Origin of the sequence: Pseudomonas sp. NPDC090592, from assembly GCF_044769185.1 — a bacterium.
Lineage (GTDB): Bacteria > Pseudomonadota > Gammaproteobacteria > Pseudomonadales > Pseudomonadaceae > Aquipseudomonas.
Genome location: NZ_JBIVXJ010000017.1, coordinates 1 through 114,301 on the forward strand (window position 1 = coordinate 1; position 114,301 = coordinate 114,301).

The window sequence follows — 114,301 nt, forward strand, 5'->3', positions numbered from 1 at the left end:
CCTGATCGTTGGTTCCCAAGAGTAGTGAAGCAACGACCCGCAAAATATCCGACCCGAAAATGAAAATGCCAGTCAGCTTAACTGACTGGCATTAGGGTAAAGCCTTGTTTTCGTGGGATGCCACCTGCCAGCAGGTTGCTCTGTTCCTCCTCCACGCTTACGAGGCACCAGTCGCCCAGTACCTCGCCATAGCCCGTCAACCACATTGACGCCAGGCAAGCGTTTGTTCACCACATCCTGTACCGCCTGCAGCTCGGTCAGTGTGCCGAAAGCGCGGATACCCTGAATCTCGTCCGCCTTGATCGCGAAACGCTGCGGCAGGTGAACGGTGTTGAAAGGGATCAGGGTGCGCTTGCTACCGCCAACCACCAGGCCAGAAGTGCCACGCTCCCCAGCAGGCACCAGAGCGAGCGTATCGCCGTCCTTTTCAATCTGCACGGTGAGGGTCGCAACGCCCTCCTCCTGGAAAAGACCGAGAGCAGCCAGGCGGCCGGGCACGTATTCCTGATCGTTGATGGCAGCGGTCAGAGCAGCAACGCCGAATGCATCGTCTTGAAAAATGGCAATCTCAGCCATGAGGTACTCCAGAAAGTAAGAGCCCCGCTCAGGGCGGGGTGTGGAATAGAAAAACTGCAGGTCAGCGCAGGATGATGAAGTGCGCTGCCAGAGCCTGCTCGGCATCGGCGTCAACGCCAGTCAGCAAGGCCTCGCTGACCTCCGCCAGCCGCACAACAGCTCGACCACGGCGAACCGTGTCGGACTCGCCGAGAGCGGCATACAGAATGCAAACGGCCTTCTCGCTGCCGTCCTCGGCTTCGGGGTCATACGCCGTGAATTGGCTGGTTGCGGTAACCAAACCGAGCAGCTGGCCCGCAATCAAGCCCGGCCCGGGGGCTACGTCGATGGCTTCGCGGGAAATCTTGCCCGGACCTTCGGAAAGCAGGAACTCACCGGCGTGAACCGGTTCCTGAAGGATGGTGCTCATGGTCGTGCTCCTTTATTGGCGGCCTGCCGACGGGCAGCCCAGATACTGGATGGATTGGGGAGTTGCGCCTTGACCTTCTCCGGCTCGTCGTCAGCCGGTGGTAGGCTGTTGTCGATCTCGATTCCCTTTCCTGAGCCAACAACCTTTTCAAACAACCGCGCCCGCACCGCATCGGGCTCCAGTCCAGCCGTCACAAATTCAGCGGTCAGCTCCGGCAGGCGAGCGGGAACACACAAGCCATGAACGTCCTTGGCACGCTTCAGTGCAGCTTGCACCGTGGCCGGGCTGGTCAGCTTGGTCGACGCAATTAGTGACTCCACCAGATTGCCGATTCCTGCTTTCGCGCATGCCTGGGTGATCATCAAGGCCAGCGCTGTGGCGTCAGCAGGGTCTGGAGCCGGAGGTTCGGAAGGCGTTGCTGGGCCATCTACCGGCGGCTGCGAGTTACTTGCCAACTGGTCCAGCAGCGCCTTTGGGGTCTTCCGATACCGCGCCATGGCAGTGCCTTGGCCTAGACAGGCCCGAACCTGCAGGCCATTTCCGACTTCATCCGCTAACCCCAGCTCAAGCGCCTCTTGAGCAGTGAGCCACGTTTCGTCGTTGACCATGCGGCGCAACTCGGCTTCATCAATGCCGGGCGCCTTCGCCTTGTAGGCCGCAATGATCACCTCGAAAGCCTGATCGAGCACATCGGCTACTCGACGCAGCTCTTCCGCATTACCACCAGCCCAGGTGTAGGGGTTATGGATCATCAGGATGGCGTTCGACGCCATCACTACCCGGTGAGCGCCACATAGAGCCAAGCTCGGCAGCAAGGTCAGAATGTTGGAGGGCGACATGTGGATCAGCGCCCCAATCCAGTTCAGGGCGATCTGCGTTTTCATGAGCTGCGAGGCGACCATGGTGATGACGCGCTTGCAGGGGTGCGCAGGTGATAGGCAGCGCATGGGTTCTCGGGCGTACGGTGTTCGCGCCGTGCGGTATTTGCCGGGCTCGGCTGCACCGGTATCACGCGGAATCCGCATGTACTCGTCAGACCATTCATCCACCCACAACTCGGGGTCGGGCTTGAGCCCACGGCCATACGCTTCGCGGTACACCTTCGCACCGTCCGCGTATCCGGTGGGCATAGGCTCAGCTCTGTGTCATGGCTTGTTCAAGATCGGCGCCGCTCATCTTCGCCGCATCTTCAAAGACTTGGCGAAATGCGCCCGTAAGGTGCTTTTCGATTTCCCAGGAATCGCTCATACCCGACAGCTCGGCAGCGAGCTGTGGCGCAAGACCAAACACAAGGTCTCGAAGGGTGCGGCCAGCGGCGAAGGCTGCATCCTCCACAAACCTGCGCTCTACCAGGTTGCCTTGAACTTTGTTGAACTCAGCCTCGGCAAGTTGGGCCAGGTAGTATTCGCGATGCGCCCTCGCCTTCTGAAAGTCCGGGCCTGTGCCGGCCGCAGGGGCCACAGGCTGCAGCGCATGGACCTGGGCAACTGGATCAAGCTGGCTGCGGACATCCCGCTCGACTCGGTTTTGTTCGTGTCGAGCGGCAACCGCAGCCTTGCTGGGATCAGCGGTTTCTCTAATGAGAGATTCCGTGGCGACTACATCTACCTGCTTTCCGTCTGGAGCCATCACGAGACGGTTGTGGTCCTTCAACCACGTTACGTAGCTGGGAGATTTACCTATACGAGCGGCGAATGCGCTCTTGGAAAGATATTTGGTATGAACCATTTTTTAACCGCGCGGCTAGAGGGGGCGTGAATACCGCCCCACCCTGTAGGGTCAAGCGGGTTACTTCGCGAACTTGGTCTCCATAAGGTTGACCAGGGTGAGGACACTCACTTCTACCAAAGGCAGCACCTCGAAAGGGGTGTTCACTTCTGCATTAGGATCATTCAGATCGGCCAGTACGAGAGCGCACTTACCTGGTTCTCGATCCAAGGTAGTAACAAGCAGCCGATGATGGGTTTTCTTACAATCGATAACGAACCCAGCTGAACCAGGTGCCGTCAAGGGGCCGCCAGAAAGCACAGCCCCGTCATGCAGCTCTTGGAATACTTTGATGGCTTGCAAGGAAATGCTCTGGACGTGGGCGTAGTCGGTCATTTGAATCTCACAGTCAAAAATAGAACTGGCATGAAACCATACCCACCACTCGTCGGAAAGCTATAACTGGTGCAGAAATTTCAATCCGCCATTTCAACTTTTACCCACTGAAATTTCAGTAAGCTGCCGAAGCACTCGCTAACAAAGCGGAGCGGGTTTCCTGTCCCGTACCCCGGCCATGTCGCCAGGGTCCCCCCCCTCCGCTGGGGCTACCGGTTGGCTCACTGCCCCGGCTCGCCAGCCTGGGGCGGCGCCTGCTCGAGCCCTAGGCGCTTCGCTGCCCAACGCATGTAGAGGTTGATAGCAACATCGGCGCCGGCCATCGCAGCCAAGCAACCAACGGCCGCCGCTGCCCATACCGAAACGCCGAGGGCGTACAGCAGCATATTGGTCGAAAGCCCGCAGGTCACACAGGCACCAGAGCGCAACGCCAACCGACGGATCAGCCCCCAGCCGCGAGCGCCCGCCATGTCCGCCCGCCACATCTCTCCCGAAACACCGCCGACCAAGGACAGCACGATCACCATCCAGATCGGCAGTTCGGCTAACGTTTGTTGCTCGCTGTTCATGTAAGCCTCATTGGCAAAACACGGTGCCGGAAATAGAAAACCCCGCCGGGTGGCAGGGTTCTCGATGCTCCGACAGGTCGGAGCAGGTTGCACAGCACAGTGCTTGTGGAGGAAGCGCCTAAGCGCACTTTTCATATCGTGACGCCTTTGTACATGCCACCGGAAAAACCGAAAAGAGCCTATTTACGGTTCTCCGCTTCGGCGCATCTTCGGCGCACACTCGGCGCATACTGACCCGACGAACGGTCTGCTGCCTCACTCGCCCAGCGCGAGCGGCCAGGATGGCAAATACCTGCAGGTGCAGGGCCTTTACCCAGTTCCGGTAGGTGCGATCAGCATCCTCAGCCAGCCCGACTTCGCGCATTTGTATCCGCACCGTTGTGCCGAAGAGGTATCGATGGTGAGCCAGCTTGGCCAACGTGGCCCCCCGCGCATCGCGCCGCTCCAGCTGGGCCACTGCCGCGTCAACTTCAGCCGCAGCGTGGTCGAGACCTGCACCCGAGACCAAGATGCGCGAACCTGACGAGCCGCCGCGTGGCGCTGAGCCCTTCCATTCCATGATGGTGCCCATCTGGCTACCCAAGCTGGCCTCCAGCCCAAGCTGAGAACGCTGGTCCCCCCAATGCTTCATCAGATCGCCAATCAGACGCAGGCGCTCGGCCTGGTCGATGAGCGCAGCCATATCCATGCGATGCAGTGCGAGGTCCATCTGCTGCTGTAGGCGCAAAACTTGATCATTCCTCATCGCCAGCCTCCCGATCACTACCCAACACGCATTTAGTCAAACCCAACACAAACCCAACACACTCGAAAGCCAATGAATTCAATGGATTAAGCGAATATGAGTTGAGTGTGTTGGGTGTGTTGGGTTTATCGAGGCTCGCATAGGGATTTTTCTCACCTTCGGAATAACTGTTAAAAAAAGCGCGCCTGCGCGCGCGCGTGCGCAAACCCAACACACCCAACACACATGCCATCCACACCTCGGAATTAGGGGCTCTAACCTGTGTTGGCTTACCTAAACCAACCCAACACAAACCCAACACACCCGACACACTTGCCGACGTAATCATGCAGCGAGCCTCTTGATGTGATCCCAGCCGTCCACATTCCACCCAGCCAGCTTTGCCCGGGCACGCCATTCGACGACGTTCTTGCCCAGCTCGGCCGCTACTGCGGATGGGGGCAGGGAAGGATCGCCGTCACTGGGGAAGAAAAACGCCGCGAACCGTCGGTTGCTGCCGTCTGACCAGGGGATGGCCCGGGTCTTCTCCACCTTCGCACTGAACATCAACGAGAACTTGGTGTGGCTCATGGAGTTCTCCTTGTTGTGGGAACACCATTCCAAGAACATCGCGTAGACGTCCGAGGTCAGGCAGCAGCCCCACAGGCCGTGCCCCAGCTCGCCGGCTCGCCAGAGGTAGAAGAAGGTCTGCCAGGCCGTGCGACTCAGCTCGACTAAACGCTGGCGGGCCTCGGTCTCTGGTGGGCGTGTGCGCTGGGTGAACTCACCCAGCTCGACGTCTAACAACCAGCCATACAGCGCCTCGACGCCACCGCTGGCCAACTCACGGGCAATCGCTTTCTGCCGCTCGGGCGGCAACGTCTCCAGCGGCCACATCACCAACATTCGCCGGTCGCTCTCGCTGATCGGCCAAGGCATGATCTCGTTGCTCAAGAAGACCGAGTTCATGTGGTTGGCTTCTTCCCAGCCGTTGATGAACTTCGACTCCATGCGCACCGTCTTGCCGGTGATCATGTGCTTGATCTTGCCCACCTGGTTGTAGCGCTGGTCGCGACTGACAACCTCTTCGAACACCGCCCACAGCTTCCCGCTCTGCCAGGCGTTGAAGTTGCCTTCGAGCTGGGTTTGACCGACCGTTGCGCCGTACCGGCCGTATAGCTCGCCCATGATGTCCGCGAACAGCAAGCTCTTGCCGGAACCTTCCATCGTGGAGTGGAACAACACGGCGGTATCCATCTTTGCGCCCATGTGCTGCAGCGGGTACGGAGATTGCATCCTACTAGATCAGTGCCAGCCGTACGCGCGGGACATCTGTCTGCATCCAACCCTTAAACCCAGCCGAGTACGCCTTGGCTATCTTGCGCCGATGGCCGCTTATGATCGGCGGCTATCGCCCCCCAAGTCGGCTGGATCAGAACGTCGGAAATGCCCCAATCCATTACGTGATAGCGACCGATTTCGACCCATAAATTCCATTTACAAATGAAAAACGTCGACCAAAAGCGACCATCTAGCTCATACGAAGTGGCAATTTGCCCTCATTTAGGATAAAAATGCAAGACAGTTTTTGAGCGCGAAAAACACCTCGCTTGTTACAACTAGACATTCTGATGCTGGGAGAAGATTTTTGGACATAAGAAATATAGTAGTTGATACCAATTTCCTAGTGAAAGATTACAATCTCAACTCGCATGACACTACTAAACTTATAAAGATCAAAGACTATTACAAGCTAAAGCTGATACTGCCCGATATTGTATACGATGAATGCCTCAGTAATTATAAGAAACACTCAAACGAAGCTCATGCCGCTATCGTCGCCAATATAGAAAAATACAAAAAAATTCTAGTAAACATAAAAAAAACGGAGTTTGACCACGACGAACTCATGACTGGGCTTGCTGATCTTTCAAAATACTACAAACCAAAGTTAGATGGTTTTATAAAAAATAACCAAATCGAAAAAATCTCCTACCCGAGCATATGCCACAGAACTGTTGTAAAAAAAATGTATGACGGCACGCCACCCTTTAGGCCAGACAAAACCGAAGTAGGATACAAAGATTTTCTTATAATTGAATCCATAAGAGAACACCTAGACCCACAAGATATCACAGTGGTTTTATCAAAAAACGTCAAGGACTTTTGTGGTCCCAGTAGCCTCAGTGGCAAAAGAGAGCTTATTCCTGTAAGTGAAAGCTTAGACATGAAGTCTGTCTATGTTATAGAGACAATCGATGCACTGTCGTCGATCTTATCACAGAACATGAAGCTAACTAGTGGCGATTCGCCTTGGAATTATGTGGAAATTGAAAACTTCCTTATAACATCTATTGGTAGCGGTTTTTATAATTCTGAGATTTATGGTAGCTTTTTCATAACTCCAACCAGCACAAAAGATATAATAATCAGCATCAAAGAGCTCGACACCCAACAGGCGGATATTGAAGGTGGGTATTTAGAGATCATAGGCCTTGCACAAATCCAGATGAATTGTAGCTTTGATATTAATTCATTCATGTTCAACACGAGCGACACTGAGTTTGTATTTCACGATGCCGTGGTAGCCGCCATGAAGAGCCTGAACTACACTGATGAAGATTTCTGGGAAATCAAATTTCACGACTTTAACTTCTGTCGAAACTTCGAGTTCTCTATTACCGACTATGACTATCAAGCGGGGAAAAAACTCGAAGAAAGCTTCTTAACTCTTGAGCGACTTGAGAGCTAGCCTGCCGCAGCCGAAAGATTGCTAGCGATTCTGAAGCGTTGGTCAGGCGGAGATATCCGCTCTGGCCATTAACTGCCCGCCGCTAAAGGCAGCTAAAGGTAGAAAGCGGCCCCTCCTGCCAGTCGGATCGACCCAGAGCGGTGTTACGCTTAGGGGCAGATGCAACCTTCTCTTCAAGACGAGTACAAGGGATGGTCAAATCTGCGGATACCCCAACCAGCTACTCAACCCGGGCGCCTAGAGTGACTGGGGCTTGGATGATCCGCTCCAACCAACCCCACTCCATGTATCGATCGCCACGCCCTCTAAGATGTGTGTAACGCCGCAGCGGGTTCCAGTCCCGATGACCGGAAACGCTCGAGACGCGCGGGATATCCCAATCCATTTCGAACAACCTGCTCACACCTTCGTGGCGCAGATCGTGAAAATGCAGGTCCTCCACGCCAACCATCTTGCACGCCCTGGACCAGGCCGTGCCGATCGAGTCGGTGTTGTAAGGGAAGATCTCAGCGCACTGACGCGGCATGCTGTGCACAATGGCCCACGCCTCCTCCGGCAGATGGCACCACACGTCGTTGCCGATCTTCTGACCTGGGTTCTTCATGTCCCGCACCTTCACCGCTTGGCGGTGCTCATCCAGATCTTCCCACAAGATGCGCGCAATCTCGTCCATACGGCGCGTGGAGAAGATGGCAAACGCCACGACCTTGGGCATGTGAATGACTGTCGGACGCCGTGCAAGCATCTCGAAAAAGTGCTCAAGCACCTTGTCGAGCTCTTCAAGCGTTGGCCGGCGATCCCGCTCCCGGCTTTTCATGTTGTAGCCGAGGCGCTTCAGGACAAGGCGTGCATCGGGCATAGCCTGGGGGTTGATCTCGTACTCCCACGCTGCCCTGGCCAGCGACAACACTGAACCGAGGTGAGCCAGATCATTGCCGGCTGTCTGCGGCTTGATGCCACCGCCTTCAAGGCTCATACGCCATAGGGCATAGTCCACCAACACCTGCTGAGAGATGTCCGAGTCGACCACTTCGCCGAGGTAACTGTTCTTGATAGCCAAGAGGGTCTGCCGCTTTGTCTTACCCAGTGGCCGGGCTTTCTCGGCTTCTACCAGATAGCGATCGATCATGTCCTTGACTGCGTGCCCACCACTGTTGGCGCGTTCGATCGCGCCTGGCTCTGCCAACTCGGTCTCCCGTCGCTTCGCCCAGGCTTGAGCAGCCTGCTTGCGGGCGAATGTCTGGGACTCTTGGTAGACTAGGACACCCTTTTTCTTGAGGCGGATCTGGACGGTATAGCTAACCGTTCCATCGGCCTTTTTCCTTGCTCTAATCGTTGCCATGATTTCCGGCGGTACAAGCGTGGCTGGCGGTGGTAGACCGGCCCCTGTCGCACCAAAAACGCCCAGAAACCCCGAAAAATGGTACAAAATGCGTAGACCAGAATGCCCCTAGAATCAGCAGCAAAGCCACAAACCACGCGCCCTGATCCGTCACGTCGCTTCAGCGTTGCACCCATGATGGACTGGACAGACCGCCACTGCCGGTTCTTCCTGCGCCTTCTCTCCAAGCAGACCCTGCTCTACACCGAAATGGTCACCACCGGTGCCCTGCTGCACAACGACGCCCACCGTTTCCTGCGCCACGATGCCTCCGAGCACCCGTTGGCGCTGCAACTGGGCGGCAGCGTGCCTGCCGACCTGGCGGCCTGCGCACGCCTGGCCGAGGACGCAGGCTACGACGAGGTCAACCTCAATGTCGGCTGCCCGAGTGACCGAGTGCAGAACAATATGATCGGCGCCTGCCTGATGGCGCACCCGGCGCTGGTGGCCGATTGCGTGAAGGCCATGCGTGACGCGGTGTCGACTCCGGTGACGGTCAAGCACCGCATCGGCATCAATGGCCGTGACAGCTATGCCGAACTGTGCGACTTCGTCGGGCAGGTGCGCGAGGCAGGCTGCCGCAGTTTTACCGTGCATGCGCGCATCGCCATTCTGGAAGGGCTTTCGCCGAAGGAAAACCGCGAGATCCCGCCACTGCGCTATGACGTGGCGGCGCAGTTGAAGGCAGACTTCCCGGACCTGGAAATCGTGCTCAACGGCGGGATCAAGACCCTGGACGAGTGCCAGGCGCACCTTGAAACGTTTGACGGCGTGATGCTGGGGCGTGAGGCGTATCACAACCCTTACCTGCTGGCCGAGGTGGACCAGCAGCTGTTTGGCAGCGATGCACCGGTGGTCAGCCGTAGTGAAGCGCTGGCACAACTGCGGCCTTATATTGTTGCGCATATGCAAAGCGGTGGCGCCATGCACCACGTTACCCGGCACATTCTGGGGCTGGCCCAAGGTTTCAAGGGTGCGCGGCGGTTCCGCCAGTTGCTGTCGGCAGATATTCACAAGGCGGCGCAGCCGTTGGCGGTGTTTGACCAGGCGGTGGAGTTGTTGCAAGGGCGGTGATCCAGGTGGACTGGTTACAATGATTGCCCCCCCGCAAGATATCGTCCAGGTCAGGTATGTGGAGATTCTGTGGGAGCCGCGCTTGCCGGCGATGGGCTGCGAAGCGGCCCCAGGATTTCAAGGTTGTTGCATAAATTGCCGGGGCCGCTTCGCGGCCCATCGCCGGCAAGCGCGGCTCCCACAGAGACCGCGCCAGCTTCAAGCAATTGAGCAAGGCAGGTGATCCCAAGCCGAAAGGGTGCGGCATCCACAACCGCCCATGCATGCAGTTGCGGAACCTCATGACCACTGGCGACTCGAATCTTCACCTTCGCACCGCCCTTCGTGGGCGGGCCCGCGCCTACAGGCCCTTGAGCGGCCGTCGGGGCTCGGGTAATGTCGAGTAAATGCACAGGACAGAGCACGCCCATGACCTCCAAGCTGGAACAACTCAAGCAGTTCACCACCGTGGTCGCCGACACCGGGGACCTGGACGCCATCACCCGCCTGAAACCGGTGGATGCCACCACCAACCCGTCGCTGCTGCTGAAGGCCGCCGCCATCCCGGGCTACGCCGACTTGCTCAAGCAGGTGAAGGCTGATGCCAAGGGCAATGTCGATCTGGCCTGCGACAAGTTCGCAGTGGCAGTGGGGTCGGGCATCCTCAAGGTCATTCCGGGGCGTATCTCCACCGAGGTGGATGCACGGCTGTCGTTCGATGAGCCGGCCCTGCTGGCCAAGGCACGCAAGCTGATCGAACTGTACGAAGCGGCCGGCGTTGGCCGCGACCGTGTGCTGATCAAGCTGGCCTCTACCTGGGAAGGTATCCGTGCGGCCGAAAAGCTGGAGAAAGAAGGCATTCAGACCAACCTCACCCTGCTGTTCTCTTTCGCCCAGGCCCAGGCCTGTGCCGATGCCGGGGTGTTCCTGATTTCGCCGTTCGTGGGCCGCATCTACGACTGGTACAAGAAGAGCACCGGCCAGGAATACGTTGGCGCCGAGGACCCGGGTGTGCAGTCGGTCACGCGCATTTACAACTACTACAAGGCCAATGGTTACAACACCGTGGTCATGGGCGCCAGCTTCCGCAATATCGGCCAGATTGAACAGTTGGCCGGTTGCGACCGCCTCACCATCAGCCCCGAACTGCTACAGCAACTGAGCGATGACCAAGGTGAATTGCCGCGGGTGCTGAAGCCGGGCAATGCTGGCGAGGCCAAGCAGCAGCTGAGTGAAAGCCAGTTCCGCTGGGCGATGAACGAAGATGCCATGGGTACCGAGAAGCTGGCCGAAGGCATCCGCCAGTTTGCGCGGGACCAGGAAAAGCTGGAGAAGGTGATGGCTGAAAAGGCCTGATACATTTCAGGTTTGCCGGACGGGCGGGAAGTGTTCAGCATTTTCCGCCCGTTTTTTGTCTGGCTCCCTGCAAGTGCCAGGCTTTAGCAGTTTTTTGAATTCAGTGGCCCTATCGCTGGCAAGCCAGCTCCCACCGGTACTGCACAGCTCTTGAGAAGGGCGCTGTACCTGTGGGAGCTGGCTTGCCGGCGATGGGGCCAGTTAGCCCTCAGAGCTGTCGATGACCTCCTCCGCACCCCTACCCCTAGTACTCACCGGCCCGGTACTGCGCCGCCTGGAACCCCAGCGCCTGGCCGTCTGGCTGGTCGCTACCCAACCGCTGCAACCTGAATTCACCTGCCCGGCCAGCCAGGCTCAGGTCGATTGCCAGGTTATCCCGGTCGGCAAGCACGCCTTCATCCACCTGCTTGATATCCACTTCACCAATCCCCTGCCCTGCAACCAGCTGCTCGACTACGACCTGATCATCAACGGTGAAGGCATCGCCGGCTGGGCGCCTCACTTGCTCTACCCCGGCACCCAACGCCCAAGCCTGGTATTGCGCGACCGCCTTGACCATTTGCTGCACGGCTCCTGCCGCAAGCCGCACCACCCCGCCGCCGATGGCCTGTTGTGCGCCGACCGCCTTCTGCTGGCCTGCGAGCGACCTGAACAGCGCCCGGCCGTGCTATTGATGACCGGCGACCAGGTGTACGCCGACGATGTCGCCGGCCCCATGCTGCGTGCAATTCATGGCCTGATCGCACACCTGGGCCTGTTCGACGAGCAACTGGAAGGCGCTGTAGTGCCCGACAGCCAGGCGCTGTACCAGCACCAGGCCAGCTACTACCACCGCGCCGACCTGCTGCCGGCGCAGGAACACAATGAAACCCTGCGCGAGCGCTTTTTTGGTGGCAAGCGCAAGCCGATTTTCTCTTCCAGCAACGCCGACAACCATCTTGTGACCTTCGCCGAGGTGATGGCCATGTACCTGCTGGTCTGGTCGCCAGTGCCTTGGCAGCTAGTGGACATGGACATGCCCAGCGGCCTCACCGACCAGCGCCAGGCCCGTTACCAGCAGGAATTGCCACTGATCCAGGCGTTTGCCGACAACCTCGGGCAGGTGGCGCGGGTGATGGCCCACCTGCCTTGCCTGATGATCTTCGACGACCACGACATCACCGACGACTGGAACCTCTCGGCACAGTGGGAACAAACCACCTACGGCCATCCGTTCTCTCGACGGATCATTGGCAATGCCTTGCTCGGCTACCTGCTGTGCCAGGCCTGGGGTAACGATCCTGACGGCTGTGCGCCACTAATCGGCCAATGCCAGATATCGAACAGCCAGAACCAGGATGAACTGATAGGCGAACTGCTGCGTTTTCAAGGCTGGCAGTTCAACTTGCCCACCAACCCGCCCTTGCTGGTGCTGGACACCCGCACGCGCCGCTGGCGCAGTGAAAACAGCCTCGCCAAGCCGTCCGGCCTGCTCGACTGGGAGGCACTCAGCGAGTTGCAGCAAGCACTGCTTGACCACCCTTCGGCGGTTATCGTGTCACCCGCTCCGATCTTTGGCGTGAAGCTGATCGAAACAGTGCAGAAAGTGTTCAGCTGGCTGGGCTACCCGCTGCTGGTGGATGCCGAGAACTGGATGGCCCACCGGGGTGCGGCGCAGGTCATACTCAACATCTTCCGCCACTCGCGCACACCGGGGCACTACGTGGTGCTGTCCGGGGATGTGCATTATTCGTTCGTCTATGAAGTGCTGATCCGCCACGGCCAGCGCAGCCCGCACTTGTGGCAGGTGACCAGCAGCGGCATCAAGAACGAGTTTCCGCGGCGGTTGCTGGATGTGCTCGACCGCCTCAACCGCTGGCTGTATGCGCCACGCTCACCGCTGAACTGGTTTACCAAGCGCCGGGAGATGGAGGTAGTGCCGCGTACGCCCAGCCACAGCAAGGCTGGGGAGCGTTTGTGGAATGGCGCAGGGTTGGGCCAGGTGTTCTTTGATGAACAAGGGCGGCCGGCGCGGGTGTACCAGCTGGATGCCGGCGGTGCTGAAGCGACCGAATTCGTTGGCAGGCAGTAGCCGGGCAACTGGTCAGCTGCGCTCCAGCGCGCTCACCAGGTCGTGGAACGCTTCACGGTTGGAGTCGTTCAGGCCCATGAGAATCTTGTGCGCTTCCAGCACCTTGGAGCGCACCACGTCTTCATTCTGGTCCTGCGACGGTAAGTCGGTAAGGCATTCAGGGCACGGAATTGGACGATCGACGATGTTGAACACCTGATCGAAGCCCATGGACTGCAACAACCGGGAAATATCCGGGTTGGTGGTCACCACGGTCGGCAACAGGCCTACCTTCTGCCGTGAAAGGATCGACAACTTGGCCAGCAGCCCCAAGGTGGTGCTGTCGATACTCTCGGTCTCGGTCAGGTCGATGACGATCGCCGAGAAGTTCAACGCGGTGAAGATCTTCTCGATCGTTGCATCCAGCGCCGAACACAGGGTCAGGCGCACTTCACCGACGAACTTCAGTACGAAGGTGCCACTCTGCTCGGCGAACTGGATTCTACCGGTACTCATTGAAGGTTCCTGCTCAACACCAATAGGGCGATATCATCCGGCATCTCCCCAAGCGTAGCCAATCCAAATCGTTGACGCAGCCCATCCAGGCTGCCACCTGCTGCCTTGACGATTTCCGGCAAGGCGGTTTCTTTATCTTTGAGCGTGTGCCCCGGCAAAAGGTCCAGAATGCCATCGGACATCAGGGTAAGGCTGAACTGCGGCGGCAGCTCCACCACCAGGTCCTGGTAGGTAGCCTCGTCGAACAGCCCCACCGGCAGGCCACGGCCTTCCAGGTAGCGGGTGTGCTCCGGGGTGTGCAGCACCGGCAGCGGCAAGTGACCACCCACCGCGTAGGTCAGCAGGCCAGACTCTTCGTCGATCACCCCGCCGACCATGGTGACGTGCTTGCCCAGCTTGCTGTTGATCAGCCCGCGATTGATATGGCTGAGCACTTCCGACGGCTTGAACTCGCGCATCTTGCTGCGTTTGAGCTCGAACATGAGCCGTGTGGTCATGAATTTCAACAGCACGGTCACAAATGCCGACGACGCGCCATGCCCGGAAACATCGGCGAGGTAGAAGGCAATGCGCCGGTCGTCCACGCGGAAGTAATCGACAAAATCACCTGACAGGTACAACGACGGGATTATCTGATGCTCGAAGGCAAACTCGCCCGCCAGCCAAGGGCTTTCCGGGAGCATGTTCATCTGCACCTGGCGACCGGCGGTCTGGTCCTCCTGCAACAGGTGCAGGCTGGCCTCCAGTTCGCGGTTGGCCGCTTCGAGCTTGTCGCGGTAACGCTGGTTTTCCAGCACCAGGCGCGAACGGTCGAGGGCGCGGCGCACCGAATGCTCAAGCACCGCCAGGTCCTCAAGCGGCTTGATCAGGTAGTCCGCAGCACCCAGGCGCAGGGCTTCGACAGCATCACTCATGACGCCGGCACCTGACACCACGATCACCGGTAACTGCGGCGCACGCTCGCTGACCTGACGGATCAGTTCGAGGCCGCCCATCTGCGGCATGCGCAGATCGCAGATCACGAGGTCGGGCTGGTGTTCTTCGAAGACCTGAAGCCCCTGCTGGCCATTGCCGGCCTGGAGGACGCTGAAGCCACTGTCTTCAAGATAGGCGGCGAGGCTCGCACGGACCACGTCGTCGTCATCGATAATCAGCAGCGTTGCACTGGTTTTCTGCATGTGGGCGAACGGCGCCGATTTGGGTTTGTGCAGCGGTGTCAGCAAGGCAGACGGCCAGCTACGGGAATTCTTTGTGGTCACGCTCTACTTGAGTTGTAGGACAAGAACACCTGTCCGGCAACTGTGCGGCAACTGTGAGAGCTACCTTGTAAGGCGCAGACGGTACTCCCATCTGGCAGGCGTTTCAAGCATGCAAGGGTCGACCTCGCCGCTCTTTACAGGGCAAATCACCGGGAGTTATAAGAAAGCGGACCAGCGCAACCCGATGGGAAGGATGCAGCATGCCCCACACGCCCTCCAGCCACAGCGAGAAACGCGATTTCATCCGCATGCGCATCGACACCGAGGTGAACCTGTTGCATCAAGGCCAGGTCATTGCGGCGGTGTGCCTGGACCTGTCCAGCAGCGGTATGCAGGTGCAGGCACCGCAGCGCTTTAAGGTGGGGGATCATATCGAAGTGAAGATTGATTCCGACCACCCGGCACTGAAAGGGCTGCACGCCAGCACCGAGGTGGTATGGATTGCCGACCAGCCGGGTGGGCAGCAGAAGTTCGGGCTGCGGATTCTGGCCATGCACTGAAGCCGCACGCAAAACCTGCAGGAGCGGCCTTGTGTCGCGATCGGGCCGCAAAGCGGCCCCAAATTTCAGCTTCGCCGCAAAGATTGCCGGGGCCGCGTTGCGGCCCGATCGCGACACAAGGCCGCTCCTACAGGGGGCAGGATCGCGTTTGATCAGAAGTCGTCTTCGACTTCGCCGTCTTTCACCTTGAACTCGCGGTTCTGCAGGTAGGCGTTGCGAATGAAGATGTACTTGTCACCCTGGATCAGCTTCTCGGCCGACAGCAGGTCGGCACGGGTGTCGATCACGTCCAGTGCAAAGATCGAGTTGCGCGTCGGCACATGGTCGATGTAGCGGTAGGGTTTGGTGTAGGTGTCCGGGTACTTGGCCACGCCATCACGCACCGTGCTCGGCCCCAGCAACGGGATGACCACGTAAGGGCCGCTCGGCACGCCCCAGTAGCCCAGGGTCTGGCCGAAGTCCTCGTCATTACGCTGCAGGCCCATCCTGGTGCCCACGTCGAAGAAACCGCCCAGGCCGAAGGTGGTGTTGACGATCAACCGCGCAGTATCCACGCCCGCCGCATGCGGCTTGAGCTGCAACAGGTCGTTGGCCAGGTTGGTCACATCACCGAGGTTGCGGAAGATGTTGTGGATACCGTCTTCAAGGAACTGCGGAGTAACCGCCTGGTAACCCTTGGCCAATGGCTTCAGGGCATAGGTGTCGAGGGTATCGTTGAAACGGAAGATCGGGCGGTTGACCGCTTCCCAGGGATCCTCCTCGGTGGCTGCCTGGGTGGCTGCCACGGGCGCCAGCAGCATGCTGGCGCAGACACAGGCCTGGGTGACTCGTTCGATCACACTGGCACCGATCCTACGCATAGATGTTTCTCCATCGAATTTCTCGGCCGCAAACGCACCGGGGCGCGCTGCTGGTAAGGCGGCAGTATAGAGGCTTGCGGCCTGATAAACAGCTTTACACATTTTTGCTCAATATTTTGTGAACAACTGTTGCTCACCCGTCGATGTCACAGAGCGGTAACAATCAGCGAATAGCCTGCGGACTATTTGGGGGAAGTTGCCATGGACGCTGCACCCGCCTTCACTGCTGTGCTGTTCGGCTTGCGCGGCTGCCTGGTACAGGCCATCAATGGCGGCGCCCCCTCGCCCGCCCCCGGCGCCCTGGCTACCCTCGCCAGCCTGCGTCAGCGCCAGGTGCCATGCATCTGGCTGGATGACCTCAACGCCAGCCAAAGCAGGCGCCTGGCCCACGTGTTGCCCGACTGGCTGCCGGGGCATTCCGTCAACGGCGTACGTTGGCCAGCGCCCAACGCTTGCTGGCAGGCGCTGATGACCCTGGACAGCGAACGCCTGGACGGCTGTGTGCTGGTCAGCGGTGACCCGCGGCTTTTGCAATCAGGCCTCAATGCGGGGTTGTGGACCGTTGGCCTGGCTGCCTGCAGCCCGTTCTGCGACCGTAGTTCGCAGCAATGGCAAGCCCTGACCCCGCAGGAACAGGACCTGGCCCGCGGCAAGGCGACACTGGAGCTGTTCGGCCTGGGGGTGCACTCGGTGATCGACCACCTCGAAGCACTGGACACCTGCCTGCTGGACATCGCCCAGCGCCGGCGCAAAGGTGAAAAACCCTGATACAGCAGCGTTGACGCGGATCATGCAAAGCAGCGGCAGGTGGATTACGCTGAAGGCAGGCCAGAACCTTTGCCGCTTCGCTGAGGTCCATGGCTTGCCAAGCCATTGATGGAGAACTGCCAATGCCTGCCCGCGAATTGCAAGAACGCCTGAACAACTTGCGCGAGCAACTGGACCGCAACGTACCGCTTTCGGAAGAGGAATTGGTTGCGTTGCACGAAGAAGCGCGCCAGATCGAAGCGCAGCTGAAGCTTGAAGAAGCCACGCCGGACAACAACCTGGTCGATAACGTCCATCTGGCAATCGAACGTTTCGAAGCTGATCACCCGGACGCAACCGCGACCCTGCGCAGCATCGTCAACTCGTTGCACAGCATGGGGATCTGAAATCGCCGGGGCTGCTTTGCAGCCCTTTCGCGACACAAGGCCGCTCCCACAGGTACAGCGCAAACCTCTGATCTTGCGCTGTACCTGTGGGAGCGGCCTTGTGTCGCGAAAGGGGCGCAGAGCGCCCCCAGCGTACTTGAACCTTACTGGCGCACCAGGCGCTTGTTGTCCGGGCTGATCGCCCCGGTGCTCCGGTACGGGTTGATATCCAGCCCACCCCGGCGCACATACCGCGCATACACCGTCAGGTGCTCCGGCTGCAGCAGGTTCTTCAAGTCCAGGTAAATGCGCTCCACGCACTGTTCATGGAAGTCGGCATGCTGGCGGAAGCTGATCAGGTAGGTCAGCAAGCTGGCATGGTCCAGCGCCCTGCCCTTGTACTCGACTACCACGCTACCCCAGTCCGGCTGGCCGGTCACCGGGCAGTTCGACTTCAGCAGGTGGCTGTGCAAGGTTTCTTCCACCACCCGCTCAGCATTGCAACGCAGCAGTTCGGGTTGCGGTTGCTCGTAGTTGCTGATGGCCACGTCCAGCACATCGATGCACAGCCCCGGCAAAGCCGTCACGCCCTGGGCCTCGACCTCGGCCAAGGTGCGCACCTTCACACCTACCGGCTTGCCAGCGGCGGCAGACAGGTCTTTCTCAAGGCAAGCCTGCAACTCGCCCTGCGAAGCAAATACTGTCTGGTTCAGCGAGTTGAGGTACAGCTTGAACGACTTGGACTCGATGATGTTCGGCGAATCAGCCGGGATGGCGAACTCGCCGATCGCCACCACCGGCTTGCCCGACGGCAGCAGCCAGCTCAGTTCGAAGCAGTTCCAGTAATCCACGCCCTGCCAGGGCAGAGTCTGCGCGGTGACGCCCAGCTCGGCCCACTTGGCGGTACGCGGGATCGGGAACAGCTGTTCCGGGGAGTAGGTGGCGATGTATTCGCTGGACTTGCCCAGCGGGGAATGTTCGGCAGCAGGATGCATGGAAACTGACCTAGAGGTTCGAATTGCCCCTAGTCTACCGGTTTTGCACCCTGCCTTGGAGCGCAAGTCACTCGATGGTCAGTGCCCCGACCATGCCGGCCTGGTAATGCCCCGGTACGTTGCAGGCGAACTCGATGGGCGCCGACTTGCGGAACGTCCAGGTCAGCTCGGCGCGCTGGCCGGGCATTACCAGCACGGTATTGCCGCCGCCATGGCCATGACCACCACCGTGGTCCATCATCTGGCCGTGGTCCATGCCTTCATGGTCCATGCCCGCCGTGAACAGCTTGCCCTGCATGGCCACCATTTCCTTCTGGTGTTCGGCGTGCATGGTTTTGTCGCCCAGGTTGAATTCGTGGGGCAGCTTGCCCTCGTTGACCAACACGAAGCGCACTGTCTCGCCGGCTTTTACCTGTAGGTTCCTGGGCTCGAAGGCAATGTCCTTGAGCACCACGTCTACGGTACGGGTGGCTTTGGCCGCCGGGGCTGGCTCACCGAAAGCGAAGGTTTGCGACTCTCCGGCAAACGCCGGCAGGCTGGCCAGGGCAAGAGCGGCGGTGATGAACAGGCGTTTCATGATGACTCCGGGAATATACAACGGGATGCAGCCACATTAGTCAGGGGCGACTGGCAGCTACCTGACAGGCAGATTACAACTTTGTCAGCTTGAGCGGCCCTGGAGTTCGTCACGTATCATTTCAGCATCACTCGGTCTCTGCTGGAGTCAAACCACCTGATGAAACTACTGATCGTCGAAGACCAGGCCCGCACCGGCCAGTACCTGAGCCAGGGCCTGAGCGAGGCCGGCTTTGCCACCGAACTGGCAGCCGATGGCGAGACCGGTCAGTTTCTGGCCCTGACCGGCGACCATGACCTGCTGATCCTCGACGTGATGCTGCCCGGCCGGGATGGCTGGCAAATCCTGCAAGCTGTACGCCAGGCCGGCCTGGATACGCCGGTACTGTTCCTTACCGCCCGTGACGCCGTCGAAGACCGGGTGCATGGCCTGGAACTGGGTGCCGACGATTACCTGGTCAAGCCGTTTGCCTTTTCCGAACTGCTGGCCCGGGTGCGCAGCCTGCTGCGCCGTGGCACCAGCCCCAGCCAGGACACTACCCTGGGCCTGGCCGACCTGCGGCTGGACCTGATCCGCCGCCGCGCCGAACGGGCTGGCCAGCGCATTGACCTGACAGCCAAAGAGTTCGCCCTGCTCGAACTGCTGCTGCGCCGCCAGGGCGAAGTACTGCCAAAATCGCTGATCGCCTCGCAGGTATGGGACATGAACTTCGACAGCGACACCAATGTGATCGAAGTGGCGATCCGCCGCCTGCGCCTGAAGATCGACGACCCGCACCCCCACAAGCTGATCCACACCGTACGCGGCATGGGCTACGTACTTGAAGAGCGCACCGAGTAATGCGTCGGGTTTCCCTCGGCAGCCGCCTTGCCCTGTTGTTCGCCGCCTGCACCGCCGCCGTCTCGCTCGGCGCCGGCCTGTTGTTCAGCCGGGCCAGCGAGCAGCACTTTGTCGAGCTTGACCAGCAACTGCTGGACTCGCGCCTGTCGCTGCTGCGTACCCAGCTGGCAGGCATCAACACGCCTGAAGCGCTACAGGCCCGTCTGCCCGCCCTGCGCGCTGAACTCACCCACCAGGCCGACCTGGCCCTGCGCATCAGTGGCAACGATGGCGCCACCTGGTTCGAAAGCCGTACCGGGCTGCCGCTGCCCCCACTGCGCGCCGGGCTGGCCACCCTGCATGCCCCAGGCACTGACTACCGCAGCCTGGCCGTGCCCCTGGCGCAGGGCACAACAGCGTCGCCGCAACTCACGCTGTACCTCGACATCACTCATCACCAGCACTTCCTGCAAGGCATGCAGCGCTTGATCTGGCTGACGGTCGGTTTGTCTGCACTGGTCACCGCGTTGCTCGGCGCCTGGGCTGCCCGCAGCGGGCTGCGCCCCTTGCGGCAGATGGGCCAGGTGGCCGCCAGCGTGTCGGCACGCTCGCTCACCACCCGCCTGCCGGTGGCGCAAATGCCCGAAGAGCTGGCCGAGCTGGCCAGCAGCATGAATGCCATGCTCCAGCGCCTGGACGATGCCTTCCAGCGCCTGTCGGCGTTTTCTGCCGACATCGCCCACGAGCTGCGTACGCCGCTGTCCAACCTGCTGACCCACACTCAGGTCACCCTCACCCGCCCACGCAGCCTGGAGGAATACCGCGAGGCGCTGCATGGCAACCTCGAAGAGCTGCAATGGATGGCGCAGATGATCAACGACATGCTGTTCCTGGCCAAGGCCGACCACGGCCTGCTGGTGCCGGGGCATGCGCCGTTGGTGCTGCATGAAGAAGTGGATGCGTTGCTGGAGTACTACGCGCCGCTGGCTGAGGACAGTGACGTGCAAATGCTTCGTGAGGGTGAAGCCGCGCTGGACGGTGACCGGCACATGCTGCGCCGGGCACTGTCCAACCTGCTGGATAACGCGCTGCGCTTTACCCCGGCGGGTGGGCAGATACGGGTGACGCTGGGGCCTGGGCCGAGTATCAGTGTGGCAAACACCGGGGCGGCCATCGATCCCGCTGCTCTACCGCGATTGTTTGACCGTTTTTATCGGGTGGACCCGGCGCGGCGGGAAGGCAGTAGCGAGCATGCGGGGTTGGGTTTGGCGATTACCCGGTCCATCGTGCAGGCCCATGGCGGGCGTATTCGGGCCGAGTGTGAGAGGGGCTGGACGCGGTTTGTGATCGAATTCGCCGAAGGCAGGTGAAATTGGGGCTGCTCCGCAGCCCATCGCCGGCAAGCCAGCTCCCACAGGACTGCATCAGGCCCAGAGCCTGCGCGATACCTGTGGGAGCTGGCTTGCCGGCGATGAGGCCCTCGAACCTACCTCAAACTGCCAGGCCAATCGCCGGCTGCACCTGCGATGCCCGGTACGCCGGGTAAATGGTCGCCAAAAAGCTCATCACCAACCCTGCAGCGCAGATCATCACCACATCGCCCCACTGTAACTGCGACGGCAAGCTGCTGACGAAGTACACATCCGAGGTAAAGATGTGCTGCCCGCTCACCCGCTCCAACCAACCGACGATCTGGCTGACATTGAACGCTGCAATAACACCCAACACGCCACCAATCAGCGTGCCGACAATACCGATCAGGCTGCCCTGGACCATGAACGTGCCCATGATCTGCGCTGGCGTGGCCCCCAAGGTGCGCAGGATGGCAATGTCCGGCCCCTTGTCGTTCACCACCATCACCAGGGTGGCGATGATGTTGAACGCCGCCACCGCGATGATCATCATCAGCAACAGGCCGATCATGGTCTTTTCCATTTTCATGGCACTGAACAGGCTGCCCTGGGTGTGCGACCAGTCATCGGCGCGATAGGCATCGCCCAACCCGGCAGCAATGGCCTTGGACACCTGCGGCGCGGCATACAGGTCGTGCAGCTTCAGGCGCACACCCTGCACCTGGCCCGGCGCCCAGCGCTGCATCTCGCCGGCGTCGGCGACGTGGATATAGGCCTGCGAACCATCCAGCTCAGCGCCGACCTTGAAGATACCGACCACCGTCAGGCGCTGCATGCGCGGGGTGATACCGCCCGGCTCCTTGCTGATTTCCGGCACGATCAAGGTCAGCTTGTCGCCGGTATTCAGGCGGAAGCGCCGAGCGGTCAGCTCGCCGATGACCACACCGAATTCACCCGGCTGCAAGTCCTGCAGGCGGCCCTGGACAATGTGCTGGCCAACGATCGAGACCTTGCCCTCTTCGGCCGGGTCGATACCGCCCACCTGGATCGGCTGCATCGCACCTTTGTACGACAGCATCCCCTCCATTTCGGTAATCGGCGCGGCCGCCATCACCGCCGGGTTCTGCAAGGCCACGTCGGCCACCTTGTGCCAGTCGTCTAGCGGCTGCACGCCAAGGATGGCGGCATGCGGCACCAGGCCGAGAATGCGCGAGCTCATTTCGCGCTGGAAGCCGTTCATCACCGACAACACCACGATCATCGCCAGCACACCCAGCGACAGGCCGATCATCGAGGTCATCGAAATGAACGAGATGAAGTGGTTGCGGCGCTTGGCTCGGGTATAGCGCGCGCCGATGAAGATGGGCAAGGGTCTGAACATGTACGGAATCACCCAAAGAAAACAGGAAAACGGGGCGGCACCTGCCACCCCGTGCAGTCGATCAGATCGCCACCAGGTGGCCGTCGTCGAGCTTCAATACACGGTCCATCTGCCGGGCCAGGTTGAGGTCATGGGTGACCACCAGGAACGCCGTGCGCGATGCGCTGGACAGCTCCCGCATCAGCTCCTGGATGCCTTGGGCGGTATGGTGGTCGAGGTTACCGGTTGGCTCGTCGAGCATCACCAGGCCGGGGCGGTTGACCAGCGCACGGGCAATCGCCACGCGCTGGCGCTCACCACCGGACAGCTCGGCCGGCTTGTGGTTGAGGCGGTGGCCCAGGCCCACGCGCTTGAGCAGTGCCTCGGCACGCTCGCGCGCCTCGGGAATGGGCGTGCGGCCGATCAGCAGCGGCATGCACACGTTCTCGATGGCGGTGAACTCCGGCAACAGGTGGTGGAACTGGTAGACAAAGCCCAGCTCGCGGTTGCGCAGCAGCCCGCGGGCACGTTCGCCCAGCGCCGACAGTTCTTCGCCCGCCAGCCAGACGCTGCCCTGTGTTGGCCGGTCGAGGCCGCCCAACAGGTTGAGCAAGGTGCTCTTGCCAGAGCCCGAGCTGCCGACGATGGCAATGCGCTCACCGGCGTGCAGCTCCAGGTTGAGCCCGGACAGCACCTGTACCGACTCCGGGCCCTCGTCGTAGGACTTGCCCAGGTTGCGGCAACTCAGAACGGCTTTATCACTCATGCGCGACTCACTCATAACGTAGCGCCTCTGCAGGCTGGGTGCGGGCCGCACGCCAGGCCGGGTACAGGGTGGCGAAGAAACTCAGGACCAGCGCCGCACCGCAGACCATGTACACGTCCGGGGCCTGGATCTGCGACGGCAGGTAATCAATGAAGTACACGTCGGCGTTGAGGAACTTGTGCCCGATCAGTTTCTCGATGCCGGCGATCGCGGCGCTGACATTCAGCGCCGCAAGGATGCCGACCACGGCACCGATCAGGGTGCCGATCACCCCGATCACCGTGCCCTGGACCATGAAGATGAGCATGATCTGCCCGGGCGTGGCGCCCAGCGTGCGCAAGATGGCGATGTCGCCACGCTTGTCGTTGACCACCATCACCAGGGTGGAAATGATGTTGAACGCAGCCACCGCCACGATCAGCAGCAACAGCAGGCCGATCATGGCCTTTTCCATGCGGATGGCCTGGTACAGGTTGCCGTGGGTACGGGTCCAGTCACGGCTGTAGTACTCCTGGTCACCCAGCTGCTGGGCGATGCTCCAGGCCACCCGAGGCGCCTGGAACAGGTCATCGAACTTCAGGCGCAGGCCCTGCACCTGGTCGGGCTTCCAGCGGTGCAGGCGGGACAGGTCGCTGATGTTGGTCAGGCCCAGGTAGCCATCGATCTCGCCCGCACCCACGTGGAAGGTACCGACCACGGTGAAGCGCTTCATGCGCGGGAACATGCCGGCCGGGGTCACGCTGACCTCGGGGGCGACGAAGGTGAGCTTGTCGCCGATGGCCACACCCAGCTTGGCCGCGGCCTTGTCGCCGATCATGATGCCCCACTCGCCCGGCGCCATCTGGTCGAGGCGCCCTTGCAGGACGAAGTTGTCGATGATCGACACCTCACGCTCGCGGGCCGGGTCGATACCGTTGAGCAGCACCTTCTGCACCTTGCCGTCATGGGTCAGCAGGCCCTGCATCTGGGTGAACGGCGCTACCGCCACCACCTGCGGATTCTGCTTTACTTGTTGGGCAAGGGCTGGCCAGTTGCCAATCGGCTGACCGCTCTCCAGCGTGGCATGGGGGATCATGCCCAGCACGCGGGTGCGCATCTCATGGTCGAAACCGTTCATCACCGACAGCACCACGATCATCACCACCACGCCCAGGGCGAGGCCGATCATCGAGGTCAGGGAAATGAACGAGACGAAGTGATTACGGCGTTTGGCACGGGTATAACGCGTGCCGATGAATGCGAAAAGAGGTCTGAACATGTCGGGGCTTGTTCGGATGAAAGGGAACGTCCTTGTGGCGAGGCGCCAACGGCGGCTTTACACTCGGACCACCGCCGCTACCTTGGGTTCGCCATGACGACATTAGACGAAGAAGATCGCCGCGAATACTACCGCATCGAAGATCGGATCGCACTTCAAATCAGCCCCCTCAGCGCGGCCGAAGCCCTTGACCCAGATGTATTGCAAGATGATTCCCCGCTGTTCAACCTGCTCAGCGAACTGCATCTTTCCGACTTTGAGTCGCAGCACCTGCTGCGCCAGCTGAGCGACAAGGACCGCACCCTGGCCGCCTTCCTGAAGGCGCAGAACAAACGCCTCGACCTGCTCAGCGCAGTCGTTGCACAAACCCTGCTCGGCGAAGTGGGCCAGCCCCTGCCGGTGGTCATTTCCGAAGGCGGTATCGAATTTGCGCAAGCCACGCAGATTGCCCCCGGCACCCGGGTAAAAGTGAAAATGGTGCTGATGCCGCGCGCCCATGGCCTTCTGCTGCGCGGCAAGGTCACCCACTGCGACCCGCTTGCTGAAGGCGGCTTTGAGGTCGGCACCGAATTCATCGACATGACCGACGCCCAGCGTCAACTGCTGGCCCGCCATATCCTGCAGCGCCAGCAACAACAACGGCGCCAGCAGCTGGGACAGAACGACCCCGCCTCCTGAGGCCATTTTTCCCCGATTTGAAGGAACGAACGTGACTCTGATCTACGGCCATCGCGGCGCCAAGGGCGAAGCGCCCGAAAACACCCTGACCAGCTTCCGCCAGTGCCTGTCCCACGGCGTAACCCGCTGCGAACTGGACCTGCACCTGTCGGCCGACAACGAGCTGATGGTAATCCATGACCCAACCCTCAAGCGCACTACTGGCAGGCGCGGCAAAGTGGTCGAGCACCCGGCCGCCGACCTGGTGAAGATCGACGCCCGCAAAGGCGGCCCGGGCCACGTGCAACCCTGCCCGATCCCGAAACTGGAAGAACTGTTCGAGAAGTGCCCGTTCGAGCACTGGCAACTGGAGGTCAAGAGCGCTTCGCGCACCCGCGCCGCCACTACCGTGCTGGCAATCCGCGAACTGGCCCAGCAATACGGCCTGCTGGACAAGGTGACCATCACCTCCAGCTCACGCGAAGTCCTGGGCGCCGCCCTGGAACTGGTGCCCGACGTGAAACGCGGGCTGGTAGCCGAATACGCCTGGCTGGACCCGTTGAAGGTGGCGCAGAACTACGGCTGCGAGATGCTCGCACTGAACTGGACGCTGTGCACCCCCGAGCGCCTGCTCAAAGCACAGGGCCAGGGTTTGCACGTGTCGGTGTGGACGGTCAACGAGCCGGCACTGATGCGCCGGCTCGCTGACTTTGGCGTGGACAGCCTGATTACAGACTTTCCCGGTTTGGCCAAGACCACCCTCGGGTAGGGTTGAAATCGGTCTCTCCGACCGGCTCAGGCCACCGGTCGGAGCCGCTCAAAAAAGCCGGTTCAGGCCGTCGTAGGCAGCTACCCGGTAGGCTTCGGCCATGGTCGGGTAGTTGAACGTGGTGTTCACGAAGTACTTCAGGTTATTCAGTTCGCCCGGCTGGTTCATGATCGCCTGGCCGATGTGGACGATTTCCGAAGCCTGGTAGCCGAAGCAGTGCACGCCGAGGATTTCCAGGGTTTCGCGGTGGAACAGGATTTTCAGCATGCCCTGCGGTTCGCCGGCAATCTGCGCACGCGCCATACTCTTGAAGAAGGCCTTGCCCACTTCGTACGGCACCTTGGCCTGGGTCAGCTCTTGCTCGTTCTTGCCGATCGAGCTGATTTCCGGAATGGTGTAGATGCCGGTCGGCACGTCATTGACGAAACGCCAGCTGCCATTGTCGACGATGCTACCGGCAGCCGAACGGCCCTGGTCATGGGCAGCACTGGCCAGGCTTGGCCAGCCGATCACGTCACCGGCGCCATAGATATTCGACACGGCAGTGCGGTAGGCCTCATCGACTTCGATCTGGCCACGGCTGTTAACCTTGATGCCGATGTTTTCCAGGCCCAGCTTGTCGGTGTTGCCGGTACGGCCGTTGCACCACAGCAAGGCGTCGGCCTTGATTTTCTTGCCCGACTTCAGGTGCAGGATCACCCCGTTGTCCAGGCCTTCGACGCGCTCATACTCTTCGTTGTGGCGAACGGTGATGTTGTTGTTGCTGAAGTGGTAGCTCAGCGCCTGGGAGATTTCCGAGTCCAGGAAGCTCAGCAGCTGGCCACGGTTGTCTACCAGCTCTACCAGCACGCCCAGACCACTGAAGATCGAGGCGTATTCGCAACCGATCACGCCAGCACCGTACACGATCAGCTTGCGCGGGGTGTGGCTGAGGCTGAGGATGGTGTCGCTGTCGTAGACGCGCGGGTGATGGAAGTCGATATCTGCCGGGCGGTACGGGCGCGAGCCGGTGGCGATGATGATGTGCTTGGCGTTGAGTTTTTCCACCACGCCGTTCGGGCACACCACCTCGACGGTTTGTTCGTCGGCGAAGCTGCCAGTGCCAAAGAACACGTCGACACGGTTACGGGCGTAGTAGCCGGTGCGCGATGCAACCTGCTTGGAAATGACCTTCTCGGCGCTCTTCAGCACGTCAGGGAACGAGAACCAGCGCGGCTCGCCGATGGCACGGAACATCGGGTTGGTGTTGAACTGCATGATCTGCCGCACCGAGTGACGCAGTGCCTTGGACGGGATGGTACCCAGGTGCGTGCAGTTGCCACCGACCTGGCGACGGTCATCGACCATCGCCACCTTGCGCCCTGCTTTGGCGGCGTTCATTGCCGCGCCTTCACCGGCCGGGCCGGAACCCAGCACCACTACGTCGTAGTTGTAGACAGCCATGCGTACTCCTTCAGAACTGGCCCGCAAGCCACGGTCGCTCGCGGGGCGCGATCATGCCGCCGGGGCGTCATGAGAAAATTCGGGTGCAGTCTAATCAAGCGTGAACGCCGCGCACATTAACCCTTGGTCGCGTCGTAGGCCAATTTTGCCCGCACTACATATGGTTCACCCATTCCCTGGCGGCAATCATCCCTGCCTGCGCTTTCAATCGCCTTTCACTGCCCGTTCGAATGCGGGCGTAGCTCGAGAGACGAAGCCACCCTCTACCCGAGTCACCAATACTGCCGCCAGGCCATGCGCCACGGCAAAAGCCCAGCCCCGCTCAGGGCCCAGGATCAGCAGCAACGTCGAATAGCCATCGGCCTGCAGCGCCGAGGCATCGAGCACGGTGACGGCGGCCAGGTCGTGTTGCACCGGGCGCCCGAGGCGGGCATCGAAGGTGTGCGAATAGCGCCGGCCATTCTCCTCGAAATAGTGCCGATAGTCACCCGAGGTTGATACTGAAAGGCCATTGACCGGGATGATCTGGCGGGCGATCTGGCGGTCTTCGCGGGGCAACTCAAGGGCAATGCGCCAAGGGCTGCCATCGGGCTTGCGGCCGACCGCCTTGAGCTCGCCAGTGGCTTCGGCGACAAAGCTGGTTACGCCCATGGCTTGCAGGCGTGCGGCGATCAGGTCGACAGCGTGGCCGGCGGCGATGCTGTTGAAGTCGAGTTGCACCGGGGCGTCCTTGCACAGGGCCTGACCGTCGATGCGCAAGTGCCAGTAGCCCACACGCTGGCGCACCTGGGCCAGGGTTTGCGGGTCCGGCACCTGCTCGTGGCGGGCCTGGGGGCCAAAGCCCCACAGGTCGAGCAACGGCTCGACGGTGAGGTCGAAGGCACCGTCGCTCTGCTCGGCCAGGTGCTGGCCGAGGCTGACCAGTTCGAGCATGTCGGCTGGCAGGGCCAAACACTGGTTGGCGGGCAACTGGTTGAACTGGCTGACGGTGGAGTCGCCGCGATAGGTGGAATAGTGCTGGTCGATGTCGTGCAGGATGGTTTCGACTGCCGCCTGCACCTGCGCCGGCGCCGGGCCACCGGGCTCGCGCACGTACTGGATGCTGTAGCTGCTGCCCATGGTCGGGCCACCCAGGCGCTCCAGGGTGGGGCCTTGGTTACAGGCGGTGAGCAGCATCAGCAAGAGACAAATAAATGCACGCAATATCGAGATCTCGAATGTCAGTACTGGCCCTTTCGCGGGCACGCCCGCTCCCACAGGAGCTTCACTTCTCTCACGATCTGCGATATCCCTGTGGGAGCGGGCGCGCCCGCGAAAGGGCCAGTACTGACACAGTAAATGCCCGATCGTTTCATCAGGCAAAAAAAACGGGAACCCGAAGGTTCCCGTTTTTTCATTGCCTTACAAGCGCATTAGCGTGGAAACGCTGGCGGGTTCACACCGGCCATGTCTTCCATCACGCGAACCACCTGGCAGCTGTAACCGAACTCGTTGTCGTACCACACGTACAGGACAACGCGGTTGTCATTGGCGATGGTCGCTTCAGCGTCAACCACACCGGCGTGGCGCGAGCCCACGAAGTCGGTCGAAACCACTTCCTGCGAGCTGACGTAGTCGATCTGCTTGTGCAGTTCCGAGTGCATGGCCGTCTGGCGCAGGTACTCGTTGATTTCGTCGCGGTTGGTGGCCTTTTCCAGGTTCAGGTTCAGGATGGCCATCGACACGTTCGGCGTCGGCACGCGAATGGCGTTGCCGGTCAGCTTGCCCTTCAGCACTGGCAGTGCCTTGGCAGCAGCGGTAGCAGCGCCGGTTTCGGTGATGACCATGTTCAGCGGCGCGGCACGGCCACGGCGGCTGCCCTTGTGGAAGTTGTCGATCAGGTTCTGGTCGTTGGTGAACGAGTGAACGGTTTCGACGTGGCCGTTGACGATGCCGTACTTGTCGTTGACAGCCTTGAGCACCGGCACGATGGCGTTGGTGGTGCAGGAGGCAGCCGAGATGATCTTGTCATCAGCAGCGATGTCACCGTGGTTGATGCCGTGCACGATGTTCTTCAGCGCGCCCTTGCCAGGTGCGGTGAGGATCACGCGGGCAGCGCCCGGGCAGGCCAGGTGCTGGCCCAGGCCATCGGCATCACGCCATACGCCGGTGTTGTCGACGATCAGCGCGTTTTCGATGCCGTACTGGGTGTAGTCGACTTCGCTCGGGCTCTTGGCGTAGATAACCTGGATCAGGTTGCCGTTGGCTGTGATGGTGTTGTTGGCTTCATCGATGGTGATGGTGCCATCGAACGGGCCGTGTACCGAGTCACGGCGCAGCAGGCTGGCACGCTTGACCAGGTCGTTCTCGGCGCCTTTGCGCACAACGATGGCACGCAGGCGCAGGCCGTCGCCACCACCGGTCTTCTCGATCAGGATACGCGCCAGCAGGCGACCGATACGGCCGAAGCCGTACAGGACAACGTCGGTGCCTTTGCGGGCCGAAGCGTTCTGCTGGCCAACCACATCGGCCAGCTCTTCACGGACGAACTGCTCGGCAGTGCGGCCATTGCCTTCCTGCTTGAACTTGTTGGCCAGCTTGCCCAGGTCAACCGATGCGGCGCCCAGTTTCAGCTCGCTCATGGCCTTGAGCAGGGGGAATGTCTCGTGGACGGACAGTTCGGTTTCGTCGGTTTGACGATGGCGCGCAAAGCGGTGCGCCTTGAGGATCGAGATAACCGAACGGTTGATCAGGCTGCGGCCATAAATCGAGCTCACCACATTGTTGTTGCGGTAGAGCTGACCGATAAGCGGGATCATCGCTTCAGCCAGGGCTTCACGATCAATCCACTCACCAAGACACTGGTCGGGCTTCTGAGTCACGGGAACCTTCCACATGTAGGGACAGAAAAAAGGGGCTACATTATGACGCCCCGACGCGGAACGGGCAATGAGCGCCTGTCGTAGCGACGCAAGCCAGCATTCACGCCCTTTCGAGCCTGACAGCCGGCACCGTCACCGGTACAATCGGTCTCTTTGCCGCAACGCTTGGAGTGCAATCTCCCGTGTCAGTTCTGCGCCTACCGCACATGTCGGCCACGGCCGGCAAACAAACCTGGGGCAACCTGCCCGGTGCCGCCCTCAGTCTTGCCATCGCCGAGGCGGCCAGTACCGCTGGCCGCTTCACCCTGCTGCTGACGGCCGACAGCCAGGCCGCCGACCGTCTGGAACAGGAGCTGCGCTTCTTTGCCCCGGACCTGCCGGTGCTGCCGTTCCCCGATTGGGAAACCCTGCCCTACGACCTGTTCTCGCCGCACCAGGACATCATCTCCCAGCGCATCGCCAGCCTGTACCGCCTGCCGGAGCTGAGCCACGGCATCCTCGTCGTGCCGGTCACCACCGCCCTGCACCGCCTGGCACCCACGCGCTTCCTGCTGGGCAGCAGCCTGGTGCTGGATGTGGGCCAGACCATCGACGTGGAGCAGATGCGCACGCGCCTGGAAGCCAGCGGCTACCGCTGCGTCGACACCGTTTACGAACATGGCGAGTTCGCCGTGCGCGGCGCCCTGATCGACCTGTTCCCGATGGGCAGCAAGCTGCCGTACCGCATCGACCTGTTCGATGACGAGATCGAGACGCTGCGTACCTTCGACCCCGAAACCCAGCGCTCGATCGACAAGGTGGATTCGGTACGCCTGCTGCCGGCGCGCGAGTTCCCCATGCAAAAAGAGGAAGTCACCCGCTTCAAGGCGCGCTTCCGCGAACGCTTCGACGTCGACTTCCGCCGCAGCGCCATCTTCCAGGACCTGGCCAGCGGCATCATCCCCGCCGGTATCGAGTACTACCTGCCGCTGTTCTTCGAAGAAACCTCGACCCTGTTCGACTACCTGCCGGCCGACACCCAGGTGTTCTCGCTGCCCGGCGTGGAGCAGGCCGCCGAACACTTCTGGAACGACGTGCGCGGCCGTTACGAAGACCGCCGCGGCGACCTCAGCCGCCCACTGCTGCCGCCCGCCGAGCTGTTCCTGCCGGTGGAAGACTGCTTCGCCCGGCTCAAGCAATGGCCGCGCGTGGTGGTCAGCAGCGAAGACCTCGACCAAGGCGCAGGCCGCGAGCGCTTCCCGGCACGCGCCCTGCCCAACCTGGCCATCGAGGCCAAGGCCAACCAGCCGCTGGCCGAACTGGCCAACTTCCTTGACCAGTTCCCCGGCCGCGTGCTGTTCACCGCCGAATCGGCGGGCCGCCGCGAAGTCCTGCTGGAGCTGCTGGAGCGCCTGAAACTGCGCCCGCACACCGTCGACGGATGGGCCGACTTCATCACCGGCAGCGAACGCCTGGCAATCACCATTGCCCCACTGGACGACGGCCTGCTGCTGGACGACCCAGGCCTGGCCCTGATTGCCGAAAGCCCGCTGTTCGGCCAGCGGGTGATGCAACGCCGCCGCCGCGACAAGCGTGGTGAAACCGCCAACGACGCCGTCATCAAGAACCTCACCGAGCTGCGCGAAGGCGCGCCGGTGGTGCACATCGACCATGGTGTGGGCCGTTACCTGGGCCTGGCCACCCTGGAAATCGAGGGCCAGGCCGCCGAGTTCCTGACCCTGGAATACGCCGAGAACGCCAAGCTGTACGTACCGGTGGCCAACCTGCACCTGATCGCCCGCTACACCGGCAGCGACGATGCCCTGGCACCGCTGCACCGACTGGGCTCGGAAGCCTGGCAGAAGGCCAAGCGCAAGGCCGCCGAACAGGTGCGCGACGTGGCCGCCGAGCTGCTCGACATCTATGCCCGCCGCGCCGCGCGCAAGGGTTATGCGTTTGCCGACCCGTCCGCCGATTACGCCACCTTCAGCGCCGGCTTCCCGTTCGAGGAAACCCCGGACCAGCAAGCCGCCATCGAAGCCGTGCGTGCCGACATGCTGGCACCCAAGCCAATGGACCGCCTGGTGTGCGGCGACGTGGGCTTCGGCAAAACCGAAGTGGCCATGCGCGCCGCGTTCATCGCCGTGCACAGTGGCCGCCAGGTGGCCGTACTGGTACCCACCACCCTGCTCGCCCAACAACACTACAACAGCTTCCGCGACCGCTTTGCCGACTGGCCGGTGACCGTGGAAGTGATGAGCCGGTTCAAGTCGGCAAAGGAAGTGGCAGCCGCTGCCGCCGACCTGGCCGAAGGCAAGATCGACATCCTTATCGGCACCCACAAGCTGCTGCAGGATGATGTGCGCTTCAAGGACCTGGGCCTGGCCATCATCGACGAAGAACACCGTTTTGGCGTGCGCCAGAAAGAGCAGTTGAAGGCCCTGCGCAGCGAGGTCGACATCCTTACCCTGACTGCCACGCCGATCCCGCGCACGCTGAACATGGCCGTGGCGGGCATGCGCGACCTGTCGATCATCGCCACGCCGCCGGCGCGCCGCCTGTCGGTACGCACCTTCGTCATGGAGCAGAACAAGAGCACGGTCAAGGAAGCACTGCTGCGCGAGTTGCTGCGCGGTGGCCAGGTGTATTACCTGCACAACGATGTGAAAACCATCGAGAAATGCGCCGCCGACCTGGCCGAGCTGGTGCCCGAGGCACGCATCGGCATAGGCCATGGGCAAATGCGCGAGCGCGAGCTGGAACAGGTGATGAGCGACTTCTACCACAAGCGCTTCAACGTGCTGGTGGCCTCGACCATCATCGAAACCGGTATCGACGTGCCCAGCGCCAACACCATCGTCATCGAGCGCGCCGACAAATTCGGCCTGGCCCAGTTGCACCAGTTGCGTGGCCGGGTCGGCCGCAGCCACCACCAGGCCTACGCCTACCTGCTCACTCCCACCCGGCAAAAAGTCAGTGCCGACGCCGAAAAACGCCTGGAGGCCATCGCCAACACCCAGGACCTGGGCGCAGGCTTCGTGCTGGCTACCAACGACCTGGAAATCCGCGGTGCGGGCGAACTGCTTGGCGAAGGCCAGAGCGGGCAGATCCAGGCAGTGGGCTTCACCCTGTACATGGAAATGCTCGAACGTGCGGTGAAGGCGATTCGCAAAGGCACCCAGCCGAACCTCGAACAGCCACTGGGCGGTGGCCCGGAGATCAACCTGCGCCTGCCGGCGCTGATCCCCGAGGACTACCTGCCCGACGTGCATGCGCGGCTGATCCTGTACAAGCGCATTGCCTCGGCTGCCGACGAAGAAGGCCTGAAGGACTTGCAAGTCGAGATGATCGACCGCTTCGGCCTGCTGCCGGAGCCCACCAAGAACCTGATGCGCCTGACCTCGCTGAAGCTGCACGCGGAAAAGCTCGGCATCAAGAAAGTCGATGCCGGCCCCAATGGCGGCAAACTCGAGTTCGAGGCGGAAACCCCGGTCGACCCGCTGACCCTGATCAAGCTGATCCAGGGCCAGCCCAAACGCTACAAGTTCGAAGGCGCGACCCAGTTCCGCTTCCTGGTGCCGATGGAACGCCCCGACGAACGCTTCAACACCCTGGAGGCGCTGTTCGAGCGCCTGACCCCACAGCCTGCCTAAGGAAGATCCATGCGTGCCATCCGTTGCCTGACCCTGCTGCTGGCGCTGTTCGCCCCGGCCGCCTTCGCCGAAGGCCTTTATCAGGTAGAAATGATCCTGGTGCGGCAGAACAGCGTGCCCGCCTTTACCAGCCCGTTCGCCCCGGAAAACTGGAGCGCCGGCGCCCCGCGCCTGGAAAAGGACGCCGAACGCCGCCTGGCACTGGAAGACGAAGCCACCCGCCTGGAAGCCACCGCCGACTACACCGTGCTGCTGCACAAGGCCTGGCAGCAGCAGGTGGGCAGTGAGCCCAGCCGCATCGCCCTGGGTGAAGGCACCGAACAGTTCGGCCACTTCCCCATCGAAGGCAACCTCAGCATCGCTGAAGGCCGCTTCATCACGGTCGATGCCAATTTCTGGGTCAACCAGCTGGACGGCAACGGCAGCGTGCTGCAAAGCGAGCAGTTCAAGCAGAGCAACAGCAACGTCAAGGGCGGCCAGCTGACCTTCCTCGACGGCGGCCACCTGGCCGTGCTGCTGAAGGTGACGCCACCAGGCACGCCGAAAATGCCGGTGATGGACCCGGAGATGATGGAGCAGTAAACGAATGAAGCAAGATGCCGCCGAGTTGGTCAATGCATACCCGAACTGGACACAATCGTTCAGCAAGGCAACCCTGCAACGCGGTGAACGCTATGCCGAGGAAGGCCGGGTCGAACTGGACGGCATTTACGGCCAGATGATTACGGCCCGTTGCCAGGGAAGCGGCGACAACACCTACCAACAGACCATCGACCTGCATATCGCGGGCGGCCGGTGCCATGTCCAGGGCGAGTGCGATTGCCCGGTACGGCAGAACTGCAAGCATTGCGCCGCGGTACTGTTCGTCATCAGTGATCCCTACTCGGGCAATCAGGACACCCAAGCCACCCCAGGCACCTTGTCTGTCGAGCTGCAACACTGGTTGAGCGGCCTGGAGCAGGCGCCGCCCAAAGCCGGCGCAGCCGACGACAAACGCGGGCGCATGGTGTGCTATCAACTGCAGCTGGCCGATGACGCCGGCTGTTCCCTGCTAGTGCGCAAGGGCACGCGCAGCGAAGAGGGCATCCGCTTCAGCCGGGTCCAGTCGCTCTACGACTTTCTCTACGAACCACCACGCTTCGTAACGGAAGACGATACCCGCATCCTGCGTTTGCTCGGGGCCCTGAACCAGGGTGGCGGACAGGATCGCGGCTACAAACTCAAGGGCCTGGAAGGTGGCGAGCTGTTCCAGCGCGCCCTGGAAACCGGACGCATGTTCTTTGATGTCGGCATGCCGCTGCTGCGGGAAGGCCCCGTGCGTCATGCCGAGTTTCGCTGGGTACGCCTGGAAAACGGCAACTACCGGGGGCTTTGGCACAGCGGCGAGGAACTGCTGCGCTGCGTCATCCCTCTGCTGCCGCTGTACTATTTCGATGTGCTGACAAGCGAAGTGGGCAGGATCGAACACAGCCTTGACCCGCACGTGGCCGTGCAACTGACCATCGCACCCGATGTACCGGAACACCTGGTCGTACCTCTTAGCCACAAGCTCAATGCACTCAGCCACAAGGTGCCAACCCCGACGCAAGTGCAAGAGCAGGTATTCGACAGTGTTCAACCCAAACCCATGCTTGCCCTGGGCAGCCTCGAATACACCGCCTACATGCCGAAAACCGGGCGCATGCAACGGCAAATGCAACACCGCGCCGCATTGGCGTTCGATTATGACGGCCTGCACGCCAGCGGCGCCGAAGACAAGCCACTGACCCGGCTGGCAGGCAACACCAGCCAGCGCATTCGTCGCCAGCCTCAGGCTGAACAAGCGCTGCGCAAGATGCTGCGCGACTTCGGCTTCAAACCCGCCACCCGTCAAAGCAAGGCCCTGCCCGACAGCGCCGGCGAAATGTTTCAGCTGCCAGACGACGAAGCCTGGCTGCGCTTTGCCCGCGAAGGCCTGCCACGCCTGCGCGCAGCCGGCTGGGAAATCGACATCCACCGCGACTTCGCCTTCAACCTGCAAGAGGTAGACGACTGGTACGCGACCATCGACGAAGCCCCTGGCCATGAATGGTTCGACCTGGAACTGGGCATCGTGGTCGACGGCCAGCGCCACAGCCTGTTGCCGATCGTGCTGCAACTGCTGCGCAGCAGCCCCGAGCTGCTGCGCCCCAGCGAGCTGGCCCGGCGCAGTGACGACGAACACTTGCTGATCGACCTCAACCGCGGCCGCCTGGATGCCCCGGCCCTGCGCGTCGCCCTGCCTTATGGCCGGGTGAAATCGGTCATGGCCACCCTGGGTGAGCTTTACCTGCACGAGCATGCGGCAGGCCCCGCGATGCGCCTGGAACGTGCCGACGCGGCGCGCCTGAACGAAATCGAAGGCCTGCCCCTGCTGTGGGAAGGTGGCCAGCAAGTACGCGACCTTGGCCGCCGCCTGCGCGATGCCCGCGACCTGCACGTGGAACCGCCAGCCGGGCTGCAGGCCAGCTTGCGGCCCTATCAGCAACAAGGCCTGAACTGGCTGCAAGCACTGCGCGAGATGGGCACCGGCGGCATCCTCGGCGACGACATGGGCCTGGGCAAGACCCTGCAGGCCCTGGCCCACCTGCTGCTGGAAAAGGAGTCCGGACGCCTCGCCAGCCCAGCCCTGGCGGTGATGCCGACCAGCCTGATACCCAACTGGCTGGACGAGGCCCAGCGCTTTGCCCCCGACCTGCGCGTGCTGGCCCTGCACGGGCCGGGGCGCAGCAAACACTTTACCAAGCTGCATGAGTACGACCTGGTCCTGACCACCTATGCACTGATGCCGCGCGACCTGGAACACCTGCGCGCCCAACCCTGGCATGTACTGGTGCTGGACGAGGCGCAGAACATCAAGAGCAGCACCAGCAAGGCCGCCCTCGCCGTCTGCGAGCTACAAGCCACCCAGCGCGTATGCCTGACCGGCACGCCGATGGAAAACAACCTGGGCGAGCTGTGGTCGATCTTCCATTTCCTGATGCCCGGCTGGCTGGGTGACCTCAAGCGTTTCAACCAGGACTACCGCACGCCAATCGAGCGCCACGGCGACAGCGAGCGCATGGCCCACCTGGCCAGCCGCATACGCCCGTTCCTGCTGCGTCGCACCAAGGAGCAGGTGGCCACCGAGCTGCCGGCCAAGACCGAGATGGTGCACTGGGTCGAACTCAGCGACGCCCAGCGCGACACCTACGAAGCCGTACGTGTGGCCATGGACAAGAAAGTCCGCGATGAAATCGCCCGTAATGGCGCCGCACGCAGCCAGATCGTCATCCTCGACGCCCTGCTCAAGCTTCGCCAGGTGTGCTGCGACCTGCGCCTTGTCAAAGGCGTGGAGAGCAAAGGCAACCAGGCCGACAAAGGCAAGCTGGGCGCACTGCTGGAAATGCTCGAAGAGCTGCTGAGCGAAGGCCGTCGCGTACTGCTGTTCTCGCAGTTCACCTCGATGCTGGCGTTGATCGAGCAGGAGCTGGAAAAGCGCAAGATCCGCTACAGCCTGCTGACCGGTGACACCCGCGACCGCCGCACGCCCGTGCAACAGTTCCAGCAGGGTGACAGCGAAGTGTTCCTGATCAGCCTCAAGGCCGGTGGTGTCGGGCTGAACCTGACGGCTGCGGACACGGTGATCCACTTCGACCCCTGGTGGAACCCGGCCAGTGAAAACCAGGCCACCGACCGCGCCTACCGCATTGGCCAGGACAAACCGGTGTTTGTGTACAAGCTGATTACCCGGGGGACGGTGGAGGAGAAGATCCAGTTGTTGCAGCAGGAGAAGGCGGCGCTGGCGGCCAGCCTGCTGGATGGCGGCCAGGCTGGGCAGTGGCGCATGGGCGATGATGAAATCGAGGCGCTGTTTGCGCCATTGCCTGGGAAGCGCGGGCGGTGATTGTCTCGCGGCGCATGTCTTGAGGGGTTTGTCGATTGTGAGATCGAGCGCCGCCCGCGCGGCGCTTCGCGGGACAAGCCCGCTCCCACATCTGTTTCGGGCCAATTACTCCTGTGCCAGATGGGTTGCAGCTGGGTGCATGCCTGAATATTGACGAAAAGCAGCGGCGCCCCCCTCGATATCAAATGGAACAAACAAGGGGGGCAAAGGTGACCTCACAGGAATGACTGGCCTGAAACAGATGTGGGAGCGGGCTTGTCCCGCGAAGCGCCGCGCGGGCGGCGCTCGATCTCACAGGCGACAAAAACCTCAAGACAGACACAACCAGATCAATCGACCAACTGCGCCTCTTTCAACGCCCCCAACGCCTCCAGCCACCTTGGCTGCTGACGATAATCGGTGCGCGCAAACCCTTGCCCACGCATCCGCGCGATCCGCGGCGAGGGCTTGACCTTCATACGCTGCGCCGCACTCAGCGCCAGCTCCGCCGCCGCCCGGTCATTGCACACCAGGCCCATGTCACAGCCTGCGCTCAACGCAGCCTCGATACGGCTGGCCGCATCACCCACCACATGCGCACCGGCCATCGACAGGTCATCACTGAAGATCACCCCGTCAAAGCCCAGCTCGCCACGCAGGATGTCCTGCAGCCAGCGCCGCGAGAAGCCGGCCGGCTGGTTGTCGACCTGCGGATAGATGACATGCGCCGGCATCACCGCCGCCAGCTGCCCGCTCAGGCGGCTGAAAGGCACCAGGTCGGCCTGGCGCAGTTGCTCGAGGCTGCGCTCATCGGTCGGGATGGCCACATGCGAGTCGGCTTCGGCCCAGCCATGCCCCGGAAAGTGCTTGCCACAAGCAGCCATGCCAGCTGCATTCATGCCACGTATGAACGCGCCGGCCAGTTGTGTGGCGCGCAACGGGTCACCCTCGAAGGCGCGGCTGCCAACCACGGCACTGCGCTGGTGATCCAGGTCGAGTACCGGGGCAAAGCTCAGGTCCAGGCCAACCGCCAGCACCTCGGTCGCCATCAACCAGCCGCACTGTTCGGCCAGGTATTCGGCATTGTCGTTGTCAGCCAGCGCACGCATGGCCGGCAAACGCACAAAGCCCTGGCGCAGGCGCTGCACACGGCCACCCTCCTGGTCCACCGCCAGGATCAGCTCGGGGCGAATGGCGCGGATCGAAGCACACAACTCACGCACCTGGCGCGGGCTGTCGATGTTGCGGGCAAAAATGATCAGGCCAGCCACTTCGGGCTGGCGCAGCAGGTGACGGTCTTCGGCGGTCAGCCATTTACCGGCGATATCCACCATCAGGGAGCCTTGCAGGCTGACGGTCATGGGTAATCCTTCATTGAAGACTGAACAGAAGCCGCGCTAGCTTAGCCCAAGCGCCCCGCCCCGCCCAGCCTTCAAGCCTTGGCGGTGCTGGCGCTGGTCTTGGTGCGCGGGCGCAGTTGGGCGGCAGCCATGGCGTCGTCGGTGACACCGCTGTCGGCGCGCATGCCCGCAGCCAGGAACGGTACCATCAGGCGCATGACCTGTTCGATAGAGGTATTGATGCCGAAGTCGGTCTCGGCAATTGCCCGCAGCGCCTTGATACCCGACATGCTGAAGGCCGCAGCACCGAGCATGAAATGCACCCGCCAGAACAGTTCCAGTGGCGGAATACGCGGGGCGGCCTCGTTGACCAACAGCATGTAGCGGCGGAACACCTTGCCGTACATGTCCTCCAGGTATCGCCGCAGGTGGCCCTGGCTCTGACTGAAGGCCAGGCCCAGCAAGCGCATGAAGATAGACAGGTCGTTGTTGCTGCGCGGCTGCACGGCCAGCGCCTGCTCCACCAGCATTTCCAGCAGCTCTTCGAGGCTGGGCTTGTGCTCTGGCTTGGCCTGGCGCCGCTCCAGCTCGCGCTCGAGGCTGGCGCAGAATGGGCCGAGGAAGCGCGAGAACACAGCCTGGATCAACGCCTTCTTGGAGCCGAAGTGATAGTTGACGGCCGCGAGGTTGACGCCGGCCTTGCTGGTAATCAGCCGCAACGAGGTCTCGGCGAACCCCCTTTCCGCGAACAGCTGCTCGGCAGCATCGAGAATGCGTTCAACGGTTTCCGATTGGGCCATGACTGCTCCGAGTGCTCCGCCAGACAAACAGGTGTTTGAAACATACGTTTCAGGCCTGCTTCTGTCAAGGCTCGGTGACCGGGCGGTCGCTATTAAAAAGCTGCAAGCAACAAGCTGCAAGCGTCAAGTAAGAACGGTACAGGCCCGACGCCGTGAGGTGGCTACACCGCCGTTTCGCTTTTTCTTGCAGCTTGAAGCTTGCAGCTACCCCTATACTGTATATAATCCCAGTCACTGTACAAAAAGACAGAGCGCTCACCATGTTGAAACTGACGCCACGCCAAGCTGAAATTCTCGCGTTCATCAAGCGCTGCCTGGAAGACAACGGCTTCCCGCCAACCCGCGCCGAGATCGCTCAGGAGCTGGGCTTCAAGTCGCCCAATGCCGCCGAGGAACACCTCAAGGCCCTAGCCCGCAAAGGCGCGATCGAGATGACCCCGGGCGCCTCACGCGGCATCCGCATCCCGGGCCTGGAAGCCAAGGCCGAAGAAAGCGGCCTGCCGATCATTGGCCGGGTTGCCGCTGGCGCACCGATCCTTGCCGAGCAGCACATCGAGCAATCCTGCAACATCAACCCGGCCTTCTTCCACCCTCAGGCCGACTATTTGCTGCGCGTACACGGCATGAGCATGAAAGACGTCGGCATCTTCGACGGCGACCTGCTGGCAGTTCACACCTGCCGTGAAGCTCGCAATGGTCAGATCGTAGTGGCCCGCATCGGCGACGAAGTGACCGTCAAGCGCTTCAAACGTGAAGGCAGCAAGGTCTGGCTGCTTGCCGAAAACCCCGAATTCGCCCCCATCGAAGTCGACCTGAAAGAACAGGAACTGGTGATCGAGGGCTTGAGCGTCGGCGTCATTCGCCGCTGATCCAGGAGGCGTCATGCAGCAGTTCATTCACGCACCCGAGCAAGCCCAGTTGCCACTGTTCGAAGCATTCCTCGCCCAGCCCGTACTACCGGGCCTTAAATCCAGCGAGGCGACACGCAAGAGCAGCCAACCCGAGCTGTTCAGCGAACTGTCACTGCGCGGCGCCCCCGGGCACTGCCAAAGCCTGCTGGCACCGGTTTTGCGCGAGCTGAGCGAAGAAGACGAGACCCGCTGGCTGACCCTGATCGCCCCGCCGTCGAGCCTGACTCAGGCCTGGCTGCGCGATGCCGGCCTCAACCGTGAACGTATCCTGCTGCTGCAACCTCGCGGCAACCAAAGCCCGTTGCAACTGGCCTGCGAAGTCTTGCGCCTGGGCCTCAGCCATACCGTGGTCAGCTGGCTGGGCAGTGTCAACGCCACTTCGCGCCAGCAGTTGTTGCGCGCAGCCAGTGCCGGAAATGCACAAAGCCTGAACATCCGCCTTGGCTGATGTTCAGGCTTTGCCTGTCACTTCAAAAAGCCTCACGCCCTGCTGCTGCATCAGTGCAGCACGCGTGGCCCTTCATCTTTCTCCAGCTCGCCATCCATCAGGCGACCAGCCATCTGCACGCCCACACTGAGCATGGCCTTGGCCACTTCAACATGCTGACCCTGCAGGAATACCTTGGCGTCTTCCGAGAAATCCAGGGTTACCAGAGAGCCCTCATCCTCGGCGCGACGCAGTTCGATGCGGCCATCAGGCAACTCGACAATTTCCAGAAAAGACGTAGACATAAATGGCAGTTCTCCGCGAAAGGCCAGTATTGTACCAGCCGAAGCGGCTATCAGCACTCACTCAACGCGTCGCGGAAACGTCTCACCAAGCCTTTGAGGTTGTTGCGCCAGCTTTCCAACTCGGCACGGGACAGCGCAGGATGCTCGGGTTCATCGAGGCTGACGGCCTGGATCAGGGGCTGGGTAACATCAGTTTTCGGCGCTTTCTTCGCGACAGGTGGTCGGAACAAATCAGCATAAGCACCCAGCATTTGCGCTAGCCAGGTTTCGCGCTGACGGGCAATTTCCAACAACTCTGCCACTTCCGGAATGGCGATGCCATTGAGCGCGTCGTCGGCCAGCGCTTGCTCAACCGTTGCCACAACCGGCAAGCGATAGAAACCACCGATTTCATGGCACAAACCCAGCAGCGCACCGTACAGGTGGAACAGCGCCGACTCCCGCTCGGCCTGCACCAGGCCCTGGGCGTTCATGGCCTGGCTTTGTTCGGCCTTGGCCATGGACTCCAGAGCCAGGCCGGCGAAGAACAGTTTCTGGTTTGTGCGGGTGTAGAGTTCCTGGGCCATTTCTGTGCCCTCCCATGAGGCTGCAAGGCGGATAACTGCATCATAAATGATTAGGGCCGCGAAGCGGCCCCAATTACTGCACTGACGAATCAGCGCTTGTCTTCAACCTTCCACGCATTACCGTCGTAGAACGCCTTCCAGCCAGTCGGCTTGCCATCGACCTCGGACTGCACGTACTGCTCCTTGGTCTTGCGGCTATAACGGATCACCGCCGGGCGGCCATCCGGATCCTTCTGCGGCGCTTCGCACAGGAAGTGGTACTTCGGGTCGATCTCATGCTTGTGCGGCACAATTTCCAGCACCAACGGCGCACGGGTTTCGCGGTTCTTCGGGAACTGGCTGGCAGCCAGGAACAACCCCGAAGCACCATCACGCAGCACATAGGTGTCGTCGACCTTCTCGCACTTGAGTTCCGGCATGTCCACCTTGTCCATCTTTGGTGGCGCCGCTTCGCCGCTCTTGAGCAGCTTGCGGGTGTTCTTGCACGCCGGATTGGTGCAACCGAAGAACTTGCCAAAACGGCCGGTCTTCAACTGCATCTCGCTGCCGCACTTGTCGCACTCCAGGCTCGGCCCTTCGTAGCCCTTGATGCGGTAGTTGCCTTCTTCGATCTCGTAGCCGGCGCAATCCGGGTTGTTACCGCAGATGTGCAGCTTGTGCTTCTCATCGAGCAGGTAGGCATCCATCGCCGTGGCGCAGATCGGGCAGCGGTGCTTGCCCAGCAACACGCGCGATTCCGACTCACCCTCATCGTCAGCGGCAATCTCGTCGCCCGGCACCAGGTTGACGGTGGCCTTGCAACGCTCTTTGGGCGGCAGGCTATAGCCCGAGCAACCCAGGAATACACCCGTGGAAGCGGTGCGGATCATCATCGGCCGGCCACATTCCTTGCAGGCAATGTTGGTCATGGTCGGCTGGTTGGCGCGCATGCCGTCTTCGCTGGACTCGGCAGTCTGCAGCTTCTTGCTGAAGTCGCCGTAGAACTCGTCGAGCACGTTCTTCCAGTCACGCTCACCCTGGGCCACGTCGTCGAGGTTCTCTTCCATGTCGGCGGTAAAGCCGTAGTCCATGAGGTTGGAGAAGCTCTCCGACAGGCGCTCGGTAACGATGTCGCCCATCTTCTCGGAATAGAAGCGGCGGTTGTGCAAGGTCACATAGCCACGGTCCTGGATGGTGGAGATGATCGCCGCATAGGTCGACGGGCGACCAATGCCGCGCTTTTCCATTTCCTTGACCAGGCTGGCTTCGGTGAAGCGCGCCGGTGGCTTGGTGAAGTGCTGGCTCGGATCGATCTGGATCAGCTTCAGCGCTTCGCCCTGGACCATTTCAGGCAACACGTCGTCTTCGCCCGGCTTGCTTTGCTGCGGCAGCACGCGGGTGTAACCGTCGAACTTGAGAATACGGCCCTTGGCACGCAGCTCGAAATCGCCAGCTGCCACGGTGACGCTGGTGGACAGGTACTGGGCTGGCGGCATCTGGCAGGCCAGGAACTGGCGCCAGATCAGCTCGTACAGGCGCTCGGCGTCGCGCTCCATGCCAGTGAGCTTGGTCGGGTGGGTATTCACATCGGAAGGACGAATGGCTTCGTGCGCCTCCTGGGCCCCTTCCTTGCTGCCGTAGACCAGCGGCGCATCCGGCAGGTACTGCTTGCCGAACTCGCGCTCGATGTAGCTACGCGCCATGTCCAGCGCATCGGCCGACAGGTTGGTCGAGTCGGTACGCATGTAAGTGATGTAGCCGGCTTCGTACAAGCGCTGGGCCATCATCATGGTCTTCTTCACCCCGAAGCCCAGGCGATTACTGGCCGCCTGCTGCAGGGTGGAGGTAATGAACGGTGCCGACGGCTTGCTGCTGGTCGGGCGGTCTTCACGCTTGACCACGCTGTAGCTGGAGGCCTTGAGCTTCTCCAGCGCGGCCATGGCCTGGGCTTCGTTCAGCGGCTTGAAGGCCTCACCCTTCTCGCGCGCCACCTCGAAACGCACCTTGGCGTTCTTGGCAGTACCGAGGTCGGCGTGGATCTCCCAGTATTCTTCCGGGATGAACGCACGGATTTCGCGCTCGCGCTCCACCACCAGCTTCACCGCCACCGACTGCACACGGCCGGCAGACAGGCCACGGGCAATCTTGGCCCACAGCAGCGGCGAGACCATGTAACCCACCACACGGTCGAGGAAGCGGCGCGCCTGCTGGGCATTGACCCGATGGATATCCAGTTCGCCCGGCTGTGAGAAGGCCTCCTGAATGGCCTTTTTGGTAATTTCGTTGAACACCACGCGCTTGTAGCGGGTGTCGTCGCCGCCGATGGCCTCGCGCAGGTGCCAGGCAATGGCTTCTCCTTCGCGGTCCAAGTCGGTTGCGAGATAGATGGTGTCGGCATCCTTGGCCAGGCGGCGCAACTCTTCGATCACCTTTTCCTTGCCAGGCAGGATCTCGTACTTGGCCTTCCAGCCATGATCGGGGTCGACGCCCATGCGTGCCACCAGCTGGCGGCGGGCCTTCTCTTTCGGCGAAAGGGCCGGCGCCTCACCCGCAGCCTTGCCACGCTTGGCGGCCGGCTCTTTGCTTGCGCTGGCCGAACCGCTGGTGGGGAGGTCTCGGATATGGCCGATACTCGACTTCACCACGTACTGGTTGCCCAGGTACTTGTTGATGGTCTTGGCCTTGGCCGGGGATTCCACAATGACCAGCGATTTGCCCATGGATCGGAGTATTCCTGAATCTGAAGATAAAAAACGCGTCAGGTGCCGGACGCGGCACCGCTATATATAGTGGCAAAAGTGTGAGGTCAAGTTCGAACGATCACGCGTGCGACTTGCCCAGCAACCCAGGCAGCCCTTCTTCGGCCTTGACCAAAGCAAAGCGTGGCACTTGCTCGCCGTCAACCTCGACAGACTCCTGGAACATCGAAAGTGGCCGCACCCAGAAGCTGTAATCACCATACAGGCACTGGTAGAACACCATCCACTCTTCGCTCTCGGAGTGCCGCGCAACACTGAAGACACGGTACTCAGGCCCTTTGTAATGCCGGTATACGCCTGGTTGTATCTGCATGTTGCCCACCCTCTTGACTAAACCTGAAAAAAACAAAAACCGGGGCACAAGGCCCCGGCTGCTGTCCCGCTACGCGATCAGACGCGTTCGAAGACAGTGGTGATACCTTGGCCAAGCCCGACGCACATGGTCGCCACCCCCAGGGTGCCGCCATTCTGCTTCATGACGTTGAGCAGGGTGCCCGAAATACGGGCCCCGGAGCAACCGAACGGGTGGCCCAAGGCGATGGCGCCGCCGTGCAGGTTAACCTTCTCATCCATCTTGTCGAGCACTTTCAAGTCTTTCAGCACTGGCAGGGCCTGTGCAGCGAAGGCTTCATTGAGCTCGATGAAGTCGATGTCGGCCATGGTCAGGCCGGCACGCTTGAGGGCTTTCTGGGTCGACGGCACCGGGCCATAGCCCATGATCGCCGGATCGACACCGGCCACCGCCATCGAACGGATCACCGCCAACGGCTGGATACCCAGGTCCATGGCGCGCTGGCCAGACATGACGATCATGCACGAAGCACCATCGGTGATCTGCGACGAGGTACCGGCAGTGACGGTACCGCCTTTCGGGTTGAACGCCGGCTTGAGCGACGCCAGGCCTTCAAGGGTGGTTTCCGGGCGAATGGTTTCGTCGAAATCGAACACCTTCAGGAAGCCATTCTCGTCATAGCCCTGCATCGGGATGATCTCATCCTTGAACTTGCCTTCGACCGTGGCCTTGTGGGCCAACTGGTGCGAACGCAAGCCGAACAGGTCCTGCTGCTCACGGGTGATGCCATGCATCTTGCCAAGCATTTCCGCAGTCAGGCCCATCATCCCGGAAGCCTTGGCGGCATGCAAGGACAGGTGCGGGTTGGGGTCGACGCCGTGCATCATGCTGACATGGCCCATGTGCTCCACGCCACCAACCACGAACACATCGCCGTTACCGGTCATGATGGCCTGGGCAGCGGTGTGCAGTGCGCTCATCGACGAGCCACACAGGCGGCTGACGGTCTGCGCTGCAGACGTATGCGGGATCTGGGTCATCAGCGAGGCCATGCGGGCGATGTTCCAGCCCTGCTCCAGGGTCTGGTTGACGCAGCCCCAGATCACGTCCTCGACCTCTTTCGGGTCGACCTTGTCGTTGCGTTCCAGCAGCTTGCTGATCAGGTGCGCCGACATGTCTTCGGCGCGGGTATTGCGGTGCATGCCACCCTTGGAGCGGCCCATTGGCGTGCGACCGAAGTCGACAATCACCACGTCTCTTGGATTCAGGCTCATATCAAATCTCTCGCTCTAGCTCGTTGACCGCTCAATTGAAGAAGCGCTGGCCGTTCTTGGCCATTTCACGCAGCTTCGCAGTCGGGTGGTACAGCGGCCCCAGATCGGCGTACTGATCGGCCAGGGCGACGAATTCGGCCACACCGATCGAGTCGATGTAACGCAGCGCACCACCGCGGAAGGGAGGGAAACCAATGCCATAGACCAGGCCCATGTCGGCTTCAGCGGCCGTTTCGACAATGCCGTCTTCCAGGCAACGCACGGTCTCCAGGCACAGCGGCACCATCATCCAGTTGATGATGTCTTCGTCGGTCACTTCACGCTGCTCGAACACGATCGGCTTGAGCACGTCGAGCACGGTGGCGTCGAAGACTTTCTTCGGCTTGCCGCGCTTGTCGGTTTCGTAGGCATAGAAGCCCTTGCCATTCTTCTGGCCCAGGCGGTTGGCCTCGTACAGCGCATCGACGGCCGAGCGGCGCTCGTCCTTCATGCGGTCCGGGAAGCCTTCGGCCATCACGTCGCGGCCGTGGTGGCCGGTGTCGATGCCGACCACGTCCATCAGGTACGCCGGGCCCATCGGCCAGCCGAACTTTTCCATCACCTTGTCAATGCGCACAAAGTCGACACCGGCGCTGACCAGCTTGGCAAAGCCGCCGAAGTACGGGAACAGCACACGGTTGACCAAAAAGCCCGGGCAGTCGTTGACCACGATCGGGTTCTTGCCCATTTTCTTGGCGTAGGCCACGGTGGTGGCGACCGCCACTTCACTGGACTTTTCACCACGGATCACTTCCACCAGCGGCATCATGTGCACCGGGTTGAAGAAGTGCATGCCGACGAAGTTTTCCGGGCGCTTGAGGGCCTTGGCCAGCAGGTTGATGGAGATGGTCGAGGTGTTGGAGGCAAGGATCGCATCTTCCTTCACCTGGCCTTCCACTTCGGCCAGCACGGCCTGCTTCACTTTCGGGTTCTCGACCACGGCTTCGACGACGATGTCGACATTGGCGAAATCGCCATAGGACAGGGTCGGGCGAATGGCGTTGAGCGCCTCGGCCATCTTGGCCGGGGTCAGGCGGCCCTTGTCGACGCGGTTGCCAAGCAACTTGGAAGCCTCGTTGAGGCCCAGCTGAATGGCTTCCTCGCGGATGTCCTTCATCAGGATCGGGGTGCCCTTGACCGCCGACTGGTAAGCGATGCCGCCACCCATGATGCCAGCGCCGAGCACCGCGGCCTGCTTCACGTCGTGGGCGATCTCGTCATGTGCCTTGGCCTTGCGCTTGAGTTCCTGATCGTTCAGGAACAGGCCGATGAGGCTTTCGGCAACCGAGGTCTTGGCCAGCTTGGCAAAGCCTGCGGCTTCCACTTCCAGTGCCTTGTCGCGGCCAAAGTTGGCGGCTTTCTGGATGGTCTTGATGGCTTCGACCGGGGCCGGGTAGTTCGGGCCGGCCTGGCCGGCAACGAAGCCCTTGGCGGTTTCGAAGGCCATCATCTGCTCAATGGCATTGAGCTTGAGCTTTTCCAGCTTGGGCTGGCGCTTGGCCTTGTAGTCCAGCTCGCCACTGATGGCGCGCTTGATCAGGTCCAGGGCACCGGCCTGCAGCAGCTCAGGCGCAACCACGGCGTCGACGGCCCCTACTTTGAGGGCGTCTTCGGCGCGGTTTTCCTTGCCGGAGGCGATCCACTCGATGGCATTGTCCGAACCGATCAGGCGCGGCAGGCGCACGGTACCGCCAAAGCCCGGGTAGATCCCCAGCTTGACTTCCGGCAGGCCGATCTTGGCGCTGGTGGACATGACCCGGTAATCGGCCGCCAGGCACATTTCCAGGCCGCCGCCCAGGGCGATGCCGTTGATGGCAGCGACGGTCGGCACTTCGAGGTCTTCGAAGGCATTGAAGATGCGGTTGGCTTCCAGGTTGCCGGCGACCAGTTCGGCCTCGGGCAGCTTGAAGTTGTCGACGAACTCGGTGATGTCGGCGCCGACGATGAACACGTCCTTGCCACTGCTGACGATCACGCCCTTCACCGAGGCGTCGGCCTGGATGGCGTCGACGGCCTGGCGCAGCTCGTTCAGGGTCAGGCGGTTGAACTTGTTGACGGACTCACCCTTGAGGTCGAACTTGAGCTCGACGATGCCACTTTCAAGAGCCTTAACCGTGATGGCTTTACCTTCGTAAATCATCAACTGATCTCCACGATATGGAAGCTGAACTGTACACGCCGATCGCTGCAGCAGAAGCAGGCCTATCTGCCCCGCCCCAGGCACACCCGTCAGCGCGCTAGTCGGAAGTATGGCTTGGCGTCATGACATACAAACGCTCAATTCATACGCCCGTTTGATTTGGGTGTGCACACATTCTCCGAAAAGATCGGCGTTGTCAAATGCTCGCGAGCACGGCGAAAACGCGACTTTCCGGTCATTTTGTATCGTCTTGGTACAAAACATGATGACAGTGATCGCCGACCATTCATGTCAGCGATTGACCACAACTGCGGCAAGAACGCTGCAACTTTTCGCTTGCGCGGCGACTTCGGGCGGCTACACTGGCACTTGCTTGAGTGAATACCCGGCCTGCCTGGCCTTTTCTGCGACAGCAGAACGCAAAGCGGCGACTTGGCACCCCACCCCTTCAGGGGATCTGCCAAGCCGCCGCTTTGTCGTTATGCGCTATTGAATTCAACTCGTTCTCTGTGGGAGCGGGCGTGCCCGCGAAGAATCCACCGCGGTGGCTGGCACCGGCTGCGCCGGTGTTCGCGGGCTTGCCCGCTCCCACAGGGATTGGTGTCAGCTCATGAAGCAGCTGTCAGGCCAGGGTTTCGAGGACGTAGGCAACATCCTGCAACACAGCCGTATCGCCCCGCTCAGTCCAGTACAACGCAATCATCCGCGCATCGGCCTCGACCTTGTAGACGCTCGCCGGCAAGCGCGCCAGAGCCTCCATGAAGCGCGGGTCTTCGCAGGGCTCACGCCATTGGTTCCACCACACCCCAGGGCTTATCTGCCAGAAGCTGAAGCTGTCCTCATGGCCACGCCGCCGCGCCCGATGGTACTGCGGGCAAGGGCTTGGCGGCTCCTTCTCCAGCCAATGCGGCCACTGCTGCGGCGCCAGCTGCATGGCCAGCCCCATGCGCCGCGCCTCCAGGCGCAGCTTCATCTGCTCGCTCTGCTTGCGCGAGGAACGCAGCCAGGAAAGCGGGCTGAGAATCAGCGCAAGGATTGACACCACCAGCAATACCGTCATATCAGTAGATCCCATAAAGCGTTGCAAATGAGCTGGTTAGCCATTTTTCACGGAAGACCCGCCCGAAAGCGACCATACTTCTTCTATCGCGATTGTCAGGAGTACCGCTCATGCAATACGAACATTTGTTGGTCGCCGTCGACCTGACCGAAGAATGCGACCCGGTGATCAAGCGCGCCATGAAGCTCGCCGAGCCCTCAGGCGCCAAGGTATCGCTGGTGCACATCGTCGAGCCGATGGCCATGGCATTCGGCGGTGACGTACCGATGGACCTGTCGCAGCTGCAACAGCAGCAGTTCGACCAGGCCAAGGAGCGCATGGAGCGCCTGTTCAACAAATACCCGGATATCAACCGCGGCGATTCGCACCTGACCTACGGCCAGCCACGCCAGGAAATCCACCAGTTGGCCAAGGACCAGAAGTGCGACCTGATCGTGGTCGGCAGCCATGGCCGCCATGGCCTGGCGTTGCTGCTGGGCTCCACGGCCAACGACGTGCTGCATGGGGCGCCGTGTGATGTATTGGCAGTGCGGTTGCAGAAGAAGGAATGATTTTCTAACCTGCTCCGGCCTCTTCGCGGGCAAGCCCGCTCCCACAGGGACCGCACCGCTATCAAATGCAGTGCAACACCTGTGGGAGCTGGCTTGCCAGCGATAGGGCCGGGCCTGGCTAACGCAAATCAGCCTTCCAGCTCGGCCCAGCGCTCTACCAGGGCATCCAGCTCACCCTGCAGCTTCTCGATCTTCGCCAGCACTGCCGAGGTTTCTGCAATCGGCCGCTGATAGAAGCCCGCCGCACTCACTTCTTCCTGAGCCTCAGCCATACGCTGCTCAACTTCGTCGATCTGCCCTGGCAGCATCTCCAGCTCACGCTGCAGCTTGTAGCTGAGCTTCTTCTTCGGCGCTTCTTCCACCACCGGCGCAGCAACGGGCGCAGGCTTGGCCTCGACCTTCTCTACCACCGCGCTGTTGAGCGCCGATTTGCCGCTCTTGCTTTCGGTGACACCCAGCAGCTTCGGCGAGCCACCCTGGCGGATCCAGTCCTCGTAACCACCCACGTACTCACGCACCTTGCCCTCGCCTTCGAACACCAGGGTGCTGGTGACGACGTTGTCGAGGAAGGCCCGGTCGTGGCTGACGATCAGCACGGTGCCCTTGTAGTTGGACAGCACTTCCTCGAGCAGCTCGAGGGTTTCCACGTCCAGGTCGTTGGTCGGTTCGTCGAGTACCAGCAGGTTGGCCGGCTTGCTGAACAGCTTGGCCAGCAGCAGGCGTGCACGCTCACCACCGGACAGCGCCTTGACCGGCGTACGCGCACGCTGCGGGCTGAACAGGAAGTCGCCCAGGTAGCTCAGCACGTGGCGGTTCTGGCCGTCGATCTCGATGAAGTCACGGCCTTCGGCCAGGTTGTCGATCACGGTCTTTTCCAGGTCAAGCTGGTGGCGCATCTGGTCGAAGTAGGCCACTTCCAGCTTGGTGCCGCGCTCAACCTTGCCAGAGGTCGGTTCAAGGTCACCGAGCATCATCTTGAGCAAGGTGGTCTTGCCGGTACCATTGGCGCCGAGCAGGCCGATGCGGTCCTCGCGCTGCAGGACCATGGAGAAATCCTTGACCAGCATCGGCCCGTCCGGGTGATGGAAGCTCACGTTCTCCAGCACCATGACCTGCTTGCCGGACTTTTCCGCCGCTTCGATCTGGATATTGGCCTTGCCCTGGCGCTCACGGCGCTCACCACGCTCCACACGCAGGGCCTTCAGTGCACGCACGCGGCCTTCGTTACGGGTACGACGGGCCTTGATGCCCTGGCGAATCCACACTTCTTCCTGGGCCAGGCGCTTGTCGAACAGCGCGTTGGCAGTTTCCTCGGCGGCCAGTGCGGCCTCCTTGTGCACCAGGAAGCTGGCGTAGTCGCCATTCCAGTCGATCAGGCCGCCACGGTCCAGTTCCAGGATACGGGTAGCCAGGTTCTGCAGGAAGGAACGGTCGTGGGTAATGAACAGCACCGCGCCGTTGAAACCGCGCAAGGCTTCTTCCAGCCAGGCGATGGCACCGATGTCCAGGTGGTTGGTCGGTTCGTCGAGCAGCAACAGGTCTGGCTCGGATACCAGCGCCTGGGCCAGCAGCACACGGCGGCGCCAGCCACCGGACAGTTCGGCCAGGGTCTTGTCGGCCGGCAGTTGCAGGCGGCTGAGGGTGCTTTCCACCACCTGCTGCAGGCGCCAGCCATCACGCGCTTCCAGCTCGTGCTGAACGTGCATGAGCTTTTCCAGGTCTTCGTCACCCTGGATGTTCATGCTCAGGTGATGGAACTGCGCCAGCAATTCGCCTACGCCGTCCAGGCCAGCGGCCACCACATCGAACACCGTACGTTCGTCGGCCACCGGCAGTTCCTGCGGCAGCTCGCCGATCTTCAGGCCCGGGGCACGCCAGACTTCACCGTCGTCGCCCTTCTGCTCGCCCTTGACCAGGCGCAGCATGCTCGACTTGCCGGTGCCGTTGCGGCCGATGATGCACACCCGCTCACCACGAGCGATCTGCCAGGACACTTTGTCCAGCAGCGGCATGGCGCCGAATGCGAGGGACACATCGCTGAATTTGAGCAGGGTCATGTTGGTCTCCATAAATCGGGCGCGCATTCTACCTGACTTGGCCCTCGACGGCATCCGCCTGGCCACCCGACGAGGGCTTTGCGACATCTGGTCGAACTTAATATCCCGATACAAGCACAGTGCTTTCACCCGCCGCCGGCAAACGGCTAAGCTAAGGCAATTGTTCCCAACAGTGCTGGCTCCGCCGTCACTACCCCATGGTTCAACTGCCCGGACGTATCATGCGCAGCCGCCTGTTACACATTGCATCCTGCCTGCTGCTCACCGCTGCCACCTGCGCGGCGCAGGCTACCGACCTCACCCAGCAACGCCAGTATTACGACGAAGCCAAGCGTGCACTGGCCAAGGGCGACAAAGGCCCCTACCTGCGCTATGCGCAGGCCCTCAGCGACTACCCGCTGACCCCCTACCTGGCTTACGACGAACTCACTGCCCGCCTGAAAACCGCCAGCAACCAGGAAATCGAAGGTTTCCTCGCCAAGCATGGCGACCTGCCCCAGGCCAACTGGATGAAACTGCGCTGGCTGCGTTGGCTGGCCGAACGCGGCGAATGGAACACCTTCGTCAAGTACTACGACCCCAAGCTCAACTTCACCGAACTGGACTGCCTCAACGGCCAGTATCAGCTCAGCCACGGCCTGCGCGCCGAAGGCTACGCCACCGCCGACAAACTGTGGAACGTCGGCAAGTCGCAACCTGCCGCCTGCGACACGCTGTTCGGCATGTGGGCAGCTGAAGGCCAGCTGACCGAGGCCAAGCGCTGGGAGCGCACCAAACTGGCGGCACAGGCGCGCAACTACGCGCTGGCCAACAACCTGGTCAAGACCCTGACCACCCTCGGCCCGCAGGGGCGCCTGCTGGTCGATGTGGCGCAAAAACCTGAGTTGCTCAACCAGCCATCGCGCTTCACCCCGGCCAACGAAGCCATGTCCGATGTTGTCAGCCTCGGCCTGCGCCGCCTGGCCCGGCAAGACCCCGAGCAGGCCATGTCACTGCTCGACGATTACGCCCAGCGCATGCACTTTTCCCGCGACGAGAAGGTCGCCATCGCCCGCGAGATCGGCCTGACCCTGGCGCGCCGCTACGACCCGCGCGCACTCGACCTGATGACCCGCTACGACCCTGAATTGCGCGATAACACCGTCAGCGAATGGCGCCTGCGCCTGCTGTTGCGCCTGGGCCGCTGGGAAGACGCCTACGAGCTGACCAAGCGCCTGCCCCAGGACCTGGCCAGCAGCAGCCGCTGGAAGTACTGGCAGGCGCGCAGCCTTGAGCTTGCACAGCCGAACAACCCGCAGATCCCGCTGCTGTACAAGACCGTGGCACGCGAGCGCGATTTCTATGGTTTCCTCGCCGCCGACCGGGCGCAAACGCCTTACCAGCTGAACAACAAGCCGCTGCTGCTGAGCCCACAACTGGTCAACAAGGTGCGCAATACGCCGGGTATCCGCCGGGCCCTGGAGTTCCACGCCCGCGGCCAGATCGTCGAAGGCCGTCGCGAGTGGTACCACGTGAGCCGCCACTTCACCCGTGACGAAATGGTCGCCCAGGCCCGCCTGGGCTACGACCTGCGCTGGTACTTCCCGGCCATCCGTACCATCAGCCAGGCGCAATACTGGGACGACCTGGATATCCGTTTCCCGATGGCCCATCGCGACACCCTGGTGCGCGAAGCCAAGGTCCGCGGGCTGCATTCGAGCTGGGTATTTGCCATCACCCGCCAGGAAAGTGCATTCATGGAGGATGCGCGCTCACCGGTGGGCGCCAGCGGCCTGATGCAGCTGATGCCGGCTACCGCCAAGGAAACTGCGCGCAAGTTCAGCATTCCGCTGGCATCACCCGCGCAGGTGCTGAACCCGGACAAGAACATCCAGTTGGGCGCAGCCTACCTGAGCCAGGTGCACAGCCAGTTCAACGGCAACCGGGTGTTGGCTTCGGCGGCCTACAACGCCGGGCCCGGTCGTGTGCGCCAGTGGCTCAAGGGCGCCAAACACCTGAGCTTCGATGTGTGGGTGGAGTCCATCCCGTTCGACGAAACCCGCCAGTATGTGCAGAACGTGCTGTCGTATTCGGTGATCTACGGGCAGAAGCTGAATTCGCCGCAGCCACTGGTGGATTGGCATGAGCGGTATTTCGATGACATGTAAAATTTGCTGAGCCTGTGCCGGCCCTATCGCCGGCAAGCCAGCTCCCACAGGTTCAACACAGGTTCGAAGGCTTGTGCAGGACTTGTGGGAGCTGGCTTGCCAGCGATAGGGCCGGGACAGGTAACCTGTCTACTTCAGGACTTCCACCTGCATCCCCACCTCCAGCTGCCCACTGCCATCCACCGCCAGGTTCTGCCCGAACAGCACATCCCCCTCCTTCTCGCGAAAGGTCTTCAGCGTCGCCATCGGCTCGCGGTCGGCACTGCGCTCCCCGGTAGCCGGATCGATCGTGGTGAAGATGCACCGCACACTGGGCTTGAGCACACGAAACTCCAGATTGCCGATGCGAATCCGCTTCCAGCCATCCTCGGCAAACGGCTCTGCGCCCTGCACCACCAGATTGGGCCGAAAGCGCAGCATCTCCATGGGCCGGCCAATACGCCGGTTGAGCTCGTCAAGCGAGCCCTGCCCAATCAGCAACAACGGAAAGCCATCCGGAAACGCCGCGCGGTCACTGTTGAAGCCATAACCATTGGGCAGATAGCGCGCACGCTGCTCCGGGCAATGCACCAGGCGCACGGCGTTGCCCAGCAACTCGCTCAGCCAGGCCGCAGCTGCATCGCCGGCGTCCGGTACACGCAGCGTGTCACGCCAGATGGTCACACCCCGCAGGGCGTCGTCGGCAGGCGGTACCGCCACTTGCAACGGTGCCCTTCCGGGCGCCTGCAACAGCAGCTGGCCACTGTTGTCATCGCTCGCCTGAAGCTGGCCAAGTTGCGGCCAGGCCCGCTGGGTCAGGAAGCGTCCATTTTCTTCCTCGACCACCATCCAGCGCCGGTCGCCCTGCAACCCCAACAACCCTACCCTTGAAGCCTGCAGGCGTTGCGCCTGCCCTGACTTCACCGGGTATCGATACAACTCACTGACAAACATCCCTGCCGCCTCGCGTCATGCCAAAAGCCAAGCTTATACCCGGCTGGCCTGGCGATCACGCAGTGGTGGTATCCAGCAGCAGGCGTTGTTTGACTACATCGACCAGGCGATCAGGCTGGAACTTGGACAGGAAGTTGTCGCAACCCACCTTCTTCACCATGGATTCGTTGAAACTACCCGACAGCGAGGTGTGCAGGACGACATAGAGCTGACGCAAGCGGGCGTCGCTGCGAATCTCGGTGGTCAGGCGATAGCCGTCCATTTCCGGCATTTCGGCATCGGTGAACACCATCAGCAGCTTCTCGCACACGTCCTCGCCGGCATCGGCCCAGCCTTTGAGCATGCGTAGCGCCTTCAGCCCGTCACTGGCCACGTGCAGCTTCACCCCCAGCTGGGACAAGGTGTCGCGCAATTGCGCCAGGGCCACACTGGAGTCGTCCACCAGCAGCACCTCGCGGCCGCGGGCCCGGGCCAGTACCGGGTCGGCGAGCTTTTCGCCAGAGACCCGGGCGTTGTACGGCACGATCTCGGCCAGCACCTTTTCCACGTCGATCACTTCAACCAGCTTCTCATCGACCTTGGTGATGGCTGTCAGGTAGTGCTGGCGGCCGGCACTGGTAGGCGGCGGCATGATCGACTCCCAGTTCATGTTGACGATGCGGTCTACACCGCCCACCAGGAAGGCCTGCACCGAGCGGTTGTATTCGGTGACGATGATGGTGCTGTCCGGCCCCGGCTGCAGCGGGCGCATGCCGATCGCCTGGGACAGGTCGATCACCGGCAAGGTCTGGCCACGCAGGTTGACCACCCCGCAGACGAAGGCGTGGCGCTGGGGCATCAGGGTCAGCTTGGGCAGTTGCAGCACTTCCTGCACCTTGAACACGTTGATCGCGAACAGCTGACGGCCGGCCAGGCGAAACATGAGAATTTCGAGGCGGTTCTCGCCCACCAGTTGCGTGCGTTGGTCTACCGTGTCGAGAATGCCAGCCATTGGAAAACCCCCAGGCTTGAGTCGAAAAAAGAGAAATCATCCACCCTGTATCGGCGGCTGCACGCACACCTTGACCCTTGCGGCAAAATGCCGCGAGAGTGGCTGATATCACTTTAACATCATGCTTGACTGTGGGTATCGCACGGTCAATCATCAGGGCTGGAAAAAGCTCCTCACCCTAGCCCGACATCAGGGAAACCCTTACCCGCCATCGGGTGCAACCTGATATTCGCGATATCCTTTAGCCATTAATGTGACGCCATTCTCAATGCATGAATGGAGTCAGGCTTTTGCTAGCTATCGTTTCGGCGTGCCCGCCCCCTGCGCCTGCGCCACGCGCGGGGGCCTGATGATGGACACTGCCTTATCGTTCGATGACGCCTTGCAGGGTTACCTGGTGGATGCCCAGGTATTGCTGACCCAGGCCCAGGAATGCCTGCAACATCTGGAACTGATCGACAATGACCCGGACGCGTGCTGCTGCCTGGACAAAGCCCTCGACAGCCTGGCCAGGCAGGCCACGCGCCTGGACCTGCGTGAAGTTGCCCACTACACCACCGCCCTTCAACAGCTGCTGGCACCGGCCTGCCATGGCGGCTACCTGCAACGCGAAGCACTGCCGGTGGTAGGGGAGTGCCTTACTTTACTGGCCTGGCAACTGGAGTTGGTCGACACCCGTACCGGGCGGCTGAACCTGGACATCGGTGAGCAACTGGTCCTGCTGAACAGCCTGGCCAAGGCCGTACGGCAACCCCTCGCAGCCTCCTGCGCCGCCTGCAACGAGCAAGGTAGCGAGTGCGTCCACCCGCACGAAGAGGTCGCCGCTGGCACATTCCACACGCACTCAAACACACCGTATCATCCTGATGCAAAGTGCAACTAAGCCCGTTCATTCAAGCCCCGCCACTGTCGAACTTGGGAAGTTCACCAAGTTTTCGGCGGGCGCTGTTGATTCATTGCCGCGTTAGTTGTGATGCAAGTGCATGACGCGGGATTAAAAGGTGGCATTTTGCTACCCGAAACCGCCGGAATTTCAGGCGTTTCAAAGCGTTTCCCGCCGCGACCGAAGCAGTGCGAAGTGGTAATATGCGCGTCCATAAACGCTTGCAACCTGAATAGCGGTTGAAAGACAACGCGTTCGAAAAAACATCGAAAGTACTGCGCCAAAGCCTCTGAACAGCATTGTGCAAGGCCTCCATCAGCAATACTTCAGTGGCTTCCCTACCTATGTTCCCACGCTTGAAGACTTCTGTGCGTTGTTGCTCCCGTGTTGCCTTGCTGCGTTGGGTGACGGTCGGCCTGGGCGTGGCCTCGTTGGTCGCCAACCTGGTGCTGTACCTGGCCAACCAGTCAATCCCGACCAGCCTGCTGGTGCTGCAGCTGGTCGCTACGCTGGGTACCGCCGCTTACCTTGGCCTGGGTGCCAGGTCGATCAGCCTGCGCCCGGCAGAACTGGCCGAGCGCATGCTCAAGGTGCAGGAAGACGAGCGCCAACACCTGAGCCGGGAACTGCACGACGATATCGGGCAATTGCTTACCGCCGCCAAGCTGCAACTGCAATGGTTGCAAGGGCGTATGCCCGAGGAACTTCAGGGCCACTGCAACGCATTGCGCAGCACGCTGGATGACACCCTGGGGAATGTGCGCGACGTGTCCGCCCTGCTCAACCCGCGGCAGTTGGCGAGCCTTGGCCTGGAAGCCAGCCTGCGCGAGCACCTGGTGCGCACCCTGGCCAGCAGCGGTGTGCACTGGAGCCTGGCGTGCAACCAACGCCTGGGGGGTATCGACGAGGCGGTGGCCATGGCGGTGTTCCGCATTACCCAGGAGGCCGTGACCAACATGCTGCGTCACGCCCAGGCAAATAACCTGGTCATCCGCTTGCAGCGCACCGCCGAGGGGCTGGCGTTGTCGATTCACGACGATGGCCAAGGCTTCGTACCGGCCAGGCACCCGGCCAAGGCTGGCCAGCGCGGCCTGACCGGCATGCAGGAGCGGGTAACCGCGTTGCAGGGCTGCCTCGACATCACCAGCCAGCCTGGCCTGGGCACGCGCATCGAAGCGGTGTTCCCGTGGCCAGCGCGCACCCAGCAACGTGCCAGGAGTATCACCGACCATGACCTGTAGACTGCTGCTGGTAGACGACCATTCGCTGATCCGGGCGGGTGTGCGCGCACTGGTCTGCGACATTCCCGGCTATGACGTGATCGGTGAAGCCGACGATGGCGGCCAGTTGCTTGAACAGGTGCGCACACTGGCGCCGGACATCATCTTGCTGGACATTTCCATGCGCTCGACCAGCGGCCTGGACGCCCTCACCCTGCTGCGCGCCAGCGGCAGCAACTGCAAGGTGCTGATCCTGTCGATGCACACCGACCCGGACCTGATCATGCGGGCCCTGGAAAGCGGCGCCCACGGCTACCTGCTCAAGGACACCAGCGCCACCGAACTGGAACAGGCCCTGGCCGCAGTGCGCAATGGCGAGCGCTACCTCAGCCCGGCCATCGCCCACACTGTCATCAACCAGGCACTACGGCACACCAGGCAGGGCAAGCACGCCGCAGGCGAGCGGCATAACCTCACTGCGCGACAACTGGAAATCCTGCGCCTGATCGTGCGCGGCAAGTCCACCCGGGAAATCGCCAATGGCCTGGGCCTGTCGATCAAGACCGTGGAAACCCACCGCTCGCAAATCATGAAACGCCTGCAGATTCATGATGTGGCCGGCCTGGTACTGTTCGCCGTACGCGAAAAAATCATCAGCCTGGACGACTGAGCAACGGCGACCCGGCCGGCAGGTGCAAGCGCAACGCGGCGGGCCTGGCCTGGAAACGCAGGTTGTCGGCCTGCAAAGGCTCGCCATCGAGGTTGATATCCAGGCCTTGCGAACTCTTGATCTCGACCCAGGGCAACCTGGCGCGCACGAACAGTCCGTCACCGGCCAGCAGGTCGCGCAGGGCCCCGACCACCTCCTGTGGCGCGGGCAGGATGGCGATGTCAAGCAAGCCATCGTTCACCACCGCCTCGGGGCACAGCACCTGCCCGCCCCCGGCCTGGCGACCATTGCCGATGCCCAGCGCCAGCAAGCTCCCCTGCCAGTGGAAGTCAGGCCCTTGCAGCTCCACCGAGGCTGCCTGCAGTTCGCTGAAGCGCGACAGCCCGGTGAACAGGTAGGCCGCGGCACCCAGTACTTTCTTCAGGTCTTCGGAGGTGTTGGCAGTGACCTGGCTGCCGAACCCACCCGTGGCCATGTTGAGGAACAACTGGTCGCCGGCCTGGCCCAGGTCGATGGGCTGCGCTGGGGTATTGAGCAGGTTCAATGCTGCGGCAGGCTCCAGGGGCACGCCGGCAGCCTTGGCGAAATCGTTGGCCGTGCCCAGCGGCAACAAGGCCAGGCTGGCCTGGCCACCGGCCAGGCCCATGGCTTCGGCCACATCGCGCAACGTGCCGTCCCCGCCGCCCGCGACAATGTGGGTGTAGCCGGCAGCCAACGCCTCAGCAACCAGTCGCTGGGCATCGCCACCCTCCCAGGTCACTCGCACATCCAACGGCCAGCCGCTCTCGCGCAGTTCGTACACGGCACTGCGCAGTTCTTCGTTCATTGCCTGCTTGCCGTGCAGGATCAGCATTGCCTTGCGCCCTTGCATCGCGCCTCTCCGTGAAGTTGACCAACCCTGATCTCGACCACGCCGCCGTGAAGATCGTTGCATGCCTGCAAAAAAATTGCGCAGCCAGCAGGGTCTTTTCCCCACAGCCGAGAATGCGCGGCTATGCTCAGAAAATGAACTTTTGACGAGTTTTTGACCCGGGCACACATTTGCTCCACAAAGGTCAGCCTTTTGACTTCTGGTGCCGGGCCGAATTCAACCCTGCCATGGACGCGCCCCGACAGCGGCTACGCCTTGCTGCCAACGGGCGCGTCTTGCTATCTGCAGCCTTTATTGAGGGTTCCGGGTCATGCGCATTCTCTGGACACTGCCCTACCTGCCCTGGCCGACCACCAGCGGCAGCAAGACCCGGCAATACCACCTGATGCGTGCGCTGGCACAGCAGGGCCACCGCATCACCCTGCTGGTGCAGTCGAAAGTTCCCCTCTGCGATACGGCCCGTGAAGCCCTGGAGCCGCTACTCGAACGGCTGATCGTGCTACCCCGTCGGCCACTGCACAGCCCGCTGAACCTGCTGGCCTCGCCGATCATCGACTACCCCATGCGGGCGATCATCAACGGCCTGTCCCCTTGCCTGCGGCACCGCTTCGAGCAATTGCTGGACGAACCCTGGGATGTGATCCAGATCGAGCACAGCTACAGCTTCCAGCCCTTCGAAAAAGCCCTGCAGGCCCATGGGCTGCCGTACATGCTCAGCGAGCACACCCTTGAGTCGGTGATGGGCGGCGCCTGCCACGACCGCCTGCCCCTGTGGCTGCGCCCACTCAACGCCTTTGACCGCTGGCGCTACCGGCGCTGGGAAAACCGCGTGCTACGCCAGCCCACCGAACTGGTAGCGGTCAGCGCCCACGATGCCGAGCTGATCACACAAATCAGCGGGCGCCCGGTGAACGTGGTGGTCAATGGTGTGGATTGTGATTTCTACCAGCACGTGCAACCGGCGCTGCACAGCCAGCGTCTGCTGTTTGTCGGTAACTTCGAGTATGGCGCCAACCTGGAGGCCATCGAGTGGGCCCTGGAAGACATCATGCCGCAGGTATGGATGAGCAACCCGGCGGTACGCCTGGCCATTGCAGGGCATGCGCTGCCGGCCAGCTGGAAACTGCACTGGAACGACCCGCGCATCGAATGGTTCGGCTATCGCCCCGACCTGCGTGAACTGCAGAAGCGTTCGGCACTGTTCTTCGCACCGTTGCGCTATGCCGGCGGCTCCAAGGTAAAAATCCTGGAGGCCATGGCCGCAGGCCTGCCGGTCATTACCACCGGCAAAGGTGTATCGGGCCTGGCAGCAAACAACGGTGAGCATTACCTGGGCAGCGATGACGGCGACCAACTGGCACTGCTGATCACCCAACTGCTCAACCAGCCGTGGCGCATGAGCCAGTTGAGCGATGCCGGGCGGCAGTTCGCCCGGCAACGCCACGACTGGAGCGTGGCGGCCCAGCAGTTGGAGAACGTGCACATGCGCCTGGCCCAGGTAGCGCCAGCCGAGGCTGCGCCGCTGGGCAATGCCTGGCTGGGCCGCTCAGCCAAGTAGCTCGCTGAAGGGAATGAACGGCACGCTGTCGCCCTGCTTCAGCGTGCGCCCCTCACGCACCTCCACCAACCCTTCCGCCCAGGCTGCGCTACGCAGCACGCCGGAGCTCTGGTTCTTGTAGATGCGCACCTGGCCCTGCTCGATACGAGCACGCAGGTATTCACGCCGCGTGCCGGCTTTGGGCCAGTCGAAGCCCGCTTGCATGTCGAACTGCAGCGGCGTGACATCGGTCACGCCCTGGCGACGCAACAGGTAGGGCCGGGTCAGCAGGCCGAAGGTGACCAGGGTCGAGGCCGGGTTGCCTGGTAGGCCGATCACCGGCACGCCCTGGAAGTGGCCGAAGGTGAGTGGCTTGCCCGGCTTGATCGCCAGCTTCCACAACGCCAGCTCGCCAGCTTCGCGCAGGGCAGCCCCGAGGTAGTCGGCCTCCCCCACCGAGACGCCACCGGTAGACAGGATCAGGTCAACATCGCCCAACGAGGCCAGGCAAGCACGGGTACGGGCCAGGTCATCCGGCAGGATGCCTGCATCAACCACGTCGCAGCCCAGCCGTTGCAACCAGCTGACCAGCAGCCGACGATTGCTGTTGTAGATTTGCCCGGGGCCCAGCGGCAGGCCGGGTTCGACCAGTTCATCACCCGTGGAAAGCACCGCCACCCGCACCTTGCGTATCACGTCCAGGCGGCCGTGACCCAGGGTTGCAGCCAGGCCCAGCTCGATCGGCCCCAGCCGGGTGCCGGCGCTCATCACCTGCTCGCCCTTGCGGGTTTCCTGGCCTTGGGGGCGAATGTTCTGCTGGGTTTGCAACGCTTCGAGAAAGCGGACCCGCCCATCGTCGAGCACTTCGGTGTTCTCTTGCATCTCGACGCAGTCGGCACCTTCCGGCACGGGTGCACCGGTAAAGATCCGCGCGCAGGTGCCCGGCTGCAGCGGCTGTGGCGCATGGCCGGCAAAAATACGCTGGCTGACCGGCAGTGGCTGGCCCTGCCAGTCGGCCAGGCGCAAGGCATAGCCGTCCATGGCACTGTTCGGCCAGGGCGGCAGGTCGAGCGAGGCCACCAGGTCGGTGGCCAGCACCCGCCCCTCGGCCTCGGCCAACGGCAGGTTCTCGGTATCGCGCACTGGTGCCGCCTCGGCCAGCGCCAGCAGTTGCTCCAGGGCTTGTTCCACCGGCATCAGTGGCCGTGCATGGCTGGCCTCAACCACGGCTGGCACAGGCCGCTGCCTGCTTCAGGTGCGGCACGAAGTTGCACGGCCGATGGCGGGCATCCAGCTGCTCGGCAAGGATGCCATCCCAGCCCGTGCGCACCGCGTTGGTCGAACCCGGCAGGCAGCATACGAGGGTGCCGTTGGCCAGCCCGGCCAAGGCACGCGACTGCACGGTGGAGGTGCCAATGTCGGCCACGGAAATCTGCCGGAACAGTTCACCAAAGCCCTCGACCTGCTTGTCCAGCAGGCAGGCAACGGCCTCGGGCGTGCTGTCGCGGCCGGTAAAGCCGGTACCGCCGGTAATCAGCACCACTTGTACACTGTCACTGGCAATCCAGGTAGCAACCTGCGCGCGGATCTTGTACAGGTCATCCTTCAGCAGCACACGCTCGGCCAGGCGATGGCCGGCCGCACCCAGGCGGTCGACGAACAGCTGCCCGGATGTGTCTGTGTCGAAGGTTCGGGTGTCGCTGACCGTGAGCACGGCGATGTTCAGCGGCACGAAGGGGGTATCAGCCTTGGCTTTCATGGGGGTCCGTCACTGGGAGAGGGAATGGCGCAGTTATATCACAGCGCATGCCCTGCGCAGCGTGGCAGCATGGACCATGCCCTTGATCAATACCCTGGCCTTGAGGCTATGCTGCAGTGTAGAAGGAACTTGCATGGACGCCTTGCGTCATAAAGTCATCTAGCACCATCGCACTGGAGAAACACGATGATTCAACGGACCTTACCCGCCTTCCTGCTTGCCCTGGGCCTGGGCGCCCTCGCCGGCTGCGCATCGCCCACTGTCATCACACTGAACGATGGTCGCGAGATCCAGGCCACCGACACACCTAAGTACGATGAAGACTCCGGTTTCTACGAATTCGAGCAACTGGATGGCAAGCGCACGCGCCTGAACAAAGACCAGATCCGCACCGTGAAAGAGCTTTGAAATAGGCCCCGTTCAGGCAAAGGCCCTTTAAACAACAAGGGCTTGTACGCAAAAACGGGATGCAGTAGGATTTTGTTCATCGGAGTGTAGCGCAGCCAGGTAGCGCGTCTCGTTCGGGACGAGAAGGCCGCAGGTTCGAATCCTGTCTCTCCGACCAGGTCCTCTTCAACAAAGCCCGCCTTGCGCGGGCTTTTTGTTGTGCCGGGTTCTTGTGCCTGAAAACCGTCAGGCGCTCAGGCGCGAGGTCACTTCGCCAAGCTGCCCCGACAAGCCATGCAGGCGCTGCCCGGCCTGCTCGGTATGCTGCACGGCCTCCTGGTTGGCGGTGGCAATGCGGGTGATTTCGATCAGGTTGCGCGAGATATCCTCGGCCACGCTGGTCTGCTCTTCAGCCGCGGTGGCGATCTGCCGGTTCATGTCGCGGATCGCTTCCACCGCCAAGGTGATGCGCTGCAGCATCTGCCCAGCCTGCTGCACCTGTTCGGCACCCTCTTCACTGCGTTGCTGGCCGCTCTCGATGGCCTTGACCGCCTCGACCGCGCCCGACTGCACGGCTTCGATGATCTGGTGGATCTCGGCAATCGACGCTGCAGTGCGCTGGGCCAGGCTGCGTACTTCATCAGCCACCACCGCAAAGCCACGCCCGGCCTCACCGGCGCGGGCTGCCTCAATGGCAGCGTTGAGCGCCAGCAGGTTGGTCTGTTCGGCGATACCGCGGATCACTTCCAGCACCTTGCCGATCCGCGTGCTGTCATGTTCCAGGTCGCGAATGACCGCTGCCGTGCCAGCAATTTCGCGGTTGACCACGCCAATGATATCGATGGTCTGCTGCATCACCTGCTCACCTGCCTGGGCACTCTGGTCGGCGTCGTCAGCTGCACGCGCAGCCTCGGCAGCGTGGCGGGCGACTTCCTGGGCGGTGGCAGACATCTCGTGCATGGCCGTGGCCACCTGGTCGGTACGCTGGAACTGGTCGTGGGTACCGCGGGCCATGTCGCCGGCGATGTTGCGCAACTGACCGCTGGCACCTTCCAGCTCCTGGGCGTTGTCCTGCAGCCGGCCAACGGTGTCGGCAAGGAAGTCCCGCAGGGTATTGGCGGCGCGCGCCAGGCGCCCCAGTTCGTCCTCACGGCGGCTGTCCACCCGGGCGGCAAAACGGCCTTGGCTAAGCTGCGCGACATACTCGATCAGTTGACGGATCGGCTCGATCAGGCTGCGGTTGACCAGCCACAGGCTAAGCAGCCCCACCAGCACCGCCGAGGCCAGCATCACCAGCAGGCCCAGCCATACCGTGCGCTCGGCGCTGGCGTTGATACTGGCCGCGCGCTGCCGGGCATCGGCACGCAGTTGCTCGACCAGTTCACTCATTTGCTCGCTGGCAGCACGGTCCACGCCCTTCACCGCCAGGTCACCGGCTACCGGGTCACCACCTGCCGCAAGGAAGGCCTGGCGACCCTGTGCATAGGCCTGGCCCAACTGCCGGTGGCTGTCACGCAGTTGCTGCAACGGCACCTTCAGCCTTGCGTCGCTGCTGTCGATCAGCTGCCCGAGCAGCGCTTGCACCTGCCGTTCGCGGTCCTGGAACTGCTGCCAGTACTTGTCCATGTCTGCCGGCTGGCGTCCACGCAGCAGCACGTTCTTCCATTCCTGCACCTGGATCTTGAACTGCAGGTTGGCTTCGTCGATCAATTGCGAGGCCCGCAGCGGACCGTCGACCAGCTCGGCGTAGCCGCGCACGCTGGACGACAGGAACTGGAAACACACCAGGGCGATCAGCAACATCGCCGCCAGGCTGCCGCCGAGCAGCGAGAGAATTTGCACTCTGAGGGATTTACGCAACATGGTGGATCTCGAAACCGGAAGGAAAGGAATGGCGCGCATCCGCAACACCAGGTAAGACATTCCATGTCCTTGTTGGCAGGCCAAAAAAAAGCTGCCATCAAGCAATGGCAGCCAGGCCGAGCACTTACGCAACAGTTGAGGCAGATACTCTCAGGCAATTACTACAAAATTGTTACAAAGCCACGACACGCTACCCCGTCGTGAACTGCAAGGCGGCCAGCCGCGCGTACAACGGGCTTTCTTCGATCAGTTGGCGATGGGTGCCCACCGCCACCACTCGGCCCTTGTCGATGACCGCGATGCGCTCGGCATGCTGCACCGTGGCCAGGCGATGGGCGATCACCAGCGTGGTTCGCCCGGCCATCAGGCTGGGCAGCGCCTGCTGGATCAAGTGCTCGCTTTGCGCGTCGAGGGCGCTGGTGGCCTCGTCCAGCAACAGGATTGGCGCATCCACCAGCAACGCACGGGCAATTGCCAGGCGTTGGCGCTGGCCGCCGGAAAGGCCAATGCCGCCCTCTCCAAGCAGCGTCTGGTAGCCTTGTGGCAGCTGCCGGATAAATTCGTCGGCATGCGCACCGCGGGCAGCAGCTTCGACCTGCGCCATGGTCGCGTCGGGCCGGCCATAACGGATGTTGGCCTCCACCGTGCCACGGAACAGGGCTGGGTTTTGCGCGGCCAGGGCGAAATGGCGGCGCAGCAGGTCAGGGTCGAGTTCGGTAAGTGGTTGGCCATCAAGCAGGATGCGCCCTTGCTGAGGGTCGTAAAAGCGCAGCAACAAATCGAACAGGGTCGACTTGCCTGCCCCCGAGTGGCCTACCAGGGCCACGGTTTGCCCGGGCTCGATGGCCAGGCTCAGGCCGTCGATGGCCGCCACCGTGGGCCGTGACGGGTAGGCGAACACCACCTGCTGCAATTCGATACGCCCGCTGGCCCGCTGCTGCGGCAACACCTGCGCCACGGCCGGTGGCAGGATGGCACTGTGCGCCGCCAACAGTTCGGCAATCCGCTCGGCCGCGCCCGCTGCACGTTGCAACTCGCCGATGACCTCGCTGAGGGTACCGAAGGCACTGCCGACGATCAGGCTGTAGAACACGAAAGCCGCCAGCTCGCCTGCGGAAATCCGCCCGGCGATCACATCCATGCCGCCCACCCACAGCATCACCCCGACCGCCCCCAACACCAGCACGATCACCAGGGTGATCAGCCAGGCACGCTGGGCAATCCGCTTGCGGGCCACGGTAAATGCGGCCTCGACCGTGCCGGCGAACAGTTCGCGGTCATGCGCCTGATGGTTGTAGGCCTGTACCGTCTTGATCTGCCCCAAGGTTTCGGCCACGTAGCTGCCCACATCGGCCACCCGGTCCTGGCTCTGCCGTGACAGGCTGCGTACCCGGCGCCCGAACAGCAGGATGGGCGCCAGCACCAACAGCAGGGCCACCACCACGATGCTGGTGAGCTTGGGGTTGGTGATGAACAGCAGCACCACGCCACCGATCACCATCAGCGCGTTGCGCAAGAACATCGACAGGGACGAGCCGATGACCGATTGCAGCAGCGTGGTGTCGGCGGTGAGCCGCGACTGGATCTCGGAGCTGCGGTTGTCCTCGAAAAAGCCAGGGTGCAGGCCAATCAGATGGTCAAAGACAGCACGGCGGATATCCGCTACACATCGCTCGCCAATCCAAGACACCAGGTAGAAACGGCTGAATGTGCCCACCGCCAGGGCCAGCACCAGCAGCAGGAACAGCCCGATGGTCTGGTTGAGCTGATGTGCGGAGCGGGTCATGAAGCCCTGATCTACCAGCAGGCGAATGCCTTGGCCCATGGACAGGGTGATGGCGGCGGTGACCACCAGCGCCAGCAAGGCCAGCAGCACTTGCCGGCGATAGGGGCGGATGAACTGCCAGGCCAGGCGCAAGGCGCGGCGTTGGCCTGGGGAAACCGATTCGGGCATAGCGACGACCACAATGGCAGGGAAGCCGCAGACTACCACTCATCCGGGCCCGGGGAACGCGTACCGGTTGCTATAGCCTATCGGTCTAACCAGACTATGGAGCTTTCACAGCGTTTCTGTTGGACTGTTTCCAGCGTGATACGCAAACAGTCACAGGCCAGTCACGGCTCAGGGCTATCCTGGGCCAGAACCTGATGAGGAGACACCGAATGAGCTTGCAGCATGGCAGCGACAACCAGAAGCCCAAGACCACCCCGCAACCGAAGGTGTGCGGCTCGATCATCGACGCCCAAGGGCGCGAAGTGCCAATCACCGAGCAAATGATCCAGCAGGCCTGCAAGGCCCTGGAAGAAAGCCGGGGCGAGCGCGTTCGCAAAGGTTGATCGGCGAATTTTTTTCCAACCCGGCCCTGGCGCCGGGTTTTTATTGGCCTGAATCCTGTGCCGGCCACTTCGCGGGTAAACCCGCTCATAGAACTGCGTATCACTTACTGATTTAGCAGGGACCCTGTGGGAGCGGGCGTGCCCGCGAACACCGGCGCAGCCGGTGCCATGCACCGCGTTGGACTCTTCGCGGGCACGCCCGCTCCCACAGGGTAGGCGGTGAGCTCGGCATCAGTTCTCTGCGCGACAGCGCAGCCCAATGGGCTGGGCAATCTCCCACAGGTTCACACCGCTCTGAAGGGCTGCGCGATCCCTGTGTGGGAGCGGGTTTACCCGCGAAGAGGCCGGCACCGTTTTCAACCTGCAATCAGACCAACTCCGCACCCAGGGCGCTGACCAGTTGCGCCAACTGCGGCGACTCGCCACGCAAGCGCACTGCCAGCCCTTCGATCTCGCGCCGAGGCGGGTACTGCTTGCGCAACTGGTCGAACGCCGCCCGCTGCTGCTGCGGGTCGTCGCTCAGGCTGCGGCGGAAATCGGCATCGTCGCGACGCGGGTCATACACGGCGCGGCACAGGGTCGCCAATGCCCATGCCGGGTCGGTGCTGGCGTCCAGCTCAACCTGCGCCAGCGGGGGCCGGGGCAGCAAGTCGGCCAGCTGCACCTGCTCGTCCACGCCGAGGAAGCGGCACAGCGCTTGATAGATCTGCGCCGTTCCGCGCTGGCGACCGTCAAGGCTGTAACCGGCAATGTGCGGCGAGGCCAGGGTGCACAGGTCGGCCAGTTGCAGGTCGACCTGCGGCTCGCCCTCCCATACGTCCAGTACCGCATGCACGTCTTCACGGTCCAGCAGCAGCTCACGCAGGGCAGCGTTGTCCACCACCGGGCCGCGGCTGGCGTTGACCAGCCAGGCGCCCGGGCGCAACCGAGCCAACTGCGCCGGGCCCAGCAGGTGCCAGGTCGGGTGCTCGCCACCACGCTGCAACGGGGTGTGCAGGCTGATCACATCGCATTGCTGCAAAATCGTCTCAAGGCTGGCGTAGTCGCCACCTTCGGCGGCCTGGCGCAGCGGGTCGCACACCAGCACCTTCCAGCCCAGGCCATGCAGCACCCGCACCAGGCGGCCACCCACTTCGCCCGCACCTACTACACCGTACACGCGCTCGGGCAGTGCCACGCCATCCAGTTCGGCCAGGGTCAGCAGGCTGCCCAGCACATAGTCGACCACGCCGCGGGCATTGCAGCCCGGCGCGCTGCTCCAGCGGATGCCGGCCTCGGCAAAGTAATCCAGGTCGAGGTGATCGGTGCCGATGGTGCAGGTGCCGACAAAGCGTACACGGCTGCCTTCGAGCAATTGGCGGTCGACTTTGGTTACCGAACGCACCAGCAGGATATCGGCGTCCTTGACGCTGGCGGCATCGAGGCTTCGGCCCGGATAACGGCGGATTTCACCGAAACCCTGGAAGAAGGCATCGAGCAGCGGGATATTCTCGTCGGCAACTATCAGCATGGCGCTCTCCTGTCTGGGGAACGCAGTGTAGGCGCAACGCGGGGTGTGTTCCAGAGCGCTTCAGTCGGCTTTTTTGCGAATCCAGTACAGGAAGGTGCCGGCGTCTTCCTGCTGTTGCAGCAGTTCGTGGCCGAGAAAGTTGCAGAACTTGGGGATGTCGCGGCGGGTCGACGGGTCGGTGGCGATGACTTTGAGCAGGCCACCAGCGGCCAGGTCACGCACGTGCTGATGCAGCATCATTACCGGTTCCGGGCAGTTCAGGCCGGTGGCGTCGAGGATGGCGTCGGGGGTGAAATCGGTCATGGAGGGCTCCGCAAATGATCGTCATTGTCGCGCATAGCGTCTAGTTGACCAAGGGTTTCAGGTGCATGCCTTGAGGTCGGTGTTTGCATTGAGATCGAGCGCCGCCCGCGCGGCGCTTCGCGGGGCAAGCCCGCTCCCACATTTGTTGCAACGTGGCCATGCCTGTGGAAGAGGCGTTGTCAGCCTTGGTGCCAGACTGAAGGCGGATAAGGCGGCACTAGCGCCAGCCAAGAAATTGCGTCAAGGCAACAAAGGCTGGCAACCATGGCCTGACAGGTTTGGCACGTTGCAACAAATGTGGGAGCGGGCTTGCCCCGCGAAGCGCCGCGCGGGCGGCGCTCGATCTCAATGCAAACACCCAACCCAAGCCATGCACCCCTAGCCCTCACCGAGGCTTCGAGTCCAACCGGCGCAGGTGGCAAGTCACTTCCTCTCGGTCGTGATAAAGCTGCTTGCAGGCAATCGACACCCTGATCTTGCGTGCCTTGAAGGTCGCATCCATGCGGTCGAGCAACCGGCGTACTTCGGCATAGCGCTGCTTCATCGGCAACTTCAGGTTGACCACCGCCTCGCGGCACAACCCCTCGCCCAGCCAGGTTTCGATCAGCGAGGCGGTACGCGCCGGCTTCTCGACAATGTCGCACACCATCCAGTCCACCGGCTGCTTTGGCTGCCAGGTGAAACCATCAGCCATCAGATGCTGGACGAGGCCGGTGTCCATCAGGCTTTCGGCCATCGGCCCGTTGTCGATGGCTGTCACCAGCATGCCGCGACGAACCAGCTGGTAGGTCCAGCCACCCGGCGAGGCGCCCAGGTCGACACCGGTCATGTCGTCGCCCAAACGCTGCTCCCACTGCTCACGCGGGATGAACTGGTGCCAGGCCTCTTCCAGCTTGAGGGTCGAGCGGCTGGGCGCCTCTCGCGGGAACTTCAGCCGCGGGATGCCCATGGGCCACAACGCGCTGTTATTGGCCGGAGCAACGCCGACAAACACCCGTCGGCCGCTGATGAACGTGAGCAGCAGGCGTGGGCGGCTGGCGTCTTCGACCAGGCGGCCGGCTTTTTCCAGGGCCTTGCGTAGCGGTACTTCGAACTTGCGGCAGAAGGTGGACAGCTCCTTGCCTTCGTTGCTGTCCAGCACTTCCAGCCACAGGCTGCCGAACACCGGCAACTCGGCCAGTTGCGCCAACAGCACACTGATGCGGTCGGTCTCGGGCAGCTCGACATAACCGCCACGGGCCCACTGCCGAGGGAAAATCAGCTCGTTGAAGCGCAACGCCCCCATCAACCGCTCGGCACCGCCGTCTTCGGTACTGACAAATTCAGCGCTGGCACTTTGTGGTTTGCCTTTGGCATAGCCGGCGATGCCCAGGCGGGCTGCATGTTCGCTGATTTCGGCGCACACCTCGCCCTCGAAACCGGGCCGGCAATGCATGAACAGGGTATTCATCTCTCACTCCACTACGGCTGGCGCGCAACAGGCGCCGGCAGGGCCGCGATGATAAAGGAAGATCGGAACCAGCGACACGCCCCGCCGGTCCAGAAAAGGGTCAGGGGCCGCAAAGCGGTCTAACCTGACCACTCAGCCAGGTCCGTACCGTGCGGATCGATACAGAGCGGTGACACCGGCAAACCTTGAGTAGTTGCCGGGCACCGGCGCAGAAGGAGTTGGCAATGCCCTCGCTCGATAGCCTGAACACCCTCAAGTCCCTCCAGGTCGGCGACCAGACCTATCACTACTTCAGCCTCACCGAGGCCGCCCGGCAGCTGGGCGACCTGCAACGCCTGCCCATGTCGCTGAAGGTGCTGCTGGAAAACCTGCTGCGCTGGGAAGACGGTCATACCGTCACTGGCGACGACCTGCGCGCCATTGCCCAGTGGCTGGGCGAGCGGCGCTCCGACCGCGAGATCCAGTACCGCCCGGCGCGGGTGCTGATGCAGGACTTTACCGGCGTGCCAGCCGTGGTCGACCTGGCCGCCATGCGCGCGGCCATGGCCAAGGCCGGCGGCGACCCACAACGTATCAACCCGCTGTCACCGGTGGACCTGGTGATCGACCACTCGGTAATGGTCGACCATTACGGCACGGCGCAGGCCTTCGGCGAGAACGTCGATATCGAAATGCAGCGCAATGGCGAACGCTATGCCTTCTTGCGCTGGGGCCAGAGCGCCTTCGACAACTTCCGCGTGGTGCCACCGGGCACCGGCATCTGCCACCAGGTCAACCTGGAATACCTGGGCCGCACGGTGTGGACCAGTGAAGCGGATGGCCGCACTTATGCCTACCCCGACACCCTGGTGGGTACCGACTCGCACACCACCATGATCAATGGCCTGGGCGTGCTCGGCTGGGGTGTCGGTGGCATCGAGGCAGAGGCGGCCATGCTCGGCCAACCCGTGTCGATGCTGATCCCGGAAGTGATCGGTTTCAAACTGACCGGCAAGCTGCGCGAAGGCATCACCGCCACCGACCTGGTGCTGACGGTTACGCAAATGCTGCGCAAGAAAGGCGTGGTCGGCAAATTCGTCGAGTTCCATGGCGATGGCCTGGCCGAGTTGCCCCTGGCTGACCGTGCGACCATCGCCAACATGGCACCGGAATATGGCGCCACCTGCGGCTTCTTCCCGGTAGACCAGGTCACCCTGGACTACCTGCGCCTGTCGGGCCGCCCCGAAGCGGCCGTGCAACTGGTCGAGCAGTACTGCAAGGCCCAGGGCCTGTGGCGCCTGCCAGGCCAGGAGCCGCTGTTCAGCGACAGCCTGGCGCTGGACATGCACGAGGTCGAGGCCAGCCTGGCCGGGCCCAAACGGCCGCAAGACCGCGTAGCGCTGGGCCAGGTCAGCCAGGCTTTCGACCATTTCATCGAACTGCAGCCCAAGCCGCTGGCCAAGGAAGTCGGCCGCCTGGAAAGCGAGGGTGGCGGCGGCGTAGCGGTGGGCAACGCCGACCAGGCGGGCGAGATCGACTACAGCCATGCAGGCCAGACCCACACCCTGCGCGATGGCGCCGTGGTGATTGCCGCAATCACCTCATGCACCAACACCTCCAACCCCAGTGTGATGATGGCCGCCGGGCTGGTGGCGAAAAAGGCCCTGGAAAAAGGCCTGCAACGCAAACCCTGGGTCAAGAGCTCGCTGGCGCCAGGTTCCAAAGTGGTTACCGACTACTTCAAGGCAGCCGGGCTCACCCCCTACCTCGACCAGTTGGGTTTCGACCTGGTCGGCTATGGTTGCACCACCTGCATCGGCAACTCCGGCCCGCTGGATGAAGCGATCGAAAAAGCCATCGGCAGCGCCGACCTCACCGTGGCCTCGGTGCTGTCGGGCAACCGCAACTTCGAAGGCCGCGTGCACCCACTGGTCAAGACCAACTGGCTGGCCTCGCCGCCGCTGGTGGTGGCCTACGCCCTGGCCGGCAGCGTACGCCTGGACCTGACCCGCGACCCGCTGGGCACCGGCAAGGATGGCCAGCCGGTGTACCTGCGCGACATCTGGCCCAGCCAGCAGGAAATTGCCGCAGCGGTGGCCAAGGTCGACACAGCGATGTTCCACAAGGAATATGCCGAAGTGTTCGCTGGCGATGCGCAATGGCAAGCCATCGAGGTGCCACAGGCTGCCACCTACGTGTGGCAGGCTGACTCTACCTACATCCAGCACCCGCCGTTCTTCGACGGCATCGGCGGGCCACCCCCACGGATCGCCGACATCCAGGGCGCGCGGGTGCTGGCGCTGCTGGGTGACTCGGTCACCACCGACCATATCTCGCCGGCCGGCAACATCAAGGCCGACAGCCCGGCCGGGCGCTACCTGCGTGAGCAAGGTGTAGAGCCACGTGATTTCAACTCCTACGGCTCGCGGCGCGGCAACCATGAAGTGATGATGCGCGGCACCTTCGCCAACATTCGTATCCGCAACGAAATGCTGGCCGGTGAAGAAGGCGGCAACACCCTGCACGTGCCCAGTGGCGAGAAGCTGTCGATCTACGACGCGGCCATGCGCTACCAGCAGGAAGGCACACCGCTGGTGGTCATCGCCGGCCAGGAATACGGCACCGGCTCAAGCCGCGACTGGGCGGCCAAAGGCACCAACCTGCTGGGTATCAAGGCGGTGCTGGCAGAGAGCTTCGAGCGCATTCACCGCTCCAACCTGGTGGGCATGGGTGTGCTGCCACTGCAGTTCAAGGCAGGCAACGACCGCAAGCAGCTGGGGCTGACCGGCAAGGAGCGGATCGATGTGCTGGGCCTGGACGGTGCGCAGATCCGCCCGGGCATGAGCCTGCCGTTGCGCATCACCCACGAGGATGGGCGGCTGGAGCAGATCGAGGTGTTGTGCCGGATCGACACGTTGAATGAGGTGGAGTACTTCAAGGCGGGGGGGATTCTGCATTATGTGTTGCGGCAGTTGATTGCGGGCTGAGGTGCCTGGCTGGAGATAAGCAGCGCCTGTAAGATCGAGCGCCGCCCGCGCGGCGCTTCGCAGCACAAGGCTGCTCCTACATTTGTTTCGGGCCAGTATCGCCTGTGGCAGGCGCGCGCGACCTTTTTGTTTGTAGGACACGATATCGAGCGATGCGCCAAGGCGTTCGCGCACATCTCACAGAAATAATTGGCCCGAAACAAATGTAGGAGCAGCCTTGTGCTGCGAAGCGCCGCGCGGGCGGCGCTCGATCTCACAGGCGCCATCGCCTTGACGGCGAACACTTCAAACCAGGCACGTTAAATAATCATTCAATAAAACCAGTCCCTTGCCGATACCTCTCGAAAGCCTTGCGGACTATCCACCCATGCGTAACAACCAGCCGATTACCCAGAGAGAACGGACTTTCCCTGCCCAGCAGAGGTTGATCTCCACCACCAACGCCAAGGGTATGATCACCTACTGCAACGATGCCTTCATCGAGATCAGTGGTTTCACCCGCGAAGAGCTGACGGGCGCGCCGCACAACCTGGTGCGTCACCCTGACGTTCCGCCTGCGGTGTTTGCCCATATGTGGCAAACCCTCAAGCAGGGCCAGCCGTGGATGGGCATCGTCAAGAACCGCTGCAAGTCTGGCGACCACTACTGGGTCAACGCTTACGTCACGCCGATCTACGACAACAACCAGGTCGTTGGCTTCGAGTCGGTGCGGGTCAAGCCCACCGCCGAGCAGATCCGTCGTGCCGAGGCGCTGTACCAGCGCATCAACCAGGGCAAACCGCCGGTACCGCGCCGCGACAAGTGGTTGCCGGTGCTGCAGGACTGGCTGCCGTTCATCCTGATCAGCCAGGCAGGGTTCCTGATCGGCAACTGGCTTGGCCACTCCTGGGGCTTTGCCTTGGCCGCCGGGCTGTCCATCCCGTTGGGCCTGCTGGGCCTGAGTTGGCAGCAACGCGGCCTCAAGCGCCTGCTGCGCCTGGCCGAGCAGACCACCTCCGACCCGCTGATCGCACAGATGTTCACCGACAGCCGTGGTGTGCAGGCGCGCCTGGAAATGGCCATGCTCAGCCAGGACGCCCGCCTGAAAACCTGCCTGACCCGGCTGCAGGACAGTGCCGAACACCTCAGCGAACAGGCCCGCCAGTCGGACGCCTTGGCGCACAAGAGCTCCTCGGGGCTGGAACGTCAGCGGGTGGAAACCGAACAAGTCGCCGCTGCCGTCAACCAGATGGCCGCCACCACCCAGGAAGTGGCCAACCACGTACAACGCACCGCCGACGCCACCCAGGAAGCCAACCGCCTGACCAGCCAGGGCCGGCAGATTGCCGGGGAAACCCGCGAGGCCATCGAGCGCCTGTCGACCGCGGTGGGTGAAACCGGCCAGACGGTTACCCAGCTGGCCAAGGACAGCGATGAGATTGGCGGCGTGGTCGATGTGATCAAAGGCATCGCCGACCAGACCAACCTGCTGGCACTGAACGCCGCCATCGAAGCCGCGCGTGCCGGGGAAATGGGCCGTGGCTTTGCTGTGGTGGCCGATGAAGTACGCCAGCTGGCCCAGCGCACTGCCGAGTCCACCGGGCAGATCCACGGCCTGATCGCCAAGCTGCAGCAAACCGCCAGCAACGCCGTGCTAACCATGGAAACAGGCCACCGCCAGGCGCAGGAAGGCGTCGACCGGGTGATGCAAGCCGACGAGGCGCTGGTCGGCATCAGCGAAGCGGTGGCCAACATTACCGACATGGCCACCCAGATTGCTGCAGCCACCGAAGAACAGACCGCAGTGGCCGACGAAATCAGCCGCAACATCAGCACCATCGCCGAACTGGCCGACCAGACCGCCGAGCAGGCCCAGCACTCGGCACTGCTTAGCGAGGAACTGACCAGCACGGCGGGCAGCCAGTATTCGCTGGTGGAGCGCTTCAACCGCTAACGCGGCTTGCCCGCGAGGCAGGCGGCGCACTGGATGGCACGGGCTTCGCCCGCCATGAATCCTGTACTAGCCCTTCAGGAAATCAGCCACCCTCTGCGCCGCTGCCTGCAAATGCTGGTCGTGGCTGAACCCTGAGGCCTTCAACGGCTTCAGGTCATGGTCCCCTGCCACCAGCCAGCTCACCTCGATCGCCGGCGACAACGCATACCCTGCCACCGCTTCGCGGTTGCCCAGCGCATCCCGCTCGCCCTGCACGATCAAGGTCGGCGTCTGCAACCCGGCCAGGTGTTCCACCCGTGGTTTTTCCGGCTTGCCCACCGCGTAGAACGGATAACCCAGGCACACCAGCGCATCCGCGCCCAATTCGTCGGCCAACAGGCTAGCCATGCGCCCGCCCATGGACTTACCGCCCACCGCCAGCTTACCCGCGACCAAAGGTCGCACCTGCCGGTACACCTCGCGCCAGCATTCCAGCAACACCTTCTGCGGGTTAGGCGGCCGCTTGCCGCCGGTAACCCTGCGCTCGGCCATGTACGGGAACTCAAAGCGCACTACCGCGACCCCAAGCGCCGCAAGCCTTTGCGCCATTTCCTCCATGAACCCGCTGTCCATCGGCGCACCTGCGCCATGGGCCAGGATCAGGCAGCCCTTGTAGCCGTCCTTACCCTCAACCTGCGGAAGATCGCAGCGCAAGCCTGGGACATTTCCGACCTTCGCCCATTGATCCCCGTCAATACCGGCACTTTGCCCATTAATCATGCTTGCCTCGCTGTAAAGCCTGCCAAATAACCGTGGATGGGAACCCATACATGAACACAACCAGCAGTACCGCCTATAACTACAAGGTGGTCCGCCAATTCGCCATCATGACGGTGGTGTGGGGAATCGTCGGGATGGGGCTCGGCGTCTTCATCGCCGCCCAGCTTGCCTGGCCGTCCCTCAACTTCGACCTCCCCTGGACCAGCTTCGGCCGCCTGCGCCCCCTGCATACCAATGCGGTGATCTTCGCTTTCGGCGGCTGCGCGCTGTTCGCCACCTCCTATTATTCGGTGCAACGCACCTGCCAGACCACCCTGTTCGCACCGCGCCTGGCCGCGTTCACCTTCTGGGGCTGGCAACTGGTGATCCTGCTGGCGGCCATCAGCCTGCCGCTGGGCTACACCAGTTCCAAGGAATACGCCGAACTGGAATGGCCGATCGACATCCTGATCACCATCGTCTGGGTGGGCTACGCCATCGTCTTCTTCGGCACGCTGATGAAGCGCAACACCAAGCATATCTACGTGGGTAACTGGTTCTTCGGCGCCTTCATCCTCACCGTGGCGCTGCTGCACATCGTCAACAACCTGGAACTGCCGGTCAGCCTGACCAAGTCTTACTCGGTCTATGCCGGCGCCACCGATGCCATGGTGCAGTGGTGGTACGGCCACAACGCGGTGGGCTTCTTCCTGACTGCGGGCTTCCTGGGGATGATGTACTACTACGTGCCCAAGCAAGCCGAACGCCCGGTGTATTCCTATCGCCTGTCGATCGTGCACTTCTGGGCGCTGATCACCCTGTACATCTGGGCCGGCCCGCACCACCTGCACTACACCGCCCTGCCCGACTGGGCGCAATCGCTGGGCATGGTGATGTCGCTGATCCTGCTGGCACCGAGCTGGGGCGGCATGATCAACGGCATGATGACCCTGTCGGGGGCCTGGCACAAACTGCGCAGCGACCCGATCCTGCGCTTCCTGGTGGTGTCGCTGGCGTTCTACGGCATGTCCACCTTCGAAGGCCCGATGATGGCCATCAAGACGGTCAACGCCCTGTCCCACTACACCGACTGGACCATCGGCCACGTGCACGCCGGCGCCCTCGGCTGGGTGGCGATGATCTCGATCGGTGCGCTGTACCACACCATCCCGAAAGTGTTCGGCAAAGAGCGCATGTACAGCCTCGGCCTGATCAACGCGCACTTCTGGCTGGCCACCATCGGCACCGTGCTGTACATCGCCTCGATGTGGGTCAACGGCATCGCCCAGGGCCTGATGTGGCGCGCAGTGAACAGCGACGGCACGCTCACCTACTCGTTCGTGGAAACCCTGGTGGCCAGCCACCCGGGCTTTGTCGTGCGCTTCGTTGGCGGCGCGATCTTCCTCAGCGGCATGTTCCTGATGGCCTGGAACACCTGGCGCACCGTGCGTTCCCCGGCGCTCGATGCCGCCCCTGCGAACGCCCAGCTGGCTTGAGGAGTAATGCCTGATGAAACATGAAGTCATCGAGAAAAACGTCGGCCTGATGGCCCTGCTGATGGTGTTCGCCGTCAGTATCGGCGGCCTCACCCAGATCGTCCCGCTGTTCTTCCAGGACGTGACCAACAAGCCGGTGGAAGGCATGAAGCCCTACACCGCGCTGCAACTGGAAGGCCGCGACATCTATATCCGCGAAGGCTGCGTGGGCTGCCACTCGCAGATGATTCGCCCGTTCCGCGCCGAAACCGAGCGCTACGGCCACTACTCGGTGGCCGGTGAAAGCGTATGGGACCACCCGTTCCTGTGGGGTTCCAAACGCACCGGGCCAGACCTGGCCCGCGTTGGTGGGCGCTACTCGGACGACTGGCACCGCGCGCACCTGTACAACCCGCGCAACGTGGTACCGGAGTCGAAGATGCCGTCGTACCCGTGGCTGGTGGCCGAACAGGTGGATAACAGCCACACCGACGTGAAGATGCGCACCTTGCGCACCCTGGGCGTGCCGTACACCGACGCCGACATTGCCGGCGCCCGCGACGCGGTCAAGGGCAAGACCGAGATGGACGCGCTGGTCGCCTACCTGCAGGTGCTTGGCACCGCGATCAAGAACAAGAGGTGAGTGCGATGGAACTGGACATCGGCATGATCCGCGGCCTGGGCACCCTGGTGGTGATGATCGCCTTCATCGGCCTCTCGCTGTGGGTGTTCAACCGCCGCCGCGACCGTGATTTCGCCGAAGCGCGCCTGCTGCCCTTCGTCGACGACCGCCTGCCCCCTGCCGGGCAGGAACCTGCTGGAAAAAGGAGTAACGGGCAATGACCACCTTCTGGAGTACGTACATCAGCGTACTGACCATCGGTAGCCTGGTTGGCCTGACCTGGCTGTTGCTCGCCACCCGCAAGGGCGAGAGCAAGAACACCACCGATCAAACCATGGGCCACAGCTTCGACGGCATCGAGGAGTACGACAACCCGCTGCCCAAGTGGTGGTTCTGGTTGTTCGTCGGCACGCTGGTGTTCTCGGTCGGCTACCTGATCCTTTACCCGGGCCTGGGCAACTGGAAAGGCATCCTGCCGGGCTATGAAAATGGCTGGACCGGCGCCAACGAATGGCAGAAGGAAATGGACAAGGCCGACGCCAGGTTCGGCCCGATCTTCGCCAAGTACGCTGCCATGCCCGTGGAAGAAGTGGCCAAGGACCCGCAAGCGCTGAAGATGGGCGGCCGCCTGTTTGCCTCCAACTGCTCGGTGTGCCACGGCTCCGACGCCAAGGGGGCCTTCGGCTTCCCCAACCTCACCGACAAGGACTGGCGCTGGGGCGGCGAAGCGGAAACCATCAAGGCTTCGATCATGAATGGCCGGCATGGGGTGATGCCGGCCTGGGCCGAGGTGATCGGTGATCAGGGCGTGGCCGATGTGGCCGCATTCGTGCTGACCAGCATGGACGGCCGCACCCTGCCGGAAGGCGTCAAGGCCGATGTGGTCAAGGGCAAGGAGATCTTGGCTGCCAACTGCGTGGCCTGCCACGGGCCGGAAGGCAAAGGCACCCCGGCCATGGGCGCGCCAGACCTGACCCATCCGCAGGCGTTCATCTATGGCTCCAGCTTTGCCCAGCTGCAACAGACCATTCGCTATGGTCGCCAGGGGCAGATGCCGGCGCAGGCCGAGATCCAGGGCAACGACAAGGTGCACCTGTTGGCGGCGTATGTGTATAGCCTGTCGCAGGATGGCGCTGCTGAAACCGTGACCTCCAAGTAGTACCCCGGGGCCGCTTTGCGGCCCATCGCGACACAAGGCCGCTCCTACAAGGGACCGCATTCCCTCTGTAGGAGCGGCCTTGTGTCGCGAAAGGGCTGCAGGGCAGCCCCAGCCCTCTCCCGCCGAACTCCCTCCCTTGCACCCCCTCCGAACAGAACTAAGCTTGTTGCCACAGTGGGCATCGCTGCGAAAGCACCGATGCAGACGCGGCGCATGGCCTGTCGCCGTCCCGATAAAAAGCTTGACCGATCGATCAGAAAAAGGTGAAAAACGGTACACATTACAGATATTTATTTGTGTACAATCGTTCGGACCCGATCACTGCGGGACATCAGTGAACGGGCCCGGACACGGGTCGGCGTACCAAAGTTGCGTTGCGGTAGCCTTGCTGGTTATCAATACTGGCGCCGATTTTTCGACCAACAAGAACATCAAAACCGTGGAACCTTAGCATGAGCACAGCAATCAGTCCGACTGCTTATAACTATAAGGTCGTCCGCCAGTTCGCCATCATGACGGTGGTCTGGGGGATCCTTGGCATGGGCCTCGGCGTCTTCATCGCCTCGCAGCTGGTGTGGCCGCAACTGAACCTGGACCTGCCCTGGACCAGCTTCGGTCGCCTGCGCCCGCTGCACACCAACCTGGTGATCTTCGCCTTCGGGGGCTGTGCGCTGTTCGGCACCAGCTACTACGTGGTGCAGCGCACCTGCCAGACCCGGCTGATCTCCGACAGCATGGCCGCCTTCACCTTCTGGGGTTGGCAGGCGGTGATCGTCGGCGCGCTGATCACCCTGCCGATGGGCTACACCACCACCAAGGAGTACGCCGAGCTCGAATGGCCGCTGGCGATCCTGCTGGCCATCGTCTGGGTTACCTACGGGCTGGTGTTCTTCGGCACCATCGTCAAGCGCAAGACCAAGCACATCTATGTCGGCAACTGGTTCTACGGCGCCTTCATCGTGGTCACCGCGATGTTGCACATCGTCAACCACATCTCGCTGCCGGTGAGCCTGTTCAAGTCGTACTCGGCCTATGCCGGTGCCACCGACGCGATGATCCAGTGGTGGTACGGCCACAACGCCGTGGGCTTCTTCCTCACCACCGGCTTCCTGGGGATGATGTACTACTTCGTGCCCAAGCAGGCCGAGCGGCCCATCTACTCCTATCGCCTGTCGATCGTGCACTTCTGGGCGTTGATCACCCTGTACATCTGGGCTGGCCCGCACCACCTGCACTACACCGCCCTGCCCGACTGGGCGCAGTCGCTGGGCATGGTGATGTCGATCATCCTGCTGGCACCGAGCTGGGGCGGCATGATCAACGGCATGATGACCCTGTCGGGCGCCTGGCACAAACTGCGTACCGACCCTATCCTGCGTTTCCTGGTGGTGTCGTTGGCGTTCTACGGCATGTCCACCTTCGAAGGCCCGATGATGGCCATCAAGACCGTGAACTCGCTGTCTCACTACACCGACTGGACCATCGGCCATGTCCACGCCGGCGCCCTCGGCTGGGTGGCGATGATCTCGATCGGCGCCGTGTACCACATGATCCCCAAACTCTATGGCCGCGAGCAGATGCACAGCATCGGCCTGATCAACGCGCACTTCTGGCTGGCCACCATCGGTACCGTGCTGTACATCGCCTCGATGTGGGTCAACGGCATCACCCAAGGCCTGATGTGGCGCGCCATCAACGATGACGGCACCCTCACCTACTCCTTCGTCGAAGCCCTGCAGGCCAGCCACCCTGGCTATATCGTCCGCGCCCTGGGCGGTGCGTTCTTCGCCAGCGGCATGTTGCTGATGGCCTACAACGTGTTCCGTACCGTACGTGCCGCCAACCCGGTACAGGCTGAGGAAGCCGCCAAGATCGTCGTTGTGGGAGCGCACTGATGAAGCATGAAGCCGTCGAGAAGAACATAGGCCTGCTGGCCTTCTTCATGGTCATCGCCGTGAGCGTCGGTGGCCTGACCCAGATCGTCCCGCTGTTTTTCCAGGACGTCACCAACAAACCCGTTGAAGGCATGAAGCCGCGCACCGCGCTGGAAGTGGAAGGCCGCGATATCTACATCCGCGAAGGCTGCGTAGGCTGCCACTCGCAGATGATCCGCCCGTTCCGCGCCGAAACCGAGCGCTACGGCCACTACTCGGTAGCTGGCGAAAGCGTGTGGGACCACCCGTTCCTGTGGGGCTCCAAGCGTACCGGGCCAGACCTGGCCCGCGTCGGCGGCCGCTACTCCGATGACTGGCACCGTGCGCACCTGTACAACCCGCGCAACGTGGTACCGGAATCGAAGATGCCGTCCTACCCATGGCTGGTCGAGAACAAGCTCGACGGCAAGGACACCGCGAAGAAGCTGGAAGTGCTGCGCACACTCGGTACCCCGTACACCGATGCCGACATTGCCGGCGCACGTGACGCGGTCAAGGGCAAGACCGAAATGGACGCCCTCGTCGCGTACCTGCAGGGTCTTGGCACCATCATCAAAAGCAAACGGTGACGCTGATGGATATCGGGATGATCCGCGGCCTGGGCACCGTCGTGGTGATGGTGGCCTTCGTGGGCCTGGCGCTGTGGGTGTTCAACCCACGGCGTAAAAAAGACTTCGACGAAGCGACCCAACTGCCCTTCGCGGATGACCCCTCCGCCTGCCAGCACGTCGAGCAAGCAAAAGCTTCTGGGAGCAAACAACAATGACAACCTTCTGGAGTCTGTACGTTACCGTCCTGACCCTGGGCACCATCTTCTCGTTGACCTGGCTGTTGCTGTCGACCCGCAAGGGCCAGCGCGAAGAGGTCACCGACGAAACCGTCGGGCATGCCTTCGATGGCATCGAGGAGTACGACAACCCGCTGCCGAAATGGTGGTTCTGGCTGTTCGTCGGCACCATCATCTTCGCCCTCGGCTACCTGGTGCTGTACCCGGGCCTGGGCAACTGGAAAGGCATCCTGCCGGGCTACTCGTACCTGGACAGCGACAAGCAGACCGAGTTTTCCAACGGCCAGCCGGGCTGGACCGGCGTGCACGAGTGGGAAAAGGAAATGGCCAAGGCCGACGCCCGCTTCGGGCCGATCTTCGCCAAGTTCGCCGCCATGCCCATCGAGGACGTGGCCAAGGACCCTCAGGCGCTGAAGATGGGCGCGCGACTGTTCGCCTCCAACTGCTCGGTGTGCCACGGCTCCGACGCCAAGGGTGCCTTCGGCTTCCCCAACCTGACCGACAACGACTGGCGCTGGGGCGGCGAGCCGGACACCATCAAGACCACCATCATGGGCGGCCGTCACGGGGTGATGCCGGCCTGGGCCGAAGTGATCGGTGACCAGGGCGTGGCCGACGTGGCTGCGTTCGTGGTCAGCAAGCTCGATGGCCGCACGCTGCCGGAAGGCGTCAAGGCCGATGCCGAGAACGGGCAGAAGATCTTCGCCGCCAACTGCGTGGCCTGCCACGGGCCGGAAGGCAAAGGCACGCCGGCCATGGGTGCGCCCAACCTGACCCACCCGCAGGCGTTCATCTACGGTTCGAGCTTTGCCCAGTTGCAGCAAACCATCCGTTATGGCCGCCAGGGGCAGATGCCTGCCCAGGAACAGCTGCAGGGGAATGACAAGGTGCACCTGCTGGCGGCGTATGTTTACAGCCTGTCGCACAAGGAACAGGAACAGGCCAAGGCTGAGTAAGGCAGGCCTGGCCCCTTCGCGGGCGCGCCCGCTCCCACAGGAACCGCACCGACTTCAAGGCTGGTGAAGAACCTGTGGGAGCGGGCAAGCCCGCGAAGAGGCCAGTCCAGCCAGTGCATTTCTTGCAAGCTGATGACCTGGATCAATTGACACCCGCCATAACACGTTTAACACCCCAAACCCAACGCGACAAAAGGTCGCATCGCGATCCCATACCGCCATCAGCGGCGTATCATGGACCGCAGAGCGCTAGCAGATTGCGCGAGACTGCGGCCGGCACGCACTGGCCGCGGCGTTTCTCCACTGCCGTGGGACTTGATGATGAGCAAGCAAATTCCGGTACATGACGTCACCCCGCCTGCCAGCAAAGGGAAGGATTCCGTCGACCTCTACGCCTCCCGCGAAAAGATCTACACCCGCGCCTTCACCGGCCTGTTCCGCCGCCTGCGCATGGTGGGCGGCGCAGTACTGTTCCTGCTGTACTTCGGCACCGTGTGGCTGAACTGGGGTGGCCACCAGGCTGTGTGGTGGAACCTGCCCGAACGCAAGTTCTACATCTTCGGCGCCACCATCTGGCCGCAGGACTTCATCCTGCTCTCGGGCATCCTGATCGTCGCCGCCTTCGGCCTGTTCTTCATCACCGTGTTCGCCGGCCGGGTGTGGTGTGGCTACACCTGCCCGCAAAGCGTGTGGACGTGGATTTTCATGTGGTGCGAAAAGGTCACCGAAGGCGACCGCAACCAGCGCATGAAGCTCGACAAAGCCCCCATGAGCGGCAACAAGTTCCTGCGCAAGTTCGCCAAGCACAGCCTGTGGCTGCTGATCGGCTTTGTCACCGGCATGACCTTTGTCGGCTATTTCTCGCCCATCCGTGAACTGGTCATCGAGTTCTTTACCGGCCAGGCCGATGGCTGGGCCTATTTCTGGGTCGGCTTCTTCACCCTGGCCACCTACGGCAACGCCGGCTGGCTGCGCGAGCAGGTGTGCGTGTACATGTGCCCCTACGCACGCTTCCAGAGCGTGATGTTCGACAAGGACACGCTGATCGTGTCCTACGACCCGCGCCGTGGCGAAACCCGCGGCCCTCGTAAAAAAGATGCCGACTACAAAGCCCAGGGCCTGGGTGACTGCATCGATTGCACGATGTGCGTGCAGGTCTGCCCCACCGGCATCGACATCCGTGACGGCCTGCAGATCGAGTGCATCGGCTGCGCCGCCTGCATCGACGCCTGCGACAGCATCATGGACAAGATGAACTACCCCAAAGGGCTGATCAGCTACACCACCGAGCACAACCTTTCCGGGCAGAAAACCCACATGCTGCGCCCGCGCCTGATCGGCTATGCCGTGGTGCTGCTGGTGATGATCATCGGCCTGGCCACCGCCTTCGCCACCCGTTCGCTGGTCGGCTTCGATGTCAGCAAGGACCGCGTGCTGTACCGCGAGAACGCCCAGGGCCGGATCGAGAACGTGTACAGCCTGAAGGTAATGAACAAGGACCAGCGCGACCACGTCTACGTGCTGGACGCCGCCGGCTTGCCGGACCTCAAGCTTGAAGGCCAGCGCGAGATCCGCGTGGCTGCCGGTGATATCGTCAGCCTGCCGGTGCAGCTGTCGGTCGCCCCCGAGAAATTGCCATCGACCACCAACGAAGTCACCTTCATCCTCAAGAGCGCCGACGACAGCGACGCCCAGGTTGAAGCCAAGAGCCGCTTCATTGGCCCACAGATCCGCTAAGAGAGATAACGCACAATGCCTGCCGCCACCGCCGCCAGCCCCTGGTACAAGCACCTCTGGCCCTGGATCATCATCGGCATCCTCACCACTTCGGTGTGCCTCAGCCTGACCATGGTCAGCATTGCCGTGAACAACCCGGACAACCTGGTGAACGACAACTACTACGAGGCAGGCAAAGGCATCAACCGCTCGCTGGACCGCGAACTGCTGGCGCAGCAACTGGGCCTGAAGGCCAGCGTGCACCTGGATGAACTGACCGGCGAAGTGGACCTGCGCCTGAGCGGCAGCAGTGGCCCGCAAAACCTGGAGCTGAACCTGATTTCGCCAACCCAGCCCGACAAGGACCGCAAGGTACTGCTGAGCCGGGTCGAATCGGGGCGTTATGTGGGGCAACTGGAAGACAAGGTTGACGGGCGGCGCTTCGTTGAATTGCTGGGTAGCGAGGGTGGCCAGGTGTGGCGCTTGTTCGAAGAGGAAAAAGTGGAGCATGGTGTGACCTTGCAACTGGGGGACGAAGCCATCCAGGGCGCCGAGCACTTGTAGGAGCGGCCTTGTGTCGCGAAAGGGGCGCGAAGCGGCCCCACGATCTCAGCTTCGCAGCATGAATTGCTGGGGCTGCTGCGCAGCCCTCTCGCGACACAAGGCCGCTCCTACAGGGCGGCGCGCCAGCCGGCCGATATGTGTAAGGCAATGATGTGATGACCCAACCCACCCCCTGCTACCACTGCGCCCTGCCCGTCCCTGCCGGCAGCCGCTTTACCGCCGTGGTCCTCGGCGAGCCGCGGCAGTTCTGCTGCCCTGGCTGCCAGGCGGTGGCCGAGTCGATCGTCGCCGGTGGCCTGGAGCACTACTACCAGCACCGCAGCGACAACAGCGCCAACCCCGAAGCCCTGCCCAGACAGCTGCAAGACGAGCTGGCCCTGTACGACCGCAGCGATGTGCAGCAAACCTTCGTCCGCCACCAGGGCGAACGGGCCGAAACCACCCTGCTGGTCGAAGGCATCAGCTGCGCCGCCTGCGGCTGGCTGATCGAGAAACACCTGCGCAACCTGCCCAGCGTTGCCGAAGCGCGGCTTAACCTGTCCAACCACCGCCTGCTGCTGAGCTGGGACGACAAGCAACTGCCGCTTTCACGCGTGCTCGCCGAACTGCGCCAGATCGGCTACGCCGCCCACCCCTACCAGCCCGACAAGGCCGCCGAGCAGTTGGCCCAAGAGAACCGCAGTGCCCTGCGCCGCCTGGGCGTGGCAGGGCTGCTGTGGTTCCAGGCGATGATGGCGACCATGGCCACCTGGCCAGAATTCAACATCGACCTGTCACCCGAGCTGCACACCATCCTGCGCTGGGTGGCGCTGTTCCTCACCATTCCGATCGTGTTCTACAGCTGCGCGCCGTTCTTCAAAGGCGCTGCGCGCGACCTGCGTACCCGCCACCTGACCATGGACGTTTCAGTGTCACTGGCCATCGCCCTGGCCTTCGGTGCCGGCATCTGGACCGCCATCACCGGCAGCGGCGAGCTGTATTTCGACACGGTGGGCATGTTCGCCCTGTTCCTGCTCACTGGCCGCTACCTGGAGCGCCGCGCCCGCGAACGCACGGCTGCGGCCACTGCGCAACTGGTCAACCTGCTACCGGCCTCATGCCTGCGCCTGGATAGCATCGGCCGCAGCGAACGCATCCTGCTCAGCGAGCTGCAGTGCGGCGACACGGTGCAAGTGCTGCCGGGCGCCGTGATCCCCGCGGACGGGCGCATTGTCGAAGGCCGCTCCAGCGTGGACGAGTCGCTGCTGACCGGCGAATACCTGCCACAACCACGCCGGGTGGGTGAGCGAGTCACCGGCGGCACGCTGAACGTGGAAAGCACGCTGAACGTGGAAGTCGAAGCGCTGGGGCACGATTCGCGGCTTTCGGCCATCGTCCGCCTGCTGGAGCGCGCCCAGACCGAGAAGCCGCGCCTGGCCGAAATCGCCGACCGGGCCTCGCAATGGTTCCTGCTGTTCTCGTTGCTGGCTGCCGTGGCGATCGGCCTGTGGTGGTGGTACCTGGACCCTGCGCGGGCATTCTGGATCGTGCTGGCGATGCTGGTCGCCACCTGCCCCTGTGCGCTGTCGCTGGCCACGCCGACGGCGCTTACAGCCGCTACCGGCACCCTGCACAAGCTGGGCCTGCTGATAACCCGAGGCCACGTGCTGGAAGGCCTGAACCAGATCGACACGGTCATTTTCGACAAGACCGGCACCCTCACCGAAGGCCGCCTGACGTTACGCAGCATCCGCCCGCTCGGAAACCTGCCCGCCGACCGCTGCCTGGCCTTGGCTGCTGCCCTGGAAAACCGCTCCGAACACCCCATCGCCCGTGCCTTTGGCCGCACCACCACGCCAGCGGACGCTGTGCAGACCGTGCCTGGGCTGGGCCTGGAAGGGCTGGTGGGCGGCCAACGCCTGCGTATCGGCCAGGCCACCTTCGTTTGCGCCCTGAGCGGCGCGGAAATCCCCGGCGTACCGGAGCCACGCGGCCAGTGGCTGCTGCTGGGCGACCGCCAAGGGCCGTTGGCCTGGTTCGCCCTGGACGACCGCCTGCGTGACGACGCCCCGGCCCTGCTCGCCGCCTGCAAGGCCCGTGGCTGGCGCACCCTGCTGCTGTCGGGCGACAGCTCGCCGATGGTCGCCGAAGTGGCCGCGCAACTGGGTATCGACCAGGCCATTGGCGGCCTTCGCCCGGACGACAAGCTGGACCGGCTGAAAGCCTTGCAGGCAGCCGGGAGCAAGGTGCTGATGCTGGGTGACGGGGTCAACGACGTACCGGTACTGGCCGCGGCCGACATCAGCATCGCCATGGGCAGCGCCACCGACCTTGCCAAGACCAGCGCCGACGCCGTGCTGCTGTCCAACCGCTTGCAGGCACTGGTGCAGGCCTTCGACCTGGCCCGCCGCACCCGCCGCAACATCCTCGAGAACCTGCTGTGGGCGTCCCTGTATAATGGCCTGATGTTGCCATTTGCCGCGCTCGGCTGGATCACCCCGGTGTGGGCAGCCATCGGCATGTCGGTCAGCTCGCTGATCGTGGTGCTCAATGCCCTGCGCCTGACCCGCACGCCCCCGGCATCGGCCCTGCCGAAAACCGAAGCAGCCCTTTCCGGGAGGAAGTCGCCATGCCCGCACTCTATGTCATGATCCCCGCAGCCCTGCTGCTGGTCGGCGTGGCCGTGTACATCTTCTTCTGGGCAGTGGACAGTGGCCAGTACGACGACCTCGAAGGCCCGGCCCACAGCATCCTCTTCGACGACCAGGACCCGCGCCACCAGGCAGCGGTAAGGCCTGACGACAACCAGGCAGACGCCGACAAGGAATCACCACCCCGTGCCTGACCTGCTTCCCCTGCTGGGGTCTGCACTGGTCCTTGGCCTGCTCGGCGGTGGGCACTGCCTGGGCATGTGCGGTGGCCTGATGGGCGCATTGACCCTGGCGATCCCGCCCGAACAACGTGGCAAGCGCCTGCGCCTGCTGATGGCCTACAACCTTGGGCGCGTCCTCAGCTATGCCTGTGCCGGCCTGCTGCTGGGCCTGGCCGGCTGGGCCGTGGCCAGCAGCCCGGCAGCGCTGGGGCTGAGGGTGCTGGCGGCGCTGCTGTTGATCGCCATGGGCCTTTACCTGGCCGGCTGGTGGAGCGGGCTGACCCGCATCGAGGCCCTGGGCCGGGGGCTGTGGCGGCATATCCAGCCGGTGGCGTCGCGCTTGCTGCCGGTGTCCAGCCTGCCCCGGGCGTTGCTGCTGGGGGCCTTGTGGGGGTGGTTGCCGTGTGGGTTGGTGTACAGCACCCTGCTGTGGGCGGCCAGCCAGGGCAATGCCGGGTATGGCGCGGCGCTGATGCTGGCGTTCGGGGTGGGGACCTGGCCGGTACTGCTGGCCACCGGGTTGGCGGCGGAGCGGGTGAATGCCGTGTTGAGGCGGCGCAGCGTGCGGGTGGCTGGCGGGGTGCTGGTGATGCTGTTTGGTATCTGGACCATGCCCGGGCCGCACCAGCACTGGTTGATGGGGCATTGAAGGGGGCCGCTCTGCGGCCCTTCGCGGGCACGCCCGCTCCCACAGGATCGCGCGCACCCCTGTGGGAGCGGGCGTGCCCGCGAAGGGCTGCAGAGCAGCCCCAATGCCCTTGATGCAAATCAAAACAGATTCCTACAAACAGCCATAGACTCCGGAACACTGCTGCTCTTTCCGGGGACCGCCCTCATGCTCGACGACATTCGTTGGGATACCGACCTGATCCGCCGCTACGATCTGGCCGGGCCACGCTACACCTCCTACCCGACCGCGGTGCAACTGCACGGCGAGGTGGGCTCGTTCGACCTGCTCCACGCCTTGCGTGAGAGCCGTCGGGCCGTGCGCCCGCTGTCGCTGTACGTGCATGTGCCGTTCTGCGCCAACATCTGCTACTACTGCGCCTGCAACAAGGTCATCACCAAGGACCGCGCCCGCGCGGCGCCCTACTTGCAGCGCCTGGAGCAGGAAATCCAGCTGATCGCCTGCCACCTGGGCCCTAAACAGCGTGTCGAGCAGCTGCATTTTGGCGGGGGCACGCCAACGTTCCTCAGCCATGTGGAGCTGCGCCAGCTGATGGCCACCCTGCGCCAGCACTTCCACCTGCTGGACGACGATTCCGGCGACTATGGCATCGAGATCGACCCCCGCGAGGCCGACTGGTCGACCATGGGGCTGCTGCGCGAGCTGGGCTTCAACCGCGTCAGCCTGGGCGTGCAGGACCTCGACCCGGCCGTGCAGCGTGCCGTCAACCGCCTGCAAAGCCTGGAGCAGACCCGCACCCTGATCGAAGCCGCACGCACGTTGCAGTTCCGCTCGGTCAACCTCGACCTGATCTACGGCCTGCCCAAGCAAAACCCGGAAGGCTTTGCCCGTACAGTCGAAGAGGTGATCCGCCTGCAGCCCGACCGCCTGTCGGTGTTCAACTACGCCCACCTGCCCGAGCGCTTCATGCCGCAGCGGCGCATCGACAGCAACGACCTGCCCAGCGCGGCTGCCAAGCTGGAGATGCTGCACGCCACCATCGACCAGCTGACCGCCGCCGGCTATCGCTACATCGGCATGGACCACTTTGCCCTGCCCGACGACGAACTGGCCATCGCCCAGGAAGAAGGCACCCTGCAGCGTAACTTCCAGGGCTACACCACCCACGGCCACTGTGACCTGATTGGCCTGGGCGTGTCGGCCATCAGCCAGATCGGCGACCTGTACTGCCAGAACAGCAGCGACCTCAACACCTACCAGGACAGCCTGTCCAACGCCCAGCTGGCCACCCAGCGCGGCCTGCTGTGCAACCACGACGACCGCATCCGCCGGGCCGTGATCCAGCAGCTGATCTGCCATTTCGAGCTGGACTTCGAGCCGATCGAACAGGCCTTCACCGTCGATTTTCGCGGTTACTTCAACGACCTCTGGCCTGAGCTGCTGACCTTGCAGCGCGACGGCCTGATCAGCCTGGACGACAAGGGCATTCGCATCCTGCCGGCTGGCCGCCTGCTGGCGCGCTCGGTGTGCATGGTGTTCGACGCCTACCTGGCCATGCACAACCGCCAGCGTTTCTCGCGGGTAATCTGAAAGCCGAGTCGTTCGACCACATGGACAAGCTTCCTGGCCGGGCACACTATTGGTACACAAGGACTCCCGGCAGGTCGCCTGCCGGGGTTTCGCCAGGGCGCACCAAAAACGCGCACGCTGGCCTACACCCTGTGTCGTGAGTTACCCTTACGACTTATGTGTGCTTTCCCACAAGGATCGATTCAAATGTCCGAGCCAGTCAAACTGCGCCCACACAACCAGGCCCATTGCAAGGATTGCAGCCTGGCCCCCCTGTGCCTGCCTCTTTCGCTGAACCTGGAAGACATGGATGCACTGGATGAAATCGTCAAACGCGGTCGCCCGCTGAAGAAAGGCGAGTTCCTGTTCCGCCAGGGTGACAATTTCGGCTCGGTCTACGCAGTACGTTCCGGCGCCCTGAAAACCTTCAGCCTCAGCGACAGCGGCGAAGAGCAGATCACCGGCTTCCACCTGCCCAGCGAGCTGGTCGGCCTGTCGGGCATGGATACCGAGGCCTACCCGGTATCGGCCCAGGCCCAGGAAACCACGTCGGTGTGCGAGATTCCCTTCGAGCGCCTTGACGAACTGTCGGTACAGCTGCCGCAGCTGCGCCGCCAGCTGATGCGGGTCATGAGCCGGGAAATCCGCGATGACCAGCAAATGATGCTGCTGCTGTCGAAGAAAACCGCCGACGAGCGCATTGCTACCTTCCTGGTCAACCTGTCGGCACGCTTTCGCGCCCGCGGCTATTCGGCCAACCAGTTCCGCCTGAGCATGTCGCGCAACGAAATCGGCAACTACCTGGGCCTGGCAGTGGAAACCGTGTCACGGGTGTTCACCCGCTTCCAGCAGAACGGCCTGCTGCGTGCCGAAGGCAAGGAAGTGCACATTCTCGACCCGATCCAGCTGTGCGCGCTGGCCGGTGGCGCGATGGAGGCCTGAGGCCTGCGTTTAGCGGGTATACTTGGGCATTCGTTTTCCCAGGATACCCGCAACAATGCACAGCGACGCCTTCGACCTCAAAGCCCTGATCCGCCCGGTAGTGGACTTCCCCAAACCTGGTGTGATCTTCCGCGATATCACCCCGCTGTTCCAGTCGCCGCGCGGGCTGCGCTATGTGGCCGACCAGTTCATCGAGCGCTATGTCGAGGCTGAATTCAGCCACATCGGTGCCATGGACGCACGGGGTTTCCTGATTGGCTCGATCATCGCCCACCAGCTGAACAAACCGCTGATCCTGTTCCGCAAGCAAGGCAAACTGCCGGCTGACGTGCTGAGCGAGGGTTACCAGACCGAGTACGGCGAGGCCTTCCTGGAAGTGCATGCCGACAGCCTGTGCGAAGGCGATTCGGTGTTGATCTTCGATGATTTGATCGCCACTGGCGGTACCTTGCTGGCGGCGGCCAATCTGGTACGCCGTACCGGGGCGCAGGTGTTCGAGGCGGCGGCGATCATTGATTTGCCGGAGCTGGACGGGTCGCGCCGGTTGCAGGCGGCCGGGGTGCCGACCTTCTGCCTGACCGAGTTTTCCCTCAGCGAATACTGAGTAGGCTTCGGGGCTGCTTTGCAGCCCATTCGCGGGCTTGCCCGCTCCCACAGGATCACCGCAGGCCTGAAGGTAGCGCCGTACCTGTGGGAGCGGGCAAGCCCGCGAATGGGCCGCAAAGCGGCCCCGACAATTTCAAATCAGAGCGAAATCGGCCGGCGCCCTGCAAAAGCATGGGCCAAAGTACCGCCGTCAATCAGTTCCAGCTCCCCCCCAAGCGGCACGCCATGGGCAATCCGCGAAGCCACCAACCCCTTCTCGTTCAGCAGCTGCGCAATGTAATGCGCCGTCGCCTCCCCTTCCACCGTCGGGTTGGTCGCCAGGATCACTTCGGTGAAGGTGCCCTGCTCCTCGATCCGTGCCATGAGCTGTGGAATACCGATCGCCTCAGGCCCCAGGCCATCCAGCGGTGACAAGTGGCCCTTGAGCACAAAGTAACGGCCCCGGTAGCCCGTCTGCTCCACCGCATACACATCAGTCGGCCCCTCGACCACGCACAGCTGGGTATCGTCACGGCGTACGTCGGCGCATTGCGGGCACAGCTCCTGCTCGGTCAGGGTACGGCATTGACGGCAATGGCCCACCCCTTCCATGGCCTGGGTCAACGCCTGGGCCAGGCGCAGCCCGCCACTGCGGTCGCGCTCGAGCAGTTGCAGGGCCATGCGCTGGGCGGTCTTCTGGCCGACACCGGGCAGAATACGCAGGCCATCGATCAGTTGGCGGATGAGGGGGCTAAAGCTCATGAGAAAGGCCTGACAATTCAATAAGAGGCGGTTTATACCCAGCGGGGGCAGTGGCGTCAAATCAGCTCACCCCAAGCTTACGCGGTCAGCTTTTTTGTGGGAGCGGCCTTGCGTCGCGAAAGGGCTGCGCAGCAGCCCCGGCAATTCATGCGGCGAAGCTGAAACCCTGGGGCCGCTGCGCAGCCCTTTCGCGACGCAAGGCCGCTCCCACAATAAAAGCAGACCGCGACGGCTGCGAGTACGCACAAAAAAACCGCCGCTGTTGCCAGCGGCGGTTTCGGTAGCGCAATGCCTTAGAACGGCATCTTGAAGCCCGGCGGCAGCTGCATGCCAGCGGTCATGCCGCCCATCTTTTCCTGGCTGCTCTGCTCGACCTTGCGCACAGCGTCGTTCAGCGCGGCGGCGATCAGGTCTTCCAGCACTTCCTTGTCGTCCTCTTCGGTCGACATCAGGCTCTGGTCGATGCTGACGCGTTTGACGTCGTGACGACCGGTCATCACCACGCTCACCAGGCCGCCACCGGACTGACCGGTGACTTCGGCGTTGGCCAGCTCTTCCTGCATCTTTTGCATCTTTTCCTGCATCTGCTGGGCCTGCTTCATCAGGCCGGCCATGCCACCTTTCATCATGGGGTATACCTCGATTGGGTCATGTGATGCGGCCCGGCGCAGGGCCGGCCGCATGGTTATCCGTTACTGGCCCTGATTGGCCAGGGCCTCTACAGGCTCAATAGTATCCTGCCGCACCTTGGCACCGAACAACTTGATCATCTGCTGGATCAATGGATCCTGCTCGATCGAGGTGACCGCGTCCTGCTGCCGCTCGGCACGCTTGCGCGCGGCCGCCTGCGCCGGGGTTTCCTGTTCGGGCAGGATCAGCTCAATGCGCAGGTTCAGCGTACGCCCCAGGTGCTGGTTGAGCGCCTCGTTCAGGCGGCGCTGCTGGGTGCTGTTGAACAGCGCGCCCTGGCCTGGGTCAAGGTGCAGCAGCCAGTCGTCGCCGTCTGCGCTGATCAGCGTACAGTTTGCCGCGATGTTGCCTGTCATCCCGGACACAGGCAACTGCGGGAATAATTCCAGCCATTGCAGAGCCAGGCCGGTGGCCGGCTTGGCCGCTGGCAGCGGCTGGGCTACCGGCTTGGGCGCCTCTTCCTGGACATGCTCGGCCAGTTCGTCGAGGTAGCTGAAACCGACGGGGTCGCTTTCACCGCCATAATAGTCTTCGTCCAGCGGCGGCTCGTCGTCGCGGTCCATACCCACGGCGGCATAGGCGGACGGGTCGAAAGGCGGTTCGTTATCGTCAGCCGGGGCAGCCTGTGGCACTGGCGCAGCAGGTACGGGTGCCGGTGCCTGCACGGGCTCTGGCTCTGTTACCACCGCCTCAGGCGCTGCCACCGGCTCTTCCCATGGCAGGTCGACGGCCTCTGCCACCGGCTCCGGTGCAGGCGCGCTGGCAGGAGCAGGCTCAGGCTCGACAGCCGCAACAGCTTCGGCCACTGGCTGAGGCGGCGGCTCGACTGGCGCAGGGGCCTGTACTTGTGGCGCTGCAGGCTCTACCACAACAGTTGGCGGCGCCACGGCAACTGCCGGCGCTGCCACTGGTGTTGCAGGATCAGCTGTGGCCTGGCTGATCCCCACTGGCTTTAGCACCGGTTTCGGTGCGTCGTCGGTATCGGCCGGGCGGAACGCCAGCATGCGTAGCAGGACCATTTCGAAACCGCCACGCGGGTCCGGCGCCAAGGGCAGGTCACGACGGCCGATCAGGCCCATCTGGTAATAGAACTGCACGTCCTCGGCCGGCAGCGCCTGGGCCAGCGCCAGCACCTGCTCACGGTCGCCCTGGCCGTTGTCCACTGCCTCCGGCAGCGCCTGGGCAATGGCCACGCGGTGCAACACGTTGAGCATTTCAGCCAGCACGCCAGCCCAGTCCGGGCCCTGCTCGGCAAGGTTGCGCACGGCCTCCAGCAAGGCCCGGGCATCGCCTTCGAGCAACGCCTGCAGCACGCCATAAACCTGGCCGTGGTCAAGGCTGCCAAGCATGGCCCGCACATCGGCGGCCAGCACCTTGCCTTCGCCAAAGGCAATGGCCTGGTCCGTGAGGCTCATGGCATCACGCATGGAGCCATCGGCAGCGCGACCCAACAGCCACAGGGCATCCGGCTCGAACGGCACGTTCTCTTCAGCCAGTACATGGCTCAGGTGCTCGACCACCCGTTCCGGGCTCATGTTTTTCAGCGAGAACTGCAGGCAGCGCGACAGGATGGTGGCCGGCAGCTTCTGCGGGTCGGTGGTGGCGAGAATGAACTTGACGTAGGGCGGCGGCTCTTCCAGCGTCTTGAGCAAGGCGTTGAACGAGTGGGTAGAGAGCATGTGCACTTCGTCGATCAGGTAGACCTTGAAGCGCCCACGGCTCGGGGCGTACTGCACGTTGTCGAGCAATTCGCGGGTGTCTTCGACCTTGGTGCGGCTGGCGGCGTCAATTTCGATCAGGTCGACGAAACGGCCTTCATCGATCTCCCGGCACACCGAACAGGTGCCGCACGGCGTGGAGGTGATGCCGGTTTCGCAGTTCAGGCACTTGGCGATGATACGGGCGATGGTGGTCTTGCCCACGCCCCGGGTACCGGTGAACAGATAGGCATGGTGCAGGCGCTGGTTGTCCAAGGCATTGATCAAGGCCTTGAGCACATGGGCCTGGCCGACCATTTCGCGGAACGAGCGCGGACGCCATTTACGTGCAAGAACCTGATAACTCATCGAAAAACCATCGTAGCCTGATCGAGCGGAAGATCGCTAATGCTAGCGGAGCGGGGGCAAAATTGCACCCTGTGCGAGTCGTCTAAGCTGTGAGGCAGGCGCGTTGTTCAAGGAGGATACGCCTTTGCGAAGTTTACTGGCCCTGCTATTGCTCTGGTCCACTCACAGCCTGGCTGAACAGCCGGTGCTGCGCTTCTCCGTGGCCGAGAGCTGGGGCATGCCACTGGTGCGCATCGAAGGTGACCAGCCGGTGGAAGGGTTGCTGTACGACCTGATGCAGGCCGTGGCCAGGGAAGTGGGCGCACACCCCGAATACCACGTCATGGCCCGCCTGCGCCTGGAGGAGGCGATGAACAGCGGGGATATCGATGTGCGCTGCTATGTCAGTATGCAGTGGCTCAATGACCGGCCCAGGGATTTCGTGTGGAGCATCCCGCTGATCCACCAGCGCGACGTGCTGGTAGGGCGCGTGGGCGACAGCAGCCCCACGCCCCCGGAACAACTGCCGCCGCAGGCTATCGGCACGGTGCTGGGCTACACCTACTCGACACTTCAGCCATTGCTGGACCAGGGCCAGCTGCGCCGCGAAGACAGCCGCAGCCAGTTGCTGGTGCTGCAGAAACTGCAGGCGGGACGGTACCGGCATGCAGTGAGCAATCAACTGTCTTTGCAGTGGTTCAACCAAGGGTTGCCAGCTGATCAGCAGTTGCAGGTGCTGGCGGTGCTGGAGGAACAGGACCTGGGCTGCATGGTGCGTAGCGACCCGGCGATACCGACCCAAGGGCTGCTGCGGGCGCTGGTGCGGATGAAGCAGTCGGGGGAGATCGAGCGGATTGTGCAGCGGTATGGGGGCGTGGACTACACCGACAACATATCTGTGGCTCGACCCTGACACCGGCTCAAACCCTCAAAATCGGCGCGATCACTGTGGGAGCGGGCAAGCCCGCGAACACCGGCAGAGCCGGTGCCATGCACCGCGTTGGATTCTTCGCGGGCGCGCCCGCTCCCACAGGATCCCGCCACGAACTTACAACCTCTATTGCAAGCTCAAGATCACTGGCCTTTGCGCTCAAACGCCAGACTGACAGCATCCGCCTGCCCCCAGGCAATCTGCATGGCCCGCAACCCATGTTCCAGCAACTGCCGCGTTTCTTCGTCCTGAATACGCTCAAGCGCCCGACGGCTATCGCTGTAGGCAAACATCAGGTAGTGGGAAACATTCATCAGCGCGAACTCCATCGGCACGATGCCTTCGCTGATTGCGCGGGAAAGGGATTTACCCTGGGGAAGATCGAAGACGTGGGGTGGATCAGGAACTAGCTTTTTCATGAATTCACCATACCGGGCTGAGAACACCCTTTCGCTTCCACGCGTAGGGTGACAGTTGTACGCGGGGTGGAAGACCAGGGGTATGGCGAACCCGGCAGGCCCGAAGGCCTCCCACGCACAACTGTCATATCGACAGCCGCCAAACCACCCAGGCTTCCACACCCGATCGCTGAACTGACAGCGACCGCAAAAGCCTAGTGGGCGAGGTTGACCGAAACAATCAGACGGGAGTCGACGGAAATCGTAGGATAATTCGCTGCACTTTTCTGTCCCGTAGGAGTTTTCTCAGACTGATGTCAGATCCATCTAAAACACACCATGCCTGTAAGTACCAAAGCCGTTGCAGGCTTTTAACCCTTCGCCAACTTGTAGGCTGGCTCTGAGCAGCTCAACTGCCTGAGACCAAAGCCAGCAAACCGGCACTCAAGAACAACCCCACGCCAAACACAAAATGCGTAGCCAGGCTCTTGAGGCGGTTACGCGCAGGCGTCGGCGTCCTGGACGCAAAGAACCCCGCCCCCATCGCCGGCTGCATGAAGCAAAGCGGCGCCACGACCGTACCCACGCCAACAGTTAAAGCTGGTAACAACGTAGGCGACAGCAACCAGCCCTCCCCTACGATCACAACCAGTAGCATCGCGAACACCACGCCGATGGCGTAATGAATCACCCATCCCCACACCCGCTCATTTCGCACCGGTTCGGCTTTGGCAATCGCTTGATGCAGTACCCGCCCCTTGAGCAGATGCCCCGCCCAACGCCCGACCATGGCGAAGTTCAACGTGGCCACACCCAACCGCCTCAGCAGCAGCCCCCATAAGTCCATCACCATCGTCGCACCGACGCCAATCGGCAAGGCAGCTGTAAACATCGCAGTAATCGTCATTGAAAAATCCCTCGAAGATTGACGGTGATCACCATGCCGCGCAGCATAGAAGTTGAAGTCAACTTCAAGTCAAGGGCCCGAAATGGACATTGCCGACGTCGCCAAACGCACAGGCGTACCCGCCTCGACACTGCGTTACTACGAAAAGAAAGGCTTGCTCACGTCACTTGCCGGGCGCGGCCAGCGGCGGCAGTTTGCAGCCGATGTGGCGGACAGGCTGGCGCTGATCGCCCTGGGACAAGCTGCGGGGTTTTCGCTGGATGAGGTGGGAACGATGCTTGTGGACCTGCAAGTCGACCGGCAGATGCTGCTGGCCAAGGCAGATGAGCTGGATGCACGGATCAGGCGCTTGCAGGCGATGAGCAAGGGCTTGCGGCACGCGGCGCAGTGCCCTGAAAAAGATCACCTCAGCTGCCCGAAATTCCAGCGCTTGATGAAGCTATCGGCAGCAGGCGTGCTAACTGACAAGCAGGTTCTGGCGCCTAAACCAGGGAAGGCTTGAAAAATCGCCAAGCCAGCCACCGCCCCGTACTCAGGCAAACCACCAGCACGGCAACCCCTTCAACGCTGAGCATCATTGCATCAATGCCCAGCTGCGAGATCAACCGGCTGACGACAAAGGGAAACCCGAATACACCAATGAAATACGACAAGCTGAACAGCAGTAGCGCCTGCGCCGTAAGCCCTGCCGGTGCCTCGTTGGCGGCCAACCCGTTTATGACGGAGTAATTCAAGCCATAGCCGACACCCAGGAGCATGGCCATGGCCAGGTAGCTTTCAGTGCTGTTCACCCACTGGTGAAACCCCAGCACGGCGGTTGCCATGATTACGGTCAACACCCAGGAGGTGGCCAGCGGAGGCTGCTTCACAACCCAGCCGGCCAGCAGCAGCCTGCAAACAATTGCAGCGCCCATAAACCCGATGAAGAAAATCGAGTAATCGAGCCCGAGTCGGGCGGCATAGCTGGTCTGGAAGCTGCCCATGGTGCCGAAAATTGCCCCACCCAGCCCTACCATCAGGATTGAGAGACCTGAGCGCGAACCCAACACTTCAAGCGAGCTAGTCATACCTACTTGAACCTTTTCCGTAGGCGGCCGACCTGCAATTGTCGACCCTAGCCTGGCGAAGTAAGCTGCGGCCAACGTAGCAGCGCCTGCGGCCACCCAAAAGGCGAGCGCGGAAGGCAGGGCAACCCAAGTAGCGAGCTTGCCCAACAATGGCCCGGTCCCGATGCCTGTCAGCATGCTGCCGGAGAGCAGCGCAAAACTGTGGGTGCGCCGTGATGGCTCGACCATCTGGGCAACCATGATCGGACCTACTGTGTAGAACAGCCCCCAGCCGACCCCAAGCATCAGGCCACAAGCCAGCAACGCGCCACCCACGCTTGAGACCAATGCGAACCCTAGCGACGCAACGACCAGGCATAGGCCCCCGACAGCAATCGAGCGCGCAGCGCCGAGACGCTGCAATAAATGCCCCGAACCCACCACAGACAGCAAGGTACTCAACATCGCGACAGCGAATACCTGCCCCGCATCGCGCTCCCCGCCCCCTAACGCCTCCACCCTCACCAGCAGCAGGAATGTGGTGCCATAGCTTATGGACAGCAGAAAGCAGGCAATGCAAAAAACAGTGAATTGCTGAAACCGGGGCAGGTCGGGGGACGACTTCATGGACGCAGTCCTTGCTGGCAGGACTTGCTTTCTATCACGGCAAGGCACGCACAAAGGCAAGCATTCGCTTGAGTTGAGATCGTCAAACAATTAACTGAATGCCAAGCGGTACTGGCTGAAGGCGACAGAAGATGCGTGTTGCGAGGAGCCTTTGAGAATTCAAGGGCCTGAAATGGAGGCGGCCCCACCAGCCACACCCCGGCACTCGATGTTCCCGCTATGGCTGCTCCCTTCCGGGCCTGACCAGGTTAACGGGTAATCAATGCGGGGGGACCGATGGGGCCACCACTACATGCCTCGCTGAGCAGCGAGTGGCGCCATTGTACCGGTCTTGGGGGCAGATACAACCTCTGGAGGAGAAAAAGTCATCATTTCTCAATGACTTGTCAGGGGTGGGGTGGCAGGTAGCGCTGACGGCAAGACAGGCGCAGGACTTGTAGGAGCGGCCTTGTGTCGCGATCGGGCCGCGAAGCGGCCCCAGCGATATTAGTGGTGGCGCTGAGATCGTGGGGCCGCGTTGCGGCCCGATCGCGACACAAGGCCGCTCCTACAGAGGTCGCGCAGACGTTTTAGATAGCAATACCTTGTTCGGCCAGGAAGGCGATGAAGGCATCTTCATCGAGCACCTTCACCCCCAGCTCGCTGGCCTTGGCCAGCTTCGAGCCCGCCCCAGGCCCGGCCACCACGCAGTGGGTCTTGCCAGACACCGAGCCGGCTACCTTGGCGCCCAGGCTTTCCAGCTTGTCCTTGGCGATGTCGCGGCTCATGCGTTCCAGGGTGCCGGTCAGCACCCAGGTCTGGCCGGCCAGCGGCAAGCCCTCTGCAACTTTCTTCTCGCAACTCCAGTGCATGCCGAACGCCAGTAACTGGGCCTCAATGTCCCGCGCCAGCTTCTGGTTCGCTTCGTCCTTGAAGAACTCGCGCACTGCATCAGCCTGCTTGGCCGCCAAGGCCTGGCGCAGGTCGATGCCGTCGGCGGCGATGATCTTGTCCAGGCTGTCGAGCTTGGCCACCAGCTTTTCGGCGCCGGTCGGGCCGACCGAGGCGATATCGAGCTTGGCAATCATGCCTGCCAGTGTAGTGCTGGCGGCGAATTCGGCAGCCAGTTCACCTTCGTCCTGCAACTGCATGCCGCTATCGAGCAGTTGCTGGATCACCTTCTGGTTGTGCTCGTCTTCGAAGAAGTTGTGGATCTCGTAGGCAACCTCCAGGCCGATGTCCGGCAGGTAGGTGAGCACCTGCGGCAATGCCTGCTGCACGCGCGCCAGGCTGCCCAGCGAGCGGGCCAATACCTTGGCGGTCTCTTCGCCTACGTCGGGAATGCCCAAGGCATAGATGAAGCGCGCCAGGCTCGGGCGCTTGCTGGCTTCGATGGCATCCAGCAGCTTCTGGGTGGACACCTCGGCGAAGCCTTCCAGGCCAACGACCTGATCGAACTCAAGCTTGTACAGGTCAGCCGGCGAGCCGATCAGGCCTTCGTCCACCAGTTGCTCGACGCTCTTCTCACCCAGGCCATCAATGTCCATGGCGCGACGCGACACATAGTGAATGATCGCCTGCTTGAGCTGGGCGCCACAGGCCAGGCGGCCGACGCAGCGATACACCGCGCCTTCGCTGGTGGTTTCCTTGCCTTTGCTGCGCTTGACCAGCTGGGTGCGCTCGACCTGCGAGCCACACACCGGGCATTCGCTCGGCACTTCAACCGGGCGCGCATGTTCCGGGCGGCGCTCCAGCACCACTTGCATCACCTGCGGGATCACGTCACCGGCACGGCGGATGATTACCGTGTCGCCAATGCGCAGGCCCAGGCGGGCGATTTCGTCCATGTTGTGCAAGGTAGCGTTGGACACGGTCACGCCAGCCACCTTGACCGGCTTCAGGCGCGCAACAGGGGTTACCGCGCCGGTACGGCCAACCTGGAACTCGACGTCCAGCACCTCGGTGAGTTCTTCCATCGCCGGGAACTTGTGGGCGATCGCCCAGCGCGGCTCACGGGCGCGGAAGCCCAGCTCACGCTGGGCGGCCAGGCTGTTGACCTTGAACACCACACCATCGATTTCATACGGCAGGCTGTTACGCCGCTCGCCGATGTCGCGGTAGTAATCCAGGCACTCTTCGATCCCCGCCGCGTGCTTGAGCTCGCGGCTGATCGGCAAACCCCAGGCCTTGAGCTGCTCAAGGATGCCGATATGGCTGTCGCCGATGCTCTCGGACAACTGGCCGACGCCGTAGCAACAGAACTCCAGCGGCCGGCTGGCGGTAATTTTCGAATCCAGTTGGCGCAGGCTGCCGGCGGCGGCGTTGCGCGGGTTGGCGAAGGTCTTGCCACCAGCCTCGGCCTGGGCGGCATTGAGCCGGTCGAAACCGGCCTTGCTCATGTACACCTCGCCACGCACCTCCAGCACTGCCGGCCAGCCCTCGCCCTGCAACTTGAGCGGGATGTTGCGCACGGTGCGTACGTTGGCGCTGATGTCTTCGCCGGTGGTGCCGTCGCCACGGGTGGCGCCCTGCACCAACTGACCATCGCGATACAGCAGGCTCACGGCCAGGCCGTCGAGCTTGGGCTCACAGCTGTAGTCGACCGCGCCGGGCTGGTCGAGGCCTTCGACTACGCGGCGGCCGAACTCACGCAGGTCGGCTTCCTCGAAGGCGTTGCCCAGGCTGAGCATGGGGACTTCGTGGCGTACTTGACTGAATGCGGCCAGGGCAGCACCGCCAACGCGCTGGGTGGGCGAGTCGGGTGTTACCAGGTGCGGGTGCTCGGCTTCCAGCGCCTTCAGCTCATTGAACAGGCGGTCGTATTCGGCATCGGGCACGCTGGGTTCGTCGAGCACGTAGTAGCGGTAGTTGTGCTGGTCCAGCTCGGCGCGCAGTTCGTGGATACGGGTTTCGGCGGTCATGGGATTGTCTTCTCTTGCAAAGCAAAAGAGCAGCTTGAGGACGGTGCTGGGGCTTGAGGTATCTGCTGCCTGTACCGGCCTCTTCGCGGGCAAGCCCGCTCCCACAGGTACGGCACAGCTCTCGAGGGCGGTGCTGTACCTGTGGGAGCGGGCTTGCCCGCGAAGAGGCCGGTACAGGCATTAACAACACCTGAACCGACCAGCACGCCCTCAGGCTGCTCTTTCGTCTGGATCTGTCAGCGTTTCTGGGTCAGCGCACGGCGCTCGAACTCGACAATGCGCTGGCGATAATGCTCGATGGTCTGGGCGGTCAGCACGCTGCGCTGGTCGTCCTTGAGCTCGCCATTCAGTTCATGGGCCAGCTTGCGCGCGGCGGCCACCATCACGTCGAAGGCCTGCTTCGGATGACGCGGGCCCGGCAGGCCGAGGAAGAAGCTGACGGCACGGGTACTGAAGTGGTCGATATCGTCCAGGTCGAACACACCCGGCTTGACCGCATTGGCCATGGAGAACAGCACTTCGCCGTGGCCGGCCATGCTCTCGTGGCGGTGGAAGATGTCCATTTCGCCAAAGCGCAGGCCACTTTCCAGAATGTTCTGCAGCAACGCCGGGCCTTTGAAGCCACCCTCGTCGCGGGAAATCACGCTGATGACCAGCACTTCCTCGGCCGGTGGCAGCTCCTTGACGCTGCTGCTGGCAGGTGCGGCACCGTTACTGCGGGTGTTGTCGGCGTCAAAATCGTCATCGCTGTCGGCGAACAGGTCGGGCTCGCGCGGCTCGGCGCTCAGGTTCAGGTCGCCCTGCTGTGCGTCAGCGGCGGCGGTGCGTTTGCCACGCTTGCCGGCCTTGGCTGGCTTGGGCTCGCGCTCGCGATCACGCCCGGAAGCGCTGAGCGACGGCAGGTCGCTTTCGTCCAGCTCAGGCTCCTTGTGGTTATCCAGCACGCGTGACGGGCCAAGCACCTCGGCGCCGCCGCCCTCATCGTCCGGCAGGTTGGAATAGCTGCGATCCAGACGGAATTTCAACTTGCCTTTGCCGCCGCGCATGCGGCGCCAGCCGTCGAAAAGAATCCCGGCAATGACAATGATGCCGATGACGATCAGCCACTCGCGCAGACCGATTTCCATGTAATCCCGTGCCTCTATAAAAATATGCTTGAAAACAAAGGGTTCAAAGCCCTTTAACACGTGGCGCCAACTCTATGTTCTGACAGGCGTTTTACCCACGCAAAAAACGAGTGACATTAAGCTAGCACGACCAAAGACAACTTTACACCGTCTGTCGCACATGGCGGGGGCATTTCGCTACAGAATGTGCCCCCATTGTCGCGGATCACGCGTCGACCATGGCCATGGCCGCCTCCACATCAACTGCAACAAGACGTGAACAACCCGGTTCATGCATGGTCACCCCCATCAATTGGTCCGCCATCTCCATGGCAATCTTGTTATGGGTGATGTAGATGAACTGCACCGTTTCACTCATTTCCTTTACCAGGCGGGCGTAACGCCCGACGTTGGCATCGTCCAGCGGCGCATCGACCTCGTCGAGCATGCAGAACGGTGCGGGGTTCAACTTGAAGATGGCAAACACCAGCGCCAACGCGGTCAGTGCCTTTTCGCCGCCGGACAGCAGATGGATGGTGCTGTTCTTCTTGCCCGGTGGTCGCGCCATGATCGTTACCCCTGTATCGAGTAGATCTTCGCCCGTCAGTTCCAGATAAGCGCTGCCACCACCGAAAACTTTTGGGAAAAGTGCCTGTAATCCGGCATTTATCTGATCAAAGGTATCCTTGAAGCGATTGCGGGTTTCCTTGTCGATCTTGCGGATGACGTTTTCCAGCGTCTCCAGCGCTTCGACGAGGTCGGCGTCCTGGGCGTCAAGGTAGCGCTTGCGCTCGGACTGCTGTTCGTATTCCTCGATGGCCGCCAGGTTGATCGCACCCAGGCGCTGGATACGCGCTTCAAGCTGCTCCAGCTCTTGTTCGGTACCCTGCTCGCTGGCCTCGGCCTCGAGGGTGGCGAGCACCCCTTGCAGGTCGTAGCCGTCGGCCAGCAACTGCTCCTGCAAGGTCTTGCGCCGCACATCCAGCCCCTGGCACTCCAGCCGTAGCTGCTCCAGCTGCCCGCGCAGCAACGCCGCCTGCTGCTCGGCCTGGGTGCGGCGCTTTTCGGCGTCGCGCAGTTCGCGGTCGGCTTCGTCCATGTGCAGACGGGCCAGGCGCATTTCCTCGTCGACACTCATGCGCCGCTCCAGCAGCTCTTCGAGCTTCAGACGCAGCTCTTCCTGCGGCGCCTCGCCCTCCTCCAGGTTCAGGCTCAGTTGCTCCTGGCGCTCGGTCAGGCGCGCAGCCTGCTGCTCCAGGCGCTCCAGGGCCTGACGGGTAGAGTCGTGCTGGGCGCGCAGCGAGCCCAGGCGCACGGCCAACTGGTGGGCGTGGTCCTTGTGCTGACGGGCATCCTGGCGCACCCGGTCGAGGCTTTCACGCAGGGTGTCGCGGCGAGCCATCAACTGCTCGCGCTGCTCGGTGTCCTGGGCCATAAGCTCCAGGGCCTCTTGCAACATCAGCCGTGACTCACCCAGTTGCTCATGCTCCAGGGCGCGCTGCTCTTCCAGCTCGGCCAGCTCCTCGAGCAAACGTCGGTGGCGTAGCTCGACCTGCTCGGCGCGAGCACGACTGGCCGAAAGGCTGGCCTTTAGCTCGCCGTGCAGGCGGTTTTCTTCCTGGCTGCGGCGGCGCAGCTGTTCGCGCTGCTCTTCCTGGGCCAACTGCTGCTCGCGCAGGGCCTGCAGCTGTTGCTCCAGCTGTTCCAGCGCCGCTTCCTGCGCCTGTTGCTCCTGGCCCAGGCGCTCGATTTCCTGGCCGCGCGCCAGCACACCGCCTTGCGCTTCCCCACCGCGGCAAACCCGCAGGAAGTGCTGGCCAACCCAGTAGCCATCGCGGCTGACCAGGCTCTGCCCTTCGCCAAGCGATGCACGTTGCGCCAGGGCCTGGGCCAGGTCTTCCACAGGTTTGACCTGGCCCAGCCAAGGTGCCAGGTCAACACGGCCTTCGACCTTCTCCAGCAGGCTGCCGGGCAACGATGTGCCGGCACTGCCCGCCACCAGCAAGCACAATTCACCCTGCTCGAGAGCGGCAAAATCGAGGCCGTTGAAATCATCCACCAGCACGGCCTGCAGATCGGCACCCAGCACCGTTTCCACAGCCAGCTCCCAGCCCGGCTCCACCCGCAAGCCTTCAGCCAGACGCGGCTGTTGCTCCAGGCCCTGGCCTTGCAGCCAGTCAGCCGCACCTGCACCCGGCTCCAGGGCGGCCTGCTGCAAAGCTTCCAGAGACGCCAGGCGACCGCCCAGGCGCTGCAGGTCACCTTGCGCCTGCTGCTGTGCCTGGGTGGCCTGATGCAGCTGCTCGCGCACTCCTTCCAGGCGCTCCACCACCTGCTCTTCGGACAGTTGCAGTTCTTCCAGCAGCATTTCGCTGCTGGCCAGCTGCTCGGCCAGTTCGAGCATGGCGGCATCCTGTGGGTCGCTACCCAGCAGCTCACGCTCCTCGCCCAGCTTGCGCTGACGCTCGGCCAGACGCTCCAGGCTGGCTTCCAGCTGTTGCAGGCGCGCCTGCTGCACTTCAGCCTGGCGGCGCGGTTCGGCAGAGCGGCTGTTGAAGTTGTCCCACTGCTCCTGCCAGCCGTGCATGCCCGACTCGGCCTCTTCAAGGGCAGCAGCCGCTTCTTCGGCAGCGGCGAGGGTCATTTCCTGCTCGGGTTCGAGCATGGCCAGCTCTTCGCCAAGGGTAGCCAGCAAGGTGCGGTCGTGGCCCAGGTGCGATTCGGTTTCCTGGCGCGTGCGCTCAGCTTCCCGGAAGTCGTCCTGCAACTGGCGCAAGCGCTGCTGGCCGTGCTGGATGCTCTGCTCGACCCGGGCAATATCGCCGGCTACCGAGTAGAAGCGGCCCTGCACCTGATTGAAGCGCTCGGACAGTTCGTGATGGCCGTCGCGCAGGCGCTCGATGCTGGCATCGGCATTGCGCTGCTCGGCCACCAGCGCCTCATGGGACACATCCTGGTCGCCAATCACCGACTCGCGCTGGCGCACCCGCTCATCCAGATCACGCCAGCGCAAGGCCGACAGGCGCGCCTTCATCTGGCGTTCCTGGGCCTTGTACTCACGGTACTTCTCGGCCGCCTGGGCCTGGCGGTGCAAGCGCTCCAGCTGGCGTTCCAGCTCTTCGCGCAGGTCGGTCAGGCGGGCCAGGTTTTCCTGGGTGCGGCGGATGCGGTTCTCGGTTTCGCGGCGGCGTTCCTTGTACTTGGAAATGCCCGCCGCTTCTTCGATGAAGTTGCGCAGTTCCTCGGGCTTGGCCTCAATCAGCTTGGAGATCATGCCCTGCTCGATGATCGAATAGCTGCGCGGCCCCAGCCCGGTACCGAGGAAGATATCGGTAATGTCGCGGCGGCGGCACTTGGTGCCGTTGAGGTAATAGCTGTTCTGCCCGTCGCGGGTGACCTTGCGGCGGATCGAGATCTCGGCGTAGGCGGCATATTCGCCAACCAGGGTGGTTTCGCTGTTGTCGAACACCAGTTCGATGCTGGCCTGGCTGACTGGCTTGCGGCCGCTGGAGCCGTTGAAGATGACGTCGGTCATCGACTCGCCGCGCAGGTTCTTCGCCGAACTCTCGCCCATCACCCAGCGCACCGCGTCGATGATGTTGGACTTGCCACAGCCGTTGGGACCGACAACGGCCGCCATGTTGCTGGGGAAGTTGACCGTGGTGGGGTCGACGAACGACTTGAACCCGGCCAGGCGAATGCACTTCAGGCGCATCGGTCAGCCTCGGGCCAGCGCCGCCAGCACCAGTTCGCAGCTGCGCTGGCCGTAGGCGGTAAGCACCTCGCGGATGCGCGGCAAATCGCGGGCGACCACGGCTTCGAGCAAGCGGGCGAAAAGGTCGAGGTAGTCGATCATGTTGGCCTGGCGCTGGTCCAGCGACAGGTAGTAGGCGCGGCTCATGGCCGGTTGCAGGTTTTCCACGGTTTCCTGCAGGAACGGGTTGTCGGCAAACGGGTAGGCCGCCCGCATTACCGCAAAGCTGTCGGCGACGAAGGCCTTGATATCCAGCTGGTCATGGGCGCGCTGCAAGCGCTGCTGGATCTCCAGGAACGGGCGCAGGTCGGCTTCGGTGCGCCATTTTTGCGCAACCGCGTTACCCAGCAGGATGTAGAACTCGCCCATCAATGAACACAGGCTGCGCACGCTGCGCTCATCCAGTTCGGTTACGTGGGCGCCCCGGCGCGGCAGGATTGCCACCAGGTGGCGGCGCTCGAGGATGAGCAACGCTTCGCGCACCGAGCCGCGGCTGACATTGAGCGCCTGGGTGACCTTCTGCTCCTGGATACGCTCGCCTGGCGCCAGCTCGCCGCGGATGATGCGTTCGGCCAGGTAATCGGCAATCTGCTCGGAGAGGCTGTCCGGGGCCTTGAACGTCATGGTTTTCCTTCAAAATCATTGAACTGGGCACAAGGGGCGGATTGTAGCGTACTTGGCCGGTCATCGCGCAGAGGGGCAAGCCGGTTTATTTGACCCGTCAGACAGCCCCGCGCCCGGCGCGATCTATGCTTGGAATATGGGCAATGTGTTCGGCCGGGAATGGACATGAGCATTTTCTTGACCTTTGAGTCAGAAAAATATTGACCTGCCAGACAGGTCTTGCTTAGAGTCCGCCCAACAACAATAAAACCATTGCGAGGCTATCCCCGTGATTCAGTTTCTTGTCAACCAGGAGCTGCGTAGTGAGCACGCCCTGGACCCGAACATGACGGTGCTGCAGTACCTGCGCGAGCACCTGGGCAAACCCGGCACCAAGGAGGGCTGCGCCAGTGGTGACTGCGGCGCCTGCACCGTGGTGGTCGGCGAACTGACCCAGGACGAACAGGGCAACGACAGCCTGCGTTATCGCAGCCTCAACTCATGCCTGACGTTTGTCTCGTCGCTGCACGGCAAGCAACTGATCAGTGTCGAAGGCCTCAAGCACCAAGGCCAGCTGCACAGCGTGCAACAGGCCATGGCCGATTGCCACGGCTCGCAATGCGGCTTCTGCACCCCCGGTTTCGTGATGTCGCTGTTCGCCCTGCAAAAGAACAGCAGCGGCCCCGACCTGCACCAGGCCCAGGAAGCCCTGGCCGGCAACCTGTGCCGCTGCACGGGCTACCGGCCGATCCTGGACGCTGCCGAGCAAAGCTGCCGCCAGCCCTGCCGCGACCAGTTCGATGACCAGCAAGCGCAAACCATCAGCCGCCTCAAGGCCATCGCCCCAACCCAGACCGGCGAGCTGAACAGCGGCGACAAACGCTGCCTGGTGCCGCTGACGGTGGCTGACCTGGCCGACCTGTACAGCTCGCACCCCGAAGCCCGCCTGTTGGCCGGTGGCACCGACCTGGCCCTGGAAGTCACCCAGTTCCACAAGACCCTGCCGGTGATGATCTATGTCGGCCACGTGGCCGAACTCAAGCGCATCGAGAAAACCGCCAGCCACCTGGAAATCGGCGCTGCCACCCCGCTCACCGACTGCTATGGAGCACTTCACGAGGAATACCCGGACTTCGGCGACCTGCTGCACCGCTTTGCCTCGCTGCAGATCCGCAACCAGGGCACCCTGGGCGGGAACATCGGCAACGCTTCGCCGATCGGTGACTCGCCGCCCCTGCTGATTGCCCTGGACGCACAAATAGTCCTGCGCCAGGGCGAACGCCAGCGCACCCTGGCGCTGGAGGACTACTTCATCGACTACCGCATCACTGCCCGCCAGGACAGCGAGTTCATCGAAAAGATCATCGTGCCGCGCGCTACCCGCGACTGGGCGTTCCGCGCCTACAAGGTGTCCAAGCGCCTGGACGACGACATTTCCGCTGTGTGTGCGGCGTTCAACCTGAGCATCGAAGACGGCGTGGTCAGCGGTGTGCGCATTGCTTTCGGCGGCATGGCGGCCATCCCCAAACGCGCCCGCGCCTGTGAAGCCGCGCTGCGCGGCAAGCCGTGGAACCAGGCTGCCATCGAGCGCGCCTGCCAGGCCCTGGCCGAAGATTTCACCCCGCTCAGCGACTTCCGCGCCAGCAAGGAATACCGCCTGCTGACCGCGCAGAACCTGCTGCGCAAATACTTCATCGAACAGCAAACGCCGTACATCGAAACCCGGGTGACCGCTTATGTCTAACCATCACGTAGCCAAAAGCCAGGCCGAGATGGCCGAACTGTTCAGCCAGGGCCTGACCACCGGGGTTGGCCGCAGCGTCAAGCACGACAGCGCCGACAAGCATGTATCCGGCGAGGCGCAGTACATTGACGACCGCCTGGAGTTCCCCAACCAGTTGCACGTGTATGCGCGCACCGCCGACCGCGCCCATGCGCGCATCCTGCGCATCGACACCACGCCCTGCTATGCCTTCGAGGGTGTGCGCATCGCCATCACCCATGAAGACATCCCCGGCCTGAAAGACATCGGCCCGGTGGTGGCTGGTGACCCACTGCTGGCTATCGACAAGGTCGAGTTCTTTGGCCAGCCGGTGCTTGCCGTCGCGGCCCGCGACCTGGAAACCGCCCGCCGTGCGGCCATGGCCGCCATCGTGGAATATGAAGACCTGGAACCGGTGCTGGATGTAGTCGATGCGTTGCGCAAGAAACACTTCGTGCTCGATAGCCACACCCACCAGCGCGGTGATAGCGCGACTGCCCTGGCGAGTGCCCCGCACCGTATTCAAGGCACCCTGCACATCGGCGGCCAGGAACACTTCTACCTGGAAACGCAGATTTCCTCGGTGATGCCCACCGAAGACGGCGGCATGATCGTCTACTGCTCTACGCAGAACCCTACCGAAGTGCAGAAACTGGTCGCCGAAGTGCTCGACGTGCCGATGAACAAGGTGGTGCTGGACATGCGCCGCATGGGTGGCGGTTTTGGCGGCAAGGAAACCCAGGCCGCCAGCCCGGCATGCCTGTGCGCAGTGGTGGCACGCCTGACTGGCCAACCGACCAAGATGCGCCTGCCGCGGGTCGAAGACATGACCATGACCGGCAAGCGGCACCCGTTCTACGTCGAGTACGACGTGGGCTTTGACGACAACGGTCGCCTGCACGGCATCAACTTCGACCTGGCCGGCAATTGCGGCTACTCCCCCGACCTGTCCGGCTCGATCGTCGACCGCGCCATGTTCCACTCCGACAACGCCTACTACCTGGGCGATGCCACCGTGCACGGCCACCGCTGCAAGACCAACACCGCCTCCAACACGGCTTACCGCGGCTTTGGCGGCCCGCAGGGCATGGTTGCCATCGAGCAGGTGATGGACCATATCGCCCGTCACCTGGGCCGCGACCCGCTCGCCGTGCGCAAGGCCAACTACTACGGCAAGACCGAGCGCAACGTCACCCACTACTACCAGACCGTCGAGCACAACATGCTCGAAGAAATGACCGCCGACCTGGAAGCCAGCAGCGACTATGCCGAGCGCCGTGAGTCGATCCGCCGCTTCAATGCCAACAGCCCGGTACTGAAAAAGGGCCTGGCGCTGACGCCGGTCAAGTTCGGCATCTCGTTCACCGCCACCTTCCTCAACCAGGCCGGTGCGCTGATCCACATTTATACCGACGGCAGCATCCACCTGAACCACGGCGGCACCGAGATGGGCCAGGGCCTGAATACCAAGGTGGCGCAGGTGGTGGCCGAGGTGTTCCAGGTCGATTTCAGCCGTATCCAGATCACCGCCACCAACACCGACAAGGTGCCCAACACTTCGCCGACCGCTGCTTCCAGCGGCGCCGACCTGAACGGCAAGGCAGCGCAGAACGCCGCTGAAATCCTCAAGAAGCGCCTGACCGAGTTCGCCGCACGGCACTACAACGTCACCGAGGAAGACGTCGAGTTCCGCAATGGCCATGTGCGCGTGCGCGACCAGATCGTCAGCTTCGAGCAGCTGGTGCAGCTGGCCTACTTCGCCCAGGTGTCGCTGTCCAGCACCGGTTTCTACCGCACGCCAAAAATCTACTACGACCGCAGCCAGGCACGTGGCCGGCCGTTCTACTACTTCGCCTTTGGCGCCGCCTGCGTGGAAGTGATCGTCGATACCCTGACCGGCGAATACAAGATGCTGCGCGCCGACATCCTGCACGATGTGGGCGATTCGCTGAACCCGGCCATCGACATCGGCCAGGTGGAAGGCGGTTTCATCCAGGGCATGGGCTGGCTGACCACCGAAGAGTTGGTGTGGAACGCCAAGGGCAAGCTGATGACCAATGGCCCGGCCAGCTACAAGATCCCGGCGGTAGCCGACATGCCGCTGGATTTGCGGGTGAAGCTGGTGGAAAACCGCAAGAACCCGGAAGACACGGTGTTCCACTCCAAGGCGGTGGGCGAGCCACCGTTCATGCTCGGCATCGCCGCCTGGTGTGCGATCAAGGACGCCGTGGCGAGCATTGCCGATTACCGGGTGCAGCCGAACATTGACGCACCGGCAACACCGGAGCGGGTGCTGTGGGGCTGCGAGCAGATGCGCAAGGCGGTGGCCCACTCGCAGCCGACTGAACAGGAACTGGAAACCGTCACCCACTGACAGTGAGGAGCCCTGTGGGAGCGGGCATGCCCGCGAATGCGATGGTGGCTTAACTGCCCTCTTCGCGGGCACGCCCGCTCCCACAGGATCTGCGGCGCAACATAGAGAGGTTGCATCATGCACCAATGGATCAACGCCCTCGCCGAACACCAGTCCCGTGGCGAAGCCTGCGTACTGGTGACCATCATCGAAGAGCGCGGCTCGACCCCGCGTAACGCCGGCTCGAAAATGGTCGTCAGCGCCAGCGCCCTGTTCGACACCATCGGCGGCGGCCACCTGGAATACAAGGCCCTGCACATCGCCCGGCAAATGCTCGAAGAGCAGCGCACCACACCGCACCTGGAGCGTTTCAGCCTTGGCGCCAGCCTGGGCCAGTGCTGCGGCGGCGTCACCGTCCTGTTGTTCGAACCGATGGCCGCCGTACAGGCGCAGATCGCCGTGTTCGGCGCGGGCCATGTCGGCCGTGCTCTGGTACCCTTGCTCGCCGCGCTGCCCTGCCGGGTACGCTGGATCGACTCGCGTGAACAGGAATTCCCCGAACTCATCCCCAACGGGGTGACCAAGGTCGTCAGCGAGGAACCGGTCGACGAAGTCGCCGAGCTGCCGCCGGGCTGCTACTGCATCGTCATGACCCACAACCACCAGCTCGACCTGGAACTGACCGCCGCCATTCTCAAGCGCAACGACTTCACCTGGTTCGGCCTGATCGGCTCGAAAACCAAACGGGTCAAGTTCGAGCACCGCCTGCGCGAGCGCGGCTACGACGATGCCGTGCTGGCACGCATGCGCTGCCCGATGGGCCTGCCAGAGGTAAAGGGCAAGCTGCCCATCGAAATCGCCGTGTCCATCGCCGGCGAAATCATCGCCACCTACAACGCCTGCTTCGGCCAGCACGACGCTGGCGCCAATGCCGGCCCCATTGCCCAGTTGCTGCCGCCCTCCCGGCGCAGCCAAGCCATTTGACGAGTGTGTTATGACCGTTACCCGCAAAGCTTACCGTGCCGCCATCCTGCACAGCATCGCCGACCCGGCCGAGGTGGGCCTGGAGGCATCCCATGAGTACTTTGAAGACGGCCTGCTGGTAGTCGACGATGGCCGCATCAGCGCCATTGGCCATGCCGGCGACCTGCTGCCGACACTGGACGCCGACATCCCGGTGGAGCACTACCAGGACGCGCTGATCACCCCGGGCTTTATCGACACCCATATCCATTTCCCGCAAACCGGCATGATCGGCTCCTACGGCGAACAATTGCTGGACTGGCTGAACACCTACACCTTCCCGTGCGAGAAGCAGTTCGCCGACAAGGATCACGCCGACCAGGTGGCGAAGATCTTCCTCAAGGAACTGCTGCGCAACGGCACCACCACCGCGCTGGTGTTCGGCAGCGTGCACCCGGAATCGGTCAATGCCCTGTTCGAAGAAGCCGAGCGCCTGGACCTGCGCCTGATCGCCGGCAAGGTGATGATGGACCGCAACGCCCCGGACTACCTCACCGACACCGCCGAATCCGGCTATGCCGAAAGCAAGGCGCTGATCGAGCGCTGGCACGGCAAGGGCCGCCTGCACTATGCGGTCACCCCACGCTTTGCGCCAACCAGCACACCGGAGCAATTGACCCTGGCCGGGCAACTGCTCAAGGAACACCCAGGCGTGTACATGCACACGCACCTGTCGGAAAACCTCAAGGAAATCGACTGGGTCAAGTCGCTGTTCCCCGAACAGAAGGGCTACCTGGACGTCTACGACCACTTCGAGCTGCTGGGCGAACGCTCGGTGTTCGCCCACGGCGTGCACCTGTGCGACGAAGAATGCCAGCGCCTGGCTGAAACCGGCTCGGCCGTGGCCTTCTGCCCTACCTCCAACCTGTTCCTCGGCAGCGGCCTGTTCAACCTGCCGCAAGCCGAGCGTTTCAAGGTCAATGTGGGCCTGGGCACCGACGTTGGCGCCGGTACCAGTTTCTCGCTGCTCAACACCCTGAACGAAGCGTACAAGG

General features: G+C 62.6%; 97 protein-coding genes, 1 tRNA gene, 1 other RNA gene and 4 pseudogenes (1 of these 103 cut by a window edge). 49 read left to right on the forward strand and 54 right to left on the reverse strand.

The window, feature by feature from the left end:
- Positions 1-77: 77 nt before the first annotated feature.
- From ACIQUI_RS16595 to ACIQUI_RS16635, 9 genes and pseudogenes are all read right to left on the reverse strand, one after another.
- Positions 78-197 (reverse strand): annotated as a pseudogene (locus tag ACIQUI_RS16595) (phage tail protein); the annotation flags it as partial.
- Between the two features lie 19 nt (positions 198-216).
- Positions 217-576 (reverse strand): annotated as a pseudogene (locus tag ACIQUI_RS16600) (major capsid protein); the annotation flags it as partial.
- A gap of 61 nt (positions 577-637) precedes the next feature.
- Entirely contained in the window at positions 638-985 is a 348-nt protein-coding gene (locus ACIQUI_RS16605; protein WP_403200479.1) for a head decoration protein, read from the reverse strand.
- Positions 982-2,115 carry a phage terminase large subunit family protein gene (locus ACIQUI_RS16610; protein WP_403200481.1) on the reverse strand — a complete coding sequence of 378 codons (1,134 nt, stop codon included), beginning with the start codon at positions 2,113-2,115 and terminating at the stop codon, positions 982-984. The genes ACIQUI_RS16605 and ACIQUI_RS16610 overlap by 4 nt, the downstream gene beginning before the upstream one ends.
- 4 nt (positions 2,116-2,119) lie before the next feature.
- Entirely contained in the window at positions 2,120-2,713 is a 594-nt protein-coding gene (locus ACIQUI_RS16615; protein ID WP_403200483.1) for a terminase small subunit, read from the reverse strand.
- A gap of 60 nt (positions 2,714-2,773) precedes the next feature.
- The gene (locus tag ACIQUI_RS16620; protein WP_403200485.1) at positions 2,774-3,088 is read right to left on the reverse strand and encodes a hypothetical protein; all 315 of its coding nucleotides are present in this window, start codon (positions 3,086-3,088) and stop codon (positions 2,774-2,776) included.
- Between the two features lie 221 nt (positions 3,089-3,309).
- Positions 3,310-3,657: a phage holin family protein gene (locus ACIQUI_RS16625; RefSeq protein ID WP_125854740.1), complete on the reverse strand. Its 348-nt coding sequence runs from the start codon at positions 3,655-3,657 to the stop codon at positions 3,310-3,312.
- A 118-nt stretch (positions 3,658-3,775) separates the two neighbouring features.
- Positions 3,776-4,366 carry a hypothetical protein gene (locus ACIQUI_RS16630; RefSeq protein ID WP_403200488.1) on the reverse strand — a complete coding sequence of 197 codons (591 nt, stop codon included), beginning with the start codon at positions 4,364-4,366 and terminating at the stop codon, positions 3,776-3,778.
- Between the two features lie 360 nt (positions 4,367-4,726).
- A pseudogene (locus ACIQUI_RS16635) lies at positions 4,727-5,665 on the reverse strand (primase-helicase family protein); the annotation flags it as partial.
- Positions 5,666-5,969: 304 nt separating this feature from the next.
- On the opposite strand from ACIQUI_RS16635, the gene ACIQUI_RS16640 reads away from it, so the two are divergent.
- Complete coding sequence (locus ACIQUI_RS16640; RefSeq protein WP_403200490.1) at positions 5,970-7,133, forward strand: PIN domain-containing protein; 1,164 nt, start codon at positions 5,970-5,972, stop codon at positions 7,131-7,133.
- 220 nt (positions 7,134-7,353) lie between these two features.
- Here the strand turns inward: ACIQUI_RS16640 and ACIQUI_RS16645 are convergent, their stop codons facing one another.
- Complete coding sequence (locus ACIQUI_RS16645; RefSeq protein ID WP_403200493.1) at positions 7,354-8,475, reverse strand: tyrosine-type recombinase/integrase; 1,122 nt, start codon at positions 8,473-8,475, stop codon at positions 7,354-7,356.
- 102 nt (positions 8,476-8,577) lie between these two features.
- Here ACIQUI_RS16645 and dusA point away from each other — a divergent pair, with 102 nt between their 5' ends.
- The 3 genes from dusA to ACIQUI_RS16660 all read left to right on the forward strand — a co-directional run bounded on the left by dusA (position 8,578) and on the right by ACIQUI_RS16660 (position 12,994).
- Positions 8,578-9,588 carry a tRNA dihydrouridine(20/20a) synthase DusA gene (dusA, locus tag ACIQUI_RS16650; RefSeq protein WP_403200495.1) on the forward strand — a complete coding sequence of 337 codons (1,011 nt, stop codon included), beginning with the start codon at positions 8,578-8,580 and terminating at the stop codon, positions 9,586-9,588.
- A gap of 408 nt (positions 9,589-9,996) precedes the next feature.
- Positions 9,997-10,923 carry a transaldolase gene (gene tal / locus ACIQUI_RS16655; RefSeq protein WP_391132523.1) on the forward strand — a complete coding sequence of 309 codons (927 nt, stop codon included), beginning with the start codon at positions 9,997-9,999 and terminating at the stop codon, positions 10,921-10,923.
- Positions 10,924-11,143: 220 nt separating this feature from the next.
- The gene (locus tag ACIQUI_RS16660) at positions 11,144-12,994 is read left to right on the forward strand and encodes an alkaline phosphatase D family protein (RefSeq protein WP_403200498.1); all 1,851 of its coding nucleotides are present in this window, start codon (positions 11,144-11,146) and stop codon (positions 12,992-12,994) included.
- Between the two features lie 12 nt (positions 12,995-13,006).
- Here ACIQUI_RS16660 and rssC read toward each other — a convergent pair whose 3' ends face one another.
- On the reverse strand, positions 13,007-13,489 hold the full coding sequence (rssC, locus tag ACIQUI_RS16665) for an anti-sigma factor antagonist RssC (protein ID WP_019096598.1): 483 nt from the start codon (positions 13,487-13,489) through the stop codon (positions 13,007-13,009).
- Positions 13,486-14,667, reverse strand: coding sequence for a two-component system response regulator RssB (gene rssB / locus ACIQUI_RS16670; RefSeq protein ID WP_403200687.1), 1,182 nt, complete (start codon positions 14,665-14,667; stop codon positions 13,486-13,488). Before rssB ends, rssC begins: the two co-directional genes overlap by 4 nt.
- A gap of 281 nt (positions 14,668-14,948) precedes the next feature.
- Here rssB and ACIQUI_RS16675 point away from each other — a divergent pair, with 281 nt between their 5' ends.
- Positions 14,949-15,248 carry a PilZ domain-containing protein gene (locus ACIQUI_RS16675; RefSeq protein WP_403200500.1) on the forward strand — a complete coding sequence of 100 codons (300 nt, stop codon included), beginning with the start codon at positions 14,949-14,951 and terminating at the stop codon, positions 15,246-15,248.
- Between the two features lie 152 nt (positions 15,249-15,400).
- Here the strand turns inward: ACIQUI_RS16675 and ACIQUI_RS16680 are convergent, their stop codons facing one another.
- On the reverse strand, positions 15,401-16,108 hold the full coding sequence (locus ACIQUI_RS16680; RefSeq protein ID WP_284356465.1) for a VacJ family lipoprotein: 708 nt from the start codon (positions 16,106-16,108) through the stop codon (positions 15,401-15,403).
- Between the two features lie 201 nt (positions 16,109-16,309).
- Between ACIQUI_RS16680 and ACIQUI_RS16685 the strand changes: the two genes are divergently transcribed.
- Entirely contained in the window at positions 16,310-16,876 is a 567-nt protein-coding gene (locus ACIQUI_RS16685) for a phosphonoacetaldehyde phosphonohydrolase-related protein (protein WP_403200503.1), read from the forward strand.
- Positions 16,877-16,998: 122 nt separating this feature from the next.
- Positions 16,999-17,262 (forward strand): DUF4404 family protein, encoded by a 264-nt coding sequence (locus ACIQUI_RS16690; RefSeq protein ID WP_300023412.1) that lies wholly within the window; start codon positions 16,999-17,001, stop codon positions 17,260-17,262.
- A gap of 143 nt (positions 17,263-17,405) precedes the next feature.
- On the opposite strand, the gene queF is transcribed toward ACIQUI_RS16690, so the two are convergent.
- Both queF and ACIQUI_RS16700 read right to left on the reverse strand, forming a co-directional pair.
- Positions 17,406-18,236, reverse strand: a complete 831-nt coding sequence (gene queF, locus ACIQUI_RS16695) for an NADPH-dependent 7-cyano-7-deazaguanine reductase QueF (RefSeq protein WP_403200507.1) — start codon at positions 18,234-18,236, stop codon at positions 17,406-17,408.
- Between the two features lie 67 nt (positions 18,237-18,303).
- Positions 18,304-18,813, reverse strand: a complete 510-nt coding sequence (locus tag ACIQUI_RS16700) for a plastocyanin/azurin family copper-binding protein (protein WP_403200509.1) — start codon at positions 18,811-18,813, stop codon at positions 18,304-18,306.
- 159 nt (positions 18,814-18,972) lie between these two features.
- Between ACIQUI_RS16700 and cinR the strand changes: the two genes are divergently transcribed.
- Positions 18,973-19,653: a two-component system response regulator CinR gene (gene cinR / locus ACIQUI_RS16705; RefSeq protein WP_403200512.1), complete on the forward strand. Its 681-nt coding sequence runs from the start codon at positions 18,973-18,975 to the stop codon at positions 19,651-19,653.
- On the forward strand, positions 19,653-21,002 hold the full coding sequence (locus ACIQUI_RS16710; protein WP_403200514.1) for a heavy metal sensor histidine kinase: 1,350 nt from the start codon (positions 19,653-19,655) through the stop codon (positions 21,000-21,002). The genes cinR and ACIQUI_RS16710 overlap by 1 nt, the downstream gene beginning before the upstream one ends.
- A 121-nt stretch (positions 21,003-21,123) precedes the next feature.
- Here ACIQUI_RS16710 and ACIQUI_RS16715 read toward each other — a convergent pair whose 3' ends face one another.
- The 3 genes from ACIQUI_RS16715 to ACIQUI_RS16725 all read right to left on the reverse strand — a co-directional run bounded on the left by ACIQUI_RS16715 (position 21,124) and on the right by ACIQUI_RS16725 (position 24,368).
- Positions 21,124-22,365: a lipoprotein-releasing ABC transporter permease subunit gene (locus tag ACIQUI_RS16715; protein WP_403200517.1), complete on the reverse strand. Its 1,242-nt coding sequence runs from the start codon at positions 22,363-22,365 to the stop codon at positions 21,124-21,126.
- 61 nt (positions 22,366-22,426) lie between these two features.
- Positions 22,427-23,110 carry a lipoprotein-releasing ABC transporter ATP-binding protein LolD gene (gene lolD / locus ACIQUI_RS16720; RefSeq protein ID WP_391132543.1) on the reverse strand — a complete coding sequence of 228 codons (684 nt, stop codon included), beginning with the start codon at positions 23,108-23,110 and terminating at the stop codon, positions 22,427-22,429.
- Positions 23,111-23,117: 7 nt separating this feature from the next.
- Positions 23,118-24,368 carry a lipoprotein-releasing ABC transporter permease subunit gene (locus ACIQUI_RS16725; RefSeq protein ID WP_403200522.1) on the reverse strand — a complete coding sequence of 417 codons (1,251 nt, stop codon included), beginning with the start codon at positions 24,366-24,368 and terminating at the stop codon, positions 23,118-23,120.
- 93 nt (positions 24,369-24,461) lie between these two features.
- Between ACIQUI_RS16725 and ACIQUI_RS16730 the strand changes: the two genes are divergently transcribed.
- Both ACIQUI_RS16730 and ACIQUI_RS16735 read left to right on the forward strand, forming a co-directional pair.
- Positions 24,462-25,046, forward strand: coding sequence for a PilZ domain-containing protein (locus ACIQUI_RS16730; protein ID WP_403200526.1), 585 nt, complete (start codon positions 24,462-24,464; stop codon positions 25,044-25,046).
- A gap of 31 nt (positions 25,047-25,077) precedes the next feature.
- A complete protein-coding gene (locus ACIQUI_RS16735) occupies positions 25,078-25,794 on the forward strand; it encodes a glycerophosphodiester phosphodiesterase family protein (RefSeq protein WP_391132549.1) in 717 nt (238 codons plus the stop codon).
- 48 nt (positions 25,795-25,842) lie between these two features.
- On the opposite strand, the gene sthA is transcribed toward ACIQUI_RS16735, so the two are convergent.
- The 3 genes from sthA to ACIQUI_RS16750 all read right to left on the reverse strand — a co-directional run bounded on the left by sthA (position 25,843) and on the right by ACIQUI_RS16750 (position 30,113).
- Positions 25,843-27,237 (reverse strand): Si-specific NAD(P)(+) transhydrogenase, encoded by a 1,395-nt coding sequence (gene sthA / locus ACIQUI_RS16740; protein ID WP_391132551.1) that lies wholly within the window; start codon positions 27,235-27,237, stop codon positions 25,843-25,845.
- A 204-nt stretch (positions 27,238-27,441) separates the two neighbouring features.
- Positions 27,442-28,413, reverse strand: coding sequence for an FAD:protein FMN transferase (locus ACIQUI_RS16745; protein WP_403200528.1), 972 nt, complete (start codon positions 28,411-28,413; stop codon positions 27,442-27,444).
- 236 nt (positions 28,414-28,649) lie between these two features.
- Positions 28,650-30,113, reverse strand: coding sequence for a glyceraldehyde-3-phosphate dehydrogenase (locus ACIQUI_RS16750; RefSeq protein ID WP_391132555.1), 1,464 nt, complete (start codon positions 30,111-30,113; stop codon positions 28,650-28,652).
- Positions 30,114-30,280: 167 nt separating this feature from the next.
- Here ACIQUI_RS16750 and mfd point away from each other — a divergent pair, with 167 nt between their 5' ends.
- From mfd to ACIQUI_RS16765, 3 genes are read left to right on the forward strand one after another with little or no spacing between them, the layout of a single operon-like run.
- Complete coding sequence (gene mfd, locus ACIQUI_RS16755; RefSeq protein ID WP_403200531.1) at positions 30,281-33,730, forward strand: transcription-repair coupling factor; 3,450 nt, start codon at positions 30,281-30,283, stop codon at positions 33,728-33,730.
- Positions 33,731-33,739: 9 nt separating this feature from the next.
- Entirely contained in the window at positions 33,740-34,312 is a 573-nt protein-coding gene (locus ACIQUI_RS16760; protein ID WP_391132560.1) for a CsiV family protein, read from the forward strand.
- Positions 34,313-34,316: 4 nt separating this feature from the next.
- Complete coding sequence (locus tag ACIQUI_RS16765) at positions 34,317-37,634, forward strand: SNF2-related protein (RefSeq protein ID WP_403200533.1); 3,318 nt, start codon at positions 34,317-34,319, stop codon at positions 37,632-37,634.
- Between the two features lie 329 nt (positions 37,635-37,963).
- Here ACIQUI_RS16765 and nagZ read toward each other — a convergent pair whose 3' ends face one another.
- Both nagZ and ACIQUI_RS16775 read right to left on the reverse strand, forming a co-directional pair.
- Positions 37,964-38,962 carry a beta-N-acetylhexosaminidase gene (nagZ, locus tag ACIQUI_RS16770; protein ID WP_201206574.1) on the reverse strand — a complete coding sequence of 333 codons (999 nt, stop codon included), beginning with the start codon at positions 38,960-38,962 and terminating at the stop codon, positions 37,964-37,966.
- An 83-nt stretch (positions 38,963-39,045) separates the two neighbouring features.
- The gene (locus ACIQUI_RS16775) at positions 39,046-39,753 is read right to left on the reverse strand and encodes a TetR/AcrR family transcriptional regulator (RefSeq protein WP_403200536.1); all 708 of its coding nucleotides are present in this window, start codon (positions 39,751-39,753) and stop codon (positions 39,046-39,048) included.
- A gap of 260 nt (positions 39,754-40,013) precedes the next feature.
- Here ACIQUI_RS16775 and lexA point away from each other — a divergent pair, with 260 nt between their 5' ends.
- Both lexA and sulA read left to right on the forward strand, forming a co-directional pair.
- Positions 40,014-40,622: a transcriptional repressor LexA gene (gene lexA / locus ACIQUI_RS16780; protein ID WP_264387500.1), complete on the forward strand. Its 609-nt coding sequence runs from the start codon at positions 40,014-40,016 to the stop codon at positions 40,620-40,622.
- A gap of 13 nt (positions 40,623-40,635) precedes the next feature.
- On the forward strand, positions 40,636-41,112 hold the full coding sequence (gene sulA, locus ACIQUI_RS16785; protein WP_403200538.1) for an SOS-induced cell division inhibitor SulA: 477 nt from the start codon (positions 40,636-40,638) through the stop codon (positions 41,110-41,112).
- A gap of 50 nt (positions 41,113-41,162) precedes the next feature.
- Here the strand turns inward: sulA and ACIQUI_RS16790 are convergent, their stop codons facing one another.
- The 7 genes from ACIQUI_RS16790 to ACIQUI_RS16820 form a co-directional block, all read right to left on the reverse strand.
- Positions 41,163-41,396: a hypothetical protein gene (locus tag ACIQUI_RS16790; RefSeq protein WP_201206570.1), complete on the reverse strand. Its 234-nt coding sequence runs from the start codon at positions 41,394-41,396 to the stop codon at positions 41,163-41,165.
- 50 nt (positions 41,397-41,446) lie between these two features.
- Positions 41,447-41,962 carry a DUF6586 family protein gene (locus ACIQUI_RS16795; protein ID WP_403200542.1) on the reverse strand — a complete coding sequence of 172 codons (516 nt, stop codon included), beginning with the start codon at positions 41,960-41,962 and terminating at the stop codon, positions 41,447-41,449.
- Positions 41,963-42,051: 89 nt separating this feature from the next.
- The gene (gene topA / locus ACIQUI_RS16800; RefSeq protein WP_403200543.1) at positions 42,052-44,661 is read right to left on the reverse strand and encodes a type I DNA topoisomerase; all 2,610 of its coding nucleotides are present in this window, start codon (positions 44,659-44,661) and stop codon (positions 42,052-42,054) included.
- 100 nt (positions 44,662-44,761) lie between these two features.
- Positions 44,762-45,013 carry a DUF1653 domain-containing protein gene (locus tag ACIQUI_RS16805; protein ID WP_025754461.1) on the reverse strand — a complete coding sequence of 84 codons (252 nt, stop codon included), beginning with the start codon at positions 45,011-45,013 and terminating at the stop codon, positions 44,762-44,764.
- 77 nt (positions 45,014-45,090) lie between these two features.
- Positions 45,091-46,266: an acetyl-CoA C-acyltransferase FadA gene (fadA, locus tag ACIQUI_RS16810; protein ID WP_013971712.1), complete on the reverse strand. Its 1,176-nt coding sequence runs from the start codon at positions 46,264-46,266 to the stop codon at positions 45,091-45,093.
- A gap of 31 nt (positions 46,267-46,297) precedes the next feature.
- Positions 46,298-48,445, reverse strand: a complete 2,148-nt coding sequence (gene fadB, locus ACIQUI_RS16815; protein WP_403200546.1) for a fatty acid oxidation complex subunit alpha FadB — start codon at positions 48,443-48,445, stop codon at positions 46,298-46,300.
- Between the two features lie 622 nt (positions 48,446-49,067).
- The gene (locus tag ACIQUI_RS16820; RefSeq protein WP_264362424.1) at positions 49,068-49,505 is read right to left on the reverse strand and encodes a hypothetical protein; all 438 of its coding nucleotides are present in this window, start codon (positions 49,503-49,505) and stop codon (positions 49,068-49,070) included.
- A gap of 110 nt (positions 49,506-49,615) precedes the next feature.
- Here ACIQUI_RS16820 and ACIQUI_RS16825 point away from each other — a divergent pair, with 110 nt between their 5' ends.
- A complete protein-coding gene (locus tag ACIQUI_RS16825) occupies positions 49,616-50,056 on the forward strand; it encodes a universal stress protein (protein ID WP_099453382.1) in 441 nt (146 codons plus the stop codon).
- Between the two features lie 128 nt (positions 50,057-50,184).
- On the opposite strand, the gene ACIQUI_RS16830 is transcribed toward ACIQUI_RS16825, so the two are convergent.
- Complete coding sequence (locus ACIQUI_RS16830; protein WP_403200550.1) at positions 50,185-52,113, reverse strand: ATP-binding cassette domain-containing protein; 1,929 nt, start codon at positions 52,111-52,113, stop codon at positions 50,185-50,187.
- A 221-nt stretch (positions 52,114-52,334) separates the two neighbouring features.
- Between ACIQUI_RS16830 and ACIQUI_RS16835 the strand changes: the two genes are divergently transcribed.
- Positions 52,335-54,260, forward strand: a complete 1,926-nt coding sequence (locus ACIQUI_RS16835; protein ID WP_403200553.1) for a transglycosylase SLT domain-containing protein — start codon at positions 52,335-52,337, stop codon at positions 54,258-54,260.
- A 129-nt stretch (positions 54,261-54,389) separates the two neighbouring features.
- On the opposite strand, the gene ACIQUI_RS16840 is transcribed toward ACIQUI_RS16835, so the two are convergent.
- Positions 54,390-55,193 carry an MOSC domain-containing protein gene (locus tag ACIQUI_RS16840; RefSeq protein ID WP_403200556.1) on the reverse strand — a complete coding sequence of 268 codons (804 nt, stop codon included), beginning with the start codon at positions 55,191-55,193 and terminating at the stop codon, positions 54,390-54,392.
- 55 nt (positions 55,194-55,248) lie between these two features.
- Entirely contained in the window at positions 55,249-56,184 is a 936-nt protein-coding gene (locus ACIQUI_RS16845; RefSeq protein WP_391132587.1) for a chemotaxis protein CheW, read from the reverse strand.
- Between the two features lie 352 nt (positions 56,185-56,536).
- Between ACIQUI_RS16845 and ACIQUI_RS16850 the strand changes: the two genes are divergently transcribed.
- The 3 genes from ACIQUI_RS16850 to ACIQUI_RS16860 all read left to right on the forward strand — a co-directional run bounded on the left by ACIQUI_RS16850 (position 56,537) and on the right by ACIQUI_RS16860 (position 58,957).
- Positions 56,537-57,067, forward strand: coding sequence for a histidine kinase (locus tag ACIQUI_RS16850; RefSeq protein ID WP_403200559.1), 531 nt, complete (start codon positions 56,537-56,539; stop codon positions 57,065-57,067).
- 344 nt (positions 57,068-57,411) lie between these two features.
- The gene (locus tag ACIQUI_RS16855; RefSeq protein ID WP_403200689.1) at positions 57,412-58,308 is read left to right on the forward strand and encodes a sensor histidine kinase; all 897 of its coding nucleotides are present in this window, start codon (positions 57,412-57,414) and stop codon (positions 58,306-58,308) included.
- Positions 58,298-58,957: a response regulator gene (locus tag ACIQUI_RS16860; protein ID WP_403200562.1), complete on the forward strand. Its 660-nt coding sequence runs from the start codon at positions 58,298-58,300 to the stop codon at positions 58,955-58,957. The genes ACIQUI_RS16855 and ACIQUI_RS16860 overlap by 11 nt, the downstream gene beginning before the upstream one ends.
- On the opposite strand, the gene yegS is transcribed toward ACIQUI_RS16860, so the two are convergent.
- Positions 58,941-59,828, reverse strand: coding sequence for a lipid kinase YegS (gene yegS, locus ACIQUI_RS16865; RefSeq protein ID WP_403200565.1), 888 nt, complete (start codon positions 59,826-59,828; stop codon positions 58,941-58,943). The two genes, ACIQUI_RS16860 and yegS, sit on opposite strands and share 17 nt — an antisense overlap.
- Before the next feature lie 310 nt (positions 59,829-60,138).
- Here yegS and ACIQUI_RS16870 point away from each other — a divergent pair, with 310 nt between their 5' ends.
- The gene (locus tag ACIQUI_RS16870) at positions 60,139-61,386 is read left to right on the forward strand and encodes a glycosyltransferase family 4 protein (RefSeq protein ID WP_403200567.1); all 1,248 of its coding nucleotides are present in this window, start codon (positions 60,139-60,141) and stop codon (positions 61,384-61,386) included.
- On the opposite strand, the gene glp is transcribed toward ACIQUI_RS16870, so the two are convergent.
- Positions 61,375-62,601, reverse strand: coding sequence for a gephyrin-like molybdotransferase Glp (gene glp, locus ACIQUI_RS16875; RefSeq protein WP_403200569.1), 1,227 nt, complete (start codon positions 62,599-62,601; stop codon positions 61,375-61,377). The two genes, ACIQUI_RS16870 and glp, sit on opposite strands and share 12 nt — an antisense overlap.
- Positions 62,585-63,124 (reverse strand): molybdenum cofactor biosynthesis protein B, encoded by a 540-nt coding sequence (gene moaB, locus ACIQUI_RS16880; protein WP_403200572.1) that lies wholly within the window; start codon positions 63,122-63,124, stop codon positions 62,585-62,587. The genes glp and moaB overlap by 17 nt, the downstream gene beginning before the upstream one ends.
- A gap of 186 nt (positions 63,125-63,310) precedes the next feature.
- Between moaB and ACIQUI_RS16885 the strand changes: the two genes are divergently transcribed.
- Positions 63,311-63,532, forward strand: a complete 222-nt coding sequence (locus ACIQUI_RS16885; protein ID WP_013971697.1) for a YgdI/YgdR family lipoprotein — start codon at positions 63,311-63,313, stop codon at positions 63,530-63,532.
- Positions 63,533-63,612: 80 nt separating this feature from the next.
- Positions 63,613-63,689: transfer RNA gene (locus ACIQUI_RS16890), tRNA-Pro, on the forward strand.
- A gap of 68 nt (positions 63,690-63,757) precedes the next feature.
- Here the strand turns inward: ACIQUI_RS16890 and ACIQUI_RS16895 are convergent.
- The 3 genes and pseudogenes from ACIQUI_RS16895 to ACIQUI_RS16905 form a co-directional block, all read right to left on the reverse strand.
- Positions 63,758-64,525 (reverse strand): methyl-accepting chemotaxis protein, encoded by a 768-nt coding sequence (locus ACIQUI_RS16895; protein WP_403200692.1) that lies wholly within the window; start codon positions 64,523-64,525, stop codon positions 63,758-63,760.
- A gap of 117 nt (positions 64,526-64,642) precedes the next feature.
- Positions 64,643-65,434 (reverse strand): annotated as a pseudogene (locus ACIQUI_RS16900) (HAMP domain-containing protein); the annotation flags it as partial.
- Between the two features lie 130 nt (positions 65,435-65,564).
- Positions 65,565-67,328, reverse strand: a complete 1,764-nt coding sequence (locus tag ACIQUI_RS16905; protein ID WP_403200574.1) for an ABC transporter transmembrane domain-containing protein — start codon at positions 67,326-67,328, stop codon at positions 65,565-65,567.
- Positions 67,329-67,537: 209 nt separating this feature from the next.
- Here ACIQUI_RS16905 and ACIQUI_RS16910 point away from each other — a divergent pair, with 209 nt between their 5' ends.
- Positions 67,538-67,711, forward strand: a complete 174-nt coding sequence (locus ACIQUI_RS16910; RefSeq protein WP_403200577.1) for a PA1571 family protein — start codon at positions 67,538-67,540, stop codon at positions 67,709-67,711.
- 367 nt (positions 67,712-68,078) lie between these two features.
- Here ACIQUI_RS16910 and pdxB read toward each other — a convergent pair whose 3' ends face one another.
- The 3 genes from pdxB to rlmM all read right to left on the reverse strand — a co-directional run bounded on the left by pdxB (position 68,079) and on the right by rlmM (position 70,974).
- Positions 68,079-69,221 carry a 4-phosphoerythronate dehydrogenase PdxB gene (gene pdxB, locus ACIQUI_RS16915; protein WP_403200580.1) on the reverse strand — a complete coding sequence of 381 codons (1,143 nt, stop codon included), beginning with the start codon at positions 69,219-69,221 and terminating at the stop codon, positions 68,079-68,081.
- A 60-nt stretch (positions 69,222-69,281) separates the two neighbouring features.
- Positions 69,282-69,524, reverse strand: a complete 243-nt coding sequence (gene tusA / locus ACIQUI_RS16920) for a sulfurtransferase TusA (protein ID WP_016500764.1) — start codon at positions 69,522-69,524, stop codon at positions 69,282-69,284.
- A gap of 385 nt (positions 69,525-69,909) precedes the next feature.
- Positions 69,910-70,974: a 23S rRNA (cytidine(2498)-2'-O)-methyltransferase RlmM gene (gene rlmM / locus ACIQUI_RS16925; protein ID WP_403200582.1), complete on the reverse strand. Its 1,065-nt coding sequence runs from the start codon at positions 70,972-70,974 to the stop codon at positions 69,910-69,912.
- 224 nt (positions 70,975-71,198) lie between these two features.
- On the opposite strand from rlmM, the gene acnA reads away from it, so the two are divergent.
- Together acnA and ACIQUI_RS16935 are read left to right on the forward strand one after the other, a co-directional pair.
- Entirely contained in the window at positions 71,199-73,940 is a 2,742-nt protein-coding gene (gene acnA, locus ACIQUI_RS16930; protein ID WP_403200585.1) for an aconitate hydratase AcnA, read from the forward strand.
- Between the two features lie 367 nt (positions 73,941-74,307).
- Positions 74,308-75,873, forward strand: coding sequence for a methyl-accepting chemotaxis protein (locus ACIQUI_RS16935; RefSeq protein ID WP_403200588.1), 1,566 nt, complete (start codon positions 74,308-74,310; stop codon positions 75,871-75,873).
- A 66-nt stretch (positions 75,874-75,939) separates the two neighbouring features.
- Here the strand turns inward: ACIQUI_RS16935 and ACIQUI_RS16940 are convergent, their stop codons facing one another.
- Positions 75,940-76,632 (reverse strand): alpha/beta family hydrolase, encoded by a 693-nt coding sequence (locus ACIQUI_RS16940; protein WP_403200590.1) that lies wholly within the window; start codon positions 76,630-76,632, stop codon positions 75,940-75,942.
- Positions 76,633-76,682: 50 nt separating this feature from the next.
- Here ACIQUI_RS16940 and ccoN (ACIQUI_RS16945) point away from each other — a divergent pair, with 50 nt between their 5' ends.
- The 16 genes from ccoN (ACIQUI_RS16945) to ACIQUI_RS17020 all read left to right on the forward strand — a co-directional run bounded on the left by ccoN (ACIQUI_RS16945) (position 76,683) and on the right by ACIQUI_RS17020 (position 92,418).
- Complete coding sequence (gene ccoN, locus ACIQUI_RS16945; RefSeq protein WP_086975091.1) at positions 76,683-78,107, forward strand: cytochrome-c oxidase, cbb3-type subunit I; 1,425 nt, start codon at positions 76,683-76,685, stop codon at positions 78,105-78,107.
- Between the two features lie 13 nt (positions 78,108-78,120).
- On the forward strand, positions 78,121-78,729 hold the full coding sequence (ccoO, locus tag ACIQUI_RS16950; RefSeq protein WP_403200593.1) for a cytochrome-c oxidase, cbb3-type subunit II: 609 nt from the start codon (positions 78,121-78,123) through the stop codon (positions 78,727-78,729).
- Positions 78,730-78,734: 5 nt separating this feature from the next.
- On the forward strand, positions 78,735-78,929 hold the full coding sequence (locus ACIQUI_RS16955) for a cbb3-type cytochrome oxidase subunit 3 (RefSeq protein ID WP_403200596.1): 195 nt from the start codon (positions 78,735-78,737) through the stop codon (positions 78,927-78,929).
- Positions 78,926-79,867 carry a cytochrome-c oxidase, cbb3-type subunit III gene (ccoP, locus tag ACIQUI_RS16960; RefSeq protein ID WP_403200599.1) on the forward strand — a complete coding sequence of 314 codons (942 nt, stop codon included), beginning with the start codon at positions 78,926-78,928 and terminating at the stop codon, positions 79,865-79,867. The genes ACIQUI_RS16955 and ccoP (ACIQUI_RS16960) overlap by 4 nt, the downstream gene beginning before the upstream one ends.
- Before the next feature lie 452 nt (positions 79,868-80,319).
- Complete coding sequence (gene ccoN / locus ACIQUI_RS16965; protein WP_019473374.1) at positions 80,320-81,762, forward strand: cytochrome-c oxidase, cbb3-type subunit I; 1,443 nt, start codon at positions 80,320-80,322, stop codon at positions 81,760-81,762.
- The gene (gene ccoO, locus ACIQUI_RS16970; RefSeq protein WP_027921277.1) at positions 81,762-82,370 is read left to right on the forward strand and encodes a cytochrome-c oxidase, cbb3-type subunit II; all 609 of its coding nucleotides are present in this window, start codon (positions 81,762-81,764) and stop codon (positions 82,368-82,370) included. The genes ccoN (ACIQUI_RS16965) and ccoO (ACIQUI_RS16970) overlap by 1 nt, the downstream gene beginning before the upstream one ends.
- A 5-nt stretch (positions 82,371-82,375) precedes the next feature.
- Positions 82,376-82,567 (forward strand): cbb3-type cytochrome c oxidase subunit 3, encoded by a 192-nt coding sequence (locus ACIQUI_RS16975; RefSeq protein WP_313201875.1) that lies wholly within the window; start codon positions 82,376-82,378, stop codon positions 82,565-82,567.
- The gene (ccoP, locus tag ACIQUI_RS16980) at positions 82,564-83,544 is read left to right on the forward strand and encodes a cytochrome-c oxidase, cbb3-type subunit III (protein ID WP_403200603.1); all 981 of its coding nucleotides are present in this window, start codon (positions 82,564-82,566) and stop codon (positions 83,542-83,544) included. Before ACIQUI_RS16975 ends, ccoP (ACIQUI_RS16980) begins: the two co-directional genes overlap by 4 nt.
- Positions 83,545-83,865: 321 nt before the next feature.
- The gene (gene ccoG, locus ACIQUI_RS16985; RefSeq protein WP_403200606.1) at positions 83,866-85,281 is read left to right on the forward strand and encodes a cytochrome c oxidase accessory protein CcoG; all 1,416 of its coding nucleotides are present in this window, start codon (positions 83,866-83,868) and stop codon (positions 85,279-85,281) included.
- 15 nt (positions 85,282-85,296) lie between these two features.
- Positions 85,297-85,824, forward strand: coding sequence for a FixH family protein (locus tag ACIQUI_RS16990; protein ID WP_403200609.1), 528 nt, complete (start codon positions 85,297-85,299; stop codon positions 85,822-85,824).
- Between the two features lie 155 nt (positions 85,825-85,979).
- Positions 85,980-88,454 carry a heavy metal translocating P-type ATPase gene (locus ACIQUI_RS16995; protein ID WP_403200612.1) on the forward strand — a complete coding sequence of 825 codons (2,475 nt, stop codon included), beginning with the start codon at positions 85,980-85,982 and terminating at the stop codon, positions 88,452-88,454.
- The gene (gene ccoS / locus ACIQUI_RS17000) at positions 88,433-88,648 is read left to right on the forward strand and encodes a cbb3-type cytochrome oxidase assembly protein CcoS (RefSeq protein ID WP_403200615.1); all 216 of its coding nucleotides are present in this window, start codon (positions 88,433-88,435) and stop codon (positions 88,646-88,648) included. The genes ACIQUI_RS16995 and ccoS overlap by 22 nt, the downstream gene beginning before the upstream one ends.
- Positions 88,641-89,324, forward strand: a complete 684-nt coding sequence (locus ACIQUI_RS17005; RefSeq protein WP_403200618.1) for a sulfite exporter TauE/SafE family protein — start codon at positions 88,641-88,643, stop codon at positions 89,322-89,324. Before ccoS ends, ACIQUI_RS17005 begins: the two co-directional genes overlap by 8 nt.
- Before the next feature lie 186 nt (positions 89,325-89,510).
- Entirely contained in the window at positions 89,511-90,893 is a 1,383-nt protein-coding gene (gene hemN, locus ACIQUI_RS17010; RefSeq protein ID WP_403200620.1) for an oxygen-independent coproporphyrinogen III oxidase, read from the forward strand.
- 186 nt (positions 90,894-91,079) lie between these two features.
- The gene (fnrA, locus tag ACIQUI_RS17015; RefSeq protein ID WP_009683909.1) at positions 91,080-91,814 is read left to right on the forward strand and encodes a Crp/Fnr family transcriptional regulator FnrA; all 735 of its coding nucleotides are present in this window, start codon (positions 91,080-91,082) and stop codon (positions 91,812-91,814) included.
- Positions 91,815-91,869: 55 nt separating this feature from the next.
- Positions 91,870-92,418: an adenine phosphoribosyltransferase gene (locus ACIQUI_RS17020; RefSeq protein ID WP_009683910.1), complete on the forward strand. Its 549-nt coding sequence runs from the start codon at positions 91,870-91,872 to the stop codon at positions 92,416-92,418.
- 140 nt (positions 92,419-92,558) lie between these two features.
- On the opposite strand, the gene recR is transcribed toward ACIQUI_RS17020, so the two are convergent.
- The 3 genes from recR to dnaX all read right to left on the reverse strand — a co-directional run bounded on the left by recR (position 92,559) and on the right by dnaX (position 95,917).
- Complete coding sequence (recR, locus tag ACIQUI_RS17025) at positions 92,559-93,161, reverse strand: recombination mediator RecR (protein ID WP_403200623.1); 603 nt, start codon at positions 93,159-93,161, stop codon at positions 92,559-92,561.
- Positions 93,162-93,454: 293 nt separating this feature from the next.
- Complete coding sequence (locus ACIQUI_RS17030) at positions 93,455-93,790, reverse strand: YbaB/EbfC family nucleoid-associated protein (RefSeq protein ID WP_201199092.1); 336 nt, start codon at positions 93,788-93,790, stop codon at positions 93,455-93,457.
- A 63-nt stretch (positions 93,791-93,853) separates the two neighbouring features.
- On the reverse strand, positions 93,854-95,917 hold the full coding sequence (gene dnaX, locus ACIQUI_RS17035) for a DNA polymerase III subunit gamma/tau (protein WP_403200626.1): 2,064 nt from the start codon (positions 95,915-95,917) through the stop codon (positions 93,854-93,856).
- A gap of 124 nt (positions 95,918-96,041) precedes the next feature.
- Between dnaX and ACIQUI_RS17040 the strand changes: the two genes are divergently transcribed.
- The gene (locus ACIQUI_RS17040; protein ID WP_403200628.1) at positions 96,042-96,809 is read left to right on the forward strand and encodes a substrate-binding periplasmic protein; all 768 of its coding nucleotides are present in this window, start codon (positions 96,042-96,044) and stop codon (positions 96,807-96,809) included.
- Between the two features lie 161 nt (positions 96,810-96,970).
- On the opposite strand, the gene ACIQUI_RS17045 is transcribed toward ACIQUI_RS17040, so the two are convergent.
- Complete coding sequence (locus ACIQUI_RS17045) at positions 96,971-97,246, reverse strand: hypothetical protein (protein ID WP_145913902.1); 276 nt, start codon at positions 97,244-97,246, stop codon at positions 96,971-96,973.
- A 388-nt stretch (positions 97,247-97,634) separates the two neighbouring features.
- Positions 97,635-98,132: a DUF2938 domain-containing protein gene (locus ACIQUI_RS17050; RefSeq protein ID WP_403200632.1), complete on the reverse strand. Its 498-nt coding sequence runs from the start codon at positions 98,130-98,132 to the stop codon at positions 97,635-97,637.
- An 82-nt stretch (positions 98,133-98,214) separates the two neighbouring features.
- Between ACIQUI_RS17050 and ACIQUI_RS17055 the strand changes: the two genes are divergently transcribed.
- The gene (locus ACIQUI_RS17055; protein ID WP_403200635.1) at positions 98,215-98,634 is read left to right on the forward strand and encodes a helix-turn-helix domain-containing protein; all 420 of its coding nucleotides are present in this window, start codon (positions 98,215-98,217) and stop codon (positions 98,632-98,634) included.
- Here ACIQUI_RS17055 and ACIQUI_RS17060 read toward each other — a convergent pair.
- The 6 genes from ACIQUI_RS17060 to ACIQUI_RS17085 all read right to left on the reverse strand — a co-directional run bounded on the left by ACIQUI_RS17060 (position 98,615) and on the right by ACIQUI_RS17085 (position 108,189).
- Positions 98,615-99,805, reverse strand: a complete 1,191-nt coding sequence (locus ACIQUI_RS17060) for an MFS transporter (RefSeq protein WP_403200638.1) — start codon at positions 99,803-99,805, stop codon at positions 98,615-98,617. The genes ACIQUI_RS17055 and ACIQUI_RS17060 overlap by 20 nt on opposite strands.
- A 182-nt stretch (positions 99,806-99,987) precedes the next feature.
- Positions 99,988-100,084, reverse strand: an RNA gene (gene ffs, locus ACIQUI_RS17065) — signal recognition particle sRNA small type.
- 290 nt (positions 100,085-100,374) lie between these two features.
- Positions 100,375-102,705 carry an NAD-dependent DNA ligase LigA gene (ligA, locus tag ACIQUI_RS17070; protein ID WP_403200640.1) on the reverse strand — a complete coding sequence of 777 codons (2,331 nt, stop codon included), beginning with the start codon at positions 102,703-102,705 and terminating at the stop codon, positions 100,375-100,377.
- Positions 102,706-102,941: 236 nt separating this feature from the next.
- Entirely contained in the window at positions 102,942-103,832 is an 891-nt protein-coding gene (gene zipA / locus ACIQUI_RS17075; RefSeq protein WP_391133706.1) for a cell division protein ZipA, read from the reverse strand.
- 205 nt (positions 103,833-104,037) lie between these two features.
- Positions 104,038-107,526: a chromosome segregation protein SMC gene (gene smc / locus ACIQUI_RS17080; RefSeq protein WP_403200643.1), complete on the reverse strand. Its 3,489-nt coding sequence runs from the start codon at positions 107,524-107,526 to the stop codon at positions 104,038-104,040.
- A gap of 3 nt (positions 107,527-107,529) precedes the next feature.
- A complete protein-coding gene (locus ACIQUI_RS17085) occupies positions 107,530-108,189 on the reverse strand; it encodes a GntR family transcriptional regulator (RefSeq protein ID WP_105946150.1) in 660 nt (219 codons plus the stop codon).
- Positions 108,190-108,457: 268 nt separating this feature from the next.
- Here ACIQUI_RS17085 and xdhA point away from each other — a divergent pair, with 268 nt between their 5' ends.
- From xdhA to guaD, 4 genes are all read left to right on the forward strand, one after another.
- On the forward strand, positions 108,458-109,912 hold the full coding sequence (xdhA, locus tag ACIQUI_RS17090) for a xanthine dehydrogenase small subunit (RefSeq protein WP_403200646.1): 1,455 nt from the start codon (positions 108,458-108,460) through the stop codon (positions 109,910-109,912).
- Positions 109,905-112,304, forward strand: a complete 2,400-nt coding sequence (gene xdhB / locus ACIQUI_RS17095; protein WP_403200648.1) for a xanthine dehydrogenase molybdopterin binding subunit — start codon at positions 109,905-109,907, stop codon at positions 112,302-112,304. The genes xdhA and xdhB overlap by 8 nt, the downstream gene beginning before the upstream one ends.
- A gap of 117 nt (positions 112,305-112,421) precedes the next feature.
- On the forward strand, positions 112,422-113,267 hold the full coding sequence (gene xdhC, locus ACIQUI_RS17100; protein WP_403200650.1) for a xanthine dehydrogenase accessory protein XdhC: 846 nt from the start codon (positions 112,422-112,424) through the stop codon (positions 113,265-113,267).
- 10 nt (positions 113,268-113,277) lie between these two features.
- A protein-coding gene (guaD, locus tag ACIQUI_RS17105; protein ID WP_403200652.1) for a guanine deaminase crosses the window boundary here: on the forward strand, positions 113,278-114,301 show its 5' portion. 281 nt of this gene lie beyond the right edge of the window; only the first 1,024 of its 1,305 coding nucleotides appear in the window; the start codon lies at positions 113,278-113,280; the stop codon falls past the right edge of the window.

Bases quoted from the DNA above. Each gene is read 5' to 3' on its own strand.
- ACIQUI_RS16605 (WP_403200479.1), bottom strand. From the start codon at position 985: ATGAGCACCATCCTTCAGGAACCGGTTCACGCCGGTGAGTTCCTGCTT.
- ACIQUI_RS16610 (WP_403200481.1), bottom strand. From the start codon at position 2,115: ATGCCCACCGGATACGCGGACGGTGCGAAGGTGTACCGCGAAGCGTAT.
- ACIQUI_RS16615 (WP_403200483.1), bottom strand. From the start codon at position 2,713: ATGGTTCATACCAAATATCTTTCCAAGAGCGCATTCGCCGCTCGTATA.
- ACIQUI_RS16620 (WP_403200485.1), bottom strand. From the start codon at position 3,088: ATGACCGACTACGCCCACGTCCAGAGCATTTCCTTGCAAGCCATCAAA.
- ACIQUI_RS16625 (WP_125854740.1), bottom strand. From the start codon at position 3,657: ATGAACAGCGAGCAACAAACGTTAGCCGAACTGCCGATCTGGATGGTG.
- ACIQUI_RS16630 (WP_403200488.1), bottom strand. From the start codon at position 4,366: ATGGACCTCGCACTGCATCGCATGGATATGGCTGCGCTCATCGACCAG.
- ACIQUI_RS16645 (WP_403200493.1), bottom strand. From the start codon at position 8,475: ATGGCAACGATTAGAGCAAGGAAAAAGGCCGATGGAACGGTTAGCTAT.
- dusA (WP_403200495.1), top strand. From the start codon at position 8,578: ATGCCCCTAGAATCAGCAGCAAAGCCACAAACCACGCGCCCTGATCCG.
- tal (WP_391132523.1), top strand. From the start codon at position 9,997: ATGACCTCCAAGCTGGAACAACTCAAGCAGTTCACCACCGTGGTCGCC.
- ACIQUI_RS16660 (WP_403200498.1), top strand. From the start codon at position 11,144: ATGACCTCCTCCGCACCCCTACCCCTAGTACTCACCGGCCCGGTACTG.
- rssC (WP_019096598.1), bottom strand. From the start codon at position 13,489: ATGAGTACCGGTAGAATCCAGTTCGCCGAGCAGAGTGGCACCTTCGTA.
- rssB (WP_403200687.1), bottom strand. From the start codon at position 14,667: ATGCAGAAAACCAGTGCAACGCTGCTGATTATCGATGACGACGACGTG.
- ACIQUI_RS16675 (WP_403200500.1), top strand. From the start codon at position 14,949: ATGCCCCACACGCCCTCCAGCCACAGCGAGAAACGCGATTTCATCCGC.
- ACIQUI_RS16680 (WP_284356465.1), bottom strand. From the start codon at position 16,108: ATGCGTAGGATCGGTGCCAGTGTGATCGAACGAGTCACCCAGGCCTGT.
- ACIQUI_RS16685 (WP_403200503.1), top strand. From the start codon at position 16,310: ATGGACGCTGCACCCGCCTTCACTGCTGTGCTGTTCGGCTTGCGCGGC.
- ACIQUI_RS16690 (WP_300023412.1), top strand. From the start codon at position 16,999: ATGCCTGCCCGCGAATTGCAAGAACGCCTGAACAACTTGCGCGAGCAA.
- queF (WP_403200507.1), bottom strand. From the start codon at position 18,236: ATGCATCCTGCTGCCGAACATTCCCCGCTGGGCAAGTCCAGCGAATAC.
- ACIQUI_RS16700 (WP_403200509.1), bottom strand. From the start codon at position 18,813: ATGAAACGCCTGTTCATCACCGCCGCTCTTGCCCTGGCCAGCCTGCCG.
- cinR (WP_403200512.1), top strand. From the start codon at position 18,973: ATGAAACTACTGATCGTCGAAGACCAGGCCCGCACCGGCCAGTACCTG.
- ACIQUI_RS16710 (WP_403200514.1), top strand. From the start codon at position 19,653: ATGCGTCGGGTTTCCCTCGGCAGCCGCCTTGCCCTGTTGTTCGCCGCC.
- ACIQUI_RS16715 (WP_403200517.1), bottom strand. From the start codon at position 22,365: ATGTTCAGACCCTTGCCCATCTTCATCGGCGCGCGCTATACCCGAGCC.
- lolD (WP_391132543.1), bottom strand. From the start codon at position 23,110: ATGAGTGATAAAGCCGTTCTGAGTTGCCGCAACCTGGGCAAGTCCTAC.
- ACIQUI_RS16725 (WP_403200522.1), bottom strand. From the start codon at position 24,368: ATGTTCAGACCTCTTTTCGCATTCATCGGCACGCGTTATACCCGTGCC.
- ACIQUI_RS16730 (WP_403200526.1), top strand. From the start codon at position 24,462: ATGACGACATTAGACGAAGAAGATCGCCGCGAATACTACCGCATCGAA.
- sthA (WP_391132551.1), bottom strand. From the start codon at position 27,237: ATGGCTGTCTACAACTACGACGTAGTGGTGCTGGGTTCCGGCCCGGCC.
- ACIQUI_RS16745 (WP_403200528.1), bottom strand. From the start codon at position 28,413: ATGCTGCTCACCGCCTGTAACCAAGGCCCCACCCTGGAGCGCCTGGGT.
- ACIQUI_RS16750 (WP_391132555.1), bottom strand. From the start codon at position 30,113: ATGTGGAAGGTTCCCGTGACTCAGAAGCCCGACCAGTGTCTTGGTGAG.
- ACIQUI_RS16760 (WP_391132560.1), top strand. From the start codon at position 33,740: ATGCGTGCCATCCGTTGCCTGACCCTGCTGCTGGCGCTGTTCGCCCCG.
- ACIQUI_RS16765 (WP_403200533.1), top strand. From the start codon at position 34,317: ATGAAGCAAGATGCCGCCGAGTTGGTCAATGCATACCCGAACTGGACA.
- ACIQUI_RS16775 (WP_403200536.1), bottom strand. From the start codon at position 39,753: ATGGCCCAATCGGAAACCGTTGAACGCATTCTCGATGCTGCCGAGCAG.
- lexA (WP_264387500.1), top strand. From the start codon at position 40,014: ATGTTGAAACTGACGCCACGCCAAGCTGAAATTCTCGCGTTCATCAAG.
- sulA (WP_403200538.1), top strand. From the start codon at position 40,636: ATGCAGCAGTTCATTCACGCACCCGAGCAAGCCCAGTTGCCACTGTTC.
- ACIQUI_RS16790 (WP_201206570.1), bottom strand. From the start codon at position 41,396: ATGTCTACGTCTTTTCTGGAAATTGTCGAGTTGCCTGATGGCCGCATC.
- ACIQUI_RS16795 (WP_403200542.1), bottom strand. From the start codon at position 41,962: ATGGCCCAGGAACTCTACACCCGCACAAACCAGAAACTGTTCTTCGCC.
- topA (WP_403200543.1), bottom strand. From the start codon at position 44,661: ATGGGCAAATCGCTGGTCATTGTGGAATCCCCGGCCAAGGCCAAGACC.
- ACIQUI_RS16805 (WP_025754461.1), bottom strand. From the start codon at position 45,013: ATGCAGATACAACCAGGCGTATACCGGCATTACAAAGGGCCTGAGTAC.
- fadA (WP_013971712.1), bottom strand. From the start codon at position 46,266: ATGAGCCTGAATCCAAGAGACGTGGTGATTGTCGACTTCGGTCGCACG.
- fadB (WP_403200546.1), bottom strand. From the start codon at position 48,445: ATGATTTACGAAGGTAAAGCCATCACGGTTAAGGCTCTTGAAAGTGGC.
- ACIQUI_RS16820 (WP_264362424.1), bottom strand. From the start codon at position 49,505: ATGACGGTATTGCTGGTGGTGTCAATCCTTGCGCTGATTCTCAGCCCG.
- ACIQUI_RS16825 (WP_099453382.1), top strand. From the start codon at position 49,616: ATGCAATACGAACATTTGTTGGTCGCCGTCGACCTGACCGAAGAATGC.
- ACIQUI_RS16830 (WP_403200550.1), bottom strand. From the start codon at position 52,113: ATGACCCTGCTCAAATTCAGCGATGTGTCCCTCGCATTCGGCGCCATG.
- ACIQUI_RS16835 (WP_403200553.1), top strand. From the start codon at position 52,335: ATGCGCAGCCGCCTGTTACACATTGCATCCTGCCTGCTGCTCACCGCT.
- ACIQUI_RS16840 (WP_403200556.1), bottom strand. From the start codon at position 55,193: ATGTTTGTCAGTGAGTTGTATCGATACCCGGTGAAGTCAGGGCAGGCG.
- ACIQUI_RS16845 (WP_391132587.1), bottom strand. From the start codon at position 56,184: ATGGCTGGCATTCTCGACACGGTAGACCAACGCACGCAACTGGTGGGC.
- ACIQUI_RS16850 (WP_403200559.1), top strand. From the start codon at position 56,537: ATGGACACTGCCTTATCGTTCGATGACGCCTTGCAGGGTTACCTGGTG.
- ACIQUI_RS16855 (WP_403200689.1), top strand. From the start codon at position 57,412: ATGTTCCCACGCTTGAAGACTTCTGTGCGTTGTTGCTCCCGTGTTGCC.
- ACIQUI_RS16860 (WP_403200562.1), top strand. From the start codon at position 58,298: ATGACCTGTAGACTGCTGCTGGTAGACGACCATTCGCTGATCCGGGCG.
- yegS (WP_403200565.1), bottom strand. From the start codon at position 59,828: ATGCAAGGGCGCAAGGCAATGCTGATCCTGCACGGCAAGCAGGCAATG.
- ACIQUI_RS16870 (WP_403200567.1), top strand. From the start codon at position 60,139: ATGCGCATTCTCTGGACACTGCCCTACCTGCCCTGGCCGACCACCAGC.
- moaB (WP_403200572.1), bottom strand. From the start codon at position 63,124: ATGAAAGCCAAGGCTGATACCCCCTTCGTGCCGCTGAACATCGCCGTG.
- ACIQUI_RS16885 (WP_013971697.1), top strand. From the start codon at position 63,311: ATGATTCAACGGACCTTACCCGCCTTCCTGCTTGCCCTGGGCCTGGGC.
- ACIQUI_RS16895 (WP_403200692.1), bottom strand. From the start codon at position 64,525: ATGGCCCGCGGTACCCACGACCAGTTCCAGCGTACCGACCAGGTGGCC.
- ACIQUI_RS16905 (WP_403200574.1), bottom strand. From the start codon at position 67,328: ATGCCCGAATCGGTTTCCCCAGGCCAACGCCGCGCCTTGCGCCTGGCC.
- ACIQUI_RS16910 (WP_403200577.1), top strand. From the start codon at position 67,538: ATGAGCTTGCAGCATGGCAGCGACAACCAGAAGCCCAAGACCACCCCG.
- pdxB (WP_403200580.1), bottom strand. From the start codon at position 69,221: ATGCTGATAGTTGCCGACGAGAATATCCCGCTGCTCGATGCCTTCTTC.
- tusA (WP_016500764.1), bottom strand. From the start codon at position 69,524: ATGACCGATTTCACCCCCGACGCCATCCTCGACGCCACCGGCCTGAAC.
- rlmM (WP_403200582.1), bottom strand. From the start codon at position 70,974: ATGAATACCCTGTTCATGCATTGCCGGCCCGGTTTCGAGGGCGAGGTG.
- acnA (WP_403200585.1), top strand. From the start codon at position 71,199: ATGCCCTCGCTCGATAGCCTGAACACCCTCAAGTCCCTCCAGGTCGGC.
- ACIQUI_RS16935 (WP_403200588.1), top strand. From the start codon at position 74,308: ATGCGTAACAACCAGCCGATTACCCAGAGAGAACGGACTTTCCCTGCC.
- ACIQUI_RS16940 (WP_403200590.1), bottom strand. From the start codon at position 76,632: ATGATTAATGGGCAAAGTGCCGGTATTGACGGGGATCAATGGGCGAAG.
- ccoN (WP_086975091.1), top strand. From the start codon at position 76,683: ATGAACACAACCAGCAGTACCGCCTATAACTACAAGGTGGTCCGCCAA.
- ccoO (WP_403200593.1), top strand. From the start codon at position 78,121: ATGAAACATGAAGTCATCGAGAAAAACGTCGGCCTGATGGCCCTGCTG.
- ACIQUI_RS16955 (WP_403200596.1), top strand. From the start codon at position 78,735: ATGGAACTGGACATCGGCATGATCCGCGGCCTGGGCACCCTGGTGGTG.
- ccoP (WP_403200599.1), top strand. From the start codon at position 78,926: ATGACCACCTTCTGGAGTACGTACATCAGCGTACTGACCATCGGTAGC.
- ccoN (WP_019473374.1), top strand. From the start codon at position 80,320: ATGAGCACAGCAATCAGTCCGACTGCTTATAACTATAAGGTCGTCCGC.
- ccoO (WP_027921277.1), top strand. From the start codon at position 81,762: ATGAAGCATGAAGCCGTCGAGAAGAACATAGGCCTGCTGGCCTTCTTC.
- ACIQUI_RS16975 (WP_313201875.1), top strand. From the start codon at position 82,376: ATGGATATCGGGATGATCCGCGGCCTGGGCACCGTCGTGGTGATGGTG.
- ccoP (WP_403200603.1), top strand. From the start codon at position 82,564: ATGACAACCTTCTGGAGTCTGTACGTTACCGTCCTGACCCTGGGCACC.
- ccoG (WP_403200606.1), top strand. From the start codon at position 83,866: ATGAGCAAGCAAATTCCGGTACATGACGTCACCCCGCCTGCCAGCAAA.
- ACIQUI_RS16990 (WP_403200609.1), top strand. From the start codon at position 85,297: ATGCCTGCCGCCACCGCCGCCAGCCCCTGGTACAAGCACCTCTGGCCC.
- ACIQUI_RS16995 (WP_403200612.1), top strand. From the start codon at position 85,980: ATGACCCAACCCACCCCCTGCTACCACTGCGCCCTGCCCGTCCCTGCC.
- ccoS (WP_403200615.1), top strand. From the start codon at position 88,433: ATGCCCGCACTCTATGTCATGATCCCCGCAGCCCTGCTGCTGGTCGGC.
- hemN (WP_403200620.1), top strand. From the start codon at position 89,511: ATGCTCGACGACATTCGTTGGGATACCGACCTGATCCGCCGCTACGAT.
- fnrA (WP_009683909.1), top strand. From the start codon at position 91,080: ATGTCCGAGCCAGTCAAACTGCGCCCACACAACCAGGCCCATTGCAAG.
- ACIQUI_RS17020 (WP_009683910.1), top strand. From the start codon at position 91,870: ATGCACAGCGACGCCTTCGACCTCAAAGCCCTGATCCGCCCGGTAGTG.
- recR (WP_403200623.1), bottom strand. From the start codon at position 93,161: ATGAGCTTTAGCCCCCTCATCCGCCAACTGATCGATGGCCTGCGTATT.
- ACIQUI_RS17030 (WP_201199092.1), bottom strand. From the start codon at position 93,790: ATGATGAAAGGTGGCATGGCCGGCCTGATGAAGCAGGCCCAGCAGATG.
- dnaX (WP_403200626.1), bottom strand. From the start codon at position 95,917: ATGAGTTATCAGGTTCTTGCACGTAAATGGCGTCCGCGCTCGTTCCGC.
- ACIQUI_RS17045 (WP_145913902.1), bottom strand. From the start codon at position 97,246: ATGAAAAAGCTAGTTCCTGATCCACCCCACGTCTTCGATCTTCCCCAG.
- ACIQUI_RS17050 (WP_403200632.1), bottom strand. From the start codon at position 98,132: ATGACGATTACTGCGATGTTTACAGCTGCCTTGCCGATTGGCGTCGGT.
- ACIQUI_RS17055 (WP_403200635.1), top strand. From the start codon at position 98,215: ATGGACATTGCCGACGTCGCCAAACGCACAGGCGTACCCGCCTCGACA.
- ACIQUI_RS17060 (WP_403200638.1), bottom strand. From the start codon at position 99,805: ATGAAGTCGTCCCCCGACCTGCCCCGGTTTCAGCAATTCACTGTTTTT.
- ligA (WP_403200640.1), bottom strand. From the start codon at position 102,705: ATGACCGCCGAAACCCGTATCCACGAACTGCGCGCCGAGCTGGACCAG.
- zipA (WP_391133706.1), bottom strand. From the start codon at position 103,832: ATGGAAATCGGTCTGCGCGAGTGGCTGATCGTCATCGGCATCATTGTC.
- smc (WP_403200643.1), bottom strand. From the start codon at position 107,526: ATGCGCCTGAAGTGCATTCGCCTGGCCGGGTTCAAGTCGTTCGTCGAC.
- ACIQUI_RS17085 (WP_105946150.1), bottom strand. From the start codon at position 108,189: ATGACGTTCAAGGCCCCGGACAGCCTCTCCGAGCAGATTGCCGATTAC.
- xdhB (WP_403200648.1), top strand. From the start codon at position 109,905: ATGTCTAACCATCACGTAGCCAAAAGCCAGGCCGAGATGGCCGAACTG.
- xdhC (WP_403200650.1), top strand. From the start codon at position 112,422: ATGCACCAATGGATCAACGCCCTCGCCGAACACCAGTCCCGTGGCGAA.